At 63.4% G+C, this 112,904-nt stretch carries 104 protein-coding genes and 1 riboswitch (1 of these 105 running past the window's edge); of the genes, 72 read left to right on the top strand and 32 right to left on the bottom strand.

The features are described 5' to 3' along the window. The 4 genes from tgt to secF all read left to right on the top strand — a co-directional run. Positions 1–75: the final stretch of a tRNA guanosine(34) transglycosylase Tgt gene (gene tgt / locus ACP7BZ_RS20655; protein WP_426116666.1), read on the top strand. It extends 1,065 nt beyond the left edge of the window; 75 of the gene's 1,140 nt are visible here — the last part of the coding sequence; its start codon lies off the left edge, out of view; its stop codon occupies positions 73–75. Between the two features lie 119 nt (positions 76–194). Next, a complete protein-coding gene (gene yajC, locus ACP7BZ_RS20650) occupies positions 195–539 on the top strand; it encodes a preprotein translocase subunit YajC (RefSeq protein WP_426116664.1) in 345 nt (114 codons plus the stop codon). 82 nt (positions 540–621) lie between these two features. Then, the gene (secD, locus tag ACP7BZ_RS20645; RefSeq protein ID WP_426116662.1) at positions 622–2,496 is read left to right on the top strand and encodes a protein translocase subunit SecD; all 1,875 of its coding nucleotides are present in this window, start codon (positions 622–624) and stop codon (positions 2,494–2,496) included. A 21-nt stretch (positions 2,497–2,517) separates the two neighbouring features. Continuing rightward, on the top strand, positions 2,518–3,531 hold the full coding sequence (gene secF / locus ACP7BZ_RS20640; RefSeq protein ID WP_426116660.1) for a protein translocase subunit SecF: 1,014 nt from the start codon (positions 2,518–2,520) through the stop codon (positions 3,529–3,531). Positions 3,532–3,761: 230 nt separating this feature from the next. Here the strand turns inward: secF and ACP7BZ_RS20635 are convergent, their stop codons facing one another. The 3 genes from ACP7BZ_RS20635 to ACP7BZ_RS20625 form a co-directional block, all read right to left on the bottom strand. After that, positions 3,762–4,595 (bottom strand): HDOD domain-containing protein, encoded by an 834-nt coding sequence (locus tag ACP7BZ_RS20635; RefSeq protein ID WP_426116659.1) that lies wholly within the window; start codon positions 4,593–4,595, stop codon positions 3,762–3,764. 83 nt (positions 4,596–4,678) lie between these two features. Continuing rightward, entirely contained in the window at positions 4,679–4,960 is a 282-nt protein-coding gene (locus tag ACP7BZ_RS20630) for a hypothetical protein (RefSeq protein ID WP_426116657.1), read from the bottom strand. Beyond that, on the bottom strand, positions 4,957–5,454 hold the full coding sequence (locus ACP7BZ_RS20625) for a MarR family winged helix-turn-helix transcriptional regulator (RefSeq protein WP_426116655.1): 498 nt from the start codon (positions 5,452–5,454) through the stop codon (positions 4,957–4,959). Before ACP7BZ_RS20625 ends, ACP7BZ_RS20630 begins: the two co-directional genes overlap by 4 nt. 134 nt (positions 5,455–5,588) lie before the next feature. Here ACP7BZ_RS20625 and ACP7BZ_RS20620 point away from each other — a divergent pair, with 134 nt between their 5' ends. The 10 genes from ACP7BZ_RS20620 (at position 5,589) to ACP7BZ_RS20575 (ending at position 20,971) form a co-directional block, all read left to right on the top strand. Then, positions 5,589–6,503: a DMT family transporter gene (locus ACP7BZ_RS20620; protein ID WP_426116653.1), complete on the top strand. Its 915-nt coding sequence runs from the start codon at positions 5,589–5,591 to the stop codon at positions 6,501–6,503. A 39-nt stretch (positions 6,504–6,542) separates the two neighbouring features. Next, a complete protein-coding gene (locus ACP7BZ_RS20615; protein ID WP_426116707.1) occupies positions 6,543–7,478 on the top strand; it encodes a GlxA family transcriptional regulator in 936 nt (311 codons plus the stop codon). 142 nt (positions 7,479–7,620) lie between these two features. After that, positions 7,621–8,895 (top strand): acetylornithine/succinylornithine family transaminase, encoded by a 1,275-nt coding sequence (gene astC / locus ACP7BZ_RS20610; protein ID WP_426116651.1) that lies wholly within the window; start codon positions 7,621–7,623, stop codon positions 8,893–8,895. A gap of 28 nt (positions 8,896–8,923) precedes the next feature. Beyond that, complete coding sequence (locus ACP7BZ_RS20605; protein WP_426116649.1) at positions 8,924–9,955, top strand: arginine N-succinyltransferase; 1,032 nt, start codon at positions 8,924–8,926, stop codon at positions 9,953–9,955. Between the two features lie 16 nt (positions 9,956–9,971). Then, positions 9,972–11,036: an arginine N-succinyltransferase gene (gene astA, locus ACP7BZ_RS20600; protein WP_426116647.1), complete on the top strand. Its 1,065-nt coding sequence runs from the start codon at positions 9,972–9,974 to the stop codon at positions 11,034–11,036. After that, the gene (gene astD, locus ACP7BZ_RS20595) at positions 11,008–12,540 is read left to right on the top strand and encodes a succinylglutamate-semialdehyde dehydrogenase (protein ID WP_426116645.1); all 1,533 of its coding nucleotides are present in this window, start codon (positions 11,008–11,010) and stop codon (positions 12,538–12,540) included. Before astA ends, astD begins: the two co-directional genes overlap by 29 nt. Positions 12,541–12,549: 9 nt before the next feature. Further along, positions 12,550–13,893: an N-succinylarginine dihydrolase gene (gene astB, locus ACP7BZ_RS20590; RefSeq protein ID WP_426116643.1), complete on the top strand. Its 1,344-nt coding sequence runs from the start codon at positions 12,550–12,552 to the stop codon at positions 13,891–13,893. 161 nt (positions 13,894–14,054) lie between these two features. Then, positions 14,055–18,770, top strand: coding sequence for an NAD-glutamate dehydrogenase domain-containing protein (locus ACP7BZ_RS20585; RefSeq protein WP_426116641.1), 4,716 nt, complete (start codon positions 14,055–14,057; stop codon positions 18,768–18,770). Next, positions 18,767–19,750: a succinylglutamate desuccinylase gene (locus ACP7BZ_RS20580; protein ID WP_426116639.1), complete on the top strand. Its 984-nt coding sequence runs from the start codon at positions 18,767–18,769 to the stop codon at positions 19,748–19,750. Before ACP7BZ_RS20585 ends, ACP7BZ_RS20580 begins: the two co-directional genes overlap by 4 nt. A gap of 108 nt (positions 19,751–19,858) precedes the next feature. Next, complete coding sequence (locus ACP7BZ_RS20575; protein ID WP_426116637.1) at positions 19,859–20,971, top strand: NADH:flavin oxidoreductase/NADH oxidase; 1,113 nt, start codon at positions 19,859–19,861, stop codon at positions 20,969–20,971. Between the two features lie 127 nt (positions 20,972–21,098). Here ACP7BZ_RS20575 and ACP7BZ_RS20570 read toward each other — a convergent pair whose 3' ends face one another. Then, on the bottom strand, positions 21,099–21,719 hold the full coding sequence (locus ACP7BZ_RS20570; RefSeq protein ID WP_426116635.1) for a PEP-CTERM sorting domain-containing protein: 621 nt from the start codon (positions 21,717–21,719) through the stop codon (positions 21,099–21,101). Positions 21,720–22,013: 294 nt separating this feature from the next. On the opposite strand from ACP7BZ_RS20570, the gene ACP7BZ_RS20565 reads away from it, so the two are divergent. Continuing rightward, on the top strand, positions 22,014–22,871 hold the full coding sequence (locus ACP7BZ_RS20565; RefSeq protein ID WP_426116633.1) for a head GIN domain-containing protein: 858 nt from the start codon (positions 22,014–22,016) through the stop codon (positions 22,869–22,871). Between the two features lie 136 nt (positions 22,872–23,007). Further along, positions 23,008–24,489 carry an APC family permease gene (locus ACP7BZ_RS20560; protein WP_426116631.1) on the top strand — a complete coding sequence of 494 codons (1,482 nt, stop codon included), beginning with the start codon at positions 23,008–23,010 and terminating at the stop codon, positions 24,487–24,489. On the opposite strand, the gene ACP7BZ_RS20555 is transcribed toward ACP7BZ_RS20560, so the two are convergent. Continuing rightward, entirely contained in the window at positions 24,476–25,402 is a 927-nt protein-coding gene (locus ACP7BZ_RS20555; protein WP_426116629.1) for a LysR family transcriptional regulator, read from the bottom strand. The genes ACP7BZ_RS20560 and ACP7BZ_RS20555 overlap by 14 nt on opposite strands. A 95-nt stretch (positions 25,403–25,497) precedes the next feature. On the opposite strand from ACP7BZ_RS20555, the gene metE reads away from it, so the two are divergent. Next, entirely contained in the window at positions 25,498–27,831 is a 2,334-nt protein-coding gene (gene metE, locus ACP7BZ_RS20550) for a 5-methyltetrahydropteroyltriglutamate--homocysteine S-methyltransferase (protein WP_426116627.1), read from the top strand. A gap of 120 nt (positions 27,832–27,951) precedes the next feature. Further along, on the top strand, positions 27,952–28,191 hold the full coding sequence (locus ACP7BZ_RS20545; RefSeq protein ID WP_426116625.1) for a hypothetical protein: 240 nt from the start codon (positions 27,952–27,954) through the stop codon (positions 28,189–28,191). Here the strand turns inward: ACP7BZ_RS20545 and ACP7BZ_RS20540 are convergent. Further along, the gene (locus ACP7BZ_RS20540; protein WP_426116623.1) at positions 28,180–29,112 is read right to left on the bottom strand and encodes an AraC family transcriptional regulator; all 933 of its coding nucleotides are present in this window, start codon (positions 29,110–29,112) and stop codon (positions 28,180–28,182) included. The two genes, ACP7BZ_RS20545 and ACP7BZ_RS20540, sit on opposite strands and share 12 nt — an antisense overlap. Positions 29,113–29,209: 97 nt before the next feature. Between ACP7BZ_RS20540 and ACP7BZ_RS20535 the strand changes: the two genes are divergently transcribed. Continuing rightward, positions 29,210–29,959 (top strand): SDR family oxidoreductase, encoded by a 750-nt coding sequence (locus ACP7BZ_RS20535; protein ID WP_426116621.1) that lies wholly within the window; start codon positions 29,210–29,212, stop codon positions 29,957–29,959. 68 nt (positions 29,960–30,027) lie between these two features. On the opposite strand, the gene ACP7BZ_RS20530 is transcribed toward ACP7BZ_RS20535, so the two are convergent. The 3 genes from ACP7BZ_RS20530 to ACP7BZ_RS20520 form a co-directional block, all read right to left on the bottom strand. Further along, positions 30,028–32,190 carry a S46 family peptidase gene (locus ACP7BZ_RS20530; RefSeq protein ID WP_426116619.1) on the bottom strand — a complete coding sequence of 721 codons (2,163 nt, stop codon included), beginning with the start codon at positions 32,188–32,190 and terminating at the stop codon, positions 30,028–30,030. Between the two features lie 118 nt (positions 32,191–32,308). Continuing rightward, the gene (locus ACP7BZ_RS20525) at positions 32,309–33,586 is read right to left on the bottom strand and encodes a phospholipase D-like domain-containing protein (RefSeq protein ID WP_426116617.1); all 1,278 of its coding nucleotides are present in this window, start codon (positions 33,584–33,586) and stop codon (positions 32,309–32,311) included. A gap of 60 nt (positions 33,587–33,646) precedes the next feature. Further along, the gene (locus ACP7BZ_RS20520) at positions 33,647–33,916 is read right to left on the bottom strand and encodes a GlsB/YeaQ/YmgE family stress response membrane protein (protein WP_426116615.1); all 270 of its coding nucleotides are present in this window, start codon (positions 33,914–33,916) and stop codon (positions 33,647–33,649) included. A 293-nt stretch (positions 33,917–34,209) separates the two neighbouring features. On the opposite strand from ACP7BZ_RS20520, the gene ACP7BZ_RS20515 reads away from it, so the two are divergent. Next, positions 34,210–35,322, top strand: a complete 1,113-nt coding sequence (locus tag ACP7BZ_RS20515) for a hypothetical protein (protein WP_426116613.1) — start codon at positions 34,210–34,212, stop codon at positions 35,320–35,322. Between the two features lie 102 nt (positions 35,323–35,424). Here the strand turns inward: ACP7BZ_RS20515 and ACP7BZ_RS20510 are convergent, their stop codons facing one another. The 4 genes from ACP7BZ_RS20510 to purB all read right to left on the bottom strand — a co-directional run bounded on the left by ACP7BZ_RS20510 (position 35,425) and on the right by purB (position 38,730). Beyond that, positions 35,425–36,000, bottom strand: a complete 576-nt coding sequence (locus ACP7BZ_RS20510; protein WP_426116611.1) for a YceI family protein — start codon at positions 35,998–36,000, stop codon at positions 35,425–35,427. A gap of 34 nt (positions 36,001–36,034) precedes the next feature. Next, the gene (locus ACP7BZ_RS20505) at positions 36,035–36,574 is read right to left on the bottom strand and encodes a YceI family protein (RefSeq protein WP_426116609.1); all 540 of its coding nucleotides are present in this window, start codon (positions 36,572–36,574) and stop codon (positions 36,035–36,037) included. Between the two features lie 37 nt (positions 36,575–36,611). Next, positions 36,612–37,136, bottom strand: coding sequence for a cytochrome b (locus ACP7BZ_RS20500; protein ID WP_426116705.1), 525 nt, complete (start codon positions 37,134–37,136; stop codon positions 36,612–36,614). Positions 37,137–37,350: 214 nt separating this feature from the next. Next, positions 37,351–38,730, bottom strand: a complete 1,380-nt coding sequence (purB, locus tag ACP7BZ_RS20495; RefSeq protein ID WP_426116607.1) for an adenylosuccinate lyase — start codon at positions 38,728–38,730, stop codon at positions 37,351–37,353. A 145-nt stretch (positions 38,731–38,875) separates the two neighbouring features. Here purB and ACP7BZ_RS20490 point away from each other — a divergent pair, with 145 nt between their 5' ends. Together ACP7BZ_RS20490 and ACP7BZ_RS20485 are read left to right on the top strand one after the other, a co-directional pair. After that, positions 38,876–39,484, top strand: coding sequence for a glutathione S-transferase C-terminal domain-containing protein (locus tag ACP7BZ_RS20490; protein WP_426116605.1), 609 nt, complete (start codon positions 38,876–38,878; stop codon positions 39,482–39,484). Next, positions 39,481–40,443, top strand: coding sequence for a PfkB family carbohydrate kinase (locus ACP7BZ_RS20485; protein WP_426116603.1), 963 nt, complete (start codon positions 39,481–39,483; stop codon positions 40,441–40,443). The genes ACP7BZ_RS20490 and ACP7BZ_RS20485 overlap by 4 nt, the downstream gene beginning before the upstream one ends. A 61-nt stretch (positions 40,444–40,504) precedes the next feature. Here the strand turns inward: ACP7BZ_RS20485 and bfr are convergent, their stop codons facing one another. The 3 genes from bfr to ACP7BZ_RS20470 form a co-directional block, all read right to left on the bottom strand. Continuing rightward, the gene (gene bfr, locus ACP7BZ_RS20480) at positions 40,505–40,981 is read right to left on the bottom strand and encodes a bacterioferritin (RefSeq protein ID WP_426116601.1); all 477 of its coding nucleotides are present in this window, start codon (positions 40,979–40,981) and stop codon (positions 40,505–40,507) included. 73 nt (positions 40,982–41,054) lie between these two features. After that, entirely contained in the window at positions 41,055–41,729 is a 675-nt protein-coding gene (locus tag ACP7BZ_RS20475; RefSeq protein WP_426116599.1) for a PepSY-associated TM helix domain-containing protein, read from the bottom strand. Continuing rightward, positions 41,726–41,956, bottom strand: coding sequence for a (2Fe-2S)-binding protein (locus tag ACP7BZ_RS20470; protein WP_426116597.1), 231 nt, complete (start codon positions 41,954–41,956; stop codon positions 41,726–41,728). The genes ACP7BZ_RS20475 and ACP7BZ_RS20470 overlap by 4 nt, the downstream gene beginning before the upstream one ends. 78 nt (positions 41,957–42,034) lie before the next feature. Here ACP7BZ_RS20470 and ACP7BZ_RS20465 point away from each other — a divergent pair, with 78 nt between their 5' ends. The 4 genes from ACP7BZ_RS20465 (at position 42,035) to ACP7BZ_RS20450 (ending at position 44,722) form a co-directional block, all read left to right on the top strand. Continuing rightward, positions 42,035–42,187, top strand: a complete 153-nt coding sequence (locus ACP7BZ_RS20465; protein WP_426116595.1) for a hypothetical protein — start codon at positions 42,035–42,037, stop codon at positions 42,185–42,187. A 120-nt stretch (positions 42,188–42,307) separates the two neighbouring features. After that, positions 42,308–42,565, top strand: coding sequence for a FeoA family protein (locus ACP7BZ_RS20460; protein ID WP_426116593.1), 258 nt, complete (start codon positions 42,308–42,310; stop codon positions 42,563–42,565). Positions 42,566–42,572: 7 nt separating this feature from the next. Further along, positions 42,573–44,465 (top strand): ferrous iron transporter B, encoded by a 1,893-nt coding sequence (gene feoB / locus ACP7BZ_RS20455; protein WP_426116591.1) that lies wholly within the window; start codon positions 42,573–42,575, stop codon positions 44,463–44,465. Next, on the top strand, positions 44,465–44,722 hold the full coding sequence (locus ACP7BZ_RS20450; RefSeq protein WP_426116589.1) for a DUF6587 family protein: 258 nt from the start codon (positions 44,465–44,467) through the stop codon (positions 44,720–44,722). The genes feoB and ACP7BZ_RS20450 overlap by 1 nt, the downstream gene beginning before the upstream one ends. A gap of 62 nt (positions 44,723–44,784) precedes the next feature. Here ACP7BZ_RS20450 and ACP7BZ_RS20445 read toward each other — a convergent pair whose 3' ends face one another. Together ACP7BZ_RS20445 and ACP7BZ_RS20440 are read right to left on the bottom strand one after the other, a co-directional pair. After that, positions 44,785–46,266 carry a S41 family peptidase gene (locus tag ACP7BZ_RS20445; RefSeq protein WP_426116587.1) on the bottom strand — a complete coding sequence of 494 codons (1,482 nt, stop codon included), beginning with the start codon at positions 46,264–46,266 and terminating at the stop codon, positions 44,785–44,787. Between the two features lie 73 nt (positions 46,267–46,339). Next, positions 46,340–48,292 (bottom strand): CocE/NonD family hydrolase, encoded by a 1,953-nt coding sequence (locus ACP7BZ_RS20440; protein ID WP_426116585.1) that lies wholly within the window; start codon positions 48,290–48,292, stop codon positions 46,340–46,342. A 137-nt stretch (positions 48,293–48,429) separates the two neighbouring features. On the opposite strand from ACP7BZ_RS20440, the gene ACP7BZ_RS20435 reads away from it, so the two are divergent. From ACP7BZ_RS20435 to ACP7BZ_RS20425, 3 genes are read left to right on the top strand one after another with little or no spacing between them, the layout of a single operon-like run. Next, positions 48,430–49,110 (top strand): glutathione S-transferase family protein, encoded by a 681-nt coding sequence (locus ACP7BZ_RS20435; RefSeq protein WP_426116584.1) that lies wholly within the window; start codon positions 48,430–48,432, stop codon positions 49,108–49,110. 15 nt (positions 49,111–49,125) lie between these two features. Next, positions 49,126–49,902 carry a 5'-3' exonuclease gene (locus ACP7BZ_RS20430; RefSeq protein WP_426116582.1) on the top strand — a complete coding sequence of 259 codons (777 nt, stop codon included), beginning with the start codon at positions 49,126–49,128 and terminating at the stop codon, positions 49,900–49,902. 7 nt (positions 49,903–49,909) lie between these two features. Further along, the gene (locus ACP7BZ_RS20425; protein WP_426116580.1) at positions 49,910–50,296 is read left to right on the top strand and encodes a response regulator; all 387 of its coding nucleotides are present in this window, start codon (positions 49,910–49,912) and stop codon (positions 50,294–50,296) included. A gap of 50 nt (positions 50,297–50,346) precedes the next feature. On the opposite strand, the gene mnmA is transcribed toward ACP7BZ_RS20425, so the two are convergent. Together mnmA and ACP7BZ_RS20415 are read right to left on the bottom strand one after the other, a co-directional pair. Continuing rightward, positions 50,347–51,447, bottom strand: coding sequence for a tRNA 2-thiouridine(34) synthase MnmA (mnmA, locus tag ACP7BZ_RS20420; protein WP_426116578.1), 1,101 nt, complete (start codon positions 51,445–51,447; stop codon positions 50,347–50,349). Between the two features lie 2 nt (positions 51,448–51,449). Continuing rightward, a complete protein-coding gene (locus ACP7BZ_RS20415; protein ID WP_426116576.1) occupies positions 51,450–51,947 on the bottom strand; it encodes an NUDIX hydrolase in 498 nt (165 codons plus the stop codon). A 247-nt stretch (positions 51,948–52,194) separates the two neighbouring features. On the opposite strand from ACP7BZ_RS20415, the gene ACP7BZ_RS20410 reads away from it, so the two are divergent. From ACP7BZ_RS20410 to ACP7BZ_RS20395, 4 genes are all read left to right on the top strand, one after another. Continuing rightward, positions 52,195–53,307 carry a Re/Si-specific NAD(P)(+) transhydrogenase subunit alpha gene (locus ACP7BZ_RS20410; protein WP_426116574.1) on the top strand — a complete coding sequence of 371 codons (1,113 nt, stop codon included), beginning with the start codon at positions 52,195–52,197 and terminating at the stop codon, positions 53,305–53,307. 39 nt (positions 53,308–53,346) lie between these two features. Further along, entirely contained in the window at positions 53,347–53,676 is a 330-nt protein-coding gene (locus ACP7BZ_RS20405; protein ID WP_426116572.1) for an NAD(P) transhydrogenase subunit alpha, read from the top strand. Further along, positions 53,673–55,139 carry an NAD(P)(+) transhydrogenase (Re/Si-specific) subunit beta gene (locus ACP7BZ_RS20400; protein ID WP_426116570.1) on the top strand — a complete coding sequence of 489 codons (1,467 nt, stop codon included), beginning with the start codon at positions 53,673–53,675 and terminating at the stop codon, positions 55,137–55,139. The genes ACP7BZ_RS20405 and ACP7BZ_RS20400 overlap by 4 nt, the downstream gene beginning before the upstream one ends. A gap of 67 nt (positions 55,140–55,206) precedes the next feature. Further along, positions 55,207–56,169 carry a M20/M25/M40 family metallo-hydrolase gene (locus ACP7BZ_RS20395; RefSeq protein WP_426116568.1) on the top strand — a complete coding sequence of 321 codons (963 nt, stop codon included), beginning with the start codon at positions 55,207–55,209 and terminating at the stop codon, positions 56,167–56,169. 54 nt (positions 56,170–56,223) lie between these two features. On the opposite strand, the gene ACP7BZ_RS20390 is transcribed toward ACP7BZ_RS20395, so the two are convergent. Genes ACP7BZ_RS20390 through ACP7BZ_RS20375 form a run of 4 tightly spaced genes read right to left on the bottom strand, consistent with a single transcriptional unit; the run spans position 56,224 to position 60,488 of the window. After that, positions 56,224–57,372, bottom strand: coding sequence for an FAD-dependent monooxygenase (locus ACP7BZ_RS20390; protein ID WP_426116566.1), 1,149 nt, complete (start codon positions 57,370–57,372; stop codon positions 56,224–56,226). After that, entirely contained in the window at positions 57,369–58,712 is a 1,344-nt protein-coding gene (gene pepP, locus ACP7BZ_RS20385) for a Xaa-Pro aminopeptidase (protein WP_426116565.1), read from the bottom strand. The genes ACP7BZ_RS20390 and pepP overlap by 4 nt, the downstream gene beginning before the upstream one ends. Then, positions 58,709–59,428 carry an N-acetylmuramate alpha-1-phosphate uridylyltransferase MurU gene (gene murU / locus ACP7BZ_RS20380; protein WP_426116563.1) on the bottom strand — a complete coding sequence of 240 codons (720 nt, stop codon included), beginning with the start codon at positions 59,426–59,428 and terminating at the stop codon, positions 58,709–58,711. The genes pepP and murU overlap by 4 nt, the downstream gene beginning before the upstream one ends. Before the next feature lie 10 nt (positions 59,429–59,438). Next, positions 59,439–60,488, bottom strand: a complete 1,050-nt coding sequence (locus ACP7BZ_RS20375) for an aminoglycoside phosphotransferase family protein (protein ID WP_426116703.1) — start codon at positions 60,486–60,488, stop codon at positions 59,439–59,441. A gap of 103 nt (positions 60,489–60,591) precedes the next feature. Between ACP7BZ_RS20375 and ACP7BZ_RS20370 the strand changes: the two genes are divergently transcribed. The 5 genes from ACP7BZ_RS20370 (at position 60,592) to ACP7BZ_RS20350 (ending at position 69,135) form a co-directional block, all read left to right on the top strand. Continuing rightward, entirely contained in the window at positions 60,592–62,865 is a 2,274-nt protein-coding gene (locus ACP7BZ_RS20370) for an LPS-assembly protein LptD (protein ID WP_426116561.1), read from the top strand. Between the two features lie 97 nt (positions 62,866–62,962). Beyond that, positions 62,963–64,375: a peptidylprolyl isomerase gene (locus ACP7BZ_RS20365; RefSeq protein ID WP_426116559.1), complete on the top strand. Its 1,413-nt coding sequence runs from the start codon at positions 62,963–62,965 to the stop codon at positions 64,373–64,375. Between the two features lie 3 nt (positions 64,376–64,378). Then, positions 64,379–65,437: a 4-hydroxythreonine-4-phosphate dehydrogenase PdxA gene (gene pdxA / locus ACP7BZ_RS20360; RefSeq protein WP_426116557.1), complete on the top strand. Its 1,059-nt coding sequence runs from the start codon at positions 64,379–64,381 to the stop codon at positions 65,435–65,437. Between the two features lie 8 nt (positions 65,438–65,445). Next, positions 65,446–66,255: a 16S rRNA (adenine(1518)-N(6)/adenine(1519)-N(6))-dimethyltransferase RsmA gene (gene rsmA, locus ACP7BZ_RS20355; RefSeq protein WP_426116556.1), complete on the top strand. Its 810-nt coding sequence runs from the start codon at positions 65,446–65,448 to the stop codon at positions 66,253–66,255. A gap of 73 nt (positions 66,256–66,328) precedes the next feature. Next, positions 66,329–66,415: riboswitch (cyclic di-GMP riboswitch) on the top strand. 86 nt (positions 66,416–66,501) lie between these two features. Further along, positions 66,502–69,135, top strand: coding sequence for a S53 family peptidase (locus ACP7BZ_RS20350; RefSeq protein WP_426116554.1), 2,634 nt, complete (start codon positions 66,502–66,504; stop codon positions 69,133–69,135). Between the two features lie 122 nt (positions 69,136–69,257). Here the strand turns inward: ACP7BZ_RS20350 and ACP7BZ_RS20345 are convergent, their stop codons facing one another. The 3 genes from ACP7BZ_RS20345 to ACP7BZ_RS20335 all read right to left on the bottom strand — a co-directional run bounded on the left by ACP7BZ_RS20345 (position 69,258) and on the right by ACP7BZ_RS20335 (position 70,959). Further along, complete coding sequence (locus ACP7BZ_RS20345; RefSeq protein ID WP_426116553.1) at positions 69,258–69,506, bottom strand: hypothetical protein; 249 nt, start codon at positions 69,504–69,506, stop codon at positions 69,258–69,260. 246 nt (positions 69,507–69,752) lie between these two features. Then, complete coding sequence (locus tag ACP7BZ_RS20340; RefSeq protein WP_426116551.1) at positions 69,753–70,367, bottom strand: hypothetical protein; 615 nt, start codon at positions 70,365–70,367, stop codon at positions 69,753–69,755. A 19-nt stretch (positions 70,368–70,386) separates the two neighbouring features. Next, positions 70,387–70,959 (bottom strand): hypothetical protein, encoded by a 573-nt coding sequence (locus ACP7BZ_RS20335; RefSeq protein ID WP_426116549.1) that lies wholly within the window; start codon positions 70,957–70,959, stop codon positions 70,387–70,389. A 175-nt stretch (positions 70,960–71,134) separates the two neighbouring features. Here ACP7BZ_RS20335 and ACP7BZ_RS20330 point away from each other — a divergent pair, with 175 nt between their 5' ends. Beyond that, the gene (locus ACP7BZ_RS20330; RefSeq protein ID WP_426116547.1) at positions 71,135–71,851 is read left to right on the top strand and encodes an HAD family hydrolase; all 717 of its coding nucleotides are present in this window, start codon (positions 71,135–71,137) and stop codon (positions 71,849–71,851) included. Between the two features lie 97 nt (positions 71,852–71,948). Further along, the gene (gene hrcA / locus ACP7BZ_RS20325; protein ID WP_426116545.1) at positions 71,949–72,965 is read left to right on the top strand and encodes a heat-inducible transcriptional repressor HrcA; all 1,017 of its coding nucleotides are present in this window, start codon (positions 71,949–71,951) and stop codon (positions 72,963–72,965) included. Positions 72,966–72,988: 23 nt separating this feature from the next. Here hrcA and fur read toward each other — a convergent pair whose 3' ends face one another. Then, positions 72,989–73,417 carry a ferric iron uptake transcriptional regulator gene (gene fur, locus ACP7BZ_RS20320; protein WP_426116543.1) on the bottom strand — a complete coding sequence of 143 codons (429 nt, stop codon included), beginning with the start codon at positions 73,415–73,417 and terminating at the stop codon, positions 72,989–72,991. A gap of 78 nt (positions 73,418–73,495) precedes the next feature. On the opposite strand from fur, the gene ACP7BZ_RS20315 reads away from it, so the two are divergent. The 20 genes from ACP7BZ_RS20315 (at position 73,496) to ACP7BZ_RS20220 (ending at position 95,574) form a co-directional block, all read left to right on the top strand. Next, positions 73,496–74,092, top strand: coding sequence for an outer membrane protein assembly factor BamE (locus tag ACP7BZ_RS20315; protein WP_426116541.1), 597 nt, complete (start codon positions 73,496–73,498; stop codon positions 74,090–74,092). Positions 74,093–74,191: 99 nt separating this feature from the next. After that, positions 74,192–75,016: a 4-hydroxy-tetrahydrodipicolinate reductase gene (dapB, locus tag ACP7BZ_RS20310; protein WP_426116539.1), complete on the top strand. Its 825-nt coding sequence runs from the start codon at positions 74,192–74,194 to the stop codon at positions 75,014–75,016. Further along, on the top strand, positions 75,003–75,329 hold the full coding sequence (locus tag ACP7BZ_RS20305) for a barstar family protein (RefSeq protein ID WP_426116537.1): 327 nt from the start codon (positions 75,003–75,005) through the stop codon (positions 75,327–75,329). Before dapB ends, ACP7BZ_RS20305 begins: the two co-directional genes overlap by 14 nt. Before the next feature lie 97 nt (positions 75,330–75,426). Beyond that, positions 75,427–78,069: a leucine--tRNA ligase gene (leuS, locus tag ACP7BZ_RS20300; protein WP_426116535.1), complete on the top strand. Its 2,643-nt coding sequence runs from the start codon at positions 75,427–75,429 to the stop codon at positions 78,067–78,069. A gap of 3 nt (positions 78,070–78,072) precedes the next feature. Next, positions 78,073–78,600, top strand: a complete 528-nt coding sequence (gene lptE / locus ACP7BZ_RS20295; protein WP_426116533.1) for an LPS assembly lipoprotein LptE — start codon at positions 78,073–78,075, stop codon at positions 78,598–78,600. 17 nt (positions 78,601–78,617) lie between these two features. Further along, positions 78,618–79,631, top strand: a complete 1,014-nt coding sequence (gene holA, locus ACP7BZ_RS20290; protein ID WP_426116531.1) for a DNA polymerase III subunit delta — start codon at positions 78,618–78,620, stop codon at positions 79,629–79,631. Positions 79,632–79,677: 46 nt separating this feature from the next. Then, positions 79,678–80,949 carry a glutamate-5-semialdehyde dehydrogenase gene (locus ACP7BZ_RS20285; protein ID WP_426116529.1) on the top strand — a complete coding sequence of 424 codons (1,272 nt, stop codon included), beginning with the start codon at positions 79,678–79,680 and terminating at the stop codon, positions 80,947–80,949. 15 nt (positions 80,950–80,964) lie between these two features. Beyond that, on the top strand, positions 80,965–81,384 hold the full coding sequence (locus tag ACP7BZ_RS20280; protein ID WP_426116527.1) for a CopD family protein: 420 nt from the start codon (positions 80,965–80,967) through the stop codon (positions 81,382–81,384). 10 nt (positions 81,385–81,394) lie between these two features. Continuing rightward, the gene (locus ACP7BZ_RS20275) at positions 81,395–82,000 is read left to right on the top strand and encodes a 2-hydroxychromene-2-carboxylate isomerase (RefSeq protein WP_426116525.1); all 606 of its coding nucleotides are present in this window, start codon (positions 81,395–81,397) and stop codon (positions 81,998–82,000) included. A 145-nt stretch (positions 82,001–82,145) separates the two neighbouring features. Further along, positions 82,146–83,348 carry a THUMP domain-containing class I SAM-dependent RNA methyltransferase gene (locus tag ACP7BZ_RS20270; RefSeq protein ID WP_426116523.1) on the top strand — a complete coding sequence of 401 codons (1,203 nt, stop codon included), beginning with the start codon at positions 82,146–82,148 and terminating at the stop codon, positions 83,346–83,348. A gap of 2 nt (positions 83,349–83,350) precedes the next feature. After that, a complete protein-coding gene (locus ACP7BZ_RS20265) occupies positions 83,351–84,622 on the top strand; it encodes a multidrug effflux MFS transporter (RefSeq protein WP_426116521.1) in 1,272 nt (423 codons plus the stop codon). 223 nt (positions 84,623–84,845) lie between these two features. Next, positions 84,846–87,026, top strand: a complete 2,181-nt coding sequence (locus tag ACP7BZ_RS20260; RefSeq protein WP_426116519.1) for an HDOD domain-containing protein — start codon at positions 84,846–84,848, stop codon at positions 87,024–87,026. Positions 87,027–87,035: 9 nt separating this feature from the next. Beyond that, the gene (locus ACP7BZ_RS20255) at positions 87,036–89,342 is read left to right on the top strand and encodes a putative bifunctional diguanylate cyclase/phosphodiesterase (protein WP_426116517.1); all 2,307 of its coding nucleotides are present in this window, start codon (positions 87,036–87,038) and stop codon (positions 89,340–89,342) included. Positions 89,343–89,354: 12 nt separating this feature from the next. Next, positions 89,355–90,965 carry a tetratricopeptide repeat protein gene (locus ACP7BZ_RS20250; RefSeq protein WP_426116515.1) on the top strand — a complete coding sequence of 537 codons (1,611 nt, stop codon included), beginning with the start codon at positions 89,355–89,357 and terminating at the stop codon, positions 90,963–90,965. 62 nt (positions 90,966–91,027) lie between these two features. Continuing rightward, entirely contained in the window at positions 91,028–91,288 is a 261-nt protein-coding gene (locus ACP7BZ_RS20245; RefSeq protein WP_426116513.1) for a hypothetical protein, read from the top strand. A 52-nt stretch (positions 91,289–91,340) separates the two neighbouring features. Next, positions 91,341–91,595: a hypothetical protein gene (locus ACP7BZ_RS20240; RefSeq protein ID WP_426116511.1), complete on the top strand. Its 255-nt coding sequence runs from the start codon at positions 91,341–91,343 to the stop codon at positions 91,593–91,595. After that, positions 91,596–92,225 carry an insulinase family protein gene (locus ACP7BZ_RS20235; protein WP_426116509.1) on the top strand — a complete coding sequence of 210 codons (630 nt, stop codon included), beginning with the start codon at positions 91,596–91,598 and terminating at the stop codon, positions 92,223–92,225. It abuts the gene before it with no gap. A 5-nt stretch (positions 92,226–92,230) separates the two neighbouring features. Next, the gene (locus ACP7BZ_RS20230; protein WP_426116508.1) at positions 92,231–92,671 is read left to right on the top strand and encodes a hypothetical protein; all 441 of its coding nucleotides are present in this window, start codon (positions 92,231–92,233) and stop codon (positions 92,669–92,671) included. 69 nt (positions 92,672–92,740) lie between these two features. Next, the gene (locus ACP7BZ_RS20225; protein WP_426116506.1) at positions 92,741–93,973 is read left to right on the top strand and encodes a putative DNA modification/repair radical SAM protein; all 1,233 of its coding nucleotides are present in this window, start codon (positions 92,741–92,743) and stop codon (positions 93,971–93,973) included. Beyond that, complete coding sequence (locus ACP7BZ_RS20220) at positions 93,949–95,574, top strand: UdgX family uracil-DNA binding protein (protein ID WP_426116504.1); 1,626 nt, start codon at positions 93,949–93,951, stop codon at positions 95,572–95,574. Before ACP7BZ_RS20225 ends, ACP7BZ_RS20220 begins: the two co-directional genes overlap by 25 nt. A 7-nt stretch (positions 95,575–95,581) precedes the next feature. Here ACP7BZ_RS20220 and ACP7BZ_RS20215 read toward each other — a convergent pair whose 3' ends face one another. Then, a complete protein-coding gene (locus ACP7BZ_RS20215; protein ID WP_426116502.1) occupies positions 95,582–96,175 on the bottom strand; it encodes a PEP-CTERM sorting domain-containing protein in 594 nt (197 codons plus the stop codon). Positions 96,176–96,389: 214 nt separating this feature from the next. Here ACP7BZ_RS20215 and ACP7BZ_RS20210 point away from each other — a divergent pair, with 214 nt between their 5' ends. Then, a complete protein-coding gene (locus tag ACP7BZ_RS20210; RefSeq protein ID WP_426116500.1) occupies positions 96,390–97,349 on the top strand; it encodes an IS1595 family transposase in 960 nt (319 codons plus the stop codon). A 71-nt stretch (positions 97,350–97,420) separates the two neighbouring features. Here ACP7BZ_RS20210 and ahpF read toward each other — a convergent pair whose 3' ends face one another. Both ahpF and ahpC read right to left on the bottom strand, forming a co-directional pair. Further along, complete coding sequence (gene ahpF / locus ACP7BZ_RS20205; RefSeq protein ID WP_426116498.1) at positions 97,421–99,019, bottom strand: alkyl hydroperoxide reductase subunit F; 1,599 nt, start codon at positions 99,017–99,019, stop codon at positions 97,421–97,423. A 124-nt stretch (positions 99,020–99,143) separates the two neighbouring features. After that, entirely contained in the window at positions 99,144–99,707 is a 564-nt protein-coding gene (gene ahpC / locus ACP7BZ_RS20200; RefSeq protein ID WP_426116496.1) for an alkyl hydroperoxide reductase subunit C, read from the bottom strand. Between the two features lie 313 nt (positions 99,708–100,020). Between ahpC and oxlT the strand changes: the two genes are divergently transcribed. From oxlT to ACP7BZ_RS20145, 11 genes are all read left to right on the top strand, one after another. Then, entirely contained in the window at positions 100,021–101,292 is a 1,272-nt protein-coding gene (oxlT, locus tag ACP7BZ_RS20195; protein ID WP_426116494.1) for an oxalate/formate MFS antiporter, read from the top strand. 110 nt (positions 101,293–101,402) lie between these two features. Beyond that, entirely contained in the window at positions 101,403–103,001 is a 1,599-nt protein-coding gene (locus ACP7BZ_RS20190) for a gamma-glutamyltransferase family protein (RefSeq protein WP_426116492.1), read from the top strand. Between the two features lie 14 nt (positions 103,002–103,015). Then, positions 103,016–104,230: a PAS domain S-box protein gene (locus ACP7BZ_RS20185; RefSeq protein ID WP_426116490.1), complete on the top strand. Its 1,215-nt coding sequence runs from the start codon at positions 103,016–103,018 to the stop codon at positions 104,228–104,230. Further along, positions 104,227–104,895 carry a response regulator gene (locus ACP7BZ_RS20180; RefSeq protein ID WP_426116488.1) on the top strand — a complete coding sequence of 223 codons (669 nt, stop codon included), beginning with the start codon at positions 104,227–104,229 and terminating at the stop codon, positions 104,893–104,895. The genes ACP7BZ_RS20185 and ACP7BZ_RS20180 overlap by 4 nt, the downstream gene beginning before the upstream one ends. Positions 104,896–105,043: 148 nt before the next feature. Further along, positions 105,044–106,435 (top strand): CmpA/NrtA family ABC transporter substrate-binding protein, encoded by a 1,392-nt coding sequence (locus tag ACP7BZ_RS20175; RefSeq protein ID WP_426116486.1) that lies wholly within the window; start codon positions 105,044–105,046, stop codon positions 106,433–106,435. Position 106,436: 1 nt separating this feature from the next. Further along, positions 106,437–107,294: a nitrate ABC transporter permease gene (ntrB, locus tag ACP7BZ_RS20170; RefSeq protein ID WP_426116484.1), complete on the top strand. Its 858-nt coding sequence runs from the start codon at positions 106,437–106,439 to the stop codon at positions 107,292–107,294. After that, positions 107,284–108,132, top strand: coding sequence for an ABC transporter ATP-binding protein (locus ACP7BZ_RS20165; protein ID WP_426116482.1), 849 nt, complete (start codon positions 107,284–107,286; stop codon positions 108,130–108,132). The genes ntrB and ACP7BZ_RS20165 overlap by 11 nt, the downstream gene beginning before the upstream one ends. A gap of 30 nt (positions 108,133–108,162) precedes the next feature. Next, entirely contained in the window at positions 108,163–108,606 is a 444-nt protein-coding gene (gene cynS / locus ACP7BZ_RS20160) for a cyanase (RefSeq protein WP_426116480.1), read from the top strand. Between the two features lie 358 nt (positions 108,607–108,964). Continuing rightward, positions 108,965–109,900, top strand: a complete 936-nt coding sequence (locus ACP7BZ_RS20155) for a nuclease-related domain-containing protein (RefSeq protein WP_426116478.1) — start codon at positions 108,965–108,967, stop codon at positions 109,898–109,900. Between the two features lie 413 nt (positions 109,901–110,313). Next, the gene (locus tag ACP7BZ_RS20150; RefSeq protein WP_426116476.1) at positions 110,314–110,715 is read left to right on the top strand and encodes a hypothetical protein; all 402 of its coding nucleotides are present in this window, start codon (positions 110,314–110,316) and stop codon (positions 110,713–110,715) included. A gap of 133 nt (positions 110,716–110,848) precedes the next feature. Continuing rightward, positions 110,849–111,409, top strand: coding sequence for a DUF4304 domain-containing protein (locus tag ACP7BZ_RS20145; RefSeq protein WP_426116475.1), 561 nt, complete (start codon positions 110,849–110,851; stop codon positions 111,407–111,409). Between the two features lie 1,308 nt (positions 111,410–112,717). Here the strand turns inward: ACP7BZ_RS20145 and ACP7BZ_RS20140 are convergent. After that, positions 112,718–112,904 (bottom strand): hypothetical protein (locus ACP7BZ_RS20140; RefSeq protein WP_426116473.1); only part of this gene is annotated, 187 nt, incomplete at its 5' end.

Below are 112,904 nucleotides of genomic sequence, written 5' to 3'. Positions count from 1 at the left end.
CGCGACGCCATCGATGGCGACCGCTTTCAGGCGTTCCGCCTGCAATTTAACGCCGACCGGGCGCGCGGCGTGTAAATATGTCGCTTGCATTGGCAAATCGCGTGCCCACCTTGAAGAAGTGCTACGCCCTTCTTGCCAATGCTAGAATACAGCGCTGCTTTTTTAACCAAGTCACAACGATAACTGGAGTAAACGTGTTCATTTCCAATGCTTATGCACAAGCCACCACGGCTGGTACCGCCGCCGATCCTGGCATGATGGGCAATCTGACGACGTTCGCACCGCTGGTGCTGATGTTCGTGGTCATGTATTTCTTGATGATCCGCCCCCAGCAAAAGCGCGCCAAGGAACAGCGTTCGATGATGGATGCGCTGGCCAAGGGCGATGAAGTCGTCACGTCGGGCGGCATGCTGGGCAAGGTCGCCAAGGTCAGCGAGAACGGTTACGTCACCATCGAGGTGGCGATTAACACCGAGATCGTGGTGCAAAAATCGGCCATCACGACGCTGCTGCCAAAGGGCACCCTGAAGTCGCTGTAAGCATGCGACATCGTGCCGGTGCGCCTTCCTGCGCGCCGGCACCGGTCTGCCTGTCTGCCAACCTGCTTGACGCTGGAACACTATGAATCGCTATCCTCTCTGGAAATACCTCCTGATCGCCCTCGCGCTGCTGATGGGCGCGCTGTACACGGCGCCCAATTACTTCGGCGAATCGCCGGCCTTGCAAGTGACGACCGGCAAGGCCACTGTCAAGATCACCAGCGATACCTCGGCCCAGGTGGCCCAGGCGCTCAAGCAGGATGGCATTCCGCCTGACCGCGTCACCCTCGACGGCCAGGGCGCCTCGACCTCGGTGCGCGTGCGCTTTGCCAGCACCGATGCGCAGTTCAAGGCCAAACTGGCCCTCGAACGCGACCTTAACCGCGACGCCACCGACCCTGATTACATCGTCACCGTCAACCTGGCCAAAAATACCCCCGCCTGGATGCAAGCGATCCGCGCGCTGCCGATGAACCTGGGCCTGGACTTGCGCGGTGGCGTGCACTTCCTGATGCAGGTCGATGGCAAGGCTGTGCTGGAAAACAAGATCAAGGGCTTGCAGTCGAGCGTGCGCAGCACCCTGCGCGACAAGAACGTGCGCCACGCCGGCATCGAACGGGTCGGCAATGCGCTGGAAGTCAAATTCCGCGACGCCGCTACCCGCAACCAGGCGCGCACCGTGCTGGGCGCGCAAATGGCCGACCTGGCCTTTGCCGATGCCGCCGATGGCAGCGACCTCAAACTGGTCGTCACCCTCAAGCCGGCGGCGCTCACGCGCACGGTGGAAGAGGGCGTCAAGCAAAACATCACCACCTTGTCGAAGCGGATCAACGAGCTCGGTGTGTCTGAACCGATCATCCAGCAGCAGGGTCCCGACCGCATCGTCATCCAGCTGCCGGGCGTGCAGGACGTCGCCCGCGCCAAAGACATCATTGGCCGCACCGCCACGCTGGAACTGCGCATGGTCGACGAGACCGTGCTGCCGGGCAGCGAGACGGCTGCCGCCATTCCCCTCAACTCGGAAGTGTTTACCAGCGGCCCGGCCGCCCCGGCCGTGCTGTACAAGGACATCGTCCTCACCGGTGAATACATTTCGAATGCCAGCGCCAGTTTTGACCAGAACCAGCAACCGGCCGTGAGCATCGATCTGAACGGCGATGGCGGCCGCAAGATGCGCGAAGCCACCCGCGAGCGCATCGGCAAGAAGATGGCGATTTTGCTCAAGGAAAAGGGCAAGTATTCGCTGGTGTCGGTGGCGACCATCCAGAGCGAACTGGGTAGCAGCTTCCAGATCAGCAATATGGGCTCGGTCGAACGGGCCAGCGAACTGGCCCTGCTGCTGCGCTCGGGCGCGCTGTCGGCGCCGATGGAGTTTGTCGAAGAGCGCGTGGTCGGTCCCCAGCTGGGCGCCGAAAACATCGCCAAGGGTCTGTATTCGACGGTGTATGGCTTCATTGCGATTGCCATCTTCATGATCATCTATTACCAGCTGTTTGGCGTGTTCAGCGTGATTGCGCTGGCCTGCAACCTGCTGTTCTTGCTGTCGCTGCTGTCGATGCTGCAGGCAACGCTGACCCTGCCCGGTATTGCCGCGATCGCGCTGGCGCTGGGCATGGCGATCGACGCCAACGTGCTGATCAACGAGCGTATCCGCGAAGAATTGCGCGGCGGCGCCGCCCCGCAGGCGGCGATTGCCGCCGGTTTCGACCGCGCCTGGGCCACCATTCTCGACTCCAACGTCACCACCCTGATCGTCGGCCTGGCGCTGCTGGTGTTTGGTTCCGGCGCCGTGCGCGGTTTCGCCGTGGTGCACTGCCTGGGCATCCTGACCTCGATGTTCTCGGCCGTGTTTGTCTCCCGCGGGGTGGTCAACCTGTGGTACGGCCGCCAGAAAAAGCTCGGCAAGATTGCCATCGGCACTGTGTGGACGCCCGGCGTGACGTCCATCAAGAAGTAATAGAGAAGAGGAACATTCAAGATGGAATTTTTCAAGATCAAGCGCGACATTCCCTTCATGCGCCACGCGTTGATTTTCAACGTGATTTCGGCCCTGACCTTTGCCGCTGCCGTATTTTTCTTGTGGCACAAACCCTTGCACTTCTCGGTGGAATTTACCGGTGGTACCAAGCTGGAGCTGCGCTACCCGCATGCGGCCGAGCAGGAAAAAATCCGCCACAATCTCGAAGCGCTGGGCTATGAGCAGCCGGTGGTGACCAGCTTCGGCACCGCCCAGGACATCATCGTCAACCTGCCCGCCCTGCGCGGGCAGGGCGACGGTTCGGCGCGCGTGTTTGCCAGCCTGTGCGCGGCCGAAGCGGGCACGCCGCAACAGATTTCCAGCATGGTCAACGGCCAGCCTGTCACCAAACAGGGGTGCGTGAATGCCGCCGGTGCCGAGGTGCTGTCGCTGCAATCGAAAGATTTTGTCGGTCCGCAGGTCGGTGAAGAGCTGGCGCAAAACGGCTTGAATGCGCTGATCATGGTGATCGTCGGCGTGATGATTTATCTGGCCATCCGCTTCGAGTGGAAATTTGCCGTCGCCGCCATCGTCGCCAACCTGCACGACGTCGTCATCATCCTCGGCTTTTTCGCCTTCTTCCAGTGGGAATTCTCGCTCACCGTGCTGGCCGCCGTGCTCGCCGTGCTGGGGTATTCGGTCAACGAATCGGTGGTCATTTTCGACCGCATCCGCGAAAACTTCCGCAAGCAGCGCCGCGCCAGCGTGACCGAGGTGATCGACAGTGCGATCACCAGCACCATCTCGCGCACCATCATCACCCACGGTTGTACCCAGATGATGGTGCTGTCGATGCTGTTCTTCGGCGGCGCCACCCTCCATTATTTTGCCGTGGCCCTGACCATCGGTATCCTGTTTGGTATTTATTCGTCGGTGTTCGTCGCCGCCGCGATTGCCATGTGGCTGGGCGTCAAGCGCGAAGACTTGATCAAGCCCGTCAAGGAAAAAGACGAGACCGACGGCGCGGTGGTGTAAGCGTCCGGGCAAAGCACACAAGGCGCCTGCAGTGAGGCGCCTTGTTTATGCGCGAGCGCAAGAGTTACTTACTAATTTTTAAGATGTAATGATTTATGTGTTGAGTGGCGCACAGAGCGCTGGCCGCAAGCGTCCTATAGTCAAGCTGTCTCTTTCAGGACATCCCTAGTTTTGGACTTTGGCCCGCTCTCTCGAGAGCGGGCATTTTTTTGCCTGCCGGCGGCAGTGATCTAAAACAGCGCCGCCGTCAGACTGGCCACTTCATCCTTGGCTTCCTGCAGGATGTCGGCCAGCGAGCCTTCGCCGATGACAAAGTCGACCGTCACGGCCGACTGCCGGGTGGTGGCGCCGGCGCGCACGTGCAAGGGGGAGTCGAGTGGCGCCAGGTCGTCAGCCAGCATCAGGGTGTCGCCCAGGGTTTCCGGCGGCAGCGCGCGCAAGCCGACCCACATCGCTTCGATCGCTTCCATCACGGGCGCCGGCACCCCCAGCTTGGCCAGCACGCCGCGGCCGATGGCGCTTTCGCCGTACTCGATCCATTCTTCCGGCTCGCCATCTAGCAGACCAGGAAATTCACTGGCGCGCGACAACAAATAAAACCCGCCGATTTCATGAACGATGCCGGCAAACAGCGCCGTTTCCGGGTCAACCTTGCTGATGCGCCTGGCGATTAACTGCGACAGCGCCGCCACGTGAGCGGAATGTTTCCACAGCTGGTCGGCCTTGGCGCGCAGCTTGGGGTCGGTGATCTTGCTGTCGAGCTGGCGCACGATCACCGCCGCCGCCAGCGCCTGCAACACCCGAAAGCCGATCAACTGCACCGCTGCGCGCACCGTGGTGACCGCCTTGCCGGAGCGGTTGTAGGTGACGGAGTTGGCGATCGCCACCGTTCTGGCCGCCAGCAGCGGCTCGGCCTGCACCAGGCGCGCGGCGGCGTCGGCATGCAGTTCGGGGTTATTGAGCGCGCGCTGCAGCTTGAGCGTGGCGTCCACATTGGTGGGGAAACTGAGCTCGCCACGTTGCGCTTGCGCGGCGATCAGTTTGAAAGCGTCGAGTCGGTCCATCGAAAAATTATACTCTCGCTCTCCGGGCAAACTGCGCTAAATTTCTTGGTGGCATTAAAGCCACACCGCCAGCGCCGGAGCGCTTAGCCGCCGCTGAAAATGGCGTCGCAGCCTTCTTCGGTGCCATCGGTGTCGGTCAGTTCGTCGACCATGCCCAGGTCTTCCAGTTCTTCCACCGCATTGGTGTAGTTATTGGCCTTGGCGGCGCCGATCAGGCGGTAAATCTGGCCCGCCTCGTTGCGTATACCGATCAGCAGTTTTTCCTGGCGCACTTCGTCGGCCGAAGCGATGTTGAGCAGCAGGTTGGCCATGATTTGTTGGTCAATCTTGGCTGGCGTGATGCCGTCGAGCAGGGCGGTTTTCAAATGGTGTCCTTGTCAATAAAAGTAGAAAATGAAGCAGCGGCGGGGGCACCAGCATCCGCGCCCACAGCAGCGCTGGCAATGGTGCCCTTGAATTTGCCGAGGATGGCGTCGAGGGTATCGTAATCGGCCTCGCTCCAGCCGGCGAACACCCGCTTGCCGTCCTTGACCATGGCCGGAAAGGCCTGGTCGAACAGGGCCACGCCGGCGTCGGTGAGGCTGACGAAAAACGAGCGCTTGTCGTCGCCGCTGCGGCAGCGCGCCACCAGGCCCTTTTGTTCGAGCCGCTCGATGACGCCGGTCAGGGTGCCCTTGGTAATGAGGGTGCGTTCGCCCAGCTGCTTGTAACTCATGCCGGGCGTATTGCCGAGCGTGGCGATGATGTCGAACTGCGGATGGGTGAGCCCGCAGCGACGCACCGATTCGCCCGAAAAGCGCTCGAAACCCTGCAGGCATTCGGCCAGCAGGCGGATACTTCTTAAATAACGTTCCCCCATGGACCGATTATAAATCCCGGCGGCCTGTTGCGGGGCGCCGGTTCGCGTTTTGCCGCCGACCCAGTTACCATACGCAGATTGCCAGCCGTAGTTGGCCACCCGACCTGTCAACCGCACTGACGCCGAGAGAATTCATGACGCACACTTTACGGGGCATTCTTGCCCTGCTGCTGGTCACTCTGGTGTGGGGCACCACCTTTCCCGCCATGAAAGAGTTGACCCTGCATTTTTCAGCGCAGTGGATCATTTTCCTGCGCTTTGCCATTGCCGGCGTGCTGCTCGCGCCATTCCTGTGGAAAGCCGGGCGCGACGACCTGGTTTCCGGGCTGTTACTGGGGGCGCTGCTGTTTTTCTGTTTCGTCTTCCAGGTCGAGGGGCTGGCGCTGACCAGCTCGAATCGCAACGCCTTCATTTGCGGCCTGTCGGTGCTGATCGTGCCGCTGCTGGACCTGCTCGCCGGCAAGCTGCCGGAAAAGCGCATCGTCGCCGCCCTGCTGCTGGCGCTGAGCGGGCTGGCCTTGCTGTGCTGGGATGGCGGGCCGTGGGGCCGCGGCGACACCTATGCGCTGGCCAGCGCCACCGCCTTTGCGGTGTATATCAAGATGCTGGCCTTCCGCACCCGCCGCGCCTCGCGCCTGATGACGCTGACGGCGGCGCAAATCATCACCGTCGCCGTCTGCGCCGCCATCTGGCTGCTGGCGCGCGAAGTGCCGCGCACCAGCATCGACGCCGGCGCGGACTTTGCCAATTACTGGGACTATATCGGCCAGGGCCTGGGCAAATACACCTTCAATCTGGTGTACCTGGGAGTGGTGGCCACCGCCGCCATCATCTCGCTGCAAAGCTGGGGCCAGGCGCGCGCCACGGCCAACGAGGCGGCCGTGATCTATTCGTTCGAGCCGGCGGCAGCAGCGTTTTTCGCTTACTTCATGCTCGCTGAAACGATGAGCTCGCGCGCCTGGCTGGGCGCCGTGTTGCTGATCGGCGGCATGATCGTCAGCCAGTGGAATGGTGCGCCACGCCCGGCCGCCGCGCTGGCGCCCGAGTAACACTTGTCCACCGAGCCTGCCGCGTCCCCGCCGGCCGCCATGGCGGCACTGGCTGCCCTCGCGCACGAGGCGCCGCTGCGCATCGTGTTGCTCAATGCGGGCGAGCCTGACAGCCTGAGCTGGTCCGGCCTGTACCAGCCGCTGCGCCTGGCCGCCAAGCTGCTCGGCCCGCAGCGCCTGCACGTCGACGTCCTCAGTCCCGACAAGTTTGCCGAAGCCGCCCTGCAGCACTGGCAACTGGTGCTGCTGGTGGCCGACGACAGCGAGGCGGCCCGCAAACCCGCCAATCTGCGGCGCCTGATCGGGCGCCTGCGCGCCGCGCCCGTGTGGGGCGGGGTGGGGGCCGGGGTGCTGTGGCTGGCCGAGGCGGGTGCCTTGAATGGCGTGCGCGCCGCCCTGCCATGGGCGCTGTACGCCGGCGTGCCAGCTGCCGCCGATCAAGCCATCATGACGCCGCACCTGTACGACATCGACGGCACCATCCTCACCTGCTGCGGTGGTGCTGCCAGTATCGATTTTGCGCTGACCGTCATCGAGGCCATATTTGGTGCTGCCGTGCAGGCGCCCATCAAGGAAGTGCTGTGCATCGACCGCGTGCGCGGCAGCCAGGAACGCCAGCGGGTGGCGCTGCAGGCGCGCTTCGGCGCCCTGCAACCGAAGCTGAGCGAAGCGGTCACCCTGATGGAAGCGAATATCGAAGAGCCGCTGTCGACCGACGATATCGCCAGCCTGGTGGGCTTGTCGCGACGCCAGCTCGAGCGCCTGTTCAAGCAATATCTGGGCAGCCTGCCTTCGCGCTACTACCTGGAAATGCGCCTGCAACGGGCACGCCAACTGCTGCTCGACACCAATTATTCGATCGTGCAAGTGGGCTTGATGTGCGGCTTTAGCTCCGGCTCGCATTTTTCCACCGCCTTTGGCGCCCTGTTCGGCAATACCCCGCGCGAAGAACGCCAGCGAAAATTGTCGAACTGATCACGTCGCGTCGTAAAAAACGAAAATCACTGTCGCCTGGAGAAAAGCAGGCGGGCCGGGCGTTTCCTATAATGGTCACCATGCCTGGCTGTCCGAGTCCGGGTGTCGCCCATTTGTCCACGAAATTGAAAGAGGAATTGCCATGAACGCAAAGCTTGATTCGGCTGTCACCACGCGGCCCGTCACCCGGGCCACGTTTGACGAGGTGCTGGTACCGACCTACGCGCCAGCGGCGATGGTGCCGGTGCGAGCAGCCGGTCTCGACCTGTGGGATCAGGCGGGCAAGCATTACCTCGATTTCACCGCCGGCATCGCCGTCACCAGCCTCGGTCACGCCCATCCGCTGCTGGTCGACGCGCTCACGCGCCAGATCAACACCCTCTGGCACCTGGGCAATGGCTACACCAACGAGCCCGTGCTGCGCCTGGCCACGGCGCTGACCGAAGCGACCTTCGCTGACCGTGCCTTCTTTTGTAATTCCGGCGCTGAAGCGAATGAAGCGGCCCTCAAATTGGCGCGCAAATACGCCCATACCAAGTTTGGTCCGCATAAATCGCGCATCATTTCCTGCCTGTCGTCGTTCCACGGCCGCACCCTGTTCACGGTGTCGGTCGGCGGTCAGCCAAAGTACACCGAAGGCTTCGAGCCGCTGCCGCAGGAAATCAACCATATTCCCTACAACGACATCGACGCTGCCATCGCCGCCATCACCGACGATGTCGCCGCCGTCATCGTCGAGCCGATCCAGGGCGAAGGTGGGGTCATCCCCGGTCGCGCCGACTATCTGCAAGCCTTGCGCAAACGTTGCGATGAAACGGGCGCGCTGCTGGTGTTCGACGAAGTGCAGTCGGGCGTGGGCCGCAGCGGCACCCTGTACGCTTACATGCAGCTGGGTGTCACGCCAGATATCCTGACCACCGCCAAGGCGCTCGGCAACGGTTACCCGATCGGCGCCATGCTCACCACCGATGCCATCGCCGCCCATTTTGGCGTCGGCTCGCATGGCACCACCTACGGCGGCAATCCGCTGGCGGCCACGGTCGCCCTGAGCGTGATCGAAACGATCAACACCCCCGCTTTTCTCGAGCGCGTCAAACAGGCCACCAGCCGCCTGATGGGCCATCTGGGCAAACTCGGTGACGATTACCCGCAGCTGTTCGGCAAGGTGCGCGGCATGGGTCTGCTGATCGGCCTGCCGGTGGCTGCCGCCTTCAAAGGTCGCGCCAAGGATTTCACCAAGGCTGCCGAAGGTCTGGGGTTGATGCTGCTGATCGCCGGTCCCGACGTCATCCGCCTGGCTCCGGCGCTGATCGTCACCGATGCCCAGCTCGATGAAGCCGACCGCATCATGCGCGCCGCCGCCGAGCAGGTCATCGCCGCCGACCACGCAGCAGCCGCAGCGCCAGCGGTTGCCTGAGCCTGATGCCGGCCCCGGGGGTACGCCCATGCATGTAGTCCGCCCCGCCCAGTCAAGCGACGTCGCCGCCCTCGAAGCACTGGCCGCGGTGACGACGCCGGGGGTGCACACGGTGCCCCGCACGCGCGAAAAAATCGCGGCCTCGGTGGCCCGTTCGATCGCCTCGTTCGCCGCCCAGGTCGACATTCCCAGCGAAGAATCCTACCTGTTCGTGCTGGAGAACCAGGCCACTGGCGCCATCGTCGGCAGCGCCGCCATCCACGCGTCGGCGGGCTCGAACGGCACCTATTTTTCATTTCGTAACGACGTCATCCAGCAAGTCTCGCGCGACCTCAATATCAGCCACAGCGTGCATGCCTTGACCCTGTGTTCGGAGCTGACCGGCTACTCGCAGCTGTCCGGCTTTCACATGCGCGAGCGCCACGGCGCCGCCGTCGAAGCCGCTTTGCTGTCGCGCGCGCGCCTGCTGTTTGCGGTGCTGGCGCCGCAGCGCTTCAGCGAGCGCTTTTTCGTGCCGCTGGCCGGCATGACCGACGACGCTGGCCATTCGCCGTTCTGGGATGCGCTGGGCCGCAAATTTTTCAAGATGGATTTTCTGGAGGCTGAACGGATCATCGGCGGCGCCCGCAACCGCACCCTGATCGTTGAACTGATGCCGCATTATCCCGTGTATGTGCCGCTGCTGCCGGGCGACGCCCAGGCGGTGATGGGGCAGATCCACCCGGACGGTGAACTCGCCTTCAAGCTGCTCACCGAAGAAGGCTTTGAAGCGGACGACTACGTCGACATCTTCGACGGCGGGCCGATCCTGCAAGCCCACAAAAACGCCCTGCGCACCTTCGCTAGCACGGTGGTGCGGCGGGTCGCCGACGCCAAGCCGGGACGCGGCAGCGCCGACCACCTGCGTTACGCCATCGCCGCCCGCAACGAACAGCATTTTCGCGCCATCACGCTCGACTGCGCGCCGCTGGAAAACAGCGACACCGTCAGCCTGCCGGCGACCGCCCGCGACGCCCTGCAGGTCGCCGCCGGCGACAGCGTCATCTGCGTTCGCATTTAGAGTCATAGGAATCGCCATGCTCGTCGTACGCGCCATTGAACCCAACGACCTCGAGGCCCTGCTCGACATGGCCAGCCAGGTCGGCAGCGGTATGACCACCCTCAAACCCGACCGCCAGATGCTGGGCGACCGCGTCGAAGTGGCGGTCGCCTCGTTCGCTGAAACGATTGCGCCGGACAAGCGCGATTACATGTTCGTCATGGAAGACACGGCCACCGGCCGCATGGCCGGCATTTGCGCCATCAAGAGCGCGGTCGGCCTGACCGAGCCGTTTTATAACTACCGCATCGGCACCCTGGTGCACTCGAGCCGCGAGCTCGATATTTTTACGCGCATGGAAACGCTGTACCTGTCGAACGATTTGACCGGTTCGACCGAACTGTGCTCGCTGTTTTTGCACCCTGATTACCGCTACGGCCACAATGGCAAATGGCTGTCAAAAAGCCGCTTACTGTTCATCGCCCAGTTCCCCCACGTGTTCACCGAAAAGCTGATCGCCGAAATGCGCGGCTACCAGGCCGACGATGGCAGCTCGCCGTTTTACGAGGGTCTGGGCCGGCATTTTTTCAAGATGGATTTCGACCACGTCGACGAACTGACCGCGCTCGGCAAAAAATCGTTCATCGCCGAACTGATGCCGCGCCAGCCCCTGTATGTCGACTACCTGCCCGACGCGGCGCAGGAAGTGATCGGCAAGGTGCACCGCAATACCCAGCCGGCGCGCAAGATGCTCGAGCAGGAAGGCATGCACTTCGAGGGCTATGTCGATATTTTTGATGCCGGCCCGGTGCTGCAGGCGCGCGTGTCGGAACTGCGGGCCATGCGCCAGAGTGAATTGAGCAGCGCGCGCCTGGCGCCAGCGGCGGCCACTGCCGCCATCGAGCTGCCCACGCTGGTATCGAACACCAGCATGAAACATTTTCGGATGATCGTCAGCGCCAGCGCGCCGGTCGCCGGAGCGATTGACCTCTCCAGCGCCGAACTGGCCCTGCTGGGCGTCACGGCGGGCGACCAGCTGCGCACGCTGCCACTTAACGCAAGGAAGAATCCCCATGTCCCAGACCGCCGTACCACCGATTAGTGCGCCGCTCGACAAAGTCGCCGCGCACGCCCCCAGCAACTACATCGATGGCCTGTGGCAGGCCGGCACTGGCGCCGCACTGGTCACGGTCGACCCGTCGACCGGTGCGCCCAGCTGGTCGAGCCACGCCGCCAGCGCCGACGACGTCGCGCGCGCCGTGCAGGCGGCCCGCGCCGCCTTTCCGGCCTGGGCCGACAGCGCGCTCGACGCCCGCATCGCCATCTGCGCGCGCTTTCGCGATCTGCTCAAGGACAACGCCGGCGTGCTCGCTGCCACCATCGCCGAAGAAGTCGGCAAACCGCTGTGGGAAGCAGCCACTGAGGTAACCACCATGGCCAACAAGGTCGATATTTCGATCCAGGCCTACGGCGCCCGCACCGGCGCCACCGCGGCCAAGGTGGCCGATGGCACCGCGGTGCTGCGGCACCGCCCGCACGGTGTGTTCGGCGTGTTCGGTCCCTACAATTTCCCCGGCCACCTGCCCAACGGTCACATCGTCCCCGCCCTGATCGCCGGTAACACCATCGTCTTCAAACCGAGCGAATACGCGCCGCGCACCGCCATCCTCACCGTGCAGCTGTGGCAGCGCGCCGGTGTGCCCGCTGGCGTGATTAACCTGGTCAACGGCGCGCGCGAGACTGGTGTCGCCCTCGGCCAGCAAAGCGGTCTCGATGGCGTGCTGTTTACCGGCAGCTGCCAGACCGGCGTCGCCCTGCACAAGCAGTTCGGCGGCCAGCCCGGCAAGATGCTGGCGCTGGAAATGGGCGGTAACAACCCGCTGGTGGTGTGGAAGCTGGGTGACAACCCGAAGGCGATGGAAGCGGCGGTGCACCACGCCATCATGTCGGCCTTCATCTCGGCCGGCCAGCGCTGTACCTGCGCGCGCCGCCTGATCGTCGCCGACAGCCCGGCCGGCGACGCCTTCATCGCCCGCCTGGTGCAGGTGGCCTCGACCCTGACGGTGGGCGCCTCGAACGCCGAGCCGCAACCGTTCATGGGACCGGTGGTCTCGAGCAGCGTCGCCGCCATGCTGGTGCAGGCGCAGGCCGAGATGGTCGCCAAGGGCGGCTTGCCGCTGCTGCAGATGCGCCATCTCGATGCGGCCACCGGCTTTGTCAGCGCCGGCATCGTCGACGTCACCGATGCCGTCGGCATCGCCGATGAAGAGTGGTTCGGCCCGCTGCTGCAAGTGATCCGCGTGGCCGATTTCGACGCTGCCATCGCCGCTGCCAACGCCACCGAATTCGGCCTGGCGGCGGCCCTGTTGTCGACCGACGAAACGCTGTGGCAGCGCTTTGCCACCCACGCGCGCGCCGGCATCATCAACTGGAACCGGCCGACCACGGGGGCGGCCAGTTCGGCGCCGTTTGGCGGTGTCGGCAAGTCCGGCAACCACCGTCCCAGCGCCTATTACGCCGCCGATTACTGCGCCTACCCGGTGGCATCGATCGAAACGAGCGACCTCGAACTGCCGGCCAGGCTGTCGCCCGGCCTGCACCTGTAAGGATGGTTGATGAGCACTGCACGCGAATTTAATTTCGATGGCCTGGTCGGGCCCTCGCACAACTACGCCGGCCTGTCGTTCGGTAATGTCGCCTCGTTCAGCAACGTCAAGAGCGCATCGAATCCCCGCCAGGCCGCCCTGCAGGGGCTGGCCAAGATGCGCGCGCTGGCCGCGCGCGGCTTTGCCCAGGCGCTGCTGCCGCCGCAGATGCGGCCCGATTGGCGCATGCTGCGCAGCGTCGGATTTAGCGGCAGCGATGCCGACGTGCTGGCCAAGGCATTTGCAGCCTCGCCAGTGCTGCTGGCCTGCGCTTATTCGGCTTCTCCCATGTGGACTGCCAACGCGGCCACCGTCAGTCCGTCGGCCGACAGCGGCGATGGCCGCGTCCATTTCACCGCCGCCAACCTGAATAACAAGCTGCACCGCGCCCACGAACAGCGCCAGTCGGCGCGCAGTCTGCGGGCGATTTTTCACGATGCCGCCCACTTCACGGTGCACGACGCGCTGCCATCGACGCCGGCGTTCGGCGACGAAGGTGCCGCCAACCACAGCCGCCTGGGCAGCAGCCACGGTGCCGCTGGCGTCGAGCTGTTTGTCTACGGCCGCGTCGAATTCGATGCCGCCGCAGCGGCCCCCAAACGCTATCCGGCGCGCCAGACGCTGGAAGCATCGCAGGCCGTCGCGCGCCTGCACGGCCTCGATCCCCGCCGCACCGTGTTCGCCGCGCAAAACCCGGACGTCATCGACCAGGGCGTGTTTCACAACGACGTCATCGCCGTCGCCAATGGCGATGTGCTGTTCTATCACCAGCAGGCGTTTGCCGATGAAGCGGGCACCCTGGCAGCGCTGCGCCAGTCGCTCGCCACGGTCGAGGCGCAGCTGCGGCCCGTGCGCGTCGACAGCAACGTGGTACCGGTGCAGGATGCGGTGGCCAGCTACCTGTTTAACAGCCAGCTACTGACCAAATCAACGGGCGCGATGGCGCTGGTGATTCCCCACGAATGCCGCGAAAACGCCGCCGTCGCCCGCTACCTCGATGGCCTGGTCGGCGACGGCAGCGTCATCGATGAACTGATCGACTTCGACCTGCGCCAATCGATGCGCAACGGCGGTGGCCCCGCCTGCCTGCGCTTGCGCGTGGCCCTCACCGATGGCGAGGCGCGCGCCATGCACCAGGGCGTGGTCATGACGGAAGATTTATATGCGCGCCTGGTGGCCTGGGTCGAGACGTATTATCGCGACCGCCTGGAACCGGCCGACCTGGCCGACCCGCAGCTGGCGCGCGAGTGTGCCAGCGCCCTCGAGGCGCTGGCACCCATCCTCGGCTTGCCCGGTCTGTACGACCGGGATTAGCTCTGCCGCTGTTTGATTCGCCTGCCATTCCCTGTTCTAATGGCGGCACCTGACGATGTTGTACTGACGACCGGACAACCCGGTCCCCCTGAAAGAGCGCGACCGCCACGCCACGAGCCGCCACGGCCGCGACGCACTGACCCTCGTATTGGAGAAGCACCATGACACAAACGCCCCACGACCTGCGCACGCAGACACTCGCCATCGTTAGCGCCACCCAGCCTGCCACCCAGAGCGCCACCGCCGGCAGCCAGGTCGCGGCCCTGATCAGCGCCTGGCTTTCCTCGCTCGATGAAGAAGACCTGGCCGGCACCGCACCGGCCAGCCTGGCGCCGGTGTTGTGGGATGGCTTTACGCAGGCCGCCCGCCGCGAAGCGCCCGGCTGCGAAGTTGAGCAGCTGCGTTACGCCGACGGTCGTGGCGGCATGGCCACCGCCCTGCTGGTGCTCAATGACGATATGCCCTACCTGGTCGACTCCATCGTCATGGCGCTGCGCCGCCAGCGCGCCGTCGTCGCCGGCGTCATGAATGCCGTGCTGCCGGTGCAGCGTGATGGCGCCGGTGTGGTCACTGCAGTGGGCACGCCCGGCGCGCCACTCGAATCATACGTCCTGTGCCTGCTGGCCGAGGAGCTCGATGGCGCCGCGCTGGCCGCGCTGGTTGCCCGCATCGACATGGTGGCGCGCGACGCCGCCGTGGTGCGCCGCGACGCGGTGGCCATGGGCGACCGCTTGACCGCGGTGGCAGCGCAAGCGGCGGCGCACGGCGCCGATGGTCAGGAAGTGGCAGCGTTTCTGCAGTGGGCCAAGAACGAAGGCTATGAGCCATTCGGCTATGCCTATTATGTCGTCAAGCCGGGTGTGCGCGAACTCGAACGCGATATCCCCAGCCGCATCGGCGTGCTGCAAGATACGGCGCACCCGGTCTACGGCACCTGTCTGGCAAATATCCCCGGCGACCTGGTGACCCTGTCCGGCCGCGCCGACACCCTGTCGATCGTCAAGGCCGACGTCGAAGGCACCCTGCACCGCGACCAGCCGCTCGATTTTATCGGCGTGCGCGACACCGACGCCCACGGTACCATCCTCGGTGAACACTGCTTTGTCGGCCTGTTCACCCGCGCCGCCACCGCAACGCCGCTGGCGCGCCTGCCGTATGCGCGCGGCCGCGTGGCCAAGGTGTTGAGCCTGGCCGGCGTGCGCCAGGAAGGTTTCCGGGCCGAGAAATTCCTCGAAATCCTCGAATCGCTGCCGCGCACCGAAGCGATCGAAGCCGATCCCGAATGGCTGGCCCAGGTCTGCAGTTCGGTGGTCTCGCTCTACAAGCAGCCGCGCGCGCGCGTGTTCGCCCGCCGCGACGTCTACAAGCGCCACCTCAATGTGCTGGTCTACCTGCCGCGCGAGCGTTACAGCGCCGCCGTCGCCGCCGCCCTCGCCAGTGCCCTGAAAGACAGCTCCGGCGCCGTCGATGTACGCGTGCAGACCCTGGTGGCCGATGGCCCGCTGGCGCGCGTCTACCTGATCGCCGCCGCAGCGCGCAATCCGCTCGACCTGGAACTCGATATCCAGCGTCCGCTGCTGTCGGTGCTCGACGGCTGGCACGACACCTTCGCCGCCCTCACCGACGGTCTCGATGACCTGCCGCTGCGCAGCAGCCTGCGTAAACTGGTGGCCACGCTGCCGGTCAATTACGTCGCCAACACGGCGCCGGCGGTGGCCTTCCGCGATCTCGGCGCGCTGATCCATAACGGCCAGCCCGGCCACGTCTCGGTGCGCGTCGAAGCCGACGCCGGCGACGCCGCTTCGGTGCGCCTGTACTCGACCGGCTCGGTGCCGTCGCTCTCGCGCATCCTGCCGGCGCTGCAAAACGCCGGCGTTGCCATCGACCGCGAGCAAACTTTTGGCATCAGCCTGGCCGACGGCTCGCGCCACTATGTCACCAGCCTGGTGGTCGACGCCGACAGCGCCGCCAAGCTGGCGCGGCCGAACATCACGGCGGTGGCCGAAGAACTGTTCGCCGCCCTGTTCAACGACAATGCCGAAGACGGCCGCTTAAATGGCCTGACCGTCGAAGGTGGCCTGTCGATGCGCGAAGTGCAGCTGGTGCGCGCCTACATCAGCTACTGGCGCCAGACCGGCAGCAAGTTCACCACCCGCTACATGGCCGAAATCCTGCGCAACCAGCCCGCCCTGGTCAAACAGCTGGTCGACCTGTTCCTGCAGCGTTTCGATCCTGCCCGTGACGGCGCCGCCCGCGACGCTGCCGGCAGTGCGCTGGCCACCCTCAAGACCACGCTGGCCACCGTCAACCACGCCGACACCGAAGAAATCCTCGCGGCCCTGGTCGACCTGATGCTCGCCACCGTGCGCACCAATTACTTCCAGAACGGCGGCCAGGGTGACAAGATCATCTTCAAGTTCGATACCAGCGCGCTGGCGCTGGTGCCGGAACCACGGCCGTTCCGCGAAATCTATGTGTTCTCGCGCCGTTTCGAAGGCGTCCACCTGCGCGGCGGCCCGGTCGCCCGGGGTGGCCTGCGCTGGTCCGACCGCATGGAAGACTACCGCACCGAGGTGCTGGGCCTGGTCAAAGCGCAGATGGTGAAAAACGCCGTCATCGTGCCAGCTGGCTCGAAAGGCGGCTTTGTCTGCAAGCAGATGCCAAAAGACGCTGTCCGTGAAACCATCGCTGCCGAAGGCGAAGCAGTCTATCGCCTGTTTATCGCCTCGCTGCTGGAAGTGACCGACAACCGCGTGCGTGGCGCCATCGTGCCGCCGGCCAACACGGTGCGCTTCGACCAGGACGATCCGTACCTGGTGGTGGCAGCCGACAAGGGCACCGCGACCTTCTCCGACATCGCCAACAGCATCGCTGTCCAGCGCGGCTTCTGGCTGGGCGACGCTTTCGCCTCGGGCGGCTCGAACGGCTACGACCACAAGAAGATGGGCATCACCGCCAAGGGCGCCTTTGAAGCGGTCAAGCGCCACTTCTACGAAATGGGCCACGACATGAATACCCAGCCGATCAGCATGGTCGGCGTGGGCGACATGTCGGGCGACGTGTTCGGCAATGGCGTGCTGCTGTCGCGTCAATTAAAAGTGCTGGCAGCGTTCGATCACCGCCATATTTTCCTCGACCCGACTCCCGATGTTGCCGTCTCCTTCGCCGAGCGCGCGCGCATGTTCGTGCTGCCACGCTCGTCGTGGGAAGACTATGACAAGTCGCTCATTTCGGCCGGCGGCGGCGTGTATGCGCGCAGCGCCCGCTCGATCGAGCTGTCGCCGCAAATCCGCGCCGCCCTCGACATCGCGGAGACCGTGCTCACGCCCGAAGAACTGATGCACCGCATTTTGCTGGCGCCCGTCGACCTGTTTTACAACGGCGGTATCGGCACCTACATCAAGGCGTCGAACGAAACCCACGCGCAGGTCAAAGACCGTGCCAACGACAATATCCGGGTCGACGGCAATGCGCTGCGCTGCAAGGTGGTCGCTGAAGGCGGCAACCTGGGCGCAACGCAACCGGGCCGCATCGAGTTCGCGCTGGCGGGCGGGCGCATCTTCACCGACGCCATCGACAACTCGGCCGGCGTCGACTGCTCCGACCACGAAGTCAATGTCAAGATCTGGCTCGATACCGAAGTCAATGCGGGCGAACTGCCGGAAGCGGACCGCAACCGCATCCTCAACGAGATGACCGGCGAAATCGAACGCCTGGTCTTGCGCGACAATGAGCTGCAGACCCAGTTGCTGGTGCGCGAAGTGCAGGCGCAAGCCAATCCGGCCGTGGTCGACGCCTATGCGCGCCTGATCAGCAGCCTGGAAGCGGAAGGCGCGCTGTCGCGCGAACTCGAGCAGCTGCCGGTGCACGCCGAACTGGCGCGCCGCAAGGCCGCCGGCGTGGGACTGACGGCGCCGGAACTGGCGGTGGTGATCGCCAACGTCAAAAACCGTTTTAAACGCTTGCTGGCGCTGCTGCCATTGACCGAGATGGCATGGGCCGAAACGGTCCTCAAACCGTATTTCCCGGCGCAGCTGGTGGCCACCCGCAAGGCGCTGGCGCACCCGCTGGCCAACGCCATCCTCGCCACCGTGCTGGCCAATGAAGCGGTCAACCGCTGCGGTCCGCTGATGATCCGCGCGCTCGCCGAAGAACACGCGATCGACGACCGCAGCGTGGTCGTGGCGTGGGGCCAGGCCTGGGCCGCGCTCCACCTGGCGCCGCTGTTCGCTGCCCTCGATGCCGACGCCCTGAACGTGCCGCGCGAAGTGTCGATCGAAGTCGATGCGCGCACCCGCGTGCTGTTCAAAGCGGTGCTGGAAGGCGCGCTGTCGGTGGCGGCGAACCAGTCGGCCGCTGGCATGGATGAACTGACCCGCCTGTTCGCCGATGGCAGCATGGCCAGCCAGCTCATTCCTGCCGGCGCGGCGGGCACTGCGCGCGCCGATCTGCCGGCGCCGTTCGTCCAGGCCTGGCAGGCGGTCGACGCCATCGAGGCGGTGGCAACGTTCCTGTTTGCCGCCGTCTCGGTGCCGCGTCCGTCCGGCATGAGCCTGGCCCAGTTCCTGCAAGTGGGCATGGCCCTGCGCGGCAAGGCTGGTATCGATACGCTCGAACGTGGTCTCAAACTGGCCGCCACCAGCAAATCGCAGGAACAGCTGCGCAACTACGCCATGCAAGCCCTGCGCCGCACCCAGCAGCGCCTGTTGATGCAAGTGCTGGCCAAGTCGAATGGTGGCAGCCACGCGCTCGACGCCGTCGGCACCATCACCGGCAGCATGGGCCTGTCCGGCTATGCAGCGCCGGCCGACCTCGAACAGGCCATGCTCGACGTCTGGTCGCTGTCGGAAGCGACCAACGCTGCGGCCGTCGGATGACGACCCCGGTGCACCTGACGGCGGCCGTGCGCCAGCTGGCGCAGGCTGATTTCAGTACGCTGGCGCGGCGTTTTGGCGCGGCGGGCTTTGGCGTGGCCGAGCCGGCGCCCGGCATGATCACGCTGACTGCGCCGGGCGCGACTGCGCGGGCGGCGGTGCTGCTGTCGGTGGGCGTGCATGGCGACGAGACCGCGCCCATCGAAATGCTGGCCCAGCTGCTCGACCGGCTGGCGCCGGCCAGTCTGACGGTCGACTTGATGGTTTGCGTTGGCAATATCGATGCCATCGCCCGTGGTCAGCGTTTTATCGACGCCGACCTCAATCGCATGTTCCGCGCCGAGCGCGGCACCCTGGCAGCGGCGGCGGAAGCGGCGCGCGCTGACTTGATGATCGCTGCCACCAGCGCCTTTTTTGCCAACGCCGGGCCGCAGCGCTGGCACCTCGACCTGCATACGGCGATCCGGCCATCGGTGTATCCCACCTTTGCGGTGGTGGCGTCGCTGATTGCCGATGGGCCGCGCACGCAGCTGGTGCACTGGCTGGGGCAGGCGGGCATCGGCGCCGTCATCCTCAATCCACAGTCGGCCGGCACCTACAGCTATTACACGGCCGAGCACCATGGCGCTGCCGCCAGCACGGTGGAGCTGGGCCGCGTTGGTACGCTGGGCGAGAATGATTTGACCCAGTTCGCCGACGTCGATGCTGCTCTCGACGCGCTGCTGCGCGGCTTGCCGGCAGCGGCGTCGCGGATGCCGCACGTGTTCGAGGTGGCACAGGAAATCGTCAAGCACAGCGCGGCGTTTACGATGGCGTTCGGGCGCGATACGCAAAATTTTACGGCGTTCGAGCCGGGCGCCCTGATCGCCACCGATGGTGATGTGCGCTGGCGCGTGGGCGAGCAGGCCGAACGCGTGGTGTTTCCCAATCCCGATGTGCGGGTGGGCTTGCGGGCCGGCCTGATGGTGGTGCGCACGGCGTAGGCTTGAACGGCATCGGGCCGGCACCTTCGGCGCCTGTCCCATGTCTGCGCAACCAGCACAATTGATCGCACACGGGTAGACTGGGCCATCGATTCCACTGGAGAGCCCATGAGCCACCTGTTTTCCCCCATCTCGCTCGGCCCGCTGGCGCTGGCCAACCGCATCGCCATCGCCCCCATGTGCCAGTACTCGGCCGACCAGGGCCTGGCCACCGACTGGCACATGATCCACCTGGGCCACCTGGCGCTATCCGGTGCCGCCCTGTTGATCATCGAAGCGACCGCAGTGGTGCCGGAAGGGCGCATTTCGCCCGCTGACCTGGGGCTGTGGTCGGACCAGCATGCGGCCGCGCTGGCGCCGGTACTGCACAGCATCCGCAAATATTCTCCCATCAAGCTGGCCATCCAGCTCGGTCACGCGGGCCGCAAGGCGTCCAGCGCAGTGCCGTGGCAAGGCGGCGCGAATATCGCTACCGGCGACGGTGGCTGGCAAACGGTGGCGCCATCGGCGGTGCCGCATGCCGACGGCGACACCGTGCCGCTGGCGCTCGACGAGGCCGGCATGGTGCGCGTCATCGATGGCTTCGTCGATGCCGCGCGGCGCAGCCACGAACTCGGTTTCGATGCCATCGAAATCCACTCGGCGCATGGCTACCTGCTGCACCAGTTTCTGTCGCCGCTGTCGAATCACCGCGATGACCAGTACGGCGGCTCGCTGGCGAACCGCATGCGCTTTCCCCTGCAGGTGTTCGCCGCGGTGCGCGCGGCGGTGCCGCCATCGATGGTGGTGGGTGTGCGCATCTCGGCCCATGACTGGGTTGCCGGCGGCTGGGACGTCGAACAGAGCGTGGCCTACACGCAGGCGCTGGAACAGCTGGGCTGCCAGTTCATGCACGTCTCCAGTGGCGGCGTCTCGACCCGGCAAAGCATCCCTGCCGGTCCCGGTTACCAGATCGGCTTTGCCGAATCGATCCGCCGCGAGACGGCGATGCCGGTCATTGGCGTCGGCATGATCACCGAGCCGGTGCAGGCCGAGCAGATCGTCGCCACCGGCCAGGCCGACATGGTGGCGCTGGCGCGCGCCATGTTGTACGACCCGCGCTGGCCGTGGCACGCGGCGGCTGAACTGGGCGCATCGGTGAGCGCGCCGCCGCAGTACTGGCGCTCGCAACCGTCGCAGTTCAAGGGCTTGTTTGGCGCTACGCAGCTGGTCCAGCGTTAGTCGCCACCGGCCGCCGTCAAAACGCCCCCGGGCCTGGCGCACGGCGGCGTTTTGATGGTGGCCGCTTGTGCCTACCTGCCTACCTGCCTGCCTGCCGCCCGCCTGCGCGGCGCCAGGCAACACCGGTTTACTTCAGGCGCGCGCGCAGGCCGCCCATGGCCAGCAGGGCCAGCGCTACCAGGCCCAGCGAGGCTGGTTCAGGTACGCCGGCCGGCGCATCGGCAAGGATGCTGATACTGAAAAAACTCTCGTTATTGCTGTCGTTGTTGCCAAACCATACCCATTTCGAGTCCGCCTTGAAGTCACCCTTGGCACCCCACGGGCTAACGCCGTTGGCGCCGTAGTTGGTGACGGCGCTATAGCTGCCATTAAAGCCAGTCGCATTGCCAGTAATAAACGACGAGCCGGTGGACAGCGTGGTCAGGCCGTTGGCAAAGTGGTAACCGCTGCCGGTCAGCGAGAAGTCGCCGAGCATGCCGGCGACGCCGCCCTCGTCGACGGCATCGATGTGCAGAAAATATTGCAGCGCGCTGCCCAGGGTCACGCTGTCGGCGACGGTGGTATACCAGCTGTTACCGGACGAAAATAAGGTGCCGGCGGTATTGTCGGTGGTGGACAGATAGGCAGTGTATTTGTTGTCGACACTAAGCTTGGTCGTCAGCACGGTGGCCGAGGCGGCGCCGGCGACACCGGCGATAGCGGCGAGGACGATGGATGTAAAGGCGACATGGCGCAGAGAATTTTTCATGACAAGCCTGATGTTATTTTATGACTTCGTGTAGTGCAAATAGCATGCCAGTATCTTTTAACCCAATTTAAGCACTTAGAATCAACGGGTTATTGCTTAGTGTAACTATTTTGGTGATGAATGTGTAAATTTTCCCGACATGGGTGGTGCGCTCGATGGAGACTGCAAGCTGCGCGGCTCATCCCTGCATTTCTGCAGTCTGTCGCAGCGTCTGCACGAGTCTTTCCTGTAATGGTTATGTTGTCGACACTGGCGCCGCCGCGCCGTTTCCCGTACAAAACAACAAGGAACCCCATGCGCTCACTGATCACCTTCGCCTGCATCGCCGCCCTGTCCGGTTGCGCCGTCATCGTCACTGGCAATGATGACGTCCAGCTGCGTACCGTTTTCAGCAGCACTGGGGTGACCGGCAACGGCATCCTGGCGCATGACGTCCGTGCCGCCGGCACCGTGAGCGGCCTCGATGTCAGCGGGCCGCTGGAAGTGAACGTGCGCGTCGGTCCCGCCACCAGCCTGGTGGTCGATGCCGACAGCAACCTGCTGCCGCTGATCCACAGCGAAGTGTCGGGCGGCGAGTTGCGCGTGTGGGTCGAGGGCTCGGTGCGCTCGAATAACAGCATGCGCGTGACCTACACCACGCCCAGCCTGAACCTGCTGCGGGCGGGCGGCTCGGGACGCGTCAGCGTCAATGACCTCAATGGCGAGCCGCTCGATCTTTCCAAGAGCGGCTCCGGTACCACCAGCCTGACGGGGCGCGTGGCCAGCCTCGATGTGCGTCACAGCGGCTCCGGTGAAATCAATGCCCGCGGCCTACGCAGCAGCAGCGCCCGGGTGTCCCAGTCCGGTTCCGGCCGCACCGACCTCGGTCCCGTGCAGGGTGGTGAGCTGACCGTGACGGTCAGCGGTTCCGGTGCGGTGCAGGCCAGCGGCGCCGTCAACGCCGTCACCGCCCGCAGCAGCGGTTCGGGCAGCGTCGATCTCACCGGCGTCGCCAGCGAGCAGGGCGATCTGACCACCAGCGGCTCGGGCAGCATCAGCGCCACCGTCAAGCGCAGCGTGCTGGCGCAGACCAGCGGCTCCGGTCATATCACCGTGTATGGCAACCCGGCCCAGCGCCAGGTAACGGGCAAGAACGTCACCGTGTTAAATTAAACTGCCGTGTTTACAGTTGTTTTCTGAACAAAAACAGCTGCAATCCGTAAACGATACTGTCCTATAATCGCTAGGTTTTTGGCAGCGTTGCACCGCCCCGCCGCCATTTGAAAATCGCGTGACCAAAGGACTATTCGTGAAGCTGACTCTGGGCCAGAAACTGATCCGTACCAAACCGACCGCGGCGCCCGCTGCCGAGCATGGCGAAGGCAGCACCAACCGGCTCGGGCGCAGCATCGGCCTGTTTCCGCTGACCATGATCGGGGTCGGCGCCACCATCGGCACCGGTATCTTTTTCACCATGGTCGAAGCGGTGCCGAAAGCGGGGCCATCGGTGGTGCTGTCGTTTTTGCTGGCGGCGCTGACTGCCGGCCTGACCGCCCTGTGTTACGCCGAACTGTCGTTTCGCATCCCCGCAGCCGGCTCGTCGTATTCGTTTGCCTATGCCACCGTGGGCGAATTTGCCGCCTTCATCATGGCCTTTTGCCTGCTGCTCGAATACGGTCTGGCAGCGAGCGCCACTGCCATCGGCTGGTCCGGCTACCTGAACAATTTTTTGAGCAATGCCTTCCACTGGCAAATCCCCGAAGCGCTGCGCTCGCCCATGTTCGTCGCCGGTGCCAATGGGCTCGAAGTGCACGCCGGCCACTTCAATTTGCCGCCCATCCTGCTGGTGATCCTGTGCGGCGTGCTGCTGCTGCGCGGCACCCGTGAATCGGCCACCGCGAATGCCGTGATGGTGCTGATCAAGCTGGCGATTTTGCTGTTTTTTGTCGTCATCGCTTTTTCCGGTTTTAATATCGACAACTTCCAGCCGTTTTTCTTTGAAGCGTCGGCCAAGTCGCCCGGCGGCATGGCCGGGGTAACGGCGGCGGCGGCCACCGTGTTCTTCTCGTTTATTGGACTCGACACCGTCGCCACCGCCGGCGAAGAAGTGCGCGATCCCACCCGCAACGTGCCGGTCGCCATTCTTGCCGCGCTCGGCATCGTCACCGTGTTTTATATGCTGGTGGCAGTCGCTGCCATGGGCGCGCAGCCGGCCCGCATGTTCGAGGGCCAGGAAGCGGGCCTGGCAGTGATTTTGCAAAACGTCACCGGCAAGGCCTGGCCCGCCATCGTGCTCTCGGGCGGCGCCGTCATCTCCGTGTTTAGCGTGACGCTGGTCACCATTTACGGGCAGACGCGCATCCTCTACGCCATCAGCCGCGACGGCCTGATTCCCCAGCTGTTCCAGAAGGTCAACCCGCGCACCCTGGCGCCGGTCGGCAATACCGTGCTGGTGTGCCTGATCGTCGCCGTCGTCGCCGGCCTGGTCGATTCGACCTATCTGTGGGACATGGTGTCGATCGGCACCCTGACCGCCTTCATCGTCGTCTCGATCGCCGTGCCGGTGCTGCGCGCCAAGGAAGGCGCCAGCGCCACCAAGGGGTTTCGGGTACCGTTCGGCCCCTACCTGGTGCCGGCGCTGTCGATTGCTGCCTGCCTCTACCTGGTGTGGGGCTTGTCGATGATCACCTATGTGACCTTTGCCGTGTGGATGAGCGTGGCCGTGCTGACGTACCTGCTCTACGGCGTGCGCAATTCGCGCCTGAACGTCTTGCCCGTCACAGCAGCTTGATGCCGGGCAGGGTGCGCAGCGAGGTCTCGCGCATGACCTGGACGAAATCGCTGAGGTAGGCGCTGGCGGCCAGCGCCTTCGGCGTCACCGCGTACAGCCGGCCCGTCAAGCCCTGCGGGCCGATCTGCTGGCGCGCGATGTATTTTCTTTCCAAATAATTGTTGACGGCCCACAAGGGCAGGGCGGCAAAGCCGCGCCCGCTCGCCACCAGTTGCAGCATGCCCACCGTCAGTTCGGTGGTGCGGCGCGCCGGCTCTACCAGCGCCGGTTTTAATACCTGGCGCACCAGATCGAGCATGTCATCCGGCACCGGGTAGGTGATCAGGGGTTGACTGGCAAAATCGTGCGCCACCAGGTAAGGCTTGTCGAGGTAGGGGTGGCCGAGCGGCAGCAGTGCCACCATCTCGAATTCGAACAGCGGGTGAAACACCATCGTCGTTTCATCTTCGTCGAGCTCGGAGACGATGGCCAGTTCAGCTTTGCCCTGGTGCAGCAGGCCGATCGGATCGGCATGAAAGCCGGACACGATGTCTTGCTCGATCTGCGGCCAGCGCGCCCGTAAACCGTCCATCGACGGCATCAGCCAGTCAAAACAGGTGTGGCATTCGACGGCGATGCGCAGCTTGCCGGTGCCGCTGCCGGCCATGCGGCGCAGCTCGCGTTCGGCGCGCTCGGCCATGGGAATGACTGCGCTGGCCAGTTCCAGCAGGCAGCGCCCGGCCGGGGTGAAGACCAGCGGCGTCGATTTTCTTTCGAATAGCACGGCGTCGTAATACGTCTCGACCGTCTTGACCTGGTGCGACAGCGCCGATTGCGTCACGTTGAGGAGCTGGGCGGCGCGCGAGACGGAGCCGCTTTCCGACAGGGCGAGCAGGGTGCGCAGGTGACGCAATTCAAGAATGGAGGTGAGCATGAGCCGCTTTCATGGGAACGCGCAAATTTTTCGTTTGAAGTGGACAGACGGACCCGCCATCATCATGAGATCTTTTCATTGAAACGGAATTTATCATGATTAAATCTCATACACTAGGCTTTCCCCGCATCGGCGCCGCGCGCGAACTCAAATTTGCCGTCGAACAGTTTTGGCGCGGCGAGCTCACTGAAGCGGCGCTGCAACAGCGCGCCGCCGCCGTCCGCCAGCGCAACTGGCAGCAGCAGATTGACGCCGGCCTCGACTTCGTCAGCGTCGGCGATTTTTCCCTGTACGACCACGTGGCCGACCACATTTCCCTGTTCGGCTGCGCGCCGGCCCGCTTTGCTTTTACCGACAGCGACACGCCACTGGCGCGCTATTTCAGCATGGCGCGCGGCGCCGCCCAGCAAGAGGGTGCCGCGTGTTGCCATCAGCACGGCGCGGCGCTCGAAATGACCAAGTGGTTCGATACCAATTACCACTACCTGGTGCCGGAATTTGACGACGCCACCCGTTTCAGCCTGCACGCGGCGGCGCTGCTGGCCGAAGTGGCCGAAGCGCGCGCATTGGGCCACCCGGTCAAGCCGGTGCTGCTGGGGCCACTGACCTTTTTGTGGCTGGGTAAAAGCAAGGCCGCTGGCCTTGAGTGCCTGGCGCTGCTCGACCAGTTGCTGCCCGTCTACGTGCAATTGCTGCAGCAACTCAAGGCGGCCGGCGTCGACTGGGTGCAGATCGACGAGCCCATCCTTGGCCTCGATTTGCCCGGTGACTGGGTGCTGGCGTTCGAACGCAGTTATCACGCACTGGCCACGGCGCACTTGTCGGTGCTGCTGGCGACCTATTTTTCACCACTGCAGGGACAGCTGAGCCTGGCCTGCAAGCTACCGGTGGCCGGGCTGCACGTCGATGCCATCCGCGCCGCCGACGAGCTCACCGCCGTGCTCGACTGGTTGCCGCCCCATAAAGTGCTGTCGGTCGGCATCATTGACGGCCGCAATATCTGGCGCAGCGATCTCGATGCGGCGCTCGAGGTGCTCACGCCGATGCTGGCGCGCCGGCCCGGCCTGTGGATCGCGCCCTCCTGTTCGCTCTTGCACGTGCCCGTCACCCTGGCCGACGACGGCGCCCTCGATGCCGAACTGCGCAGCTGGGTGGCCGGTGCCTGTGAAAAAATCGCTGAACTGCACCTGCTCAAGCGCGCCCTCAACGACGGCCATGCCAGCGTCGCAGCGGAGATGGCGACGACGCGGGCGGCGCTGGCCGCGCGGCGCAGCAGTGCGCGCGTCAGCAAGCCGGCGGTGGCGGCGCGGGTGGCGGCGCTGCCGGCTGCTGCCGACCGCCGTCGCAGCGTTTTTTCGGTGCGGCAGGCGGCCCAGCGCAGCCGTTTTAAGTTGCCCGCCTTCCCCACCACCACCATTGGTTCCTTCCCGCAAACAGCGGCCATTCGCGCCATGCGCGCCGCCCACAAGCGCGGCGAACTGGCGGAGGACGCCTATCACACGGCGATGCGCCGGGAAATCGCCGCCGCCGTCGCCGAACAGGAGGCGCTCGGCATTGACGTGCTGGTGCACGGCGAGGCCGAGCGCAACGACATGGTCGAGTACTTCGGCGAGCAGCTCGACGGCTTTGCCTTCAGCGCCAACGGCTGGGTGCAATCGTATGGCTCGCGCTGCGTCAAGCCGCCTTTGCTGTTTGGTGACGTCGGCCGCCGCGGCCCGATGACGGTGGCGTGGAGCGCCTATGCGCAAAGCCTGAGCGCGCGTCCCGTCAAGGGCATGCTGACAGGCCCCATCACGCTGCTGCAATGGTCGTTCGTGCGCGATGACCAGCCGCGCTCGCGCACCGCGCTGCAGCTGGCGCTGGCCGTGCGCGACGAGGTGGCGGACCTGGAAGCAGCTGGCATCGGCATCATCCAGATCGATGAGCCGGCCCTGCGCGAAGGCTTGCCGCTGCGGCGCGCCGCCTGGCCCGCTTACCTCGAGTGGGCAACCGCCGCTTTCCGCGTCGCCGCCAGCGGCGTCGACGATGCCACCCAGGTCCACACCCACATGTGTTACGCCCAGTTTAACGATATCCTGCCGCAGATTGCCGCCATGGATGCCGACGTCATCACCATCGAAACGAGCCGCTCCGATATGGCATTGCTGCGTGGCTTTGGCGAGTTTGCCTATCCCAACGAAATCGGCCCTGGCGTCTACGATATCCATTCGCCCCGCGTGCCCAGCGTCGATGCGATCGCGCGCCTGCTGCGCAAGGCCGCCGAGGTGATTCCGGCCAGTCAGCTGTGGGTCAACCCGGATTGCGGCTTAAAGACGCGCGACTGGCCGGAAACCCGCGCGGCGCTGGCCAATATGGTGACGGCGGCGCGACAGCTGCGCGCGGAAAGCCGCACGTCGTCGTCCACGGTGGGCGAGCGCACAGAACATTGATGCCAAGTGCATTAGCATTCATGAGGAAAACTTTACTTACCTTTTAGATTGCTGCCATGTTCCACTGTTTTGACTGCGTGCCGACGTTGCGCCGGCGCCGCGCGCGCACCCTGCAATATCATGGCAGGGGATTCTGAGGTGCCCGACGGCACCAGTGAAGCGGGCCGATTGCGCTTGCAGACGCCCGGCGCGCGCGCCGGCCGCCGCGACCGCGCTACGGCGCGCGCCGTCTATCAGGCGCAGGCACTGCGGCGGGCCTTTGGCCGGCCGGCGGCACATGTGTTCATGATTGTCCGGCGGCTGCCGGCGGCGCTGGTGTTGCGGGTGCTGAACTCGGCTGACCGGCAGCTACGCCGTTGATGCCAGCGGCGCGTTGGCACATTGCGTGGGCGTGCGGCCGACGTGGCGCGAAAAGGCGACACTGAAGGTGCTGGCCGAACCGTAGCCCACCCGCTCAGCGATGGCGGCAACACTGCCCTCGCCGCGGCGCAGCATGTCTTGCGCCAGGGCCATTCGCCACGCCAGCAGGTAGGCCATCGGCGCCATGCCGACCAGGCGCTTAAAGCGGCCAAAGAACGTCGAGCGCGACAGCGCCGCGGCGTTGGCCAGCTCGACCACCGTCCATGCGCGCGCCGGCGCTTCGTGCATGGCGCGGATCGCCGCCGCCAGGCGCGGGTCTGCCAGGCCGCGCACCAGGCCCGCTGGGGCGGCGGTGCCCGCGCTCGACCGTAATGCTTCTATCAGCAACACTTGCAGCAGGTGCGCGAGGACGATCTCGCGTGCCGGCCGCTGCTGGCGCGATTCGTCGTTCAACAGTTTGACCAGCATTGCCAGGCGCGGTTCACCGCGCACGTGGACCAGTGCCGGCAGCAGCGACACCAGCAGGGCCGCATTCGGTGAACCGAAGCTGCAGTGGCCGGCCAGGATGCGCAGATCGGTCGGCCCGGCTTGCTCGCCTATCCGGAATACGCCGTCACCAAGGGCGACCGGCACCGCGTTGCTGGCGTGCGCCGGCGCTTTCGTGTTCGGCATCACGTTCGGCATCACGCTCGACATGGTGACCCCGAATGCCGCCGGGATGAGGGCGAAGTCGCCTTCCTGTAACACGCTGGGAGCATGGCCGTCGAGGGTCAGACGACAGCTGCCTTCAAGCACCACGCAATAAAACGGTTGCCCGGCATCGGAGCGCCGGCTGTGCCACTGGCCGGCACCGACGATGTGTTTTGAAAAGCGGGCAGCCGGCTGCAGCAGGGTGACGACGTCGGCCAGCGGATCGATCACTCTGGACTCTCGCTAAACAGATATGGACTTTCCAGTGTAGCAGGTACGGGTGAACCGGGCTATCGTCACGCTACCGTCCACTTTACGAATGACATCCATGAAAACGATCTTCATTACTGGCGCCTCTTCCGGCTTCGGGCTGGCAACGGCGCGCCATTTTCTCGCCCATGACTGGCGCGTGATAGCCACCATGCGCACGGTGCAACATGACGTCTTGGGGCCGTCCCCCCAATTGCACATCATGCAGCTCGATGTCACTGACGCTGACAGCATTGCCCGGGCGATTGAAGCGGCTGGCCCCATCGATGTGTTGGTCAACAACGCTGGCTTTGGCGCGCCGGCGCCGTTCGAGTTGATGGACATGGACACCGTGCGCGCGCTGTTCGACACCAACACGCTGGGCACGCTGGCTGTCACCCACGCGGTGCTGCCGCAGATGCGTGCAAGACAAGCGGGGGTGATCATCAATGTGACCTCGAGCGTGACCTACAAGCCGCTGCCGCTGGTCGGCGTCTATCGGGCAGCGAAGGCGGCGGTGAACGCGTTCTCGGAGTCGCTGGCCAGCGAGCTGGCGCAGTTTGGCGTGCGCGTGCACATCGTACTGCCGGGCTCGTCGGGGGAGACGCGTTTCCGCGAAACGGCCCGTGCCGGGCTGCGCGGCATGGACAGCGACCTGTACGGTCAATTCATGCAACGCACGATGGCCGCCATGGCGCAATCGACGGCTGCCGGAACGCGCGCAGAGGACGTGGTCGAGGCGGTGTGGCAGGCAGCCACCGAGCCGGCTTCTGCGCTGTACATGCCGGCCGGTGCCGACGCCCTGGTGTGGGCGGCGCAGGCGCGCTGAGGCGGTCGCGATCTCATCGGTCGAAAAAAAACCGCGCAGGCAGCGCGGTTTTTTTTCAAAATAAACGCTTATTCGGCGCCCATTTCCTTGATCAGATTGTCAGCGTGATCGACATGCTTCATGTTCCACAGGATGTAACGGACGTCCACCTGGATATCGCGGGTGTTGGCCTTGTTAAAGTCCCAGTCGGAAATGATGGAGTCGAGCGTGCCATCGAAGGCCAGACCAATGAATTCGCCCTTGGCGTTCAGCGCTGCCGAACCGGAGTTGCCGCCGGTGATGTCGAGCGTGGCCAGGTAGTTGACCGGCACGGTTTTCAGTTTCGCATCGACGAAGTTGCCGAAATCCTTGTTCTTGATGGCGGTCAGCTGGGCTTGCGGCGCATTGAATTCGCCTTCGCCGGTGGCCTTCGCCTGCACGCCCTTGACGGTAGTAAATGCCGTCCACGAACCGGTGCCGTCGGCGCCATGGTCGCGACCGGCGATCTTGCCGAAGGTCACGCGCAGGGTGCTGTTGGCGTCAGGGTAGACCGCCTGCCCCTTGCTGTTCATGTAGGCGATTTTTGCCTTCATGTAATTGGCGTAGGATTGCTGGATCTTGCCCGACAGTTCTTCGTCATCGGCTTCGCGTTTCATGGCGCCGTCATACATGGCCACTGCTGCCTGGATGAACGGGTCGTTGCTGGCCTTGAAGTCGGCTGGTTTCTTGCTCAGCCACTCGGCGCGCACCTTGGCGTCGTTCAGCGTGGTCTTGCTGTACATGGCGTCGAGCAGGCTGGACAACTGCGCTTCGCTGATGCCGTCCTTGATACCGATGGCGGCGTCAAAATTGGCGTTGCGCGAGGCTGCTGGCTGGGCGGCGTACTTGACCAGGCTGTTCATCACAAGGGCCTTGTCGACCTTCGGATCGTAGGTACGATCGATGCCGGCCACGCCCGCCTTGAAGCGGTTCAGGTCGCGGTCCTGGTAACCCGATTTACGTTCGGCGTCCGGCTTGGCCATTTCGTTGGACAGGCGGTACAGCGAGCGCGCCGTGCCCAGCAGGCGGGGCGACGACGACATCAGATACCAGTCGCGCATGGTCTGGGCATCGCGCTCGGCGATCAGCTTTTCCACAATCTCGATATCGGCCGCGTACTCTTTTTGACGGCCAGGATTGGCGTTGACCCAGGCTTTCAGGTCGGCGTGTTCGCGCGTCTTGCGGGCCAGGAAATCGCTGCCTTCGTAGCTGGTCAGCATGCCCTTGCGGTTCTTGTAGTAATTGTTGACGCCGGCGATCTGACCAGCGTATTTGAGCTTGGCAGCCGGGTCGTTCTTGGTTTCGCGCTCGATGATGGCCAGCGTTTCGCCCGAGGTTTTAATAAAGGCCGGGTAGTTCTGGTCGAAGGTGTACGCCACTTCAGATGGCAGGCGGTGCCGGTTGGTGCGGCCTGGATAGCCGGCCACCATGATGAAATCGCCTTCCTTGACGCCCTGCTTGGCCAGCTTCAGGTAGTGCACCGGCACGTAAGGAACGTTGTCCTTGGAGAAGTCGGCAGCCTTGCCATCTTTGCTGACATAAGCGCGGTAAAAACCGTAGTCGCCGGTGTGGCGCGGCCACATCCAGTTGTCGGTATCGCCGCCGAACTTGCCGACGCCGGCCGGTGGCGCGTGCACCAGGCGCACGTCGCGAATTTCCAGTTGCTTGATCAGGTAAAACTCGAGGCCGCCGTAATAGCTGGCCACCGTGCAGCGGTGTCCGGGGTCTTTTTCGCACTCGGCCACCAGGCTTTTTTCATTCTTTTCCATGGCGTCAATGCGCGCCTTGCCAGCCAGTTTGGCGACATCGGCCGTGATGACTTTGGTGCTGACGTTGCTGACATCCTTGGTGACGAAAATGCGGCTGCCTGGGGCGGCCGGCAATTCATCGGCCAGCGTCTTGGCCAGGAAGCCGTTGGCCAGTAAATCGTTTTGCGTCGTCGAATTGACCGCTACGCTGTTGTAGACACAGTGGTGATTGGTCGCAACCAGACCCTGCGGTGAAACGAAGGACGCCGAGCAACCGCCCAGGCTGACAATCGCGCCCATCGGGAATTCGGTCAGCTTGGTCAGGGTGGCCGGGTCAAGTTTGAGGCCGGCGGCTTTGAGTTGCTTGGCTACTTGTGGCAGCTGTTGCGGCATCCACATGCCTTCATCGGCATGGGCGGCGGATGCGGTGCTCAGGATGGCGAGCGTCAGGAGGGTCTTTTTCATTCGCAGTGTCTCACAGAGGTCAATCGGACGGGCGCTCGGGTAGAGCGTTCCAGAGTATCGTCAGCGCCTGCCTGTTAGTCAACTAAATTGTTTCCGCCACCACGCCCGCCACCCCCTTTTACAGTTGCGAACCGACCACGCTGGCGATTTTGCCCATCATTTTCGCCAGCAGCGGGCGCTGCTCCCAGGCCGCGTAGCTGACCACGCGGGCGCGCGCCCAGTCAGCGTCGAAGACCTTTGATTGCTGCTGGGCAAAAGTGGCATTGAGCACGTTCAGATTGGCTTCGTCATTCAGGCTGAACGAGCGGTTATCGAAGTTGGTCGAGCCTACCGACACCAGCAGGTCGTCGACCACCAGCGCCTTGACGTGAAACATGGTGGGCTGGTATTCGGCGATTTGCACGCCGGCCGCCAGCAAGGGGCCCCATTCTTCGCGCGAGGCGGCGCGCACCACGCCCGAATCGATGATCTTGCCAGGCGTAATGATCTGGACCTTGACGCCCCGTTGCTGCGCCGCCACCAGTGCCTTGACGGTCAGCGCGTCCGGCACGAAATAGGCGTTCGACAGGCGGATCGAATGGCGTGCTGCGGTGATCGCCATCAGATACATCAAATGCATGCTTTCGCTGCCGCCGGTGGGTGAACTGCTGAACATTTGCGCCGCCTCGGTGCCTGCATCGGGCAGCGGCGGGAAATAGCGGACGCCATCGAGCACGGCGCCGGTCGACTTGATCCAGTTGTCCGTAAATACCGCCTGGATTTGCGCCACCACCGGGCCTTCGACGCGGAAGTGGGTGTCACGCCAGTGGTCTTCATCCTGGCCGTGGCCGCGCCACTTGTCGGCGATGCCGACCCCGCCCGTAAACCCGACCTTGCCGTCGACCACCAGCAGCTTGCGGTGGGTGCGGTTGTTCAGGCGCGTCAGTTTCCACCAGACCGGCTTGTGATAGCGCTGCAACTCGACGCCGGCCGCCCGCATCGCATTCATCGAAGCTTCGTCCATCTTGATCGAGCCGATAAAATCGAGCATCACGTGGACCTTGACGCCGGCGCGCGCGCGCTCGATGAGAGCGTCGGAGAATTCTTTGCCGATCGTTTCCGACCAGTAAATATACGTCTCGAAGGTGATGGTCTGTTTGGCGCCGCGGATGGCGCGGAGCATTGCCGGGAAAATTTGATCGCCGTTCAATAGCACTTCTACCTTATTGCCCTCGAGCATGGGCGGTCCCAGCAGCACATCCATCGAGCGGCGGAACTGCGGATCGGCGACGTCGTAACGGCGGCTGAGCTGCTGTTCGATTTTTTTCTCGCTGGGCGCAAAATTGAGAAACAGAAATCCTGCCAGCAGGGTGACTGCGCAGGTCAGCATGATCGTCACCACAGGCTTTGTTCTCATTGCAACTCTCAAGGTGAAAAAAAACCAACGCCGCAGCGTTGGTCGGTGGAGCGCGACTGCTTAGCGCGTGCGGCCGCGGCGGAACAGGTTGACGATGGCCAGCAGGATGACGGCGCCAAGGAAAGACACCAGCAGCGAGGTGACGCTAAAGTCGTTCGAATTGATGGTGCCGGTGCCGAACAGGGGCGAGAGCAGCCAGCCGCCCAGGAAGGCGCCGATGATGCCGACGACGACGTTAAGAATCATGCCTTGTTCAGCGTCCGTTTTCATGACCAGGCTGGCCAGCCAACCCAAGATGCCGCCAACGACGATCCAGATAATAAATAACATGGTGTTTCTCCTAAAGTTGAAATGCGCCCGAGACCATGGCCTCTGGTCTTGCGAAAAAGTCTATTCAGGTCGACACCACCAGTCGGTGCGGCAGCGAACCTTCGCGGCATTATTTGATGGCGACAGCGGGCTGGGCAAATTAGTGCTGGCAGGAATGTACCGAGCACCGTGCGTGAGCTAACAGAGAAAACGGTGTGCGCGTATTAATGTTACTCCACTGGCAAGTAAATGCTTGTAGAAGCGGGACGTTTGCACATCTGCACATCTGCACCTCAACCATCAAGGACACATCCATGAACACTACCGAGACAAACAACAATTCCCGCATGGTTACCGGCCTGTTCCGCGACCGCGACAGCGCCGAGCGCGCCTACAACTCGCTCGCTGACCGCGGTTATTCGAAAGACGATGTCACCCTGATGATGTCGGACGACACCCGGCAAACCCATTTCGGCGATACCGATACCGAGCTGGGCAGTAAAGCTGCCGAAGGCGCCGGCATTGGCGCCGGCATCGGGGGCACCATCGGCGCCGTACTGGCCGGTATTGCCGCGGTCGGCACCACCCTGGTCCTGCCAGGCATCGGCCTGGTGGTCGCAGGCCCGATTGCCGCTGCCCTGGCGGGCGCTGGCGCTGGCGGTGTCGCCGGCGGCCTGGTGGGTGCGCTGATCGGCGCCGGCATCCCGGAAGAGCGCGTGGTGCACTACGAAGAAGGCATCAAAAATGGCGGCATCCTGATGGGCGTGACGCCGCGCTCGGACGACGACGCCGCTTACGTCGAACGCAGCTGGTCTGACAGCGCCGGCGAACACATCATCGGCACTGGCGTCGGCGCCGCCGGCGGCGCCGCCACCGGTGCGGTGATCGGTTCGGTCGCGGGCCCGGTTGGCACCCTCGCGGGCGCCGCTCTCGGCGGCATCGCGGGCGGCCTGGCAGGCAAGGGCGTGGGCGAAGTGATCAATCCGAAGTCCGGTGATGCACTGGACGAGCACAATCTGGCCAAGGGCGTCGGCGCCGGTGCCGGGGCGGCGACCGGTGCATCGATGGGCGTGGTCGGCGGGCCGATTGGCATGGCCGCGGGCGCCGCTGTTGGCGCCGTGGTCGGTGGCATGGCTGGCCATATGGCGGGCAGCATGGTCAATCCGGCGGCAGAAGATGCTTACTGGCGCGACTCCTACAGCAGCGCGCCATACTATTCGTCGCAATACAGCTACGATGACTATGCGCCGGCCTATCAGCTGGGTTACAACGGCCGCGATCGTTATGCAGGCCAGACCTTTGACAGCATCGAAACCGACCTGTCGAATGACTGGAACCGCAGCAAGGGCCAATCGCGCCTGGACTGGCTCGATGCGCGCGCGGCAGCCCGCGCCGCCTGGGAACGGGTGGGTCGCGACGGCCGTTAATTTTTCAGTTGTATCGCACCAGTAAAAAAGCCCCGCATCGGTTCGATGCGGGGCTTTTTGCATTGCTGATAGTAAGTCTTGGTGCCAGCCTTACTGCCAAGCTTACTGCTTGATGGCTTCGACCTGGATCGCCAGTTTGACGACCGGGTTAAAGCCCATCTTGACGGCGTAATCGATGCCAAAGTCGGCGCGGTTGAAGGTGGCCGAGGCATCGGCGCCGCACGCTTCACGCTTAAACATCGGGTGCTGGATGCACTTGAATTTATTGATGGTCAGTACCACCGGCTTGGTCACGCCATGCAGGGTCAGCTCGCCATTGACGGTGGCCGGGGTGTCGCCATTAAACGTGATCGAGGTCGATTTGTAGGTGACGGTGGGGAACTTGGCAACGTCGAACATGTCCGCGCCCTTGGCGTGGCCATTCATCTTTTCGTGACCGAAGTCGAGGCTGTTGGCATCGATGGTGATGTCGAGCGTGCCCGTCTTGGCGGCACGGTCGAGTACCACGGTGCCGCTGGTCTTGGTGAACTTGCCGCGCCAGACCGAGATGCCCATGTGATCGGCTTCAAAGCTGGGGTAGGTGTGGTTGGGCTCGATCGAATAGGTGTCCGGGGCCGCGATGGCGGCGGTCGCGGCGGCGGCGGCGATGAAGGCGGCGATCAGATGTTTCATGTTCATGCGAATTCCTTTGGTGTGGGTGGGGGTAACGAATTTAGCCTGCGGTGACGCGGAATTTGATGATGACGTCGTCGGCGACGGTGCTGGTGTCTTTCCATTCGCCTTCGCCGATGTTGTAGGTCAGCCGCTTGATGGGCACGGCGCCTTCGAACACTTGTTTGCCGGCCTCAGCCTTGACGGTCAGCGGGAAGCTGACGTCGCTGGTCTTGCCCTTGATGGTCAGCTTGCCGGTGACGTTGAACTTGCCGGTACCGGCCGCCTTGATCGACGACGAGATAAAGCTGGCCTTGGGGAACTGGGCCGCATTGAACCATTCTTTCTTCGCCACTTCCTTGTTCATTTCCGCTTCGCCCAGGTCGAGGCTGGCGGTGTCGATCTCGACCGTGGCCTTGGCGGCATCTGGCTTGGCGGCGTCGTAATCGATGGTGGCCGTGAATTTCTTGAACTTCGCGTCGACCGGCACGTTCATCTGTTTGAACGTGGCCGACACGCTGCTCTTGGCGGGATCGGTTTTCAGGGGGGCAGCGATGGCTGCCGAGGCGACAAGGGCAAGCGCCAGTGTGAACAATTTCATGCGGTCTCCTAGGGGCAATTCGAATAAATAAAAACGCTCACGGCAGCATGCGTTGCAGGACGCGGTCGCGGTTGATGATAGCGTGCTTGAGGGCGGCCGCCACGTGCACGGCCACCAGCGCCGCCAGCCCCATGGTCAGCCAGTAATGGACGGCTTTCAAAACGACTTTTAGGGCCGGGTCGACATCGATGAGCACGGGCAGCGGCAATACGCCGAAGTAGACCACCGGCACGCCGGCCGCCAGCGTATAAAAGTAGCCGGAGACGGGCACAGCGAACATCAGCACATACAGCAGCAGGTGCAGGTGGTGGGCGGCGGCTTTTTCCCAGCTTTGCATGGAGGCCGGGTAGCCGGGGGCCGGGTGCAGCAGGCGCCACAGCAGGCGCAGCGCGGCCAGCGCCAGCACCGTCACGCCGGCCCATTTGTGCCACGAATAATATTTGAGCTTGGTGGGGGAAAAGCCGGGGATGTCCGTCATGATCAGGCCCAGCACGAAGGCGCCGACGATCAGCACGGCGATGACCCAGTGAAACACCATGGCGGTCTTGGTATAGCGGGCGATCGGTTGCTGCATCAGTGGGGTCTCCGGAAAATTATTAGTACGTGTTAGGACTAATAGTACCGCAAAACTGTTGAAGGTGCGCAAGTGTTGAATAAAGACGGTCCAGCATACCGCAGTGGCGCTGAAATAAAAACGGGAGCGCCCTTGCGGACGCTCCCATCGTTGGTGCTGGTACAACAGCCGGGCGGCACTTGGTGCCTATCCCAACAGGCACTTACACCGCGGTCGCCAGCTGTGCCGCAATGCCGATGTAGTTGGCGGGCGTCATTTGCAGCAGCAAATCCTTGGCTTCCTGCGGCACTGCCAGGGTGACAATGAATTCGCGCAGCGCCACCTTCGAGATGCCTTTGCCGCGCGTGAGTTCTTTCAACTGTTCATACGGGTTTTCCACGCCATAGCGGCGCATGACCGTCTGCACCGGTTCGGCCAGCACTTCCCAGTTGGCGTCGAGATCTTGCTCGAGGCGGGCGGCATTGACTTCCAGCTTGTTCAAGCCGCGCAGGCAACTGTCGTAGGCCAGCAGGGCATAACCGAAGCCGACGCCGATATTGCGCAGCACGGTCGAATCGGTGAGGTCGCGCTGCATGCGCGAGACGGGCAATTTTTCTGCCATGTGCTTGAGCACCGCGTTGGCCATGCCCAGGTTGCCTTCAGAGTTTTCGAAGTCGATCGGGTTGACTTTATGGGGCATGGTCGACGAGCCGATTTCGCCCGCTTTCAGGCGCTGCTTGAAGTAACCCAGCGAGACATAGGTCCAGATGTCGCGGTTCAGGTCGAGCAGGATGGTGTTGGCGCGGGCGATCGCATCGAACAGTTCGGCCATGTAATCGTGCGGCTCGATCTGGATGGTGTAGGGATTGAAGGTCAAGCCGAGGCGCTGTTCGATGACGTCTTTGGAAAACGCCGCCCAGTCGAACTGCGGGTAGGCCGCCAGGTGGGCATTGTAATTGCCGACGGCGCCATTCATTTTCGCCAGGATTTCGACGGCAGCGATGGTCTTGACGGCGCGCTCGAGGCGGGCGACGACGTTGGCAAATTCCTTGCCCAGCGTGGTCGGGCTGGCGGTCTGACCGTGGGTGCGCGAGAGCATCGGCAGGGCGGCGTTGGTATGGGCGATCTCGCGCAGCTTGGCGATGACCGCCTGCAGGGCCGGCACGATGACGCCATCGCGGGCCGCTTTGAGCATCATGCCGTGCGACGTGTTGTTGATGTCTTCCGAGGTGCAGGCAAAGTGGATGAATTCGGTCGCTGCCACCAGTTCGGGCACGTCCTTGACTTGTTCCTTGAGCCAGTATTCGACGGCCTTGACGTCGTGGTTGGTGACCGCTTCGATTTCCTTGATGCGGGTGGCATGGCTTTCCGTGAAATCGGCCGCCATCTTGTCGAGCAGGGCGCTGGCCGCGGCGGAAAACGGCGTGATTTCGGCAAAGCCCGCCTGCGACAGCGCTTGCAGCCACGCGATCTCGACCTTGACGCGGTGGTGCATGAAGCCCGCCTCCGACAGGATCGGGCGCAGCTTGTCGGTCTTGCTGGCATAGCGGCCGTCGAGGGGCGAGAGGGCGGACAGGGTGGAGTACGGGGCGGTAGAGGTCATGGCGGCAGGCGTGAGCAAAACGCCGATTTTACCACCGGGGGCAGGTCGCAGCCGATGTTGCACGCAGCGCCTCAATGATGCGCGGGCAGCCAGCGGTCGCTGGCCCGATGCTATACTGGACCTTATTCTTTTACTCATAAAATGTATGAAACTCATTGGTTCGCTTGCAAGTCCCTATGTCCGCAAGGTGCGCGTCGTGATGGCGGAAAAAAAGCTCGACTATGCCCTCGTGCTGGAAAATGTATGGGCCGCTGACACCGTCATCGCGCAATCGAACCCGCTTGGCAAGGTGCCCTGCCTGCTGATGGAAGATGGCAGCGCGCTCTACGATTCGCGCGTCATCGCCGAATACCTCGACACCCTCACGCCGGTCTGCAAGTTGCTGCCACCGAATGGCCGCGACCGTGCCGACATCAAGGTGTGGGAAGCGCTGGCCGATGGCATCCTCGACGCTGCCATCCTGGTGCGCCTGGAAACCACCCTGCGCGCGCCCGAACAGCAAAGCAGCGTCTGGATCGAGCGGCAAATGGACAAGGTCCATGGCGGCCTCGCTGCCATGTCGGCCAGGCTGGGTGAATCACCGTTTTGCCACGACAACCATTACACCCTGGCCGACGTCGCCGTCGCTTGCTGCCTGGGCTGGCTGGCGTTCCGCTTTCCCGCCATCGACTGGCGGAGCGCTCACCCCAACCTGGCGCGCCTGTTCGACAAGTTGTCCGACCGCGCCTCGTTCAAAGACAGCGTGCCGCAGTGAGCCAGCATGCCACGGGCGGCGCGGCGCCGCTACAGACCACCGTTATCTTTGGCGAAGCGCTGGTCGACGATTTCGTCACCGAACAGCTGGTCGGCGGCGCGCCGTTCAACGTAGCGCGCCATCTGGCCGCTTTCATGGCGCCGCAGCTGATGATCACCCGCATCGGCAGCGACCGCAATGGCGCCGTCGTGCGCGCCGAGTTCGAGCGCTTTGCCATGAGCGAGCAGGGCTTGCAGGTCGACCGCATGGAAGAAACCGGGCGCGTGCTGGTCGAACGGCGGCCCGACGGCCTCGGTCACCGTTTCGTCATGCTGCCGCGCCAGGCCTACGATTTTATTGATCCGCAACTGGCCGTTGCCGCCATGGCGGCGGTGACGCCATCGGCCCTGTATTTCGGCACCGTGGCGCAGCGCGGCGCCCGTTCGCGTGCAGCCTTGCACAAGCTGTGGACGGCCAGCAGTGCGAGCCGTTTTCTCGATCTGAATTTGCGCGAGCAACAGGTCGACCGCGCCTGCGTCAGCGCGTCGCTGCAGGCGGCGGACATCGTCAAGGTTAACGAAGAAGAGCTCGAGACGCTGTTCCACTGGTACTTTGAGATCGCCCCCGGCACCGCGCTCGGTAGCGAGGAAGTGCGCGCCGCCTGCCGCGCCCTGATCGACCGCTTCGCCCTGACGGGGCTGCTGCTGACGCTGGGGCACCGCGGTTCCGTGTATTTTGATGGCGATGCACAGGTCATCGTTCACCGCGACAATCCGGCGCCGCCGTTCGTCATCGACACCGTCGGTGCAGGCGACGCGTTCGCTGCCATCTTCCTGCTGGGGCGCGCGCGCGGCTGGCCGCTGGAGACGACGCTGGCACGCGCCAACGAATTTGCCGGCGCCATCTGCGCTGTCACCGGGGCGGTGCCGCAGGATCTGGGGTTTTATGACCAGTGGGTGGCGCGGTGGAAGGGGCTGTGACGGGGCCGTTCGGCTAAGCAAGCCTGTCCCAAGTTTGCGTTTGCCGAACGGCAGCACGCAGTTACGCGTGCTGCCCGATCTGGCTTTGCAGGTAATTGTGCAGGCCCACCTTGGCAATGAGCTCGATCTGCGTTTCCAGCCACTCGATGTGTTCCTCGGTGTCTTCGAGAATCAGCGAGAACAGTTCGCGCGACACATAGTCGCCCACCTTTTCGCACTCAAAAATGCCTTCTTTGACGGTCAGCTGCGCGCCCCGTTCGAGCGTGAGGTCGGCGGCCAGCATTTCTTCCGTGTTTTCGCCGATGAGCAGTTTGTGCAGCGCCTGCAAATTCGGCAAGCCATCGAGCATCAGGATGCGGTCGATCAGCTTGTCGGCGTGCTTCATTTCGCCGATCGATTCCTCGTATTCTTTCTTGCCTAGCTTGTCGAAACCCCAATGCCGGTACATGCGCGCATGCAAAAAGTACTGGTTGACGGCGGTCAGTTCATTGGTCAGCTGCGCGTTGAGCAGGCGCAGGATGGTCGGATCACCCTTCATGGCAGGCTTTCGAAAGTCACGGTAGGGCAATCATAGCAAAGCACGCGCCGCTGTGGCGCGTAGTTACCGGCAGCTACAGCGAGGCCGCCGCGATCCCCAGCAAGGCCAGCAGCGAGACGGTGCCGATGGCGGCGCCGACCAGGCGTTTTTTGTTCATCAGCGTCCACAGCAGCACGCCTGTGATCGACAGCAAAATGATGGAGCCGGCCAGGGTGTCGACCAGCAGGATCCACGCCACTCCCATGCCAGTGCCCTTGTGTAAATTGCTGATCACGCCGAACGCATTGGTGTCGCTGCGCTTGACGCTGACAAAACTGTTGCCGACCCAGTACTCGGCCTGCACACTGCTGGCCGGCGTGGTAAACGACGCGCTCCAGCGCGCCGGCTGGGTGACGGCGGCGTCGCCCCAGGCCACCGCTTTGGCCTTGTCCTGCTTGACCTTGGTCGCCGGCGCGGCAATCGACAGCGATTGCTTGAGCCACTGTGCCATCGCCTCGGCATCGCGCGGGGCGGGCACCGGCAGGGGCAGCTGGACGGTCGATTCTTCGCTCTGCGCGGCGGGAATTTTTAGCAGCGCGCGGTGGTTGAGCAGGATTCCTGAGGTGCCAAACAGCAAACCCAGGGCGGCGCCCCACAGGCCGATCCAGCCGTGGGTCTTGCGCAGCCATTTGAGCACGGCGGCCTTGCGGCCATGCTTGTCAGCGGCGCTGGCGGCGGGGCGGCGGACGAAGGTGGCGGTGCTGCTCACAAGCAGTCTGCCTGCCGGGCGTGAAAGCGCAGCTCGGTCACGCCCATCAAGGTGTCGACCGGCGCCCCGCGCGCACTGCGCAGGACATCGGCGGCATAGCCGGCGCACTGGCCGCAGCAGGTGGCCACGCCGAGGTCGCGGCGCAGTTCATCCATCGAGGTGATGCCCAGCTCGACAGCCTGGCGAATTTCGCGGTCGGAGATGTTGTTGCAAACACAAACGATCATGCTGAAACCTTTTTTGAGGGGAGGGCACACTGGCAGAACGCACTTGCGCGCACCAAAATGCGAATCATTACCATTTAAATGAAGATTCTCATCTTAATTATCGCCTTTTGCAAGCAGATTGTGCAATGCATCATCGGGCCGCGCCAGGGCTGGTGTTTTGTCGTATCGACCCCACCTTCTCAGCAGGCAGAAAAGAACGCAAATGGAAATTATTCGCATTTAGGTTTATGATGGTGCTTATGAGCGGAAACGTCTCCCGTGCCAGATCGCTGCCGCGCTGCGCACCTGCTGTTTGTTTCAACGCTGCATCACCTTTATATACAACAAGCGGCCTCACCAACTAAGCCCACCATGACACTCGTCTCGCAGTTGACCACGCTCGATACCCTCCCTGCAGGCAAGGGTGGTACCGTCATCCACCTGGCGCCCGGCGCCCAGGGCGGCGCCGATGTCGCGCGCCGGCTGATGGAGCTGGGCTTCGTGCCTGGCGAACGCATCCGTATGCTGCGCCGGGGCGTGCAGGGCGGGCCGCTGGCCATCAAGGTTGGCGAATCGACGTTCGCCCTGCGCCGCTTCGAAGCGGCGCTGGTGTCGATCAAGCCGGAATAAGGCGGTCATGGTCGCAGCAGAACAAGACAGGCGCGTCCAGGCCGACCTGCGCACACCGCTGATCGCCCTGCTGGGCAATCCGAATTGCGGCAAGACGGCGCTGTTCAACCGCCTCACCGGCGCCCGCCAGAAAGTGGCCAACTACGCCGGCGTCACCATCGAACGCAAGGAAGGCAGTTTTACTTCGCTGTCGGGGCGCGCCTACCGCGTGCTCGATTTGCCGGGCGCTTACAGCCTGTCGGCCCATACCCCCGATGAAGCGATCACCCGCGATGTCGTCGCCGGCCTGCGCGCGGGCGAACAGGCGCCCGACGCCATCGTCTGCGTGGTCAACGCCACCACCTTGCGCCTGAACCTGCGCCTGGTGCTGGAAGTGCAGCGCCTCGGGCTGCCGATGGTGCTGGCGCTGAACATGGTCGATGTCGCCCACAAGCGCGGCATTGTCATCGATGCGGCGCGCCTGGCCGTCGAACTGGGCATGCCGGTGGTGGAAACGGTGGCCGTGCAAAGCGGCGGCGAAAAGTCGCTGCTGCGCGCCCTCGACCTGATGCCCGATTCTCCCAAGCGCAGCGCCAACCCGCTCTCGGCCATCGATGCCGTCTCGGTCGAAGCGACCCAGCGCGAAGTGCGCCGCATTCTCGACGTCTGCGTCAGCAGCGTCAACGACACTGGCAACCTGACCGAAAAAATCGACCAGGTGGTGCTGCACCCGGTGGTCGGCCCGCTGCTGCTGGCCGCCCTGATGTTCCTGGTGTTCCAGGCGGTGTTCAGCTGGGCGGCGCCACCGATGGAATGGATCAAGAGCGGGGTTGACCAGGTCGGCCAGCTGCTCTCGGCCCACATGGGCGAAGGCTTGTTGCGCAGCCTGCTGGTCGAGGGCATCCTCGGCGGCGTCGGCAGCGTGCTGGTATTTTTGCCGCAGATTTTGATCCTGTTCTTTTTTATTTTGGCGCTGGAAGACTGCGGCTACCTGCCGCGCGCCGCCTTCCTGCTCGACCGCCTGATGGGTGGCGTCGGCCTGTCGGGGCGCGCCTTCATTCCCCTGCTGTCGAGCTTTGCCTGCGCCATCCCCGGCATCATGGCCGCGCGCACCATCCAGAATCCGCGCGACCGCCTGGTGACCATCATGATCGCGCCCCTGATGACCTGCTCGGCGCGCCTGCCGGTGTACGCCCTCATCATCGCCGCCTTCATTCCGGCGCGCGACGTCTGGGGCGGCATCAGCCTGCAGGGACTGGTGCTGTTCGCCCTGTACTTTGCCGGCATTGCCAGCGCCATGGCGGTCGCCTATTTTTTCAAGCGCACCATGGGCGCCAGCGGCGAACAGCCATTGATGCTCGAGCTGCCCAGCTATCACTGGCCGCACCTGCAGAATCTGGCCCTGGGGCTGTGGGAACGGGCGCGCATTTTTCTCACGCGGGTCGGCACCATCATCCTCACCCTGATGGTCCTGGTGTGGTTCCTGTCGAGCTTTCCCGGCGCACCCGAAGGGGCCGTTCACCCGCCTATCTACTACAGCATCGCCGGCATGATCGGCCGCGCCATGGCGGTGGTATTTGCGCCGATCGGCTTTGGCTGGCAGATTTGCATCGCCCTGGTGCCGGGCATGGCGGCGCGCGAAGTGGCGGTCGGCGCGCTCGGCACCGTCTATGCGCTGTCGCAAAGCGGCGAAGCGCTGGCCGGCTCGCTCACCCCCATCATCGCGCAATCGTGGACCATGGCCACCGCGCTGTCGCTGCTGGCCTGGTATGTGTTTGCGCCGCAGTGCCTGTCGACGCTGTCGGTGGTGCGGCGGGAAACGGGCGGCATGCGCTGGCCGCTGATCATGGCCGCCTACATGTTCGCGCTGGCCTACATCGCTTCGTTTATTACCTACCGGGTGGCGCTGTGGCTGGCCTGATGCAAAACCTGATCGTCGCGTTGATCGTGATCGTCGCCGCTCTCTACGTGCTGCGCAAATACCTGCCGGCTGCCCTGCGCCAGAAACTGGTGTACGCGCTGCGCCGGCAGGGCACGGCGCCGTCGACAGTGGCGGGCTGGTTGGATACCTCGGCCGGCTGCGGCAGCGGTTGCGACACCTGCAAGGCGTGCGCGGCGCCCGCCGACGGGCAGGCGCCGGCGACGACTGAACACGTTATCAAGATCGTCCGCCGCTAAGCTCCCGCTAATACTCCGCTAACACCCCTCTAACACCCCTCTAACACCCCGCTAACACCCCGCTAAGGCAGCGCCAGCGCCTTGACCGCCGCCATCTCCTGATCGCGTCCCGCCACCTGCAAAACAAAGCGCCGTTCGACGACGATATCGGGCGTCACGCTGGCGTCTGGCGTGGTCGCTTCGTAGCTTGACGCCAGCAAGGGAATATCGACCGCCACGCCTGAATGGGGCAGGTTGACCCAGGCCAGCTGGCCGCCGTTCAAGCCCCTCTGATTGCCACCGGTCGGCTGCCCCACCAGGATAGCCGCGCCCGAGCGCTGGGCCAGCTGCGCCAGGCTGAAGGTGGCCGAACTGTTTTCTGCCCCCACCAGCAGCCAGGTGCTGCCCCGATAACCGTTGGCGCGCGGGGTGATCGTTTGCACCTTGGCCGCATTCGGGCGAAAGCGAAAGCGCCCCGCCTGCGGGCCGTCGACGATGCGGTCGACCTGGCCGGTGCGGTCAAAAAAGCCAAAGTCCCAGGTGTTCAGGTAGCGCGCCAGCTGGTACGGTACCCGTTCATAGCTTGTCACCGACTGGTCCGATACAAACGTCAATGGCGCCTTGACCAGCCATGACAGCAGCTCGCCGCCAATGGCGCCGTCGCCGCCCTCGTTGTCGCGGATGTCGATGACCAGCCGCCTGATCTCACGCTGCTGCAGCGTGGCGAAACTGTCGGCCAAAAAGGCGCGCCAGTCAAAGCTGCTGCGGTACAGGGCAAAGGTGGGCAGCGTCAGCACCGCCAGATCGCCATCGATGCGCAGGCGCCAGCTTTCATCGATGGCGGTGACGCCCTGTGCCTTCAGGCTGGCGGCGCGCGCAGCGAGGGTGGTGGCGGCGACGGCGATGGTGCGGGTGGCGCCGTCGGCTGCGCGCACGCCGAGGTGGTAGACGTTCTGCGCTGGCGGCACCAGCAGCGGCCAGACGATGTCCATCATGCTGTAATCGGGGCGGTCGTGGCCCAGCTGGCGCAGGCGCTTGCCGTCGCTGCTGCCATCGGCGCGCAAGTACGGCAGCATGGCAGTGACCACCGCGGCGCTGCTGCGGCCATCGATGCTGACGATTTCGTCGCCCGCCGTGATGGCCGCTGTGGCGCTGGCGAGAACGCGCCAGCGGCCCTCGACCAGGGTCATGGTCAGCGGCAGCTTGTCGTTGGTCTCCAGCAGGCGTTGCTGGATCGCCCCTTCCTGATTGAGCACATTGGTCCAGGTGTGGCCGCAGCGAATAGCCGCCGCCAGTTCGGTCGCCGCCAGGTACATGGCAGCGGCGCTGCGCGCCTGTTCGGCGCGCGCGGTGAAGCGGGCGAACGCCGCCTCCACCTCGGCCGCGCTGCGGTATTTGTCGAGCGCGGGGTGCAGGGCGCGCAGGGTTTTGACGAGGATGGCGGCGTCGGTTTTGGCCTGCGCGGCCGTCAGCGCGCTGTCGGCGGCGTGCACCTGGGCGGCGCCCAGTGCAGCGCACAGCGCGCCGCACAACAGCATCCTGCGTCTCAAGCGAAATCGGATCATGGTGTCAGCCTGTGGTGAACATCGGATAATTCTACGCCTGCCGATGGCCGATTAGTGCGGTCGCTGCGGCGTTTTACTTCACCACCGGCAGCTCGATCACCGTCTCCATCCCGGCCGCATGGTAAATGCGCTGGGTGGCTTTTTTATAGTCGCCCGGCTTGGCATAAAAAATATTCGGCACGAAGGTTTGCGGATTGCGGTCGTACAGGGGGAACCAGCTCGACTGGATCTGCACCATCACCCGGTGGCCGGGCAGGAAGACGTGGTCGGCGTTGGGCAGGGCGAAACCGTAAGACTCGACCTGGTTGGCGGGAATCGGCACCGCCTTGTCGAGACCCTGGCGGTAGCGGCCGCGGAAAATATCCATGGCGATGCCCAGCTGGTAGCCGCCCAGTTCCGGCTGCGCCGCCACTTCATCGGGGTAGACGTCGATCAGCTTGACCACCCAGTCGGCATCGGTGCCGCTGGTTGAAGCGAACAGTTTGACTTGCGGCTGGCCGGCGATGTGCAGCGGCGCCGTCAACGGCGCGCTGACCCAGCTCAATACATCGGGACGGTCGGAAAAGCCGCGCTGGTCAGTCACCAGCCACGGCTTCCATACCGTGTCTTCTGCCATGCGCACGGGGCGCGGCACGAACGGCACCGGCTTGGCCGGATCGGCCACGTATTCGTCGTACTTGGCGCTGGCGCTGGCATTGAGCGTGGCCGGCCGGTCGAAGCCGAGCTGGCCGCCCGCCTTAAGGTACAGTGGCGTGCTCGCCGGCGCCAATGGCCACCTGGCCAGACTGCGCCAGTGATTGCTGCCCGTTTCGTACGACCACACCGGCGGCGTTGCTGCCGCCGGCGCGCCATCCTTGAGGTACTGGTCGAAAAACGGCTGCATGACGTCGCGGCGGAATTCGGCCGCGGTGTCGCCGGTGAACTGCAGGGGGCCCAGGCTGGCGCCCTTGTAATTGACGCCGCTGTGGCGCCATGGCCCCACCACCAGAAAATTCATGGTGTTGGTTTTATCGAGCTGCTCCATCGCCGCATAGGTGGCGTAGGCGCCATAGATATCTTCCTGGTCCCAGCGGCCCACCACCGTCATGGTCGGCACCGTCAAGGGCCGCTTGGCCAGCACGCGGTCGAGCGCCTGCTGCTGCCAGTAGCTGTCGTAGGCGGGATGGGCGAAGATTTTTTTGGTGAACATCAGCTGGTCGACACCCGACAGCTTGGCCAGGTCGGCCACCGAGCCGGCCCGCAGCTGCGCTTCGTAGTCGTCGTAAATGCCGCTGGCCAGATGCGCACCTTCGCCGCGGGCGCCGGTCTGGCCGCCGATGTAGTCAAGATTATTGGTCCGAAAAGCGCCGTTATGAAACCAGTCGTCGCCGCGCCAGCCATCGACCATCGGGCTCATCGGCACCGCCGCCTTCAGGGCCGGGTGCGGATCGGCCAGTGCCATCAGCACCGTAAAGCCTTCGTAGGAGGACCCCACCATGCCCACTTTGCCATTCGATTGCGGCAGGTTCTTGACCAGCCAGTCGATGGTGTCCCAGGCATCGGTGGCATGGTCGACGGCGCTGTCGTTGAGGGGGCCGCGCAGCGGCCGCGTCATCACATAATCACCTTCCGAACCGTACTTGCCGCGCACGTCCTGGAACACGCGGATGTAGCCGGCGGCGACGAAAGTGTCATCGCCCTCGGCGAGCATCGATGCCATGCGCGGGCTGACGTTGCGGGCGGCGCGGCGGGCGGCGTTATACGGCGTGCGGGTGAGCATGATGGGCGCGCGGCTGCCTGCGTGGGCCGACTTCGGCGTGACGATCACGGTGTAGAGCTTGACGCCGTCGCGCATGGGAATCATGACGACCTGCTTGGTGTAGTCGGCGCCGGGCAGGGTCGCTTCGAACGGCGCGCTGCCGATGTCGGGCGCCATGGCGGCAATCTGGGCGCTGGCCAGCGGCGCGGCACCAGCTGCGGCAACAGCCGCGGCAAGCAGCAGGGACAGGGCGGACGGGAACAGCACAGGCTTGATGCGACGCGACATTGCGACTCCGTGTTTTAAAATTGATGTTTCGAAACATTGACGGTCTTATATTACCCCATCAATGCTCATCAGCAAGCTGCCGCCGAAAGCGGAAAATGGTAAGCTCTCGCCCAAATCCACCGGGAGAACAGCAGACCATGATCGTCGTCCACCATCTGAACAACTCGCGCTCGCAGCGCATCCTGTGGCTGCTGGAAGAACTGGGCCTGCCCTACGAGATCAAAAAATACCAGCGCGACCCCGACACCATGCTGGCGCCAGCGGCGCTGCGCGCCATCCACCCGCTGGGCAAGTCGCCGGTGATCACCGATGGCGACATCACGGTGGCCGAGTCGGGCGCCATTATCGAGTACCTGCTCGAGACGTACCAGGACAGCAGCACGGTACGCCTGCAGCCGCCGGCCGGCAGCGCCGAGCGCCGCCGCTACACCTATATGCTGCATTTCGCCGAAGGCTCGGCGATGTCGCCGTTGTTAATGAAGCTGGTGTTCGACCGCATCGAAACGAGCCCGATGCCGTTTTTTGTGAAGCCGGTTGCCAAGGCGATTTCACAAAAGGTCAAGACCAGCTTCGTGCTGCCGAACCTGAAAGCCCATCTCGATTTTCTCGAAGCCGAATTGCACAAGTCGACCTGGTTTGCCGGCGAAGCGTTCAGCGCGGCCGACATCCAGATCAGCTTCGTGCTGGAAGCGTCGGCCTCGCGCGGTGGCCTCGATGGCCGTTATCCGAAGCTGAGCGATTTTCTGCAGCGGATCCACGCGCGCCCGGCCTATCGCCGTGCGCTCGAGCGGGGCGGCGAGTACGCCTACGCCAAATAAGCGGCGCGTTCGACCATGGGCAAGCTGCTCGCCATCGATGGCTTGAATATCGTGCGCCGCGTCTACGAGGCCAGCGCCGAGCCGGACTCGATGGAGAAGGCGTCGATCGCCCTGCGCCATGCGCTGTCGTCGTTCCGGCGCCTGCTCGAAACGCACCAGCCCAGTCATGTGCTGGCCGCGTTTGATCATGGCGGGCCGACCTGGCGCCATGCGTTGTATCCGCGCTACCGCGAGCAGCGCGCGCCGATGCCAGCATGTTTACGTGACGCTTTACCCGGATTTCATGAGAAACTGGCGGCGGCGGGCATGCATGTGCTGAGCGTGCCCGAGGTCGAAGCGGACGACGTCATTGGCACCGGCGTGCTGCGCTGGTTGAGCGAAGGGCGCGGCGCCGCCATCGTCGCCACCACCGACAAGGATCTGCACTGCCTGATCGCCCATGGTGCGCTGGTGTGGGACCACTTCAAAAATGAGTGGCACGACGACGCCTGGGTGCGCGGCCGCTTCGGCGTGGCGCCCGAACTGCTGCCCGATCTGCTGGCGCTGATGGGCGACGTCACCGACGGCGTGCCGGGGGTGTCGAAGGTGGGCATGAAAACGGCGGCCAAGCTGCTCAATGCCTACGGCGACGTCGATGCGGTGCTGGCCGGTGCTGGCATTTTAAAGACGCCGATTGGCGAGCGTCTGCGCGCTGAACGCGACATTTTGATGGTGTCGCGCCAGCTGGTGCGACTGAAAACTGACGTTCCGCTGGGGGTGACATGGAACATGCTGGCGCTGGAGAAAACGTGAGGCTGTCATGCTGAAGGCGATGATCATCGACAGCAACGCAATTTCGCGCGGTTTGCTCAATACCGTGCTGAGCGAAGGTGGCTACGAGGTGGTGGCGCAAAGCCATGCCGCGCACATGGGGCTGGTGCTGATGCAGAAGTACAAACCGCAGCTGCTGTGCGTCGCCCGCGAGCAGATGGAAGACAGCGAACACCTCGTCGAGCAGGTGCGCGCGCTGCTGCCGAAAACGATTATCTTTCTGGTCTCCGGCGCCATCGATGCAGCGACCCTGCAGGCAGCGCTGGGACGCGGGGTGCAGGGCTTTATCGTCAAGCCGTTCAAGGCCGATGCGGTGCTCAAAACCATTCGCAATACCGTCATTGCCACCGTCAAGAAGCATCAGGGCGCCGTCTGAACGCGGCAGCAGGGGGACTGGCACCGCAGGGTGGCTGTCCCCTGTCGATGTCAGCTGCGGCTATCGATAATGCCGCCACCGAGGCAGACGTCACCGTCATACAGCACCGCCGACTGCCCCGGCGTGACGGCCCACTGCGCCTCGTCGAAGGCCAGCGCAAACTGCGCGCCGCTGGCGTCGACGATGCGGCAGCCGACATCGGCCTGGCGGTAACGCGTCTTTGCGCACAACGCGCCCGCCGGCGGCGCACTGCCGGCCACCCAGCTCGCCTGCGCTGCTGCCAGTCCACCCGACAGCAGCCACGGATGATCGTGGCCCTGCACGATGTACAGGGTGTTGTTGTCGATGTCCTTGCGGGCGACGAACCACGGCTCGCTGGTGCCGTCGGCATTGCGGTGCGCCTTCAGGCCGCCGATTCCAATGCCCTTGCGCTGGCCCAGCGTATAAAACGACAGGCCCACGTGTTCACCGACGACGCTGCCGTCGTCGAGTTTGATGGGCCCCGGCTTGTACGACAGGTACTTGTTTAAAAAGTCGCGGAACGGCCGCTCGCCGATAAAACAGATGCCGGTCGAATCCTTCTTGGCGGCGTTCGGCAGCTTGAGCTTCTCAGCCAGCAGGCGCACTTCCGTCTTGGCGATTTCGCCCAGCGGGAACAGGGTCTTGGATAACTGCGCCTGGTTCAGGCGGTGCAGAAAATAGCTCTGGTCCTTGCTGGCGTCGACCGCTTTTAATAATTCAACGCTGCCGCTGGCGCCCTGGCGCACGCGCGCATAGTGGCCGGTGGCGATCATGTCGGCGCCGAGGTGCATGGCGTGGTCGAGAAAGGCCTTGAACTTGATCTCGGCATTGCACAGCACATCGGGATTGGGGGTGCGGCCGGCCTGGTACTCGCGCAAAAATTCGGCGAACACGCGGTCCTTGTACTCGGCGGCGAAGTTGACGGCCTCGATGTCGACACCCACCACATCGGCCACGCTGGCCGCGTCGATCCAGTCCTGGCGCGTCGAGCAGTATTCGGAATCGTCGTCTTCCCAGTTCTTCATGAACAGGCCGACGACGTCGTAACCCTGCTCCTTGAGCATCCAGGCCGCGACCGATGAGTCAACGCCACCGGACATGCCGATGACGACTTTTTTCTTTTTTTGCATAGTTACTCCAGGCCGCCTTCGAACACCGACGCATGGGTGTGCAGCAGATCGAGCGGCGCCAGGCTGCCAGCGGCGCGCGCGGCCAGATAATCGTCGACACAGCGCAGCACGATGGGGCTGCGGTGGCGCTCCGGGCAGGCCGCCAGTTCGTCGCGCGTCATCCACATGGTGCGCAGGATGCCGTCGTCGAGCGGCTGGTCATGTACGCGGCCAGGGGCGCCGCAAAAGGTGAAGCGTAAATAAGTGACGTCGACCCCGCGCCGCTTCGACATGTAGCGCGACATGTACATGCCGACCAGGCCAGTGGGGGTGAAATCATGGGCCGTCTCTTCGAGCACCTCGCGCACCACCGCCTGTTCGAGCGACTCATGCGGGTCGAGATGGCCGGCCGGCTGGTTCAGGCGTATCCCATCGCTGGTTTCTTCCTCGATGATCAGGAAGCGGCCGTCGCGTTCGATAACGGCGGCAACGGTGACGGATGGTTTCCAGACGTTCGGCATGGGATGGGCTCTCGAAATGAGCCGGTATTCTACCTTGACAAAGCTTTGCGCGCGCATCTAGCATGCCCGCCTTTGCCGCCCACGCGGAAAGCCAGCAAATAATCATTGACCTGAGACAGCTTCCGGGTGATTTGCCACCCCGTGCAACGTCCTTCGCCAGATGGCGGCAATTAGAGGGCGCAGGGCTGACGTTGGGTGGTCTAACGTGGTAGATTCTAGACAGTTTATCAATCCAGGAGATCTTCCAATGAGAATAGGCATACCGGCCGAAACACGGTCGGGGGAAACCCGCGTCGCTGCCACGCCCGAGACCGTCAAGAAACTTGGCGCCAAACACCAGATCATCGTGCAGTCCGGCGCTGGCCTGCCAGCGTCGATCACCGACGACGCCTACACTGCGGCCGGCGCCATGATTGGCACGGCCGCCGATGCCTTTGGCGCCGACATCGTGCTGACGGTGCGCGCCCCGGACGCCGGGCAGCGCGCGCTGATGCAGGCCGATGCCGTCCTGATCGGCATGCTCAACCCGTTCGACAAAGACAACCTCGCCGCCATGGCGGCAGCGCGGCTGCGCGCCTTCGCCCTCGAAGCGGTGCCGCGCATCACCCGCGCGCAATCGATGGACGTGCTGTCGTCGCAGGCGAATATCGCCGGCTACAAGGCGGTGATGGTGGCGGCCAACAGCTACCAGCGTTTCATGCCGATGCTGATGACGGCAGCCGGTACCGTCAAGGCGGCGCGCGTATTGATCATGGGGGTCGGCGTGGCCGGCCTGCAGGCGATTGCCACCGCCAAGCGGCTCGGTGCCGTGATCGAAGCGTCCGACGTGCGCCCGCCCGTCAAGGAGCAGGTCGAGTCGCTCGGCGCCAAGTTCCTCGATGTGCCGTATCTGACGGACGAAGAGCGCGACATCGCCAAGGGCGCCGGCGGTTACGCGCGCGCCATGCCGGCTGACTGGATGCGCCGCCAGGCCGAACTGGTGCACGAACGTGCCAAGCTCGCTGACATCATCATCACCACCGCCCTGATCCCCGGCCGCCCGGCACCCGTCCTCATTTCCGAGGAGACCGTCAAGGCGATGAAACCCGGTTCGGTGATCGTCGACCTGGCAGTCGCCCAGGGCGGCAACTGCCCGCTGTCGGAGTTGAATAAAACCGTGGTCAAACATGGCGTGACCATCATCGGCGAGCCCGATCTGGCAACGCTGGTGGCGGCCGATGCGTCGGCCCTGTACGCCCGCAACGTGCTCGATTTTCTCAAGCTGGTCATCGACAAGGACGATCAACTGGTGATCGACCGCGAAGACGAGATTCTGAAAGCCTCACTCGTGTGCGCCGACGGCGTCGTGCTGCGCGCGTAGTGCCAGCAAACACACCAAAAAAGACCCCAGGAGAGACCCATGGAAATCAGTCATACCATTATTAACCTCATCATCTTCGTGCTGGCCATTTATGTCGGCTACCACGTGGTCTGGACCGTCACGCCGGCGCTGCACACGCCGCTGATGGCCGTCACCAACGCCATCTCCGCCATCATCATCGTCGGCGCCATGCTCGCAGCCGGCCTGACCGAAGGCGTGGTTGGCCAGGTCGCCGGCACCCTCGCCGTGGCACTGGCAGCGGTCAATGTGTTCGGCGGCTTTCTGGTCACCCAGCGCATGCTGGAGATGTTCAAGAAAAAAGAACGCAAGGCCAAGCCTGCCGATGGCGCCGCGGGAGAACACGCATGAACGACCTGCTCTCGTTAGTGAGCATGAACCTGGTGACCCTGCTGTACCTGGTCGCCTCGGTATGCTTCATCCAGGCCCTCAAAGGGCTGTCGTCGCCGGCCACCGCGCGCCTCGGTAACGCCTTCGGCATGGCCGGCATGGCGATCGCCGCCCTGACGACGGTGGCGCTGATCTTCAAGCTGCAGGCGCAAATGCGCAGCGGCGCGATGGGCTTTCCGCTGGTGCTGTTCGGCGTCGTCGTCGGTGGCGCCATCGGCACCTACGCTGCCAAAAAGGTCGAGATGACCAAGATGCCGGAACTGGTCGCAGCCATGCACTCGCTGATCGGCCTGGCCGCCGTGTGCATTGCGGTTGCTGCCGTGTCGGAACCGTGGGCCTTCCAGATCGCCACGCGCGACACGGCGCTGCCCTTCGGTAACCGCCTCGAACTGTTCATCGGTACCTTCGTCGGCGCGGTGACGTTTTCCGGTTCGGTGATCGCCTTCGGCAAACTAGCCGGCAAATACAAGTTCCGCCTGTTCCAGGGCGCGCCGGTCAGCTTCCCCGGTCAGCACATCATCAACCTGGTGGTGGCCATTGCCATCATCGCTCTCGGCCTGGTGTTTTGCTTTGCGCCCGGTGTGCAGCCGGCCTGGACGCCGTTCGTCATCATGACGGCGCTGGCCTTTTTGCTGGGCGTGCTGATCATCATTCCGATCGGCGGCGCCGACATGCCGGTGGTGGTATCGATGCTCAACTCGTACTCGGGCTGGGCGGCGGCCGGGATCGGCTTTAGTTTGAATAACTCGATGCTGATCATCGCCGGTTCGCTGGTGGGATCGAGTGGCGCCATCCTCTCGTACATCATGTGCAAGGCGATGAACCGCTCGTTCTTCAACGTCATCCTCGGTGGTTTTGGCGGTGCCCCGGCCGAAGCCGGTGGCGCGGCGCAGGAACAGCGTCCGGTCAAATCCGGCTCGGCCGACGACGCCGCTTTCATCATGAGCAATGCCGAAACCGTCATCATCGTGCCCGGCTACGGCCTGGCCGTGGCGCGCGCCCAGCACGCCCTGAAGGAGCTGGTGGAAAAGCTCACCCACAAGGGCGTCATCGTCAAGTATGCGATCCACCCGGTGGCCGGCCGCATGCCGGGCCACATGAACGTGCTGCTGGCCGAAGCGGAAGTGCCGTACGATCAGGTGTTCGAGATGGAAGACATCAATGGCGAATTCGGGCAGACCGATGTCGTGCTGGTGTTGGGGGCGAACGACGTCGTCAACCCGGCGGCCAAGGATCCGAAGTCGGCGATTGCCGGCATGCCGATCCTCGAAGCGTACAAGGCGAAAAGCATCATCGTCAACAAGCGCTCGATGGCCTCGGGCTACGCCGGTCTCGACAATGACCTGTTCTATCAAGCCAACACCATGATGGTATTCGGCGACGCCAAGAAGGTGATCGAGGCGATGGTCAAGGCGGTCGATTAACGCTGCGACTTCAATACAGGGCTGTGCTGTCGGCGCAGCCCTTTGGTCGATTCATTCGAGGATACCTATGCATAGTTCATGTCGCCTGGTGCTGTGGCTGGCAGCGGCCATCGCCACTGCGGGGCAAGCGCAAACCCAAGCGCAGACGCCGGATGTTGTCGCGCTGCCGTCGGCCACGCTGGCAACGCCGTCCACCGTTGACAGTGCGCGCCTGTTCGAGGACGTGCGCACCCTGGCAGCGCCGGCCTTCGAGGGCCGCCTGATCGGCACCGCCGGTAACCGCCAGGCCGGCCTGTTCGTGCAGCAGCGCTTTACTGCGCTGGGCCTGCAACCGTTCGGCAGCAGCCTCGCCCAGCCGTTCAAGGCGCCCGCTACCAAGCGCTCGGCCGCCGTCGACGGGGTCAATTTCATTGGCTTCATCAAGGGCAGCGTCCGCCCCGAACGGATGCTGCTGATCTCGGCCCACTACGACCACCTCGGCATCGTCAAAGGCAAGCTGTATGCCGGCGCCGACGACAATGCCTCGGGAGTTGCCGCCATGCTGGCGGTGGCGGCCTACTTCAAGGCCCATCGGCCGCAGCACACGGTGGTATTTGCCGCCTTTGACGGCGAGGAGGGCGGGCTGCGCGGCTCGAAAGCCTTCCTTGCTGCGCTGCCGTTCCCGCAAGCGCAGCTGGCGCTGGTGCTCAATTTTGATATGGTCAGCCACAATGACCGCAACGAGATTTATGTAACTGGCACGCCGCACGCGCCAGCGCTGGTGCCGCTGGTGGCGGCCGCCGCTGCGCGTCACACGGTGCAGGTCAAGCTGGGCCACGATGTGGGCAAGGGCGAAGAGAACTGGACCCATGCGTCCGACCATGGCCCGTTCCACGATGCCGGCCTGCCGTTTTTGTATTTCGGGGTGGAGGATCATCCGGATTACCATCAGCCGGGTGACACCTTCGCGCATATCAACCAGCCGTTTTTTGCGGCGGTGGCCAATCTGCTGGTCGATGTGGCGGCGACGGTTGATGGTGGCGTGAAATAAGATAGTGGCAAGGTAAATCGGGAGCGGCGACTTCGCGCCAGTCCCGATGCGCCATTAGCGGCGCCCGTACATCATCAGGTCGGCCATCAAGTGGCGTGCCGGCGCCACCGCATCGATAGCGCCCAGGCCAAGGCCCAGCAGCGACTGCAGCGGACCGCGGTTGGCAAAAATGGTGGCCATGGTATCGGTCAGGCGCACCGTCAGCTGGCGGTCCGGCTGGCGCGCCGCGCCAAACGCCTGCAGCTGCGCGGGGGTGGCGGCCACCGCCAGCAGGCGCGCCAGCACGGCGGCGTCGCGCAAGCCCAGGTTCAGGCCCTGGCCGGCCACCGGGTGCAGCGTTTGCGCTGCATTGCCGATGGCGATGGTGCGGGCGCTGGCGGCAGCGTCGGCATTCAAGCCGAGCGGGTAACTGGCGCGTGGCGAGATGGCGCTAAAGTGCCCCAGGCGGGTACCGAACATCGTGCCCAGGCGGGCCAGAAAAGCGGCGTCGTCGAGCGCCAGCAGCTGTGCTACCCGGTCAGGATGGGCGCACCACACCAGCGCATACTGCAAGCCGTCGCTGCCTTCCTGTGGCAGCAGCGCCAGCGGTCCTTCATCAGTAAATCGTTCAAAGGCGCGGTGGGCGATCGGTGCGCTCACCGCCACCCGGGCGATGATGGCGGTTTGATCGTAGGCGCGCTTGAGCGCGCGCGGCGTCTGCTGGCCAAACACGCCCCCCTCGGCCTGGATCGCGACGCTGGCGCGCAGCAGGCGGCCGTCGCCCAGTTGCAGGCTGACGCCGTCGGCGTCTTCCGTTATCGACTGCACGCGCGCCGGCCGCAGCATGTGCAGGCCGACCGTGGCGGCGGCAGCGGCCAGTGCCGCCACCAGCTCGCCGTAGCGGGTGACGTAACCGAGCGCCGGCAGCTGGTGGGCGGCGCGGTCCATCAGCGCGCGGCCAAAATGGCCGCGCCGCGAGATATGGATTTGGTGGATCGCCGTGGCCGGCAAGGGCCAGGCGCCGGCCTGTTCGAGCTGCTGCACGCTGCCGTACGACAGCGCCAGCGAACGGGGATCGGTCACCGCCTCCGGCAGTGCCCTGGCATCGATCAAGGCAATGCGGCGCGCAGCCACGCCCCGTTTGACCAGCAGGATGGCCAGCGCCATGCCGACCGGGCCGGCGCCGCAGATGGCGATGTCGGCGGCCAGTTCGCTGTTCGTCATGACCGGCCCACAGCCGCTTCGACGTCCGCCACCGTTTTTGGTGCATTGTCGGACAGGATGCGGTGGCCGTCGTCGCTGATGACGACGTCGTCTTCGATGCGGATGCCGATATCCCAGAAGCGTTCCGGCACGCCCTCAGCGCGGCGCACATAGATGCCCGGTTCGACCGTCACCACCATGCCCGCCCGCAGTGGCCGCGACGGTTTGCCGGCCAGGTGAATGTCGCGGTAAGCGCCGACGTCGTGCACGTCCATGCCCAGCCAGTGGCCGGTGCCGTGCATGTAAAACTGCTGGTGCGCTCGCTCGGCGATGACGTCGTCGACATTGCCGACGACGGCGCGCTCGAGCAGGCCCAGTTCGAGCATGCCGCCGGCCAGCACGGCGGTGGCGGCGTCGTGCATGCCGGCGTACGGCAGGCCGGGGCGGGCGACGGCCAGCGCCGCCGCTTGCGCCGCCAGTACCAGTTCGTACAGCTGGCGCTGCGGTTCTGTAAAGCGGCCGTTGACGGGGAAGGTGCGGCTGATGTCGGCGGCGTAGCCGTCAAGTTCGCAGCCGGCATCGATGAGGATCAGCTCACCGTCGCGGCTTTGTGCATTGTTGGCCATGTAGTGCAGCACGCAGCTATTGGCGCCGGCGGCGACGATCGAGGTGTAGGCGGGTGACTGCGCGCCGCTGCGGCGAAATTCGTGCAGCAGTTCGGCTTCCAGTTCGTATTCGTACATGCCGGGGCGCGCCGCCGCCATCGCACGGCGGTGGGCGCGGCCGGAAATCTGCGCCGCCCGCAGCATGGTCGCCTGTTCGCTGGCGTCCTTGATCAGGCGCATTTCATCGAGCAGGGCGAACAGGTCGTGCGCCACGGCGGGCGCGGCCACGCCGCTGCGCGACTGGCGTCGCACGGCGGCCAGCCAGGTCTTGATCTGCACGTCGAGCGCGGCGCTGTGGCCGAGCGCGTACCACAGCGCGGGGGCGTCGGCCAGCAGGCGCGCCATTTCGCCGTCGAGGTCTTCGATGGCGAAAGCGGCATCGAAGCCGAAGGTGGCGCGGGCGCCATCGGGGCCGTGGCGAAAGCCATCCCAGATTTCGCGTTCGAGGTTTTTCGGGCGGCAGAACAGGATCGATTGCGCCGCCCGGCCGGCGCCGGCGGCCACCAGCACCAGCACGGCGTCCGGTTCGGTGAACCCGGTCAAATAATAAAAGTAGCTGTCGTGCCGGTACGGGTATTCGGCGTCGCCGTTGCGCACCGCTTCGGGCGCGGTGGGCAGTACCGCCACCGCGCCCGGCTGCATCTGTGCCAGCAGGTGCTGGCGCCGTGCCATAAACGGCGTGAGCAGGGCGCTCATGCCGTCGCGCTCCGCTGCAGTGGCGCATTGAGCTGTTCGAGCTGCTCGACGGTGCCGACATTGACCCACTGGCCATCATAGATTTCGCCACCGACCTGGCCGCGCTCGATGTACTTGCGCATCAGCGGACTGAACTTGGCATGCTGGCCCGGGGTGATGTCAGCGAACATCTCGGGCCGGTAGACGCCGATGCCGGCGAAATTCCATTTCGGCGCTCCCTCGTTCGACAGCGCGTACAGGTTGATGGCGAAGTCGCCGTCCGGGTTGTGCCACGGGTTCGGCGTCAGGTACAGCCACGCCATGTCGCGCTGTTCCGGCGCATGCGGATTGCCCCAGATGTCCTTGTCGTGCAGCACATCCTTGACCTGGTTGAAATCGAAATACGGGCAATAGATATCGCCCGAGACTGCCACGAACGGTTCGCTGCCCAGCAGGTGCAGGGCATTGGCGACACCGCCGGCGGTTTCCAGCGCCACCGCTTCGGGCGAGTAGACGATGGCGGCGCCGAACTGGCTGCCATCGCCCAGTTCAGCTTCGATCATCTGGCCCAGATGGGCGTGGTTGATGACGATCTCGGTGATGCCGGCACGCACCAGGTTGAGCACCTGCCAGGTAATCAGGGGGCGGCCGCGCACTTTCAGCAGGGGCTTGGGGCAGGCGTCCGTCAGCGGGCGCATGCGCTCGCCGCGGCCGGCGGCAAAGATCATCGCTTTCATGGAGACTCCGTCAGAAGGTATAGCCGAATTGGGGCGCTTTGTCCTCGAAGGCGTCGAGCAGGCGCACCAGCGGCTTGAGGGCGCCGTAGCGGTTGGCGGTCTTGCGCACGTAGTCGAGCACGGTGGGCAGGTCGCCCATATAAATGTTTTTGCCATCGCGGTAATGCAGGCGGCAAAACAGGCCGAGAATTTTCAGGTGGCGCTGCAGGGCCATGAATTCGAAATCGCGGTAAAAGGCGTCGATGTCGGGATTGACGGGCAAGCCCACTTTCTTGGCGTTTTGCCAGTAGCGCACCACCCAGTCGAGCACCATTTCTTCATCCCACTGGATGTAGGCGTCGCGCAGCAGTGCGCCGAGGTCATAGGTGACGGGGCCGAATACGGCATCCTGAAAGTCGAGCACGCCCGGATTGTTTTGTTCCATCCACATCAGGTTGCGCGAATGGAAATCGCGGTGCATGAAGACTTGTTGCTGGGCCAGCACGTTGGCGGTGATCGCTTCGAACACGCCGTCGAGCTGTTGCTGCTGGGCCGGGGTCATGGTCACCCCCAAATGTTTCGATATAAACCATTCGGGAAATAAATTCATTTCGCGCAGCACGAAGGCGCGGTCGAATTCAGGCAGCACGCCGGCCTGGCTGCTCAGCTGGAACTTGACCAGGGAGTCGAGCGCATTGGCGTACATGAAGGCGGCGTTGTCGACATCGAGGCGCGCCAGATAGGTGGTGGTGCCGAGGTCCGACAGCAGCAAAAAGCCGTTCGGCACATCGCGCGCGACGATCGCCGGCACGTTCACGCCCGCGCTTTGCAGCAGGCCGGCCACGTGAATAAAAGCGGGAACGTTTTCGCGTTCGGGCGGGGCGTCCATGGCGATCAGGGTGGCGCCGACTTTGTCCTGCATGGCCGGCAGCACGTCGAAACGGTAATAACGGCGGAAACTGGCATCGGTGGAGGCCGCGCGGCGACTGCCGAGCTCGACCAGACCCAAGGTGTCGAGCCAGCTCGTCAGTTGGGTCAGGCGGGGATCGGCCGAGGTCGTCGGGGTGGAGGATGAAGACATTGACATGGAGCGACCTGTGGAATACGGATGAAGGTGATGTATTCCCATATAATAAGGGATTAGCCCCAAAAAATCGCCCTCGAATAGTGTTTGCCTCCGTTTCATGAGCTGGACTCCAGCCCCCTTCCCCCTGACCCGCCTGGCCTGTGCCCTCGGCGCCCTTGGCTTCGCCTGCAGCGTGAGCGTGCCGGCGTACGCCCAGGTCAGCCTGCGCCCGTTGCGGCCGGTAGAGGACCCGAATGCGCCGACGGTGGTCGAGGCCGAGCGCATCAGCGGCCGTCCGGACCGCGAGGTCAGGCTCGAGCGCAACACCGAAATCGTCCGCGACAAGACCCGCATGACGGCCGATGTCGCCTGCTATAACGTGGTCGAAGACCTGGTCGAGGCGCAAGGCAACGTCAAGATGTGGCGCTTCGGCGACCGCTACCAGGGCGACGCCCTGCAGCTGCAACTCGATTCGGGCAAGGGCTGGTTCGATCATCCGGTCTACCGGCTGGCGCAAAACAATGCCCAGGGCAAGGCCCGCCGCATCGATTTTATTAACACCGAAGAGGCAGTGGTCACCGACGGCACCTACAGCACCTGCGACGGCGTCAATCCGGACTGGTACCTTAAATCGAACACCATGCGGCTCGACCAGGGGCGCGATGTCGGTACCGCCGGCAAGACCATCGTGTATTTCAAGGATGTGCCGATCCTGGCCACGCCGGCGATGTCGTTCTCGCTGTCGGGCGCGCGCCGTTCGGGCTGGTTGCCACCGACCGTCAGCTTCGGTTCCAAGGGTTCCGGCGAAGTGATGCTGCCGTATTATTTTAATATCGCGCCGAACCGCGACATCACGCTGTTCCCGCGCGAAATTTTCCGCCGCGGCTTGCTGATGGGCGCCACCGGCCGCTACCTCGGCGAAACCGCCGCCGGCGCCTACGCCGGCCAGACCACGGCCGAGCTGATGGTGCACGACCGCGTCCACAACAGCGACCGCTGGCTGGTCAACTCGGTGCACACGCAAGCGATTGCGCCGGGCTGGTCGTATGGCTGGAACCTCAAGGGCGCCTCCGACAACGACTACCCGGCCGATTTCTCGCAGTCGGTGGCCAACAGCGCCGAGCGCCAGCTGCTGCGCGAAATCCGCACCGATTACAACCAGCAATTCTGGAGCCTGAATGCCCGCGTCCAGAATTACCAGGTGCTGCAAGACCCGGCGGCCGCGGCCAATCCGGGCTTGACGATCCCGCGTCCCTACGACCGTCTGCCGCAAGTAAATTTCCACACGGGCCGTTACGACGTTGCCGGTTTCGACTGGTCGTTCGACGCCGAAGCGACCCGCTTCTGGCACCCGGACCTGGTGCGCGGTAACCGCGCGGTGGCGCAGGGTCAACTGTCGTACCCGATCGTGCGGCCAAGCTATTTCATCACCCCCAAGTTGATGATGAACGTCGCCCAGTACAGCCTGGACGACAACAGCAATCTGACCACCACCGTCGGCACCGGTACCCGGGTATTGCCCGAGACCGGCGCCTCGCTGTCGCGCGCCATTCCCACCCTCTCGCTCGACAGCGGCATGGTGTTCGAGCGCGACACCAAGCTGTTTGGCCGCGCCGTCACCCAGACCCTCGAGCCGCGCGTGTTTTACGTGCGCACGCCTTACAAGGACCAGAGCGCATTCCCGAATTTCGACAGCGCCGAGGCGGGTTTCAGTTTCGCCCAGATGTTCACGGAAAACCGTTTTGTCGGTAACGACCGCATCGCCGACGCCAACCAGGCGACGGTGGCGCTCACTTCGCGCTTTATTGAATCGAACGGCGCCGAGCGGCTGCGGCTGGCGCTGGGCCAGCGCTTTTATTTTGGCGGCCAGCGGGTGCAGCTCGATCCCAATGCGCTGCTCAGCCAGAGCCATTCGGACGTCTTGCTGGCCGCTTCCGGCCGGGTATCGGAAACCTGGGCTTTTGACAGCGCAGTACAATACAATGCGACGACCCACAGCGTGTTCAGCTCCAATTTTGGCGCGCAGTGGCAGCCGGGCGAGAAAAAAGTCATCAATGCCGAGTACCGTTACGTGCGCGCCAGTTTTAAGAATGTCGACCTGTCGAGCCAGTGGCCACTGACCACGCGCTGGTATGGTGTGGGCCGGGTCAGTTACTCGCTGCTCGATAAAAAAGTGGTGGAAAGTCTGGTCGGGCTGGAATACAAGGCCGACTGCTGGGTGTTCCGGATGGGCGCGCAGCGCTTCGTGACGGCGGCGCTGACCACCTCGACACCGATTTTTTTCCAGCTTGAATTAAATGGCCTGTCGCGCCTGGGCCTGGGCAATCCGCTCGAGTCGTTCAACAAGAGTATCCCCGGCTACAGCCGGCTCAGCCCGGTGGCAAGCCGCTAGTGCGGCCATCCTGACGGTCCCTGAAGCATTTTTTCATGTGAATATGAATCATCCTATGAGTGTTTTCCAGACTATGCGACCTTTTCAACTGACTCCGATGAAACTTGCGGCCGTATTGCTGTGCAGCGTGGCCACCGGCCACAGCCTGGCCCAGGTGCGTAATCCAGGCGCGGCGCCTGCCACTGCGCCTGCGCCTGCCGTTGCGCCAGCCACCAAGGCAGCCGTCGTTGCCCCCCCTGTTGCCACCCCAGCTGCCACCCCAGCTGCCGCCCCTGCCAACGTCATCGACTCGATCGCCGTCGTCGTCAACGACGACGTCATCACGCGCAACGAAATCGCCGCCCGCATCCGCTCGGTGGAAGGGCGCATGAAAGCGAGCAATGCGCCGATTCCCGACAGCGCCGACCTGCTGCGCCAGGTGACGGAAGCGATGATCGTTGAGCGTGCCCAGCAGCAGCTGGCCAAGGAAATGGGCGTTAAAACGGACGACCAGCAACTCGACCGCGCCATCTTGCGCATCGCCGAGCAGCAAAAGCTGACCCTGCCGCAAATGCGCGCGCAGATGGAAAAAGAGGGCATGCCTTTCGCCACCTTCCGCGAAGAGATCCGTAACGAAATCACCATGCAGCGCCTGCGTGAGCACGAAGTCGATGCCAAGATCCAGATTTCCGACGCCGAAGTCGATACCTATCTGACGGCCGAACAGGCCGCCGCTGCCGACCGCTTCGAAGTCAATATTTCGCAGATTTTGGTGCGCATCCCGGAAAACGCCACTCCCGAGCAAGCCGCTGCCCGCAAGGCACGCGCCGATGAAGTAGCGCGCCAGCTGCGTACCGGCGCCGATTTCGCCAAGATGGCCGCTACCTATTCGGACGCTCCCGACGCCCTCAAGGGCGGCGAAGTGGGCTGGCGCGACCCGAACCGCCTGCCGCCGCTGTTTGCCGAGCAGATCGTCAAAATGGCGCCCGGCCAGATCACCCCGGTGATCCGCAGCGCCACCGGTTTCCACCTGCTCAAGCTGGTCGACAAGCGCGCCGCTGCCGCTGCCGCGCCGGACGTGGCCGCCCAACAGCAAACCCACGCGCGTCACATCGTCATCAAGGTAACGCCGACCATGACCGCCGCCGAAGCCAAGCACAAGCTGGCCGATCTGAAAGAGCGTCTCGACAACAAGGCCGCCAAGTTCGAAGACCTGGCGCGCACCATGTCGACCGATGCCAGCGCCAGCAAGGGCGGCGACCTCGGCTGGTTGTATCCGGGCGACTCGCTGCCCGAATTCGAAACGGTGATGAATGCCCTCAAGCCGGGCGAAGTGAGCGCCCCGGTAGAAACGCCGTTCGGCTGGCACTTGATCGAAGTGCTCGAGCGTAAGAGTGACGACGCCACCAAGGAACGCCAGCGCAGTGCCGCCCGCAACGTCATTCGCGAGCGCAAGATGCAGGAAGCGGCCGAGGACTGGGCGCGCCAGGTGCGCGACCGCGCCTACGTCGAATTCCGCGAGGAAAAGTAAGGCATGGCCGGCACCCGTCCCGTCATCGCCATCACCACCGGCGAGCCGGCGGGCATCGGTCCGGAAATTTCGCTGCGCGCGGCCTGGGCCCTGCGCGCCGAGGTCAATTGCGTGCTGCTCGGTGACGCCGCCTATCTGGCCATGCTGGCTGCCGACATCGACCCGGCGATTCGCGTCGCCGCGCTGTCGACCCAGGCCCTGCGCAACAGCGGCCTGCCGCACTTCGGTCCTGAACGGCTCACCGTTATCGATGTGCCGCTGGCTGCCCACGTGGTGGCCGGTACCCTCGACGCCGCCAATGGCCGCTCGGTGCTCGATATTCTCGACCTGGCCGTCGCTGGCATCAAAGCGGGCTGGTTCGAGGCGATGGTCACCGCCCCCCTGCAAAAATCGACCATCAATGACGCCGGCGTGGCGTTTTCCGGCCACACCGAATATCTGGCTGAAAAAACTGGCAGCGAGCGTGTGGTGATGATGCTGGCCGGTACCACGGCTGACAGCAGCACCCTGCGGGTGGCGCTGGCCACCACCCATCTGCCCCTGCGCGCGGTGGCCGATGCCATCGGCGGCGACTTACTGGCCGAGGTACTGGACATCATCGACGGCGACCTCAAGCGCAACTTCGGCATCGCCGCGCCGCGCATCCTGGTCACCGGCTTGAATCCCCACGCGGGTGAAAACGGCTACCTGGGACGCGAGGAAATCGACATCATCGCGCCCGCCCTGGCCGCAGCGCAGGCGCGCGGCATCGATGCGCGTGGCCCGTATCCGGCCGACACCCTGTTTCAACCGAAATACCTGCAGGACGCTGACTGCGTGCTGGCCATGTACCACGACCAGGGTTTGCCGGTGCTCAAGTACGCCAGCTTCGGCCGCGGTGTGAATATCACGCTCGGTCTGCCACTGGTGCGCACCTCGGTCGACCACGGTACTGCGCTCGACCTGGCCGCGCGCGGCGTCGGTCTGGCCGACTGCAGCAGCATGGTCGAGGCCATCGGCTGCGCCGTGCAGATGGTGGCGGCGCGCCGCCCGGCGCTTTCCTCCTCCCCAGCACCTCTTTAAGATTCCCAATGAAACATGTGGCCCGCAAGCGCTTCGGTCAGAATTTTCTGACCGACAAACTCGTTCTCGACAACATCACCGACGCCATCGATCCGCACCCGGGCCAGGCGCTCGTCGAGATCGGTCCCGGCCTGGCCGCCATGACCGCCCTGATCATCAAGCGGCTCGACCACATGCATGTCGTCGAACTCGACCGCGATCTGGTGACCCGGCTGGAAAAGCAGTTCCCGCGCGATAAACTGACGATCCACTCGGGCGATGCCCTGAAATTCGATTTTTCCCAGATCCCCGTGCCGCCGGGGCAAAAGCTGCGCGTCGTCGGCAATCTGCCGTACAACATCTCGAGCCCGCTGCTATTTCACCTGGCCGATTTCGCCCACCTGATCGAAGACCAGCATTTCATGCTGCAAAAGGAAGTGGTCGAGCGCATGGTGGCCGCCCCTGGCAGCAAGGTGTACGGCCGGCTGTCCGTGATGCTGCAATGGCGCTACAACATGGCGCTGCTGTTTATCGTCCCGCCCACCGCCTTTGAGCCGCCGCCGCAGGTCGAATCGGCCATCGTGCGCATGATTCCCGTCGCCGAGCGCCTCGCCTGCGATGGCGCCACCCTCGAAGCGGTGGTATTGAAGGCGTTTTCGCAACGCCGCAAAGTGATCCGCAATTGCCTCGCTGGCATGTTTACCGAAGCGCAAATCATCGGCGCCGGCATCGATCCGAGCCATCGCCCGGAAGCAGTAGCCCTTGAGCAGTATGTCGCACTGGCCAACTTGCTCAAGCCGGCGCCGGCTGCATCAACGGCGCAACAGCCCGTCATCTAAATCGAGTTTCTCTGATTAAATTCTAGGCGGGCGATACAAATTTTGCTATTGTAAGTACGCTTAAGCAATTATTATTTCTTGAGGGCAAAACCGTCGAAAGACGGTGACGCAAAGCTACCGGCCTACCGCGCGCAAGCGCCACGGCAGCGGGGCCGCCAATGCAGGCGCCGGCACTTCGTCCGCGCCGCGCCGCCCCGTGCGGCAACGTTGACGTGGCAACGCCCTCGCCCAGACGAGAGCCTCTCCATGACCCATCCGACGATTCCGTTTTACACGCAGCCAGCCGGCCGCGTGACATTTGGCGCGCTGGCCGTCGCCGCCATGCTCAGCGCCTGTGGCGGCAGCACCGACGGCACCACCGCCACCACCGTCGCCAGCGCGCCGATGGCGCCGGCCAGCGCCGTCACCACCTTGCAGCTGGACATGACGCCGTTGCCCGATGCGGCTGCTGCGTTCGTCGCCCGCCCGATGTTCAACCTGGCGCCGACCCTGCTGGCCGAGCCGGACCAGATCGATGCCGGCGACGCCCACCGTGCGCCGCGCCGCAGCGAACTGTCGAGCGGCGAGCGGCAAGTGTCGACGCGCCGCCTGACGGTGCAGGATATTCGCGAAGGGGGCCGGCGGCGTGCCATCGACGGCACCGATAGCGCGCCGGCAGCCAGCGGCAGCGCCGCACCGATGGCCAGCGCCGCCGTCATTGCCACCTATTCGCCTGCGCAGATCCGCGCCGCCTACGGCTTGCCGGCATTGCCCGCTGCCGGCGCCACCCTGAGCGCCAGCCAGCGCGCCCAGCTCGGCGCTGGTCAGACCATTTACATTGTCGACGCCATGCACGACCCCAACGCGGCTGCCGAACTGGCCGCGTTCAACAGCAAATTTGGCTTGCCGACCTGTACCACCAAGGCCATCGCCCCCACCCAGGCGCTGCCGCTGGCGGCCGCTTCGGCCAGCGCCTGCGAGCTATCGGTGGTCTACAACACCGCTGCTGGCGCCATGACCAGCGCCGCTCCTGCCTACGATTCGGGCTGGGCCACGGAAATTGCCCTCGATGTCCAATGGGCCCACGCCACCGCGCCGCTGGCGCGCATCATCCTGATCGAGGCGGCCGACGCCTCCCTTAACAGCCTGATCGGCGCCGTCAAACTGGCCAATGCCATGGGCCCCGGGGTCGTCTCGATGAGTTTTGGTGCCAACGAGGGTAGCTGGACCGCCTCGGTTGACGCCGCCTTCGGTGCTGCCAACATGAGCTACCTGGCCGCCACCGGCGACAATGGCGCCGCCGTTTCCTGGCCGGCAGTGTCGACCAAGGTGGTGGCGGTGGGCGGCACCACCCTGTCCTACAGCGGCACCGGCGTGCGCAGTGAAACGAGCTGGTCCGGCACAGGCGGCGGCACCAGCGCTTACACGGCCACGCCGTCGTACCAGAACAGCACCATTCCCGGCGTCGGCTTGCCGCTGCGCCGCACGGTGGCCGATGTGGCTTTCAATGCCGACCCGTCAAGCGGTCAGTATGTGGCCGTGATGGTGCCGGGCAGCACCACCCCGAGCTGGGTCAGCGCCGGCGGCACCAGCCTGTCGACGCCGCAGTGGGCCGGCCTGGTGGCCCTGGCCAACGCCATGCGCGCGCAGAGCGCCAAGGCGCCGCTGGCAGCCCCCCACGCCGTGCTATACGGCCAGATCGGCGCCGTGCCCGTCAATTATGCCAGCGCCTTCGCCGACGTCCTCAAGGGCAGCAACGGCACCTGCGCCACCTGCGTGGCCAAGCTGGGCTACGATCCATTGACCGGCCTTGGTACGCCGAATGTCAGCAGCCTGCTGCAGATCCTGTCGGGCGCCGCCGTCATCGCCAACCCACCGGTGGTGACCGGCGCCGCCATCGGCGGCCAGGTCGGCACCGCGCTGTCGTTCACGGTGTCGAGCAGCGCCAGCAATCCTGTCACCTTCAGCCTGACCGGCGCCCCGGCCGGCATGACGGTCAACAGCGCCGGTGTGGTCAGCTGGCCGACCCCGCTCGCCGGTACCTACAGCGTGACGGCCCTGGTACGCGATACCGTCAGCGGTTTGAGCGGGCAGGGCGTCTACACGGTCACCATCGCGCCACCGGCACCACCGCTGGTCAGCGCTGGCGCCATCAGCGGTAAAGTGGGCACCGCGCTGTCGTTTGGCGTGACCGTCAGCGCCACCAACCCCCTGACCTGGTCGCTCAGCGGCGCCCCCAGCGGCATGAGCATCAGCAGCGCCGGTGTGGTCAGCTGGGCGGCGCCGCTCGCTGGTACCTACGCCGTCACCGTCATCGCCACCGACAGCAAGACTGGCCTGGTCGGCAAAGCGCTCTACACGGTGGCGATTGCCGCGCCGCTGGCACCGGTGGTGACGGCTGCGAGCATCAGCGGCCGCCCCGGTTCGGCCTTGTCGTTCACGGTCGGGGTGGTGGCACCGAACGCCGTCACCTACAGCCTGACGGGCGCCCCGGCCGGCATGAGCATCAGCAGCGCCGGCGTGGTCAGCTGGGCCAGCCCGGTGCTGGGCAGCTACAGCATGACGGTGGTGGCGCGTGACAGCAAGACGCTGTTAAGCGGCCAGGCAGTCTTTGCCATCAAGATCGCCGCCGCCGGACCGGTATTGACGTTTGCACCGATGACGGGCGTGGCTGGCAAGCCGTTCAGCGGCAGCATCGGCGTCGCCGCACCAGGGTCGAACTCGCTGTCGCTGTCGATTGCCGGCGCGCCGATGGGCATGGGTTTCGGTTTTAACGGGACCGCGCTGACCATGTCGTGGCCCAGCCCCGTCACTGGCACGTATACGCTGACACTGGTGGCCACCGACGCGGCTGGCTTGACTGCCCGTGCTAGTGTGCCGATTACCATCAGCGCCAAATAAGATGCTTTAGAGCACCTGACAACACCTCGATGACCGCGTTGCTCCGGCTTGCCGTACGGTGGTACCGTCTTCGCCGTCACGCCTTGCCCTGAAGGTTTTGTCAGGCGCTCTTAGTGAGCCCGTCAGCGCGGCGCCTGCGTGGCTTTCTCGGCCACCAGCGCCAGCGCCGCCTCGTGCGCCGCCGCTTCGGCGGCGCCTTGCGTTTCAAACACCTGCTGCACCGCCACCCGCTGCGCCGGCACGATGCTGTCACGGTGCATCGGGTTGCTCGACGGCCCGTAGATGGTCACCCAGGCAGCCCAGCCATCGACGTCGTCCATGTACACGCCGCTGTAGTCGATCTCGTAGTGCCCCACTGTTTCCGTTGCCATGCGCGCTCCCTTGGTGGTTGCCGGTCGCGACCGGTATCGGGTCCATGATGCCAGCATCGCCGCCGGCGCGAAGCGCAGCCCCATTCAATTGAATCAGGCGAAAAAAAAGCCCGCTGTTGAGCGGGCTTGAAATCCAATTCTTTTTGAGGAGACTTGGAGGAGACAGGACTAGTATGCTGCGCTACAGCATATAAATCTAATTGTCTTTTCGAATATCAGTTAATCATATAGCGTATAACTGCGCCATCACACGCAGTTGACATTGATATTCGCCACTGCCGCGTCACCCATCACCCCGGTCGGATTGCTGACGGTGCAGACTTTGCCATCGGGCTGCGTCAAGACGGTCACACCGTAGCTGGTGTTGTAGCTGACCAGGGTAGTGAAACTGTACGTGACGGGATCGGTCACCACCGTCGCCGGCACGATGCTGATGGTGCCGCCGGCGGTGCCGTTGGTGAGCACCAGGGTGCCGGCGCTCAAGCCGGTGACGGTGCCGCCGATGGCGTACGTATTGACGCTGCAGCCGATCGCGATGTTGATGGCGGCGGTGCGGCCGGCGGTGTCGCTCGACGTGTCGTAGCCAGTTGTCGGGCTGATCGTGCTGCAGGTCTGGTGCGCCGGCTGGGTGGTGATGACGATCTTGAACACATCACCGTACGAAAGCGAGTTGGGAAAGCTGAAGGCGGTGGCGTTGGCCGCCACTTTCAGGTTCATGCCATTGGTGCTCAGTAACAGGCCGTCGTATTGCAGGCCGGTGACAGTGCCATTGATGGGAAAGCTGGCTTTGCCGCCGCACGAGGCCAGGCCCAGTGCCATGACGAGCACGGCGGCCGGACGCAAACAGGTAAATAAAGTCATTGAATTCTCCGTGAGGCGGTCAGATGCAGGTGACCTGGACATTGTTGACGGCGGCGGCGGCCATGGTGCCGGTGCCGTTGCTCACCGAGCAGGTCTGGTTGGTGGGCTGGGTCAGTACCGTCACGCCGTAGGGCGCGGCGAAGGCCACCTTGGACAGCGCAAAGCTGCTGGCGCCGGCCGGCACGGCGATACGGTCGGGACCGTTAATCAGAATCAGGCCGCTGCCGGTCAGACCGCTGACGCTGCCGCCCAGGGCGAACGAATCGGTGACGCAGGAAATGACGACGGTGGTGATGTTATAGGTGCCGGTCGTGCCTTTGTTGCTCGTTGGCGTACAGACACTGCTGGGTGGCGAGCTTTTCACCGTCACGTTAAAGCCGGTGTCGAAGGCGATCAGGTCGGGAAAAATGAACGAGGTGCTGTTGGCGGCCACCACCAGATCGGCGCCGCCATTGTTTTGTAATACCAGGCCGTCACGGGTCAGGCCGTAGACGCCGCCGCCCAGGCTCAGGCTACCGCCGCTGCCGCCGCACGAGGCCAGGGTCAGGGCGCACGCGAGCGCAGCGCCCGAACGCAGGAACAGACTTTTCATGTTTTCTCCAAAATCGACTGGGGCAGTACCGCCAGGGTGCGGGCACCGCAAATAGACAAATTGGTCGTCATTTTAGTGCATTTGCTATGCTGTGACGTGATTGTCCGTGTATCGCGGTGTAACTGCCGCGCGCGCCCGGCCCAGCGTCCCGTTTTCATTTACTGCAAAGAGTGCCATGACAGCAATGCCCCCTCCAGCCTGGCCGCGCGCGGTCTTGTTCGACCTCGACGACACCCTGTGGCCGATCGGCCCCGTCATCGAGCAGGCCGAGCGATTGCTGTGGCGCTACCTCGAGCAGCACGCCCCGGCCGTCGCCGCCAGCTGCTCGATCGACAGCCTGCGCCAGGCGCGCATGGCCAAACTGGCGCGCGAGCCCCATTTTCACCTCGATCTGGCAGCCCTGCGCCGCGCCGGCCTGCTCGATGCCTTCGCCGCCTGTGACGCCGATGCCGCCCACATCGATGGCGCCATGGCAGTGTTTGGCGCCGCCCGCAACCTGGTGGCACCGTATGCGGATGTGCTGGGCGGCCTCGAACGATTGGGCCGGCGTACCCTGATCGGCTCGATTTCGAACGGCAATGCCGATTTGCGCGCGATCGGCCTCGACCACCATTTTAAGGTATCGCTGGCGGCGCACAGTTTTGGCCAGGCCAAGCCGGCGCCTGGCATCTTCCTGGCCGCCTGCGCCGAACTGGGGGTGGCGCCGGCCGACGCGGTGTATGTGGGCGACGATGTCCTGCTCGATGTGCGCGGCGCCCAGCAGGCCGGCTTGCGCGCCGTCTGGCTCAACCGCAACGGCAGCAGCGCCCATCTTGAACACGGGGTCGAACCGGACGCCATCTGCACCGATTTTGATGAATTGCTCAACTGGCTGGAACACGCCCACATCTAAGCCGTCGTCGCCCCGCCACGCCCGCTTACCCGGCGGCGGCGCGAGCGTGCATAATGAAGTCTCATTTTGCCAAGCCGACCGCGTATCCCAGACTGTCATGCAACTCGATCACCGCGCCCAAACCCTGCTCAAGGCCCTCGTCGAGCGCTACATCGCCGACGGCCAGCCGGTCGGCTCGCGCGCCCTGTCGAAAATTTCCGGGCTCGACCTGTCGCCGGCAACCATTCGCAACATCATGGCCGATCTCGAAGAAATGGGCTACGTCGCCAGTCCGCACACCTCGGCCGGCCGCATTCCCACCCCGCGCGGCTACCGGATTTTTGTCGATACCCTGCTGACGGTGCAATCAATCGATGAGCTCGACCCGCAGTCGCGCATGCGTCTGCAAGCGCCGCAGCAGCAAAAAACCATTGCCAATGCGGCGCAGATGCTGTCCTCGCTGTCGCAGTTCGCCGGCGTTGTGCTCAGTCCGCGCCGCGAATCGGTGTTCCAGCAGATCGAATTTCTGCGCCTGTCCGAAAAACGCATCTTGCTCGTCATCGTCGACCCGCGCGGCGACGTGCAAAACCGCCTGCTGCTCACCGATGTCGACTACACCCCCGCCCAGCTGGTGCAGTCGGCCAATTTTATTAACCAGAATTATGGCGGTCTGTCCTTCGACCAGGTGCGCGCGCGCGTCACCGGCGAGCTGCGCCAGTTGCGCGACGACATGAGCCGGCTGATGCAGGCGGCGGTCGAGGCGGGCAGCGAAGCGATGGCCGACCACAGCGACGACATGGTCATTTCCGGCGAGCGCAATCTGCTCAGCGTATCGGACCTGTCGTCGAACATGACGTCACTGCGCCAGATGTTCGACATGTTCGAACAAAAAACCGGCTTGATGCAGCTGCTCGATGTCTCCAGCAAGGCCACCGGCGTGCAGATTTTCATCGGCGGCGAATCGAACTTGGTGCCGATGGATGAAATGAGCGTGGTGACGGCGCCCTACGAAGTCAATGGCAGGATCGTCGGCACGCTGGGGGTGATCGGACCGACCCGCATGGCCTACGAGCGCGTCATTCCCATCGTCGACATCACCGCCAAATTACTGTCGAACGCCCTCAGCCACGGCTGACCAGCCTTGATGCCGGGTCTGCATCAGGCGCGGTAGGGGCAGGCTGGCTTGATGCAGTTGCCATAGATGGCCAGGGCGTGCTCGGCAATGCTAAAGCCACGCTCGCTGGCGATGGTGTTCTGGCGCGATTCGATCGCTTCATCGAAGAACTCTTCGACGCGGCCGCAGTCTAAACAGACGAGGTGGTCGTGGTGCGAGCCCGCATTGAGCTCGAAAATCGCCTTGCCCGTTTCAAAGTGGTTGCGGTTGAGCAGGCCCGCCTGTTCGAACTGGGTCAACACCCGGTACACGGTGGCCAGGCCAACGTCGAGGTTCTCCGTCAACAGCTGTTTGTAGACGTCTTCGGCAGTCAGGTGGCGTACTTCGCTGTTCTGGAAAATCTCCAGAATTTTCAGGCGCGGCAGGGTCGCTTTCAGGCCGCTGGCCTTCAGGTCGGTAGGGTTGTTACTCATGTTTGTTGCTCGAAGTTGGGCGTAGTGCTTTATGATATAGCGTTTTGGAGCTAGCGCTCAAACGTTTTGAGGTTCCCTATGCGCGTCACAATTGCCCGTTTGCCCCGATTTACTGCCCTGCGCCATGTATTGCTGGTCGCTTGCGGGGTACTGACCCTGGCCGGCTGCTCGAGCTGGCGCCAGACCCAGCCTGCGGCTGCTGTCTCGACGGCGCCGGCCGCCATCGAGTCGGACGCCAACCGCGCGGCCGCCGTCGCCAATGCGGGCGCGCAGACGTCGAGCGTCACCAAGCTGCAAAAATTCTTTTGGGTGTTTTCGCCGTACCGGCCGGACATTCAGCAGGGCAATTTCGTATCGCAAGAAATGCTGGCCCAGCTCAAGGTGGGCCAGACCCGCGACCAAGTCAAGTTCATTCTCGGCACCCCCCTGCTGACCGACGCTTTCCACGCCGAGCGCTGGGATTACCCGTTTTATCTGGCGCGCGGCAACGGCGAGCTGACCAAAGCGCGTGTCACCGTCTATTTTAAGGATGACAAGGTCGAGCGTTTCGACGGCGGCAACCTGCCCACCGAAAGAGAATACATCGCCCGCATCGCCGGTCCCGCCAAGGTGGCGGCCAAGGCGGCGCCTAAAAAAGAAGAGGCTGGCTCCGCCACCATTCAGGTCACCAAATAGGTGTCCACCAAGTAAGCGTCCACCAAGTAAGCGTCCACCAAGCAAGCATCCACCAAGCCAGCGTCCACCAAGCAAGCATCCACCAAGTACAAAGCCAGCATGAACCGACTTTCCATTGCCGTCGCCGGCGCCAGCGGGCGCATGGGCAAAATGCTGATCGAAGCGATCGACCAGGCCGCCGACACTGTGCTCAGCGGCGCGCTCGATGTTGCCGGTGCCGCTGGCCTCGGTCAGGACGCCGCCGCCTTCCTCGGCCGCCCGGCGGGCGTTGCCATCGGCGCCGACCTGGCTGCCGCCTTGACCGGCGCCCGCGTACTGATCGATTTCACCCGTCCCGAAGGCACGCTGGCCCACCTCGCCTATTGCGCCGAGCACGGCATTGCCATGGTGATCGGCACCACCGGCTTCGATGACGCGGGCAAGGCGGCCATTGCCGCTGCTGCTCAAAAAACCGCCATCGTGTTTGCCCCCAACATGAGCGTGGGCGTCAACGTCACCCTCAAACTGCTGGAAATGGCGGCCAACAGTTTTAGTGAAGGCTACGACATCGAAATCGTCGAAGCGCACCACCGCCACAAGGTCGACGCGCCGTCCGGCACCGCCCTCAAGATGGGCGAGGTGATTGCCGACGCGCTCGGGCGCGATCTGGCCACCTGCGCCGTCTACGGCCGCGAAGGCGTCACCGGCGCGCGTGACCCGTCCACCATCGGCTTTGCCACCATCCGCGGTGGCGATATCGTGGGCGACCACACGGTGCTGTTCGCGGGCGATGGCGAGCGCATCGAAATCAGCCACAAATCGTCGAGCCGCGTCACCTATGCCCACGGCGCCCTGCGCGCGGCGCGCTTCCTGGCCGACAAGCAAAGCGGTCTGTTCGACATGCAAGACGTACTCAATCTAAAGGATGGCCATGGCCTCCGCTGAACTGAACGGCGCCGCCATCGACAGCGTGGCCGCCTTCCACGCCGCCTCGCAGGCCGCGTTCGGCTTTCCCGATAACTACAGCCACAGCTTCGATGGCTGGATCGATTGCCTCAGCTATCTGCGCGATGCCGATGGCATGAGCAAATTCCGCCTGTTTCCCAAGGAAATGCTGGAGATCGTCATTCTCGACGGCGCCGGTTTCAAGGCGCGCCTGCCCGAACTGCTCGAAGAAATCACCTATTGCGTGGCCGGCATCAACGAGCGCTACGCCGATTATGGCGAACTGCCAGCACTCAAGCTGGTGCTGCGCTAGGCCGGTTGGCTCACTGGCTGGGTCAATTCCGGCCGGCAGCTGCCGCCAGCCAGTATAATGTTCGGTTCAAACCAACATTCCTGGCCCTTTGATCATCATGCAAGATAAATATAGTCCCGCCGACGTCGAACTAGCCGCCCAATCGCACTGGAAGGCGATCGACGCCTACCGGGCGGTCGAACACGACCCGCGTTTCCCCAAGGGCAAGTACTACGCTTGCTCGATGCTGCCTTATCCATCCGGCAAGCTGCACATGGGGCACGTGCGCAACTATACGATCAACGACGTGATGTACCGCTACCTGCGCATGAATGGCTACAACGTCCTCATGCCGATGGGCTGGGATGCCTTCGGCATGCCGGCGGAAAACGCCGCCATGCAAAACAAGGTGCCGCCGGCCCAGTGGACCTATTCGAACATCGCCCACATGCGCCAGCAGATGGAATCGATGGGCCTGGCGATCGACTGGTCGCGCGAAATGACTGCCTGCACCCCCGAGTACTACAAGTGGAACCAGTGGATGTTCCTCAAGATGCTGGAAAAGGGCGTCATCTACAAAAAGACCGGTACCGTCAACTGGGACCCGATCGACCAGACCGTGCTGGCCAACGAGCAGGTGGTCGACGGCCGCGGCTGGCGTTCGGGCGCGCCGATTGAAAAGCGCGAAATCCCCATGTACTACGCGCGCATCACCGACTACGCCGAAGAGCTGCTCGATTACGTCGACAACAAGCTGCCCGGCTGGCCCGAGCGCGTGCGCGTCATGCAGGCCAACTGGATCGGTAAATCGGTGGGCGTGCGCTTCGCCTTCCCGCACACCATCGCGGCCGCCGACGGCGCCCTGATCGACGACGGCAAGCTGTTCGTGTTTACCACCCGCGCCGACACCATCATGGGCGTGACCTTTTGCGCCGTCGCCCCCGAGCACGCACTGGCCGCCCACGCGGCAGCGGCCAACCCGGCGCTGGCCGCCTTCATCGCCGACTGTAAGCTCGGTTCGGTCATCGAAGCGGACATGGCGACCATGGAAAAGAAGGGCATGCCCACCGGCCTGTTCGTCACCCACCCGATCACCGGCGCGCAGATCGAAGTCTGGGTCGGCAATTACGTCCTGATCACCTACGGCGACGGCGCCGTGATGGGCGTGCCGGCGCACGACGAGCGTGACTTTTTGTTCGCCACCAAATACGCGCTGCCGATCAAGCAGGTGGTCGCCATCGAAGGCGAGAGCTTCTCGCTGGCGGGCTGGCAGGAGTGGTACGGCGACAAGGAACGCGGCGTGCTGGTCCACTCCGGCAAATACGATGGCCTCGACTACACCTCGGCCATCAATGCGATTGCCGGCGACCTCGTTGAACGGGGCCTCGGTGAAAAGAAGGTCACCTTCCGCCTGCGTGACTGGGGCATTTCGCGCCAGCGCTACTGGGGCACGCCGATCCCGATGATCAATTGCGCCGACTGCGGCGCGGTGGCGGTGCCGGAAAGCGATTTGCCGGTCGTGCTGCCGGAAGACTGCGTCCCCGACGGCAGCGGCAACCCGCTCAACAAGTACGAAGCCTTCCTGCAGTGCGACTGCCCGCAGTGCGGCAAGCCGGCGCGCCGCGAGACCGACACCATGGACACCTTCGTCGATTCGTCGTGGTACTACATGCGCTATACCTCGCCGGGCGCGAACGATGCCATGGTCGACGAGCGCAACGATTACTGGATGCCGATGGACCAGTACATCGGCGGCATCGAACACGCCGTCATGCACCTGCTGTACGCGCGCTTCTGGACCAAGATCATGCGCGACATGGGCCTGGTCAAATTCGACGAGCCCTTCACCAACCTGCTCACCCAGGGCATGGTGCTCAACGAAACCTACTATCGCGACGACGCCGGCAAAAAAACCTGGTTCAATCCAGCCGATGTCGAGCTGGTCATGGACGACAAGGGCCGCCCGCAATCGGCCGTGTCGAAGCTCGATGGTGCGCCGGTCGACATTGGCGGCACCGAAAAAATGTCGAAGTCGAAGAACAACGGCATCGACCCGCAGGCGCAGATCGGCCAGTATGGCGCCGACACCGCGCGCCTGTTTACCATGTTCGCTTCGCCCCCCGAGCAAACGCTCGAATGGTCCGACAGCGGCGTCGAAGGCGCCAGCCGCTTCCTGCGCCGCGTGTGGGCGTACGCGCATGCACAGGCGCCGAAGGTCGCTCTCGAGCTGGCCACGCCGTCGCAGGATGGTTTCAACGACGCCCAGAAAACCGTGCGCCGCGAACTGCATAAAATCCTCCAGCAAGCCGACTACGATCTGAAACGGATCCAGTACAACACGGTGGTCTCGGCCTGCATGAAGATGCTCAACCTGCTCGAATCGGCCAGGCTCGAGGACAGCAATGCGTCCAGTGCCGTCATCGCCGAAGGCTTGTCGATTTTTCTCCGAGTACTCAATCCGGTGGCGCCCCACATCACCCACGTGCTGTGGCAGGAACTGGGCTTTGGCGCGCGCGACGGCGACATCCTCGACGCCAGCTGGCCGCAGGTCGACCCGGTCGCGCTCGAGCAGTCCGAGATCGAGATGATGGTGCAGGTGAACGGCAAGCTGCGCGGCGCGGTGCTGGTGCCGAAGGGCGCCGACAAGGCGGCCATCGAAGCGCTGGCGCTGGCCAGCGAGCCCGCCGTGCGCTTCATGGACGGGGCGGTACCGAAAAAGGTGATCGTCGTGCCAAATAAACTCATTAATATTGTGGTCTAAGCGATGACGATGCTCCGTTCGAACCTGGCGCGCGCGGGCGCTGCGCTGTTACTGGCGCTGTCGCTGGCGGCGGCCCTGAGCGCCTGCGGTTTCAAACCGCGCGGCTCGAACGGCCAGTACCGCATCCCCTTCCACACGATTTATCTGGGGTTTGCCCCCTCCTCGGCGCTGGGGGTGGAACTGCGCCGCAATCTGCGCGGCCTCGAAGGCATCACCGTCGTCGACAGCGCCATCGGCGCCGAGGCGAAAGTCGATGTCGTCTCGGAGACGCGCGGCAAGGTGATCCTGTCGCTCAACAGCCAGGGTCGCGTGCGCGAATACCTGCTCACCTATGTGCTGGTGTTTAAAGTCCGCGACAGCAAGGATGGCGAGCTGCTCGGTCCCACCGAAATCAGCCTGAAGCGCTCGATCGCCTTCAATGAAAACCAGACGCTGGCGAAGGAATCGGAAGAAGTGCTGCTGTACCGCGACATGCAGTCCGACCTGGTGCAGCAGATCCTGCGCCGGCTGACGGCCATCGCGCCCCAATAAGGCAACAAGGTCCCCCCATGCAGCTTCGGGTCGATGCCCTCGACGCCCATCTCGCCAAGACCGTCGCGCCGCTGTACGTCATCAGCAGTGACGAGCACCTGCTGGCGCTGGAGGCGGCTGACCGCATCCGCCGCGCCGCCCGTGCCAGTGGCTACAGCGAGCGTGATGTCCTCACCGTCGAGCGCACCTTCAAATGGGGCGAGCTGCTGGCGGCCAACCAGGCCCTGTCGCTATTCGGCGACAAGAAGCTGATCGAGCTGCGCATCCCCACCGGCAAACCGGGCAAGGAGGGCGGCGCCGCGCTGCAGGCGTATGCCAAAGACCTCAGCCCCGACAACCTGACCCTGATCACCCTGCCGAAGCTCGACTGGCAAACCGCCAAGGCGGCCTGGGTCGGCGCCCTGCAGCAGGCTGCCGTCTACATCGACATCCCCATCGTCGAGAGAACCGCCCTGCCAGGCTGGATCAGCACGCGGCTGGCGGCGCAGGGCCAGTCGGCTGACCGCCAGGGGCTCGATTTCATCGCCGAGCGTGTCGAGGGCAATCTGCTGGCGGCGCACCAGGAAATTTTGAAACTGGGGCTGCTGCACGATGCCGGCAAACTGAGTTTTCAGCAGATCCACGATGCGGTGCTCAACGTCGCCCGCTACGACGTTTTTAAATTGTCCGAAGCGATGCTGGCGGGCGACTGCGCGCGCCTGGTGCGCATGCTGGAAGGCCTGAAGGGCGAGGGCGAAGCGCTGCCGCTGGTGTTGTGGGCGGTGGCCGAAGAAATCCGCACGCTGCTAAAATTGAAGGCGGCGATGGCGCAGGGCCGCCCGCTGGGCGCACTGCTCAAGGAACAGCGCATCTGGGGCCCGCGCGAGCGGCTGATGGAGCCGGCCTTGCGGCGCCTCTCCCTGGCCACCCTCGAGCAAGCCTTGCAGGACGCTGCCCAGGTCGACCGCCTGGTCAAGGGTTTGCGCGCGCGCGCCTTCGCCGGCGACGCCTGGGATGCCATGCTGCAGCTGGCCCTGGCGGTGGCGCGCTGAGCGCCGCACCGCTCCCACCCGATGATTACATAAAGTGAGCCGCCAGATGAACATCCCCGATTACATGGAACAGGTGGGCCGCCAGGCCAGGAGCGCCTCGCGTGCCATGGCGCGCGCCGACACCGCCACCCGCAACCGCGCGCTGCTGTTGATCGCCGCCGCCGTCGAGCGCGACGCCGCCCTGCTGCAGGCAGCCAACCAGCGCGACCTCGACGCCGCCCACGCGGCCGGGCTGGCAGCGGCCATGGTCGAGCGGCTGGCCCTGTCGGCCAAGGCGATCGCCACCATGGTCGAAGGCTTGCGCCAGATGGTGGCGCTGCCCGACCCCATCGGCGAGATCAGCAACATGAAATTTCGCCCCAGCGGCATCCAGGTGGGGCAGATGCGGGTGCCGCTGGGCGTCATCGGCATCATCTACGAAGCGCGGCCGAACGTCACGGTCGATGCCGCCGGCCTGTGCATCAAGAGCGGTAACGCCACGATTTTACGGGGCGGCTCGGAAGCGATCCACTGCAACCGCGCGCTCGCTGCCATCGTCGCCGAGGGTTTATTGGGGGCCGGCTTGCCAGCGCACGGCGTGCAGATCGTCGACACCGTCGACCGAGCCGCCGTTGGCGCCCTCATCACCATGCCGCAGTACGTCGACGTCATCGTCCCGCGCGGCGGCAAGGGTTTGATCGAACGCTTGATCAGGGAAGCGACGGTACCGATGATCAAGCACCTCGACGGCATCTGCCACGTCTACATCGACGCCAAGGCCGATCTGGAGAAAGCGCTGCCGGTAGCGGTCAACGCCAAGTGCCACCGCTACGGCACCTGCAACACCATGGAAACGCTGCTGGTCGACCGCGCCATCGCCGCCTCGGTGCTGCCGCTGCTGGCGCCGCTCTACCAGGAGCACGGTGTCGAGCTGCGCGCCGACCCCACCGCGCTGGCGATTCTGCAGGCGGCCAGCTATCCGCACTTAACTGCCGCCGTCGAACAAGACTGGGCCACCGAATACCTCGCGCCCATCCTTGCCATCAAGACTGTCGACGGTCTGGACGCGGCGATTGATCACATCAACACCTGGTCGTCGCACCACACCGACGCCATCATCACCGAAGACTACAGCGACGCCCTGCGCTTTTTGCGCGAAGTCGATTCGGCCTCCGTCATGGTCAATGCCTCGACCCGCTTTGCCGACGGCTTTGAATATGGCCTGGGCGCCGAGATCGGCATTTCCAACGACAAGCTGCATGCGCGCGGGCCGGTCGGCCTCGAGGGTTTGACCTCACTGAAATACATCGTATTTGGCCACGGCCAGGTACGCGTTTGACCTCAAGGGATTGCCATGCTCTGGATTAAAGCCTTCCACATCGTCTTCATCGCTTCCTGGTTCGCCGGCCTGTTTTATTTGCCGCGCATTTTTGTCAATCTGGCGCTGGAAACCGACCCGACGGCGACCGCGCGCCTGCTGCTGATGGCGCGTAAGCTGTACCGTTTTACGTCGATTCTGATGGGGCCAGCGCTGCTGCTGGGGATCTGGCTGTGGCTGGGCTACGGTTTCAAGGGCGGCTGGCTGCATGCCAAGCTGGCGCTGGTGGTGCTGGCGATCGGCTATCACCACGCCTGCGGTTCGCTGCTGAAGAAATTCGAACAGGGCGGGGCGGCGCGACCGAACCGCTCGCATGTCTGGTTCCGCTGGTTCAATGAAGTGCCAGTCATTTTGCTCACTGCGATCACCATCCTGGTGGTCGTCCAACCATTCTGAGGGAGCCGCCATGTCCAACACCACCATCTACTACATGGCGCCGCATTCGCCCTGGACTTACCTGGGCCACGGGCGTTTCGTCGCCATGGCCAGGGCGGCCGGTGTCCGCATCGACCTCAAACCGTGCGATATGGGCCGGGTGTTTGCTGCCTCCGGCGGTCTGCCGCTGGGCAAGCGCTCGCCGCAGCGGCAAGCCTACCGGCTCACCGAGCTGGCGCGCTGGTCGGCGCACCTGAATTTGCCGTTGAAACTGCAGCCGAGCTTTTTCCCGGTGCCGCCAGACGCCAGCGCGCGCCTGATCATCGCCGCCCGCACCAGCCTCGGTGGCGAAGCGGCGCTCGAACTGGCCGGCGCCATCATGCACGGCCTGTGGGCTGACGATAAAAACATCGCCGATGATGCCACCCTGGCGCACATCGCCAGCGCCTGCGGTTTCGATGGCGCCATGCTGGTCAAGTCGTCGCATACGGCGGGCGTGCTGGCCGAGTACGAAAAAAATACCGACGACGCCCTCGCCGCCAATGTGTTCGGCGCGCCCTGGTATGTGGTCGACGGTGAAGGCTTCTGGGGCCAGGACCGGCTCGATTTTGTCGAGCGGGCGCTGGCCAGGTTGTAGAACTGACGCGGTACGGCGCAGTTTTTTGCAGTTTTTTGCAGTTTTTTTTGCAGTTTTCCTCGCAGTTTTTCTTTGTACTACACACGGCAGGGCGCAGGCGCCCTGCCATCATCTCATCGTAATTAACGGATTAAGGGTACCCCTGATGGCCTCATTTTTTTGTCCTTGCCCGCGCGGCATGGAAGCGGCGCTCGCCGAAGAACTGGGCGAAATCGCCCAGCTGTCGACCACCATGAAGGTGCACAACCAGGTGCCGGGCGGCGTGCACGCCTCCGGCCACCTGCTCGACACTTACCTGATGAACCTGCACTCGCGCATCGCTTCGCGCGTGCTGCTGCGCATGGCGCAGTCGAGCTACGCCAATGAAAACGATATATATGATTTGGTGCTGGCGCAGCCATGGGAAGACTGGTTCGGCGTCGATCACACCATCCGGGTCGACGTCACCGCCGTCAAGTCGCCCCTGCGCAGCCTCGAATTTACCACCCTTAAAATCAAGGACGCCGTCTGCGACCGTTTCCGCGACCAGTTCGACAAGCGTCCCTCGGTCGACACCCGCGCGCCCGACATCCGCATCGTCGGCTTCCTCGACCAGCGCAACTTTACGATCTATATCGACACGTCCGGCGAAGCGCTGTTCAAGCGCGGCTGGCGTGAAGAAACGGGCGACGCCCCGCTGCGCGAAAACCTCGCCGCCGGCATGTTGCGGGTGGCGGGCTGGAAGCCGGGCACCGTGCTGTTCGATCCCATGTGCGGCTCCGGCACCATCCTCATCGAAGCGGCGCAGATGGTGCGGGGCATCGCCCCCGGTGCCCGCCGCAGCTTCGCTTTTGAGAAATTCAACGATTTTAAAGAGGCGCCGTGGCAGGCCATGAAGGACGCCGTCAAGACCCATCCGCTGCCGGCGGAGCCGACCATTTTCGGCAGCGACATCTCCGGCGACATGGTTGCCATGACGCGCCACAACCTGAAAGTGGCCGGTATCGAGTTCGACATCCCGCTCAAGCAGATCGAAGCGCAGGAAGTCAAGCCGCCCACCGAACACCCCGGCATCCTGCTGACCAACCCGCCGTACGGCGAACGGATCGGCGTGCGCGGCGACAGCAGCATGGCGCCCGACGACATGGCGCAGGCGTTTTATAGTTCGCTGGGCACCACCTTGAAACAGCGCTTCGCCGGCTGGACGGTGTTCCTGTTTACTGCCGACCTGTCGCTGCCCAAGCTGCTGCGCCTGAAAGAAGCGCGCAAAACACCGTTCTTCAACGGCGCCCTCGAATGCCGCCTGTTCCGCTTCGATATGGTGGCCGGCTACAACCGCCGCGAAGAGGCCAAACCCAAGCAGGTCTGAGCATGTTCCCCGAACCACCTGCCGCCTTGCCGAAAGACCCGGTGGTGCCGGTGCCGCTGCCACCGGTGCACCGCATCGCCCTGCTGGGCGCAAGCGCGCTGGCCATGCTGCTGGCCGCGCTGTCGATGCTGGGGCCGTTCTCGATCGACGCCTACCTGCCGGCGTTTCCCAACATCGAGGCCGACCTGCGCGCCACCCCGATCGAGGTGCAGCAAACGCTGTCGGCCTACATGCTGGCGTTTGCCGGCATGGTGCTGTGGCACGGCGCGCTGGCCGATGCGTTTGGTCGCCGCAACGTCATCCTGGTGGCGCTGATCGTGTTCGCCGTCGCCACCTTCGGCTGCGCGGCATCGCACTCGGTCCAGTACCTGTGGGTGTTTCGCATCATGCAGGGGGTGTCGGCCGGCGCCGGCGTGGTGATCGGCCGCGCCATCATCCGCGATTTGTACACCGATGCGCCGGCGGCGCGCCTGCTGTCGCTGGTGACGATGATCTTTTCGATCGCGCCGGCAGTGGCGCCGGTGCTGGGCGGCCTGATCGTCAAGTACACCGACTGGCGCATGATCTTTCACTTCCTCACCGTCTATACCGTCCTGCTGTTCTGGGTGTGCTGGCGCTACCTGCCCGAGACGCTGCCGGTGGCCCAGCGCCAGGCTTTCAATCCGGCCTACCTGGCGCGCAATTACGCCGCCATCTTCAAGTCGCCGCTGTTCCACTTAAAATCGGGCGTCATCGCCTGCAATTTCGCCGGCCTGTTCCTGTTCATCACCGCCGCCCCGGTGATGCTGCCCCAGCACCTGCACCTCGGCCCCGACCAGTTCGGCTGGCTGTTCGTGCCCACCGTCTCCGGGATTTTCCTCGGCGCGCTGGCGGCCAACCGCTTCGCCGGCCGCATCGGCTTTGCACGCCAGATCGGCATCGGCTTTTGCTTCCTGCTGACCGCCGCCAGCGTCAATGTGCTGTACCACCTGAATTTTCCGCCGGCGCTGCCGTGGAGCGTGCTGCCGATGTTTTTCTATACCTTCGGCATGTCGATGGTGGCACCGGGCGCCACCCTGCTCACGCTCGACCTGTTCCCCCATATCCGCGGCACGGTGGCGTCGTGCCAGTCGTTTGCAGTGACCCTGCTGGGCGCGCTGGTCGCTGGCGTGATCGCGCCCTTCCTGTCGCACTCGGTGCTGTGGCTGGCGCTGGGACAGCTGGGCTTTTGCGGCCTGGCGCTGGCCTTGTGGGTGCTTTCCCGTATTTACAGACGCATGCTTTCGAGACAATAAGATTGCCGAAAATAATTTGATGCGTGAAACACCACAAAAACCATGAAATTAGTAATGCCAAATAGAAAGTTTGTGTATATATGCTAATATCGTTGTGTTAAGTACTCCGTCAACGCAAAAAGCCGCGCTGTGACCGGCATGTATTTACAAAAAAGTCGTGGCTGCCTGGACCCTGTCAGCCACCTGAAACGACCCTACGATAACTGGCGGCATGCCTGAGACAATGCAGCAAACAGACCACGATATTCGCAATCGCCTGTTGATTGCCCGTCTGCCGGCCATGCCGCAGATCCTCATCAAGCTGCTCGAGCACTTGCAGGCCGACGACCTAGGCATGGCCGAACTGGCCGCGCTGATCGCCAATGATGCGGGCATGACGGCCAAAATCCTGGCCGTCGCCAACAGTTCGGCCTACCACCGCGTGCATCGCCAGGTGGGCCTGGAGCCGGCCCTGATGGCGCTCGGTACCGACATGATCAAGACGCTGGTGATCAGCGAATCGGTGTTCCAGACCTTTAGCAGCTTCCCCCATTCGGGCAGCACCGATCTGCGCGGCTTCTGGAAAAGCTCGCTGACCGCCGCCGTGATTGCCCGCGATGTCGCCAAGCGCATCGATTACCCGCATGTCGAGGAAGCCTATCTGGCGGGCCTGCTGCACAATGTCGGCCGACTGGCCCTGCTGGCCACGGCGCCGAAAGAATATGCCTTCAATTTCACCGCGCGCGACGATGCCGCGCTGTGCGCGGTCGAACAGCGCACGCTGCAAATTACCCACTCGGAAGCGGGCGCCTGGCTGATCGAACGCTGGCACCTCGATTCCTTCCTGGCCGACTCGGTGCTGTACCACCACGAGCCGATCGAACGGCTCGAAGCGGCCCATCCCTTGATCCGCATTGTGCGGCTGGCGCACCTGTTGGGCCACCTTGACGATCAGGACGATCAGGAGGATCAGGATGCGCAGGATGGGCAGGATGACAGCGATGCCATCATCGCCGCCGGCGCCGCCCTGTGCGGCCTTGGCGTCGATGACGTGCTGGCGATTGCCGCCGCTGCCGCCCGCCAGGTGGAAAAATCGGCGACCCACCTGGGCATCGACCTGACCGGCGCCGACGACGCCCCAACGCCGCCGGCCTATGCGCCGCCGGCCGATCCGGTGCGCCAGCGCCTCTCCGAAGAAGTGCGCAACCTGGTGCTGGTGTCGGAAGTGGGACAGAATTTCGCCCGCCAGCAGGGCGAAGCGAACCTGCTCGAATCGATGACGCGTTCGGCGCGCATCCTGTTCGACTTCGACAATGCCGTCATCCTGCTGGAAAATCCCACCGGCCATGCGCTGGTGGGCATGGCTGCCGGTGGCCAGCAGCGCATCGCCGAATTCTCGATTCCGCTCAACCGCGGTGGCGCCGTTGCCGCCGCCGCGCTGGCCAAGAAGCCCGCCTTCGTCAAGCGCGACGCGCAGTCGTTGGGGCTGGCCGAAGAACAGCTGTTTCGCCTGCTGGGCACCGACAGCCTGGTGTGCGTGCCGCTGGTCGCCGGCGGCCGCTCGCTGGGCGTGATGGTCGGTGGCCTGGGCGCCTGGCAGGTGCCGGCCTGCCAGAAGCGCGAGCGTTTCATGCAAGCCTTTGGCGCCCAGGCGGCCACCGCGCTGGAAGCGGCGCTGGCCGAACGTGGCCAGGCGCACCGCCAGCTGGCCCACGCCGCCGAGGAATACCGCGAAGCGTCGCGCCGCGTGGTCCATGAAGTGAACAACCCGTTATCGATCATCAAGAACTATCTGAGCGTGTTGGACAACAAGCTGGCGCGGCGCGAGCCGGTGGTCGGCGAAATGTCGATCCTCAATGAAGAAATCGACCGCGTCGGCCAGTTGATCAATGGCCTGGCTGACCTGCAGCCGACAGCCACCACCGGTGCCACCAATGTCGCCCGCGTCGCCGATGATGTGCTGCGGCTGTTTCGCGCCACCGACTTCGTGCCGGCCGGCGTGGCGATGGCAGTCAACATGCCCGATGCCGGCGCCGAAATCGATGGCGACGCCGATGTGCTCAAGCAGATCCTGGTCAATCTGGTCAAAAACGCCATCGAAGCGATCGGCAGCCATGGCAAGATCGATATCGTCAACCGCGGCCACGTGGTGCGCGAGCGCACCCTGTACGTCGACCTGGTGGTGAGCGACAACGGCCCCGGCATGTCGCAGGAGGTGCTGACCAATCTGTTTTCCCCGGTACGCAGCGCCAAGGAAGGCAAGCACCATGGCCTCGGCCTGTCGATCGTGCACGGGCTGGTCAAGAAAATCGGCGGCATCATCAGCTGCCGCAGTGGCGCCGCCGGCACCAGCTTTGAAATTTTGCTGCCTGCGCGGGCGCCCGCGGGCGCCGCCGCCGGGCCCCGTTCACGGTCGATGGACTAGGGCCGGCCGATGAGCAACGCTAACTTCACTCCCACCATGAACGCCTTCACCAATCTGGCTGCAGTTGCCGACGCTGCGGTTCCGTCGTCGTCGCCATCGTCGTCTCCTCCGGCGCTGCACGCCGAACGCGCCGGCAAGGACCTGCCGCGCATCCTGCTGGTCGACGACGAGCCGCGCCTGCTGTCGTCGCTCTACGAGCTGCTGCGCGACCGCGACTACCATTTGTTTACTGCCGCCTGCGGCGCCGACGCCCTGGCGCATCTGGAAAAAACCCGCTTCGACCTGGTGCTGCTGGACCTGCGCCTGCCCGACATGAGCGGCCATGACATCATGGACTTCATCAACCAGAAGGGCTTCGACGCCGACGTCATCGTCATGAGCGGCGAAGTGGGCATCGATGCCGCCATCGGCGCCTTAAAACGGGGCGCCTACGATTATTTGCGCAAGCCGTACAGCCGCGAAGAGCTGCTCAAGACGGTCGGCAACGCGCTGCAGCAGCGCCGCCTGGCCGCTGCCAACCTGCACATCGCCTCGCAGCTGGAAAACTCGGAAAAGCTGTACCGCTACCTGGTCGACAGTTCGCCCGACATCATCTACACGCTCAACCACGAAGGCCGCTTCACGTTTGTGAACGACCGCGCCTACCAGCTGCTGGGGTTTTCGCGCGACGATTTGATCGGCAAGCATTACTCGATCCTGGTGCACGAAGAAGATCTCGAGCGCGCGCGCTACGCATTTAACGAGCGCCGCGTCGACGAACGCGCCTCGCGCAATGTCGAACTGCGCCTGAAGTGCCATGCCGGCGGCAGCGCCGACCGCACTTTCAACAACACCCTGATGACGATCTCGCTCAATTCGATCGGCATGCACATTCCCGATAACGAAGTGACGCGCCTGGAGTTTTTCGGCACCTACGGCGTGGCACGCGACATCACCGACCGCAAGCGCGCCGAAGAGCTGATCTCGTACCAGGCCTACCACGACATCCTCACCGATCTGCCCAACCGCATGCTGTTCAAGGACCGCCTGGGACTGGCCGTGATCCAGGCCAAGCGCAAGATGACGGAACTGGCGGTGATGTTCATCGATCTCGACCGCTTTAAACTGGTCAACGACACGCTTGGCCACGTCAAGGGCGACGAGCTGCTGCAGCAGGCCTCGGTGCGCCTGAAAGAGTGCCTGCGCCGCGGCGACACCCTGGCGCGCCAGGGCGGCGATGAATTTACCATCGTGCTGCCGGAACTGCGCGACCGCGAAGACGCCAAGCACATCGCCGACAAATTCCTCGAATGCCTGCAAAAGCCATTCGACCTCGATGGCCACGAAGTGCACATCTCGGCCTCGATCGGTATCGCCATCTATCCGACCGATGGCGAATCGATCGACGAGCTGCTGCGCCATGCCGACATCGCCATGTACCAGGTCAAGGCGCTGGGCAAGAACGGCCACAGTTTTTATCACAACTCGATGCTCGACGTCTCGCACCAAAAGATCGCCCTCGAGCAAAGCCTGCGCAAGGCGCTCGAGCAGAACGAGCTGGAGATGCATTACCAGCCGCAGATCGATTGCATCACCGGCCGCATCATCGGTGCCGAGGGGCTGATGCGCTGGAACCATCCGGTGCGCGGGCTGCTCACGGCCGGTGAATTTTTACCGTTCGCCGAAGAAAATGGCTTGATGCTGCCGATCTCGGACTGGATGATCGGCGCGCTGTGCCGCGATATGCTGCAATGGAATGCCAGCGGCAACCAGGCGATTCGCCTGTCGCTGAACCTGTCGCCGCAATATCTCGACCGCGGCGATTTTTTCGAGAAGATGCGTGGCGCCCTGGTCCGCTACGGCATTTCGCCGGCGCAGATCGAAGTGGAAATCACCGAGAACATCTGCATCCGCAATCCCCAGTACGCCATCGAGCAGCTCAATAAACTGTGCCAGCTGGGAGTGTCGGTGGCCATTGATGATTTCGGCACCGGCTATTCGTCGCTGTCGTACCTGCACCGCTTCCCCATCCATACGATCAAGATCGACCAGTCCTTCGTCAAGGAGATCCACGACGAACATGGTCACTATCCGGTGATCCTGGCGATCATCTCGATCGCCCGCGGCCTCGGCCTGCACCTGATCGCCGAAGGGGTCGAAACCGACGTGCAGGCGCGCTACCTGAAGTCGAATGGCTGCCTGACCATGCAGGGTTACCTGTATCACCGGCCGATCGCGCTGTCGAATTTCATCGGCCTGCTCGGCGAGCAGGATAGCGCCGCCAGGACGGCACTGCCGCCGGCACAGCCCGATTTCGTCGTCCTGCCCGTCCTGTAAATGACGCCGGCCATGCCCCATCCCGTGGCGCCGGCGCGCCCCGATAGCCGCCACACGGCGGAATTCTTGCGCGTCAAGGCACTCGCTGAACGGGGTGTGGCCAGCGCCCAGCATTCGCTCGGCTACATGTACGTCAATGGCCAGGGCGTGCCGCAAAATTTCGAGCTGGCGGTGGCCTGGTACCGGCTGGCGGCCACCGCCGGGCTGGAACAGGCGCAGTACAACCTCGGCGTCATGTACCAGAAGGGGCAGGGCGTCGGCCAGGATTTTCAGCAGGCGCTGGTCTGGTACCAGCGCGCCGCCGAACAGGATTACGCCGCCGCCCAGTACAACCTGGGCTGGCTGTATGCCAAGGGGCAAGGCGTGGCAGTCGACGTCCACCAGGCCATGCACTGGTTCAGTCAGGCCGCCAGCCAGGGCGATCCGGGTGCGCAAAACAACCTCGGCATGATGTACGAAAACGGCAAGGGCGTACCGCAGGATTTTAAACAGGCGATCGCCTGGTACCGCAAGGCGGCCGAGCAGGGCTATGCGCGGGCGCAGTTCAATCTCGGTCTGCGCTATGCCAACGGCCAGGGCGTGCAGCACGACAGCGGCCAGGCGCTGTCGTGGTTTCGCAAGGCGGCCGAGCAGGGTTATGCCGCCGCCCAGTTCAATCTGGCACTGCGCTACGAACAGGGCGAGGATGTCGCTGCCGATATCGGCAAGGCGGTGTCCTGGTACCGCAAGGCCGCCGAGCAGGGCCACGCCAGTTCGCAGTTCAATCTGGGTTTGCTGTTCGATCAGGGCCAGGGCGTCGACCGCGATGAAGCAGCAGCGCTGGGCTGGTTCCGCAAGGCTGCCGACCAGGGCCACGCCGGCGCCCAGGACAACCTCGGCCTGCGCCACGAATATGGCCAGGGAGTCGAGCGCAATGTCGCCCGCGCCGCCCACTGGTACCGCAAGGCCGCCGTGCAGGGTTTCGCCAGCGCCCAATATCACCTGGGCCAACTGATCGACAGCGGCCAGGGCGGCGACAGCATCGGCGCCGTCCATCCCGATTGCGAGCAGGCCGCCAGCTGGTACCGCAAGGCCGCCGAGCAGGGCCACTTGCGCGCCCAGTTCGACCTTGGCCTGTGCTACGAAAGCGGCACCGGCGTCGAGCAGGACATGGGCGCCGCGCTGGCCTGGTATCTGCGCGCGGCCGAGCAGAATTACGCCGCCGCCCAGTACAAGGTGGGCGTGCTGTTCGACCTCGACGACAGCGGCGGCGCCGACCAGGCCTATGACTGGTACCGCAAGGCGGCCGAACAGGGCCACACGCTGGCGCAGTTCGCGCTCGGCCTGCGCCACGATACCGGCCAGGGAGTGGCGCGCGATTACGCCGCCGCCCACGGCTGGTATCTGGCGGCCGCCCGCCAGGGACACGCGCGCGCGCAGTTCAACCTGGGCCTGATGTACCTCAGCGGCCAGGGCGTGGCCAGCGACGCCCTCGCTGCCACCATGTGGCTGCAGCGCGCCGCCCATGCAGGGGTGGCCGGCGCCGAGCGCTACGCCAGCGTGGCCAGCGCCCGCATGAGCGAATGGCAGCGCGCCCGCTATCAACGCGAGCAGCAACAGCCGGCGGCGCCCGGTCATCCCTGAGCGGTCGCCTGGCCGTGGCCGTGGCCGCGCCCGATGCCTTCCATCCCCATCGCAGCGTGCCCATGAAACGGCGTCCGCTGCTTGTCTGGTCCTTGCTATGCCTGCTCGCCGCGACCGGCGTCGGCGCAGCTGCGGCGGCGCCGCCACCGGCGTTCGACCGCGCCGCCTATACCATCGTCCACCAGCGCTTTGTGCTGCCGAACGGCCCGACCCTGATCGTCCACGACGACCACGCCGTGCCCATCGTCGGCGTCAATCTCTGGTACCACGTCGGTTCGCCCAACGAGAAGCGTGGCAAGACCGGCTTTGCGCACCTGTTCTAACACTTCTTCTTCAACGGTTCGGAAAACTATCCGCACGGTTTTCGGGGAAGCGATGGACGACCTTGGCGCCAACAACCGCAACGTCACCACCGACAGCGGCCGCACCAATTTTTTCCAAGATGTGCCCACTGCAGCGCTCGAGCGCACCCTGTACCTCGAGTCGGACCGCATGGGCTACCTGGCCAATTACATCTCGCAGCAGATGCCCGAGCGCGAGCGCGGCGTGGTGCAGAACGAAAAGCGCCAGGGCGAAAACCAGCCGTACGGCCGGGTGCGCGATGAAATCAGCGCCAAAATGTATCCGTAGTTGCACCCCTATTCGTGGTCGACCATCGGCAGCATGGACGATCTGAATGCCGCCCCGGCCCTGCCGCCGGTGCTGCGCGCGACCTTGCGCAATGGCGTCAAGGTGATGCTGATCGAACGTCACGGCGTGCCGCTGGTGCATGTGGCGCTGGCGCTCGAATTGACCGACAAGGGCAGCCGCAGCCGCAACGCTTTCCAGCAGGCCGCAGCGTTCGAGTCGCTCGGCGCCCGCTTTGGCGCCGCCACCAGCGCCGACAGTTCCGTGCTGCGCCTGCAGACCAGCAGCAGCCGGCTGCTGCCCGCGCTGGCGCTGATGGCCGACGCCGCCCTGCATCCGGCGTTTTCCCAGGACCAGTTGGTGCTGGCCCAGGAGCGCGCCCAGCCCACCGCGCTGGTGGCGCGCGGCGTCATCGCTGGCGGCCGCACGGCGCCGGCGCGCATCTATCTGGTCGACAAGCCGGGGGCGCCGCAGTCGGTCATCGCCGCCGGTCAATCGTCGCTGCGCCAGGGACAGCCGGACGACCTGGCGATGGACCCGGTGATGAGCAATTTCGGCGGCATGGCGACGTCGCGCCTGAACCGCAACCTGCGGCTCGACAAGCACTGGAGTTATGGCACTTCGGGCGCCTGACGGACGTGCGCGGCCAGCGCGCCCTGCAAATTGTCGCCCCTGTGCAGACTGACAAGACGGGCGAAGCGATGCGCGAAGTGGCGAAAGAAATCGCCGGCCTGGCCGGCGCCCGCCCGCTGGTCGGCGCCGAATACGACAGCATCATGCGCAGCAGGCGGGCGCGCCGGGCGGGCCGCTTTGCCACCATCGGCGCGCTGGAAAATGCTGCGCTGACCGCATGGAACCTGGGCCTGGCCGACGACTACTGGCAGCATTACGGTGCGCGCCTGCGGCTGCTGACGGCGCCGCAACTGGCGACGGCGACGGCCAGGTTCATCGCGCCGGCACAGATCACCTGGCTGATCATCGGCGACCTGGCAAAGATCGAGGCCCCGGTGCGCGCGCTCAACCGGGGCGAGGTGGTGCTGCTCGACAGCGAGGGCAGGCCCCAGCCTCAGGCCAAATAAGGCAAGCGTGCGCCGCCAGCTGCGCTTTGCTGTAATATACTGTACGTATATACAGTAACGAGCGCGCCCATGGAACTGACTGACAAGCTGGAAATTCTGGCAGATGCTGCCAAGTACGACGCTTCGTGCGCCAGCAGCGGCGCGCCCCGTCGCAGTTCCGAGGGCAAAGATGGGATCGGCGCCACCACCGGCATGGGCATTTGCCACAGCTACACGCCGGACGGCCGCTGCGTGTCCCTGCTTAAAATTTTGCTGACCAATTTTTGTATCTACGATTGCCAGTACTGCGTCAACCGTCGCAGCTCCAACGTGGCGCGTGCACGCTTCGATGTCGACGAAGTGGTCAAGCTGACCATCGATTTTTATTTGCGCAATTATATCGATGGCCTGTTCCTCAGTTCGGGCATCATCCGCTCGGCCGATTACACCATGGAGCAACTGGTGCACATCGCCCGCCAGCTGCGCGAGGTGCACCAGTTCCGTGGTTACATCCACTTAAAAACCATCCCCGATGCCGACCCGGCGTTGATTGCGCTTGCGGGCAAATATGCCGACCGCCTCAGCGTCAACATCGAATTGCCGACCGCCGCCAGCGTGGAAAAGCTGGCGCCCGAAAAAAGCGTGCACACCATCAAGCTGGCGATGGGCGCCATCCGCCAGCGTCTCGACGAAAAGGCGCAGGAGCCCAAATCGCCCCGCTTCGCCCCCGCCGGGCAGAGCACGCAAATGATCGTCGGCGCCGACGCCAGCGACGATCAAACCATCCTGTCGACGGCTGAAACGCTGTACACGAGTTATAAATTAAAGCGCGTCTATTACTCGGCGTTTAGTCCGATTCCAGAAAGCCCGAAAAGCGTGCCGCTGGCGCCGCCGCCCATGCTGCGCGAACACCGCTTGTACCAGGCCGATTTTCTGTTGCGCAGCTACGGCTTTGTCGCCAGCGAGCTGTTGCCGGCGGGTGGCGGCAACCTGGCGCTCGACATTGATCCGAAGCTGGCCTGGGCGCTGGCGCACCGCGAACATTTTCCCATGGACCTCAACCTGGCCGACGCCAGCATGATCGCGCGCGTACCCGGTATTGGCCTGCGCAACGCCAAAAGGCTGGTCGAACTGCGCCAGCTGCGGCGCATTCGTTATGTCGACCTCACCCGGCTGCGCTGCAGCATGAAAAAAATCGCGCCGTTCATCGTTACCGCCGACTATTCGCCGGCCAACGGCGGCGTCGCCTCGGAACTGTTGCGGCGCTCGCTGACGGAAGTGCCAACCCAGCTACCGCTATGGACGGAATTGCAAGCGGCCTAGGCCAGCTGGCCGACGCGGCGGAGGCGGTCGCTGCCGGCGCACCGGTGCGCGTGCACGACTTCGCCAGCTGGAGAGAGGCTGCGCGCCAATTGTTGGCGGCCAGTGTGGCGCCGCACGCAGTGACATGGCTGATGCCCGATCAGGATGGCGATTTGTTGACGGCCAGCGGCGACCACGCGGCGCCGTCATCGCCATCGGCTGTGAATGTCTCACCGGCCACCCCGGCTACCCCGGCCATGACCGCCGCCACCGCCGATTTATTTGGCAATGACGCCGCCGCGCCGACTGTCCTGACGCCATCGGCGGCGGCGCCGCGCAGCGTGCCCGCGGCCGGCACGGGCGTGCGCATTTCGCGCCAGTTGATGGACATGCTGCAAAAAGCCGCCTGCTGTCGCGTGCCCGACCGCTGGGCCTTTCTGTACCGCGTGGTCTGGCGCTGGCGGCAGGGCGAGCAGGTGGTGCTGTCGGCGGCCGACGAAGATGGCAGCCGCCTGCATGCGATGGTCAAAGCGGTCCGGCGCGAAGAGCATGACATGCACGCTTATATCCGTTTCAGGGAGCGCGCCGAAGCGGACGGGCCGCCCCGCTTCGTCGCCTGGTTTGAGCCGGCGCACGATGTATTGCCGCAAGTGGCCCAGCACTTCGTCAGCCGCATGGGCAAGGTGAGCTGGCTGATCGCTACACCGGACGCCAGCGTGCTGTGGGATGGCGCCGCACTGCATCTCTCCGGTCCGCTGTTGCGCAGCGAAGCCGAACTGATCGACGCCGGCGAAGCGTTGTGGCTGACGTACTATCGCAGTATTTTTAATCCGGCGCGCCTGAACGCCAAGCTGATGGAAAGCCATATTCCATCGCGTTTCTGGAAAAATCTGCCGGAAGGGCAGGTGGTACCGGCGATGGTGACGCAGGCGGCGGCCGGCGCCCGGCGTACCGGCCAGACCGTCTCCGTGGGCCAGCGCCATGGCACCACCATCGCCATCACGGCGGCACAGGCGCAGCCGCAACGCGAGGCGCCCAGCGCGCTGGCGCAATGCCGCCGTTGCCCCCTGTGGCAGCATGCCACCCAGGCCGTGGCCGGGGTCGGTCCGGGCGACGCCCGCATCATGCTCGTCGGTGAGCAGCCTGGTGACCAGGAAGACTTGGCCGGATTGCCGTTTATTGGCCCGGCCGGTCAGTTGCTCGACCGGGTGATGGATGCCGCTGGCGTCGAACGGCGCGCCGTCTATCTGACCAATGCCGTCAAACATTTTAAATGGGAGCCGCGCGGCAAGCGCCGCCTCCACAAAACCCCGGCGCAGCGCGAAGTCGAAGCGTGCAGTGTCTGGCTTGAGCAGGAACTGCTGACGGTCGATCCGCTGGTCATCGTCGCCCTTGGCAGCACCGCGCTGAAAGCCGTGCTGGGCAATGCCCACATCCATCTGAAAGATGTACTGGGCCAGCCGCTTGCCCATCAGGGCCGCTGGGTGGTGGCCGTCTACCACCCATCCTACGTGCTGCGCGTGCCGGACGAGGCGAGCAAGCAGCAGGCCACGCAGGTGATGATCGCCGGCTTGCAGATGGCGCAGACGCTGACCCGCGCGGGCCGGTCGCCAGCGTCATAAACGGGCCTTATGTTGCTGTTGCTGTTGCTGTTGCTGTTGCTGTTGCTGCTGCCGCAGCGCTGGCGACGTCGGCGCTGCTGTTGCGCCGGCGTGCGACGACCAGGGTGGCAAGACCGGCCAGCAGCAGCGGCAGTGGCGCCGGCTCCGGCACCGCCGCCGCCACTTGCGGGGTAATGCTGGCGTTGACGGCGCGCGTCACCCAGGTATCGAAGATGCCGACCTGAGAATACGAAAATACATTCAGGCCGCTCGACAGAATCAAATAAAAGTCGTCCGTGCCAGCTTTGCCGACGCCGACGCCGTTGGCAATCGCACCGAACACGTAGCCATCGCTGTAAGTGCCGAACCCCACTTCGGCGGTGGTGTAGGTGTGGCCGTGGATGACCAGATTGATAGCGTTGATGGCGGTGGCGGGCGCACCAAGGGTCGGCGCCGAGAAGGTGATCGAACCGCTGACAGGCGACTGCGGCGCCGTCGTATTGCTGAAAACGCCGGGACCGAAACTGCTCGCCGAAAAGTCCAGCGTGTAGAGCGATGCCTGTGCTACTGCCGAGCACAACAGCAAAGCGGAAAGGACCAGCGATTTGATGAAGGGATGCATTTTTCACACTCCGACCAGTTGAGGGAAAAGAAAGTGTAAATGTCCCCCCCGAAAGCGCCCCGTAAGCTTAACTTTTTATCTATCTTTTTGTTCACACAAACAACACGATTGACTTCATAAAAAAAGGCGCTTTAGCCGTAAAGTCGGGACAGCGCCGGAACTTCATTTTTAAATGCGACTCCAAGTTACTCGACCATGGATTGGGGAGAGGGATATGGACCGCGCCGCTTTCGACCGTCTGTTACGACGCCTGCGCAGGCTGGGCCTGCACGAGCGCGAGGAAGTGTGCCTGGAGATGGCCCACTCGATTTTCGGCGAACGCACCTGCGCCCTGATCGAACAGGCGGCCCGGGACCGCTTGCAGTGTCCGCGCTGCCATGGCACCAGTCTGTATCGCGACGGCAGCGCCAATGGCTTGCAACGCTATCGCTGCCGCCAATGCGGCCGCTCATTTAATGCGTTGACCGGCACCCCGCTGGCGCGCCTGCGCCATAAAGATCGCTGGCTGAGTTATTTTGATTGTTTGCGCGATCCGGCATGTACCGTGCAGCGGGCGGCCGATAAAGTGGGCGTGCATGCAAACACCAGTTTTCGGTGGCGCCACCGTTTTCTCGACTGGGTGAGATTTGACCGGCCGCGCAGCCTGCAGGGCATCGTCGAAGTTGACGAGACGTTTTTATTGGAGTCGCAAAAGGGAGCGAAGCAGTTAACACGACCTGCGCGCCGGCGCGGTGGCGTCGCCAGCCGGCGCGGCATTTCGGCCGAACAGGTCAATATCGTGGTGGCGCGCGACCGCGCCGGTAATACCATTGATTTTATCGGCGGCCGTGGCGCTTTAAAGGCGGCGAGCCTGCAGCGTCATTTGTTGCCAAAACTGCAGAGCGATGCCTTGCTGGTCAGCGATGGCAATCCGGTCTACCGCCGGTTTACCCGCGACGCCGGCATTGCCCACCGCGCCGTCAATCTCAAGCGAAAAATCCGCGTCGATGGCGCCATTCACGTACAAAACGTCAACAGCTATCACAGCCGCTTTAAGGGCTGGCTGCGTCATTTCAATGGCGTTGCGACCCGCTATCTGGCCAATTACCTGGGTTGGCGCTGGGCCATTGATGGCAACCGCATCGACTGCGCCGAAAGCTTCCTCAGAGCGGCGCTGAGGGTTTTCCGGAGCTAGCGGTGAAAGCGCCTAAAAAAAAGCCGGCCCTGCTGTGCAGGGTCGGCTTTGCGGCACGTCGGCAAGTTACATCAGGCAGCGCTCAGCACTTCTTCGGCCACCTTGGCCGGCTCATCAACGGGCTGGCGAATCAGGTAATCGAAGGCACTCAAAGCCGCCTTCGAGCCCTCGCCGGCGGCGACGACGATCTGCTTGTACGGCACCGTGGTGACGTCGCCGGCGGCGAACACGCCGGCGATGTTCGTGTGGCAGCGCGAGTCGATGACGATTTCGCCAAATTTACTCAATTCCAGCGTTCCCTTGAGGAATTCCGTGTTCGGCACCAGGCCGATTTGCACGAACACACCCGCCAGCGCCACATGGTGGATGTCACCGCTGACACGGTCCTTGTAGCTGATGCCGTTGACCTTCTGGCCGTCGCCGCTGATCTCGGTGGTCTGGGCGTTCACCTGCACGCTGACGTTGGGCAGACTGTGCAGCTTGTTGACCAGCACGGCATCGGCCTTGAGGGCGTCGGCAAATTCGATCACTGTCACGTGCTCGACCAGGCCAGCGAGGTCGATGGCCGCTTCGATGCCGGAATTGCCGCCGCCAATCACGGCCACGCGCTTGCCCTTGAACAGGGGGCCGTCGCAGTGCGGGCAATATGCCACGCCCTTGTTCTTGTACTCGGCTTCGCCGGGTACATTGACATTGCGCCAGCGCGCACCGGTCGAGACGATCACGCTGCGGGCGCGCAGCACGCCGCCGTTTTGCATGTGCACGGCCACCAGCCCGCCCGGCGTGGCAGCCGGCACGATGCGGTCAGCGCGCTGCAGGTTCATGATGTCGACATCGTAATGGCGCACCTGCGCTTCGAGCGCCAGGGCGAATTTCGGGCCGTCGGTCTCCAGCACGGAAATATAGTTTTCAATCGCCATGGTGTCGTTGGTCTGGCCACCGAAACGCTCGGCGGCAACGCCCACGCGGATGCCCTTGCGCGCCGCATACACGGCCGCTGCAGCGCCAGCCGGACCGCCACCGACGATGAGGACGTCGTACGGTGCTTTTTCGTTGAGCTTGCTTGCTTCGCGGTCGGCCGAATTGACGTCGAGCTTGCCGACGATTTCTTCCAGCGTCATGTGACCAGCACCGAACAGGGCATCGTCCTTGAACACCATCGGCACCGCCATCACCTGGCGTGCATCGACTTCGCTCTGGTACATGCCGCCATCGATGACGACGGTATTGATCTGCGGGTTGTAAATGGCCATCAGCGTGGCCGCCTGCACCACGTCCGGGCAGTTGTGGCAGGAGAGGGACATATACACCTCAAAATTGCCGGCGCCGAGCGACCTGATTTGCTCGAGCACATCGTTTTCCACTTTTGGCGGGTGACCGCCAGTCCACAACAGGGCCAGCACCAGCGAGGTAAATTCGTGGCCCAGCGGAATGGCGGCAAAACGCACGCCACGGCTTTCGCCCTGTTTGGCGATCAGGAAGGACGGCGAACGGGCATCGGTGCCCGATTCGTCGACGCTGACCTTGTCGGACAGGCTGGCGATATCGAGTAACAGCGCGCGCAGTTCGGCGCTCTTGGCGCTGTCGTCGAGCGTGGCGATGAGAGTGATCGGGGTACGCAGGTTCTGTAGATAGGCCTGCAATTGGGTTTTGAGAGTGGCGTCAAGCATGTCGATATCCGTAAAGTTGGTATGAAAATTCAGCCTTGCAGTTCAACTGCGAACGTCCGCTGCGTCAGGGTGGAAAACAGAGGGGCGGCAAGGCAGCACACCCCTCCAGTTGTTACTGCACGTGTTAGATCTTGCCGACCAGGTCCAGCGATGGGGTCAGGGTGGCAGCGCCTTCATTCCACTTGGCAGGGCAGACCTGGCCTGGGTGAGCGGCGACGAACTGGGCAGCTTTTAGCTTGCGCAGGGTTTCCTTGACGTCGCGGGCGATGGCGTTGTCATGGATTTCCAGCGTCTTGATGACGCCATCCGGATTGACGATGAAGGTGCCGCGCAGGGCCAGGCCTTCTTCTTCGATGTGCACGCCAAAGCCACGCGTCAGGGTGTGGGTTGGATCGCCGACCAGCGGAAACTTGGCCTTGCCCACGGCTGGGGAGGTCTCGTGCCACACTTTGTGCGAGAAGTGGGTGTCGGTGGTGACGATGTAGACCTCGGCGCCGACTTTCTGGAATTCGGCGTAGTTGTCAGCCGCATCTTCTACTTCGGTCGGGCAGTTAAAGGTGAAAGCGGCAGGCATGAAAATGATGACCGACCATTTGCCCTTGAGGCTCTCGTTGGTCACTTCGATGAATTTGCCATTATGGAAAGCTTGGGTTTTAAACGCTGGAACCTGGGTATTGATCAGAGACATGGGAGATCCTCGTATGCAGTGGGTCGGTTAATAAAAACTATCGAATGAGAAGAACTCATTGAAAACAGGATACATCAGATTCGCCGCTTGCCTGATTGGTTGTTTCAATCGCGCCGATTGGAAATGCTATGAGCCGCCGCCCGAACGCACCCTTGCTGTGCCCTCGCGCACCAAACTGTACCGCTCGTAAAGACGCTGGCGCCTGATTGTTGTGCCAAGCGGGAGTGCGTTCAATTGCAAGGCCGGCAAATGCGTGGCGCGTAAATTGCTTTACCCCTGATAACGCAGCTTGCGTTGCTCTCAAGGGTCGTCCATGTCCGAATTATCCGTTTCCATGCCCGCCTCTGCAGTGTCCGGCAATGCCGCCTCCACCAGGTGGGTACAACTGGCCGCCGGCGTCATCTGCATGATGGCCATTTCCAGTCCCCAGTATGTGTGGACGCTGTTTACCAAGCCGCTGCTGGCGCAGTTCGGCGTGCCGCTGTCGCAGCTGCAGATCACCTTTTCCATCCTGATCGTGCTGCAGACGTTTCTGTCGCCATTTCAGGGCTTTCTGGTCGAGCGTTTCGGCCCGCGCCTGCTGCTGTCGGTGGGCGCGCTGCTGACCGGTGCCAGCTGGGTGCTGGCCGCGCAAGCGACTTCGGTGATGGGGATCTACCTGACCTATGGCCTGATCGGCGGCATCGGTACCGGCATCATCTACGTCGGCGTGGTTGGCTTGATGGTCCAATGGTTTCCCGACAAGCGTGGCCTGGCCACCGGCCTGGTGGCCGCCGGCTACGGCATGGGCGCCATCTTGACCACGTTTCCGATTGCGGCCAGCCTGGCCGCCGGCAGCTATCAAACCACCCTGCTCACCTATGGCCTGGTGATCGGCGTGGTCGGCCTGCTGGCCGCCCAACTGTTAAAACGGCCGCCCGCTGAGTGGATCACCGCCCACCGTCCCGCCACCAGCGCCAGCGCCGACACTGCGCCCGCCGCCATGCTCAAGACCCCCGTGTTCTGGCTGATGTTCCTGATGATGACGATGATGTCGACTTCCGGCCTGATGGTCATTTCGCAGATGGGCAGCTTCGCCAAGGATTTTGGCGTCACCGGCACCATGGTGTTCGGCATGGCTGCGCTGCCGCTGGCCTTGACCATCGACCGCTTTACCAATGGCCTCACGCGGCCATTCTTTGGCTGGGTGTCGGACCGCATTGGCCGCGAAAACACCATGACGGTGGCGTTCGGGCTGGAAGGGGTGGCGATGATCATCTGGCTGGCCACGCGCGACAATGCGGTGCTGTTCGTGCTGATGTCGGGCGTGGTGTTTTTCGGCTGGGGCGAAATTTTCTCGCTGTTCCCGTCCACCCTCACCGATACCTTCGGCAGCCGCAACGCCACCACCAACTACGGCTTTCTGTATATGGCACAGGGGGTCGGCTCGGTGTTCGGCGGCCCGCTGGCAGCCCTGCTGCACGAAAAAACGGGCAGCTGGATTCCCGTCTTCGAAGTCGTCATCGCCATGGATTTCATCACCGCGCTGCTGGCCTTCTTCGTGCTGCGCCCGATGCGCCGGCGCTGGATGGCGGCGAAGCGCTGAACCCTTGCGTCCCTTGCACAGCGAGGGCGTTTGGGCGTAAGGTGAACCCGTGCGCGCTTCGGCGCGCGCTTTCGTATTTCAGCCTCTGCACGACTTATCAGGATCACCCCATGCTCAATCACACGGCCCGCTCGACCCGGGCGATGGCAGTCGCGCCGCACCACCTGGCGTCGCAAACGGCGCTGGCCGTCATGCGCAGCGGCGGCAACGCCATCGAAGCGATGATCGCCGCTGCCGCCACCATCGCCACCGTCTATCCGCACATGAATGGCATCGGCGGCGATTCGTTCTGGCTGATCGTGCCGCCTGGCGGGACCCCGGTTGCCATCGACGCCTGCGGTCCGGCGGCGCACGGCGCCACCATCGCCGCCTACCAAGCGCGCGGTCTGGCCGCCATTCCCGTGCGCGGGCCGCTCGCTGCCAATACGGTGGCCGGCACCATCGGCGGCTGGCAGTGCGCCTTTGAGCTGGCCGCCGAAATGGGCGGCCGCCTGCCGCTCGCGCGCCTGCTCGAAGACGCCATTGGCTATGCGCGCGACGGCGTCGCCGTCACCCAGAGCCAGCACAATGCCACCGCCAGCAAGCTGGCCGAACTGCGCGATCAGCCGGGCTTTTGCCAGCAGTTCCTCATCGATGGCGCCGTGCCGCTGGCTGGCCAGCGTTTTATCCAGCCGCGCCTGGCCGCGACACTCACCAGCCTGGCCGACGATGGCCTCGACAGTTATTACCGCGGCCCGCTGGCGCAGCGCATCGCCGCCGATCTGGCGGCAGTCGGTTCACTGCTCGATGGTGACGACCTGACCGCCTACCGCGCGCAGCGCGTCACCCCGCTGCACCTGTCCCATTCGGCCGGTGAACTGTTTAATATGACGCCGCCCACCCAGGGCGCGGTGTCGCTGGCCATCCTCGGCCTGCTCGACCGCGTCGGTCTGCGCGAGGTGCAAGCCGACAGTGCCGATCACGTGCACCTGGTGGTCGAAGCGACCAAGCGCGCGTTCCGCCTGCGCGACCAGTTCATCACCGATCCGCGCCACATGGCCATCGCTGGCCAGGCGCTGCTGAGCGACGAACGGCTCGACGCGCTGGCCGCCGACATCAGCCTCGAACACGCCGCGCCGTGGGGCGAAGGCAAGGGGCCGGGCGACACCATCTGGATGGGGGTGATCGACCAGGATGGTTTAGCGGTGTCCTTCATCCAGAGCATTTATCACGAATTCGGCAGCGGCGTGGTGCTGCCGCAGACCGGCATCAACTGGCAAAACCGCGGCGCTTCGTTCAGCCTCGACGCCCACCAGCTGCTGGCCCTCAAACCCGGTAAAAAGCCATTTCATACCTTGAACCCGGCGGCGGCGCGCCTCAAGGACGGTCGCGTGATGGTCTACGGTACCATGGGCGGCGACGGTCAGCCGCAAACCCAGGCCGCCGTCTTCACCCGCCACGTGGTGTTTGGCCAGCCCCTGCAAACGGCGGTCAGCGCGCCGCGCTGGCTGCTCGGACGCACCTGGGGCCAGACGTCCGACACCTTGAAACTCGAACAGCGCTTTCCCCAAGCGGTGGTTGACGCACTGGCCGCGCGTGGCCACGACGTCGAAGTGCTGCGGCCGTTCGATGAAACCATGGGCCACGCCGGCGCCATCGTGCGCCATGCCGATGGCGTGCTCGAAGGGGCGTCCGATCCCCGTTCCGACGGCGCCGTCGCCGCCTGGTAGCGCGCTGCCCTCGCATGCATCCGGACGCCCTTTGCGTGCCGCCAGCGGCGGCGCTGGAGTTGGACCGCGCCAGCGCCCCCCTGTGGCAGCATCAACTGAGCCTGTTGATGGAGTCGACCGGCGAGGGCATTTTCGGGGTCGACCTGGCCGGCCACTGCATTTTTATTAACCGCTCGGGCGCGCGCATGCTCGGCTTCGAGCCGCCCGAGGTACACGGCAAAAACATGCATGCGCTGACCCACCACAGCCATGCCAGTGGCGCCCCGTATGCCGACACCGACTGCCCCATCTTCAACGCCTTTCGCCAGGGGCTGCCGTGCCGCATCGATAGCGAAGTGTTCTGGCGCCGCGACGGCAGCGCCTTTGCGGTCGAGTATTCGAGCTATCCCATCATCGATGGCCAGCAGGTGTGCGGCGCTGTCGTCACCTTCATGGACATCACGGCGCGAAAGCGCGAAGCCGATGCCCTCAAACGGGCCAACGATGAACTCGAAGCGCGCGTCGCCGCCCGCACCGGCGAACTGAGTGCCGCACTGGGCCAGCTGCGCGAACTGTCGGCCTACCTTGACCAGGTGCGCGAAGATGAACGCACCCGCATCGCCCGCGAAGTGCACGATGAACTGGGCAGCCTGCTGGTGGCGCTGAAGATGGATGTCAACTGGCTTGACCGGCGCCTGTCCGAGCAGGCAGCGCGCTCGCCGCAGGAAGCCGACACGGTGCGCACGGGCCTGCGCAGCAAGTGCCAGGGCATGAGCCGGATGATCGAGACGGCGGTGCAAAATGTCGGCCGCATCATCACCGATCTGCGCCCCAGCATCCTCGATCACCAGGGCCTGTGGGCGGCGCTCGAATGGCAGGCGCAAGAGTTTGTGCAGTCGGCCGAACTGGCGCTCGACTGGCAGCTGCAGGTCGATCCCGGCGTGCAGTTGCCGCAGGCGCCAGCGATGGCCGTGTTCCGGATTTTCCAGGAGATGCTCAGCAATGTGGGCCGCCATGCGCGCGCCAGCCGCATCGCCATCGATCTGCGCGTGCGTGATCAACAGCTGCTGCTGACGGTGGCCGACGACGGCATCGGCGCCGCCAGCGCCGCCTTCGAGGCGGCCAGCGCGTACGGCGTGATGGGCATGCGCGAACGGGCCCGCCACTTCGGCGGCCAGATCGTCATTGCCAGCGCGCCCGGCCACGGTGCGCAATTGACGCTCACCATGCCGCTGGCGCTGACGCCGTGAGTGGCCTCATCAATATCCTGATCGCTGACGACCACCGCATCGTGCGCGAAGGCGTCAAGCAGGTGCTGGCCGATGCTGCCGACCTGCGCGTGATCGCCGAAGCGCACAGCGGGCCCGATGTCATCACCAAGGTCGCCCAGCTGGAAGCCGCCGGCACCGCGCTCGACGTCGTTCTGCTCGATATCGCCCTGCCGGAAAGGGATGGCCTCGACGTGCTGCAGCACCTGCGCAAGCATTCGCCTGGCCTGCCCGTGCTGATGCTGAGCACCTACCCGGAAAAACAGTATGCGGTGCGCTGCCTCAAGCTCGGTGCGGCGGGCTACCTGAACAAGAGCGCCGATGCCGACGACATGATCGCCGCCGTGCGCAAGGTGGCCGCCGGCGGCCGCTACGTCAGCGCCGCCACCGCCGAGGCACTGGCGGGCGCCATCGCTGCACCAGTCAAGGGCAGCGCCAGCCCCGACGCCCTGTCGCACCGCGAGCACCAGGTGTTCCGCCTGCTCGTGACTGGCCACTCGGTGAGCGAAATTGGTGCGCAGCTGGGGCTGGCAGCCAATACGGTGAGCACCTACCGCGCCCGCATCCTGGAAAAAACCGGCGCCAAAAACGATGTGGCGCTGGCCCTGTATGCCGAACGGCTGGCGACGACGGGCCCGGCACGCTGATCGTCGACACGCCGTGTAGGGCCGCCCCTACAGGCTGTCGCTGCGCCACCCGCGATCTGTGCGATGCGCGGCCGGGCGGGCTGACATCAGCGTTTTCGGGCACGCCGCTTGCTCAGGTAACAAGCATCTTCCACTCGAGGTGCATGCCATGGCTAACATTCCTGAATCGTCGTCTTCCCCGTATTCGCCCTACGATGCCGAGCGCACCCTGTTGCGCTGTGGCTGCGGCCAGGATCATGCGCCGCAGCAGCACGGTGCGGCCATGGCGGCCAGCGACCCCGATGCACTGTCGCGCGACTTTATCGAAGCGAGCCTGGTCAAGGCCATGTTTCCCGTCGAGCGCGTGCGCCGCAATTTTCTGCGCGCCGTCGGCGCCGGTACCGTGCGCGCCGCCATTGCCTCGGTGCTGCCGATGGCCTCGCTGCAAGCGATGGCGCAGGATAAGGCGAAGGCACCACTGGAAAAGAAAGACCTGAAAATCGGCTTCATCGCCATCACTTGCGCCGCGCCCCTGATCATGGCCGACCCGCTGGGCTTTTATAAGCGCGAGGGGCTCAATGTGCAGCTCAATAAAACGGCAGGCTGGGCGCTTATCCGCGACAAGATGGTCAACCGCGAACACGACGCCTCGCACTTCCTGTCGCCGATGCCGCTGGCGATGACGATGGGGCTCGGCTCCAGCCAGATCAATATGAATGTTGCCAGCATCCAGAACACCAATGGCCAGGCCATCACCCTGCATTTGAAGCACAAGGAGCGGCGCGATCCCCGTTCGTGGAAGGGGTTTAAATTTGCCGTGCCCTTCGAGTACAGCATGCACAATTTCCTGCTGCGCTATTACCTGGCCGAGCACGGTCTCAATCCCGACACCGACGTGCAGATCCGCGTGACGCCGCCGCCGGAAATGGTCGCCAATCTGCGCGCCGGCAATATCGACGGTTTTCTGGGGCCGGACCCGTTCAACCAGCGCGCCGTGTATGACGAGATCGGTTTCATTCACCTGCTGTCGAAAGACATCTGGGATGGCCACCCGTGCTGCGCCTTTGGCATGAGCGACGCCTTCATTCAACAAAACCCGAACACCTTCGCTGCCCTGTATCGCGCCGTGCTGTCGGCCTCGTACATGGCCAGCCAGCCCAAGGACCGCGCCCTGATCGCCAAGGTGATCGCGCCCACCCAGTATTTGAACCAGCCGGAAGCGGTGATCAACCAGGTGTTGACCGGCAAGTTCGCCGATGGCCTGGGCAATATCCGCAACGTCCCCGAGCGCGCCAATTTCGATCCGATGCCGTGGCAAAGCATGGCGGTGTGGATGCTCACGCAGATGAAGCGCTGGGGGTATATCAAGGGCGACGTCAATTACCGCCAGATTGCCGAAAAAGTGTTCCTGCTGACGGACGCCAAGCGGCAAATGACACTGGCCGGGTTTACCCCGGAGGCGGGCGCCTACAAAAAGTTCAAGGTGATGGGCAAGGAATTCGATCCCGCCCAGCCCGAGAAATATGTCCAGAGCTTCGCCATCAGCAAGAGCGCGGGCTGAGATGGAGCGCACTCTCCAGTGGAAGGCGGCGCTGTTATCGCTGCTGCTATTCCTGCTGTTCATTGGCGTCTGGTACACCGCCACCTTGCCGACCGCGCCGGCGGCCGCTTCGGCAATGAATGCCGAGCAGCTCGAGTACGCCAAAATGATGGGCAAGGATGCCGGCGCCACCAAGCCGAACGGCTTTCCCACCCCTGGGCAGATGGGCCAGACCATCTGCAAGCAGCTATCCGATCCCCTGTACGACAACGGACCGAATGACAAGGGCATTTTGCTGCAGCTGGGCTATTCGCTGGCGCGGGTGGGGCTGGGCTTTGCGCTGGCGTGCGTGATCGCCATCCCGCTCGGCTTCGTGATCGGCATGTCACCGCTGCTGCGGCGCGCGTTAGATCCGTTTATCCAGGTACTCAAGCCCATTTCTCCGCTGGCGTGGATGCCGCTGGCGCTGTACACCATCAAGGACGCTGCGATGAGCGGCATCTTCGTCATCTTTATCTGCTCGGTGTGGCCGATGTTGATCAACACGGCCTTTGGCGTCGCTGCCGTCAAGCGCGAGTGGCTCAATGTTGCCGCCACCCTCGAAGTGCGGCCCCTGCGCAAAGCCCTGCTGGTGATCTTGCCGGCCGCCGCGCCCACCATCCTGACTGGCATGCGCATCAGCATGGGTATTGCCTGGCTGGTCATTGTCGCCGCTGAAATGCTCGTTGGCGGTACCGGCATTGGCTATTTTGTCTGGAACGAGTGGAACAACCTGTCGCTGACCAATGTGATGTTCGCCATTGCCGTCATCGGCATCGTCGGCATGCTGCTCGACCTGCTGTTCGCCCGCGTGCAAAGGATGCTGACGTATGAAGAATGATCTGCCAGAGAGCGCAGGGGCGGCCCGGCAGCGCGCCGGTTTCCTGCAAATCGAAGGGCTGGCCAAGTCGTTTATTGCCGACCAGGCGGTGTTTGCCGATGTCTCGTTCACCCTCGAGCGGGGCGAATTCGTTTGCATCATTGGCCACTCGGGCTGCGGCAAGACCACCATCCTCAATGTGCTGGCCGGCCTCGATCAGGCCAGCGCCGGCCAGGTATTCATGGATGGCCGCGAAGTGGCCGGCCCCAGCCTCGAGCGCGGCGTGGTGTTCCAGAGCCACGCGCTGATGCCGTGGCTGACGGTGCGCAAAAACATCGCCTTCGCCGTCGCCTCGCGCTGGCCCGGATGGCCTGCGGCGCAGGTGGCGGCGCAGGTGGAAAAATACATCGCCATGGTGGGCCTGTCGGCGGCCATCGACAAGAAGCCGGCGCAGCTATCGGGCGGCATGAAGCAGCGCGTCGGCATCGCCCGCGCGTTTGCCATCGAACCGAAGATGCTGCTGCTCGATGAACCGTTTGGCGCCCTCGATGCCTTAACGCGCGGCACCATCCAGGACGAGCTGATGGCCATCGTGCGGGCCACCGGCCAGACGGTATTCATGATCACCCACGATGTCGACGAAGCGATCCTGCTGGCCGACCGCATTCTCCTGATGACGAATGGTGCCCACAGCGCCAGCGGCTATGTTGCCGGCGGCATTGGTGAAACCGTCATCAACACCCTGCCGAAAACGCGCACCCGCGCCGGCTTACACCATATCGATGGCTATTACGCGCTGCGTAACCACATCGTCGATTTCTTGATTGAACGCGCCAGACCGGGCGCCAACCCACCATAACCCTTTACTTTGATTGCCACAGGAGCCGCCATGAACCGCAACGACATCACCGAAAAAATCATCACCGCCAAAGTATCGAAAGGCATCAAATGGGAAGACGTCGCCACCCGCGTCGGCCAGAGCAAGGAGTGGACCACGGCCGCCTGCCTGGGCCAGATGACGTTTACCAGCGAGCAGGCAGCCGTCATCGGCGAGCTGTTCGGCCTCGATGGGGAAGAACAGAAATGGCTGCAGGTGGTGCCCTATAAAGGGTCGCTGCCCGGCGCGGTGCCGACCGATCCGCTGATCTATCGCTGGTATGAAATCGTCAGCATTTATGGCACCACCATCAAGGAATTGATCCATGAAGAATTCGGCGACGGCATCATGAGCGCCATTGATTTCAGCATGGATATTACGCGCCAGGCTGATCCCAAGGGTGATCGGGTGCAGGTGGTTTTGTCGGGTAAGTTTTTGCCGTACAAGATGTATTGATGGGAATAGCCCGTACCACAAGCGTCGGCAACGTGAGGACGTTTTCGACGCTTTGTAAGGCAAGCTCAAACCCGAGCCAATTGCGGCGCGCGCGTTTAGCGCAGTGGTAGAGCAGGAGCTGCCCAAGCGCCGCGTGGTCAAGAACAACTGCCGTTCATGAGTGCCTCTGCCTTCGAAAATCCACCTTAGGCAAAAAATCCAGGCGTTAGGTTCAGTTGCATCGGCGACACCGCTTCCGTGTCAAAAAGCTGTTGTGGTGTCATTTCTGATTTTTAGACACGAACACCCATCAACCAGCCACATTGCAACCGAGTGTTGATACAATGCAATATTGTACCAGCACCTAGCTCAGGCAATCATGCTCATCAAACCAGCAGACGACAAAGAGTCGCAGATCGCAGTACTTCAGAAACTGCTTTCTCACGCACGTGTACCTGCCGAAAAGAAGCAGTTAATTGACAGGGAGTTGCGGAATCTATTGATCGGTATGGCAACCGAAAAACAAGCGGCGTTCGAGATAGATTTCTACGCTGCGCGTAGCAAAAATCTATTCGTTATTCACGATCTTCGGCTTGAAATAGGCGGTCGAGTTGCTCAGATCGATCATTTGTTAATGAATCGAGCATTTGAGGTCTTCGTGTTAGAAACAAAGACCTTCAGCACTGGCTTGTCGATCAATGAAAGAGGCGAGTTTTCGACTTCCTACGAGGGTAAGGAGGTCGGCATTCTCTCTCCGGTAGAACAAAATGCCCGCCACATATCAGTACTGAAAGATGCATTCAAGGAAATCGGTCTGCCGAAGCGGCTTGGCATCACACTATACCCCACTTATAGTTCTGTCATCCTAGTTTCTCCCAAAGCAATTATAAATCGCCCCAAAATCACGAATTTAGATGCATCAATCATAAAACTCGATCAGTTTTTTTCTTGGTATCAAAAGAAAATGGATGGGTTGACTCTGAAAGATACGGTTGGAATTTTTAAGATATGCTCTAGCGATACCGTCAGAGATATCTGCGAAAAACTACTTATATTGCATAAGCCTAGCCGAATGGATTACATTAAAAAATTTGACCTAGGGCCAGCATTGCTCAGCAAAGAGCCAGTAGCGCCTAGGCATCTCGAGCGGGAAATTGATACTGCCGCAACGATGTTAAAAAGAAACGAAGAGCTTGGATATTTTTGCGCTAATTGCAAAAATTCAATTGCAACTGTTGTCGCCAAATATTGTTGGAATAATAATTTAAGATTTGGCGGCAAAGCTTACTGTCGCACTTGTCAATCAAAGTTTTAAGTGCTGAAAGGGATCAGTTTTTTGCTGAAGAAGTAAAATTAGGTTTCTAAAAAATTCGAAAAATAATACTAAAATAGTATGTACATACTATCGATTCATATCGGCACCAGACTGGTTTGCCTGAATCATCAATCGTCGTTAGAGAAAAAATAGTAGTCACCCGTTGTGAGTCGGCTACACAATTCAACGCTGTCGAGAAATATCATTTTATTTTCGACCGTAAAAAGCTACTTTCTTAAGCTGTATTGGTACTTAGCGTTTTAAAAAATTTCGGTTTAGAGCGCCTAACAAAACCCTGTAGTTGCTCGGCCGGCAACAGCCGAGTACACTGAGCAGTGCCGACCGTCCGCTATCGGCCAAAAGCGGTCCTTGGCGAGAGCCGATCGGCCCACGAAAATAAAGTAAATCAAAGAATGAAAGTCCTGCTCGCTTGCCTTCGTGATGCCCATGGAGTAGAACTCGTTGAACAGCCACACGCTGGCCTTCTATGCATACGCAAGCCCAACAGGCTGTTGATTGAAGTTACTGTCCCGTATGAGGTATTAGAGTGGTTTGTGGACGCGAAAGACGACTGCGGCACGTTCTGGTCAGAATGGGCTGACTACTATCGTGTCCATGGCGAAAAGAAACAACAGCTTGTGACCGAAATGACGTGCGATGTGGAACGATTCGTTACTATTTTGGCTAACTCGGAAATTCGGGTTTCGCTCGATCAGACTAAATCCAAAAAAATTGTTGAACTAAAGGTCGGCGGCTCTTGGAGAGGTGCTTCCCTCGATTGGATGACTGCGGGACCAGATTCGGTGCAGACGTGACAGTCACCTTTGGGTCGGATGCGGCCAGTCAGCACACATTGCAATAAGCTCAGATTAGCAACATATTAGACTTGCCGAACTGCCGGTTTCGGCCAGAATCGGACTATCGCAGCGCCATTCTAAGGTTCGAAAAATGCCGTCAACTAAGAACCAGTCGAGCCAGTTCGTCCAAGAAGTCATCGCACTCGGTCCGCAGCCCTTGCTGAAATCCTTGGGCTTTCGAAAAGCGGGCCGCCATTTTTTCCGTACCGAGACTGATGCAACTTGTCACATCAATTTTCAGTCCAGTCAATGGAATGCGTCGGATCGAAGCAAATTTACGGTGAACGTTTGGACATATCTTCCGGCGATCGCGCTCGCCCATGGCGACGTAGTCATCGAGGAGCCTGTAAAGCGGAGGTTTGGGCACTGTGGAGTCCGGCTCGGTTTCTTATTGCCCGAATCAAGCGATCTCTGGTGGGAGATTAGCTCGTCCGCAGACGTGTCGCAAACAGCTGATGAAGTTCGCTCAGCCATCGAGCAATTTGCGATTCCGTATCTTCGCAAGGCTTCAACGCTGCAAGGCGTCGCTGAGCTTAGTGGGCATCTTCCGGGCCATCGTGATCTTCCAGCCCCCTACAAACTCACTGCCCTGCGTCTGCTTGGGCGTGAACAGGAAGCTGCGGACGCAGAACGCGCCTTGATTAAACCATAGCGTCGCAGCATGACTCGACATGAAGGTCCGCAGTGGGTCAGATGCGGCCAGTCAACACGAATTGCAACAAGTTCATATTGGCAACATGCTAGACTTGTTCGAACAGCCGGTTTCGGCCAGAAGCGGAACTTCAATTCCCATTGCAATTATGTGATCGACCGCTTTAACGAAAAAAATTCAAGATTGGGAGCGGCATTGATACCGAAAGACAAAGCGAATGCGTTAGAGGCGATATAGTTATCGAGCAGGCGCAACGGGATGCCTTGAGGCGTCCGAGGCGATTACTTGCACCTGTCCCGTTCCTATGTGGCTGTAGAGAGCTCGACTGTCTGCCTCGACCGCTTCAGGCAGACATGATTCATCAGGCGACCGTAGAGGTCAGCCGAAACTGGTCGTTTATCTTATTGTTGTTGACCTCGGTATGTATTTGGGTGTGTGAGTATTGGACCCTATGGACGTCCTATCACAGTTTTTCAGTTCTCGTGGCACCATTATTTGTTGTGAACTGGGCCATCATGAAACTACTGCGTGGTCTATTTATGCGACGCACCGTAAGAAGAATAGCCGATCAGCTCCAAGGCTAGATGAATCGAATGACCGCTGTGGGTCAGATGCGGCCAGTCAGCACAAATTACAACAAGTTCAGATTGGCAACATGCTAGACTTGCCGAACTCCTGGTGCGGGCCAAGAGCGGAAAACTGTCCGGAGCCAAAATTTTTCAGTTGCACGTGGCGAGAGAACTATGCAGAATTTTGGAGACGATATGAACTATGCGATGAAGAAGAGCTTTGTGCGCCTTCACAGATTTATGTATCCCAGATCGCCACGAATTCCCAGGGAGCCGCTAATCCGAGAAAGCGCCCACGGAGCGCGGAATGAGTTGGTAGCTTCGATCTTATTATTCGCAGTGGCTGTCACTATAATTGTCTACGGGCCAAAGGCTGACCCGCATGCGACGATAGCCTTTGAAGCTGGAAAGTTGCTTGCGTTGTTAGCATGGTTAACGACGGTGTGCTGCTTCCGGCTTTTCTTCAGCGGTTTTTCGCGCAAGAAAGCCGTGCGGAATAATTTAATTATTTGCGCTGCGCTGTCACTTTACGTTTCTGTAAGGTCAATTCTAGGTTAGAAGAATCCCTGAATCCTGAGACAATTTGGCACATTAATAACGCAAATGCAAATGCCCGATCTGGGTCGGATGCGGCCAGCCGGTACAACTTGCAACAAGTTCAGATTGGCAATATGCTGGACTTGCCGAACTGCCGGTTTCGGCCAGAAGCAGTCTGTCGCCTATTCAATCCCCGCTCACCTTAAAATCCAATGAAGAAATTATTCAGCACATACACCTTGGCAATCGTTGGCGCGGTGATAGTAAACCTGGCGGTCTCAAGTATCAAGTGCAACACCGGGTTAATGAATCGAATCGGCCTGCAATTGTAGCCGAGCCATGTGTTCGGTATAAACCACCAGCGGGGACTTCCAGCCGAGCGTTTCACG

Origin of the sequence: Massilia sp. PWRC2 (assembly GCF_049896725.1) — a bacterium.
GTDB lineage: Bacteria > Pseudomonadota > Gammaproteobacteria > Burkholderiales > Burkholderiaceae_D > JAFCUW01.
The sequence above is the reverse complement of the archived record's forward strand: the minus strand, read 5'-3'. Positions and strand labels throughout refer to the sequence as shown.

What these genes read in the sequence shown, in the direction of transcription:
- ACP7BZ_RS20615 (WP_426116707.1), top strand. Translation starts at nt 6,543, where the DNA reads ATGGCGGCACTGGCTGCCCTCGCGCACGAGGCGCCGCTGCGCATCGTG.
- ACP7BZ_RS20510 (WP_426116611.1), bottom strand. Translation starts at nt 36,000, where the DNA reads ATGAACATGAAACATCTGATCGCCGCCTTCATCGCCGCCGCCGCCGCG.
- secF (WP_426116660.1), top strand. Translation starts at nt 2,518, where the DNA reads ATGGAATTTTTCAAGATCAAGCGCGACATTCCCTTCATGCGCCACGCG.
- ACP7BZ_RS20150 (WP_426116476.1), top strand. Translation starts at nt 110,314, where the DNA reads ATGAAAGTCCTGCTCGCTTGCCTTCGTGATGCCCATGGAGTAGAACTC.
- ACP7BZ_RS20210 (WP_426116500.1), top strand. Translation starts at nt 96,390, where the DNA reads ATGGACCGCGCCGCTTTCGACCGTCTGTTACGACGCCTGCGCAGGCTG.
- ACP7BZ_RS20625 (WP_426116655.1), bottom strand. Translation starts at nt 5,454, where the DNA reads ATGGGGGAACGTTATTTAAGAAGTATCCGCCTGCTGGCCGAATGCCTG.
- ACP7BZ_RS20450 (WP_426116589.1), top strand. Translation starts at nt 44,465, where the DNA reads ATGCAAAACCTGATCGTCGCGTTGATCGTGATCGTCGCCGCTCTCTAC.
- secD (WP_426116662.1), top strand. Translation starts at nt 622, where the DNA reads ATGAATCGCTATCCTCTCTGGAAATACCTCCTGATCGCCCTCGCGCTG.
- ACP7BZ_RS20185 (WP_426116490.1), top strand. Translation starts at nt 103,016, where the DNA reads ATGCATCCGGACGCCCTTTGCGTGCCGCCAGCGGCGGCGCTGGAGTTG.
- ACP7BZ_RS20305 (WP_426116537.1), top strand. Translation starts at nt 75,003, where the DNA reads ATGGCCTCCGCTGAACTGAACGGCGCCGCCATCGACAGCGTGGCCGCC.
- ACP7BZ_RS20375 (WP_426116703.1), bottom strand. Translation starts at nt 60,488, where the DNA reads ATGTCTTCATCCTCCACCCCGACGACCTCGGCCGATCCCCGCCTGACC.
- ACP7BZ_RS20255 (WP_426116517.1), top strand. Translation starts at nt 87,036, where the DNA reads ATGAGCAACGCTAACTTCACTCCCACCATGAACGCCTTCACCAATCTG.
- ACP7BZ_RS20315 (WP_426116541.1), top strand. Translation starts at nt 73,496, where the DNA reads ATGCGCGTCACAATTGCCCGTTTGCCCCGATTTACTGCCCTGCGCCAT.
- ACP7BZ_RS20240 (WP_426116511.1), top strand. Translation starts at nt 91,341, where the DNA reads ATGGACGACCTTGGCGCCAACAACCGCAACGTCACCACCGACAGCGGC.
- ahpC (WP_426116496.1), bottom strand. Translation starts at nt 99,707, where the DNA reads ATGTCTCTGATCAATACCCAGGTTCCAGCGTTTAAAACCCAAGCTTTC.
- ACP7BZ_RS20275 (WP_426116525.1), top strand. Translation starts at nt 81,395, where the DNA reads ATGTCCAACACCACCATCTACTACATGGCGCCGCATTCGCCCTGGACT.
- dapB (WP_426116539.1), top strand. Translation starts at nt 74,192, where the DNA reads ATGAACCGACTTTCCATTGCCGTCGCCGGCGCCAGCGGGCGCATGGGC.
- ACP7BZ_RS20345 (WP_426116553.1), bottom strand. Translation starts at nt 69,506, where the DNA reads ATGGCAACGGAAACAGTGGGGCACTACGAGATCGACTACAGCGGCGTG.
- ACP7BZ_RS20340 (WP_426116551.1), bottom strand. Translation starts at nt 70,367, where the DNA reads ATGACTTTATTTACCTGTTTGCGTCCGGCCGCCGTGCTCGTCATGGCA.
- astA (WP_426116647.1), top strand. Translation starts at nt 9,972, where the DNA reads ATGCTCGTCGTACGCGCCATTGAACCCAACGACCTCGAGGCCCTGCTC.
- ACP7BZ_RS20250 (WP_426116515.1), top strand. Translation starts at nt 89,355, where the DNA reads ATGCCCCATCCCGTGGCGCCGGCGCGCCCCGATAGCCGCCACACGGCG.
- ACP7BZ_RS20470 (WP_426116597.1), bottom strand. Translation starts at nt 41,956, where the DNA reads ATGATCGTTTGTGTTTGCAACAACATCTCCGACCGCGAAATTCGCCAG.
- ACP7BZ_RS20190 (WP_426116492.1), top strand. Translation starts at nt 101,403, where the DNA reads ATGCTCAATCACACGGCCCGCTCGACCCGGGCGATGGCAGTCGCGCCG.
- ACP7BZ_RS20410 (WP_426116574.1), top strand. Translation starts at nt 52,195, where the DNA reads ATGAGAATAGGCATACCGGCCGAAACACGGTCGGGGGAAACCCGCGTC.
- ACP7BZ_RS20145 (WP_426116475.1), top strand. Translation starts at nt 110,849, where the DNA reads ATGCCGTCAACTAAGAACCAGTCGAGCCAGTTCGTCCAAGAAGTCATC.
- lptE (WP_426116533.1), top strand. Translation starts at nt 78,073, where the DNA reads ATGACGATGCTCCGTTCGAACCTGGCGCGCGCGGGCGCTGCGCTGTTA.
- ACP7BZ_RS20525 (WP_426116617.1), bottom strand. Translation starts at nt 33,586, where the DNA reads ATGAGAACAAAGCCTGTGGTGACGATCATGCTGACCTGCGCAGTCACC.
- ACP7BZ_RS20490 (WP_426116605.1), top strand. Translation starts at nt 38,876, where the DNA reads ATGAAACTCATTGGTTCGCTTGCAAGTCCCTATGTCCGCAAGGTGCGC.
- ACP7BZ_RS20505 (WP_426116609.1), bottom strand. Translation starts at nt 36,574, where the DNA reads ATGAAATTGTTCACACTGGCGCTTGCCCTTGTCGCCTCGGCAGCCATC.
- ACP7BZ_RS20400 (WP_426116570.1), top strand. Translation starts at nt 53,673, where the DNA reads ATGAACGACCTGCTCTCGTTAGTGAGCATGAACCTGGTGACCCTGCTG.
- pepP (WP_426116565.1), bottom strand. Translation starts at nt 58,712, where the DNA reads ATGAGCGCCCTGCTCACGCCGTTTATGGCACGGCGCCAGCACCTGCTG.
- ACP7BZ_RS20370 (WP_426116561.1), top strand. Translation starts at nt 60,592, where the DNA reads ATGAGCTGGACTCCAGCCCCCTTCCCCCTGACCCGCCTGGCCTGTGCC.
- ACP7BZ_RS20585 (WP_426116641.1), top strand. Translation starts at nt 14,055, where the DNA reads ATGACACAAACGCCCCACGACCTGCGCACGCAGACACTCGCCATCGTT.
- ACP7BZ_RS20365 (WP_426116559.1), top strand. Translation starts at nt 62,963, where the DNA reads ATGAAACTTGCGGCCGTATTGCTGTGCAGCGTGGCCACCGGCCACAGC.
- cynS (WP_426116480.1), top strand. Translation starts at nt 108,163, where the DNA reads ATGAACCGCAACGACATCACCGAAAAAATCATCACCGCCAAAGTATCG.
- pdxA (WP_426116557.1), top strand. Translation starts at nt 64,379, where the DNA reads ATGGCCGGCACCCGTCCCGTCATCGCCATCACCACCGGCGAGCCGGCG.
- ACP7BZ_RS20285 (WP_426116529.1), top strand. Translation starts at nt 79,678, where the DNA reads ATGAACATCCCCGATTACATGGAACAGGTGGGCCGCCAGGCCAGGAGC.
- ahpF (WP_426116498.1), bottom strand. Translation starts at nt 99,019, where the DNA reads ATGCTTGACGCCACTCTCAAAACCCAATTGCAGGCCTATCTACAGAAC.
- holA (WP_426116531.1), top strand. Translation starts at nt 78,618, where the DNA reads ATGCAGCTTCGGGTCGATGCCCTCGACGCCCATCTCGCCAAGACCGTC.
- ACP7BZ_RS20515 (WP_426116613.1), top strand. Translation starts at nt 34,210, where the DNA reads ATGAACACTACCGAGACAAACAACAATTCCCGCATGGTTACCGGCCTG.
- ACP7BZ_RS20270 (WP_426116523.1), top strand. Translation starts at nt 82,146, where the DNA reads ATGGCCTCATTTTTTTGTCCTTGCCCGCGCGGCATGGAAGCGGCGCTC.
- ACP7BZ_RS20545 (WP_426116625.1), top strand. Translation starts at nt 27,952, where the DNA reads ATGGCAGGGGATTCTGAGGTGCCCGACGGCACCAGTGAAGCGGGCCGA.
- astC (WP_426116651.1), top strand. Translation starts at nt 7,621, where the DNA reads ATGAACGCAAAGCTTGATTCGGCTGTCACCACGCGGCCCGTCACCCGG.
- ACP7BZ_RS20175 (WP_426116486.1), top strand. Translation starts at nt 105,044, where the DNA reads ATGGCTAACATTCCTGAATCGTCGTCTTCCCCGTATTCGCCCTACGAT.
- ACP7BZ_RS20580 (WP_426116639.1), top strand. Translation starts at nt 18,767, where the DNA reads ATGACGACCCCGGTGCACCTGACGGCGGCCGTGCGCCAGCTGGCGCAG.
- ACP7BZ_RS20165 (WP_426116482.1), top strand. Translation starts at nt 107,284, where the DNA reads ATGAAGAATGATCTGCCAGAGAGCGCAGGGGCGGCCCGGCAGCGCGCC.
- ACP7BZ_RS20330 (WP_426116547.1), top strand. Translation starts at nt 71,135, where the DNA reads ATGACAGCAATGCCCCCTCCAGCCTGGCCGCGCGCGGTCTTGTTCGAC.
- ACP7BZ_RS20265 (WP_426116521.1), top strand. Translation starts at nt 83,351, where the DNA reads ATGTTCCCCGAACCACCTGCCGCCTTGCCGAAAGACCCGGTGGTGCCG.
- ACP7BZ_RS20565 (WP_426116633.1), top strand. Translation starts at nt 22,014, where the DNA reads ATGCGCTCACTGATCACCTTCGCCTGCATCGCCGCCCTGTCCGGTTGC.
- ACP7BZ_RS20225 (WP_426116506.1), top strand. Translation starts at nt 92,741, where the DNA reads ATGGAACTGACTGACAAGCTGGAAATTCTGGCAGATGCTGCCAAGTAC.
- mnmA (WP_426116578.1), bottom strand. Translation starts at nt 51,447, where the DNA reads ATGCAAAAAAAGAAAAAAGTCGTCATCGGCATGTCCGGTGGCGTTGAC.
- ACP7BZ_RS20155 (WP_426116478.1), top strand. Translation starts at nt 108,965, where the DNA reads ATGCTCATCAAACCAGCAGACGACAAAGAGTCGCAGATCGCAGTACTT.
- ACP7BZ_RS20570 (WP_426116635.1), bottom strand. Translation starts at nt 21,719, where the DNA reads ATGAAAAATTCTCTGCGCCATGTCGCCTTTACATCCATCGTCCTCGCC.
- ACP7BZ_RS20350 (WP_426116554.1), top strand. Translation starts at nt 66,502, where the DNA reads ATGACCCATCCGACGATTCCGTTTTACACGCAGCCAGCCGGCCGCGTG.
- rsmA (WP_426116556.1), top strand. Translation starts at nt 65,446, where the DNA reads ATGAAACATGTGGCCCGCAAGCGCTTCGGTCAGAATTTTCTGACCGAC.
- ACP7BZ_RS20335 (WP_426116549.1), bottom strand. Translation starts at nt 70,959, where the DNA reads ATGAAAAGTCTGTTCCTGCGTTCGGGCGCTGCGCTCGCGTGCGCCCTG.
- ACP7BZ_RS20445 (WP_426116587.1), bottom strand. Translation starts at nt 46,266, where the DNA reads ATGATCCGATTTCGCTTGAGACGCAGGATGCTGTTGTGCGGCGCGCTG.
- ACP7BZ_RS20535 (WP_426116621.1), top strand. Translation starts at nt 29,210, where the DNA reads ATGAAAACGATCTTCATTACTGGCGCCTCTTCCGGCTTCGGGCTGGCA.
- ACP7BZ_RS20280 (WP_426116527.1), top strand. Translation starts at nt 80,965, where the DNA reads ATGCTCTGGATTAAAGCCTTCCACATCGTCTTCATCGCTTCCTGGTTC.
- bfr (WP_426116601.1), bottom strand. Translation starts at nt 40,981, where the DNA reads ATGAAGGGTGATCCGACCATCCTGCGCCTGCTCAACGCGCAGCTGACC.
- ACP7BZ_RS20520 (WP_426116615.1), bottom strand. Translation starts at nt 33,916, where the DNA reads ATGTTATTTATTATCTGGATCGTCGTTGGCGGCATCTTGGGTTGGCTG.
- ACP7BZ_RS20425 (WP_426116580.1), top strand. Translation starts at nt 49,910, where the DNA reads ATGCTGAAGGCGATGATCATCGACAGCAACGCAATTTCGCGCGGTTTG.
- ACP7BZ_RS20390 (WP_426116566.1), bottom strand. Translation starts at nt 57,372, where the DNA reads ATGACGAACAGCGAACTGGCCGCCGACATCGCCATCTGCGGCGCCGGC.
- purB (WP_426116607.1), bottom strand. Translation starts at nt 38,730, where the DNA reads ATGACCTCTACCGCCCCGTACTCCACCCTGTCCGCCCTCTCGCCCCTC.
- ACP7BZ_RS20435 (WP_426116584.1), top strand. Translation starts at nt 48,430, where the DNA reads ATGATCGTCGTCCACCATCTGAACAACTCGCGCTCGCAGCGCATCCTG.
- ACP7BZ_RS20530 (WP_426116619.1), bottom strand. Translation starts at nt 32,190, where the DNA reads ATGAAAAAGACCCTCCTGACGCTCGCCATCCTGAGCACCGCATCCGCC.
- ntrB (WP_426116484.1), top strand. Translation starts at nt 106,437, where the DNA reads ATGGAGCGCACTCTCCAGTGGAAGGCGGCGCTGTTATCGCTGCTGCTA.
- ACP7BZ_RS20555 (WP_426116629.1), bottom strand. Translation starts at nt 25,402, where the DNA reads ATGCTCACCTCCATTCTTGAATTGCGTCACCTGCGCACCCTGCTCGCC.
- ACP7BZ_RS20465 (WP_426116595.1), top strand. Translation starts at nt 42,035, where the DNA reads ATGAAGATTCTCATCTTAATTATCGCCTTTTGCAAGCAGATTGTGCAA.
- ACP7BZ_RS20415 (WP_426116576.1), bottom strand. Translation starts at nt 51,947, where the DNA reads ATGCCGAACGTCTGGAAACCATCCGTCACCGTTGCCGCCGTTATCGAA.
- ACP7BZ_RS20575 (WP_426116637.1), top strand. Translation starts at nt 19,859, where the DNA reads ATGAGCCACCTGTTTTCCCCCATCTCGCTCGGCCCGCTGGCGCTGGCC.
- metE (WP_426116627.1), top strand. Translation starts at nt 25,498, where the DNA reads ATGATTAAATCTCATACACTAGGCTTTCCCCGCATCGGCGCCGCGCGC.
- ACP7BZ_RS20430 (WP_426116582.1), top strand. Translation starts at nt 49,126, where the DNA reads ATGGGCAAGCTGCTCGCCATCGATGGCTTGAATATCGTGCGCCGCGTC.
- ACP7BZ_RS20440 (WP_426116585.1), bottom strand. Translation starts at nt 48,292, where the DNA reads ATGTCGCGTCGCATCAAGCCTGTGCTGTTCCCGTCCGCCCTGTCCCTG.
- ACP7BZ_RS20215 (WP_426116502.1), bottom strand. Translation starts at nt 96,175, where the DNA reads ATGCATCCCTTCATCAAATCGCTGGTCCTTTCCGCTTTGCTGTTGTGC.
- ACP7BZ_RS20405 (WP_426116572.1), top strand. Translation starts at nt 53,347, where the DNA reads ATGGAAATCAGTCATACCATTATTAACCTCATCATCTTCGTGCTGGCC.
- astB (WP_426116643.1), top strand. Translation starts at nt 12,550, where the DNA reads ATGAGCACTGCACGCGAATTTAATTTCGATGGCCTGGTCGGGCCCTCG.
- feoB (WP_426116591.1), top strand. Translation starts at nt 42,573, where the DNA reads ATGGTCGCAGCAGAACAAGACAGGCGCGTCCAGGCCGACCTGCGCACA.
- hrcA (WP_426116545.1), top strand. Translation starts at nt 71,949, where the DNA reads ATGCAACTCGATCACCGCGCCCAAACCCTGCTCAAGGCCCTCGTCGAG.
- astD (WP_426116645.1), top strand. Translation starts at nt 11,008, where the DNA reads ATGTCCCAGACCGCCGTACCACCGATTAGTGCGCCGCTCGACAAAGTC.
- ACP7BZ_RS20620 (WP_426116653.1), top strand. Translation starts at nt 5,589, where the DNA reads ATGACGCACACTTTACGGGGCATTCTTGCCCTGCTGCTGGTCACTCTG.
- oxlT (WP_426116494.1), top strand. Translation starts at nt 100,021, where the DNA reads ATGTCCGAATTATCCGTTTCCATGCCCGCCTCTGCAGTGTCCGGCAAT.
- ACP7BZ_RS20245 (WP_426116513.1), top strand. Translation starts at nt 91,028, where the DNA reads ATGAAACGGCGTCCGCTGCTTGTCTGGTCCTTGCTATGCCTGCTCGCC.
- ACP7BZ_RS20605 (WP_426116649.1), top strand. Translation starts at nt 8,924, where the DNA reads ATGCATGTAGTCCGCCCCGCCCAGTCAAGCGACGTCGCCGCCCTCGAA.
- murU (WP_426116563.1), bottom strand. Translation starts at nt 59,428, where the DNA reads ATGAAAGCGATGATCTTTGCCGCCGGCCGCGGCGAGCGCATGCGCCCG.
- leuS (WP_426116535.1), top strand. Translation starts at nt 75,427, where the DNA reads ATGCAAGATAAATATAGTCCCGCCGACGTCGAACTAGCCGCCCAATCG.
- ACP7BZ_RS20635 (WP_426116659.1), bottom strand. Translation starts at nt 4,595, where the DNA reads ATGGACCGACTCGACGCTTTCAAACTGATCGCCGCGCAAGCGCAACGT.
- fur (WP_426116543.1), bottom strand. Translation starts at nt 73,417, where the DNA reads ATGAGTAACAACCCTACCGACCTGAAGGCCAGCGGCCTGAAAGCGACC.
- ACP7BZ_RS20460 (WP_426116593.1), top strand. Translation starts at nt 42,308, where the DNA reads ATGACACTCGTCTCGCAGTTGACCACGCTCGATACCCTCCCTGCAGGC.
- ACP7BZ_RS20220 (WP_426116504.1), top strand. Translation starts at nt 93,949, where the DNA reads ATGGACGGAATTGCAAGCGGCCTAGGCCAGCTGGCCGACGCGGCGGAG.
- ACP7BZ_RS20395 (WP_426116568.1), top strand. Translation starts at nt 55,207, where the DNA reads ATGCATAGTTCATGTCGCCTGGTGCTGTGGCTGGCAGCGGCCATCGCC.
- ACP7BZ_RS20260 (WP_426116519.1), top strand. Translation starts at nt 84,846, where the DNA reads ATGCAGCAAACAGACCACGATATTCGCAATCGCCTGTTGATTGCCCGT.